Annotated in this window: 106 protein-coding genes, 1 tRNA gene, 1 pseudogene and 3 riboswitches (2 of these 111 cut by a window edge); of the genes and pseudogenes, 45 read left to right on the plus strand and 63 right to left on the minus strand. The window is 47.0% G+C overall.

Features of this window, described 5'->3' with window-relative positions:
• Both glpK and ACYCS5_RS05460 read right to left on the minus strand, forming a co-directional pair.
• Positions 1-715: the start of a glycerol kinase GlpK gene (gene glpK / locus ACYCS5_RS05455; protein WP_342425159.1), read on the minus strand. 779 nt of this gene lie to the left of the window's left edge; only the first 715 of its 1,494 coding nucleotides appear in the window; the start codon lies at positions 713-715; its stop codon lies off the left edge, out of view.
• A gap of 32 nt (positions 716-747) precedes the next feature.
• Entirely contained in the window at positions 748-1,572 is an 825-nt protein-coding gene (locus ACYCS5_RS05460; protein ID WP_069011256.1) for an MIP/aquaporin family protein, read from the minus strand.
• A gap of 318 nt (positions 1,573-1,890) precedes the next feature.
• Here ACYCS5_RS05460 and ACYCS5_RS05465 point away from each other — a divergent pair, with 318 nt between their 5' ends.
• The 5 genes from ACYCS5_RS05465 (at position 1,891) to ACYCS5_RS05485 (ending at position 7,933) form a co-directional block, all read left to right on the plus strand.
• Positions 1,891-3,372 carry a PTS transporter subunit EIIC gene (locus tag ACYCS5_RS05465; protein ID WP_029518394.1) on the plus strand — a complete coding sequence of 494 codons (1,482 nt, stop codon included), beginning with the start codon at positions 1,891-1,893 and terminating at the stop codon, positions 3,370-3,372.
• 197 nt (positions 3,373-3,569) lie between these two features.
• Entirely contained in the window at positions 3,570-4,853 is a 1,284-nt protein-coding gene (locus ACYCS5_RS05470; protein ID WP_459760924.1) for an ABC transporter substrate-binding protein, read from the plus strand.
• Positions 4,854-4,886: 33 nt separating this feature from the next.
• Positions 4,887-5,762 carry a carbohydrate ABC transporter permease gene (locus ACYCS5_RS05475; protein ID WP_029518392.1) on the plus strand — a complete coding sequence of 292 codons (876 nt, stop codon included), beginning with the start codon at positions 4,887-4,889 and terminating at the stop codon, positions 5,760-5,762.
• A 22-nt stretch (positions 5,763-5,784) separates the two neighbouring features.
• Positions 5,785-6,612: a carbohydrate ABC transporter permease gene (locus ACYCS5_RS05480; protein WP_029518391.1), complete on the plus strand. Its 828-nt coding sequence runs from the start codon at positions 5,785-5,787 to the stop codon at positions 6,610-6,612.
• A 148-nt stretch (positions 6,613-6,760) separates the two neighbouring features.
• Positions 6,761-7,933 (plus strand): iron-containing alcohol dehydrogenase, encoded by a 1,173-nt coding sequence (locus ACYCS5_RS05485; protein WP_459760925.1) that lies wholly within the window; start codon positions 6,761-6,763, stop codon positions 7,931-7,933.
• A gap of 58 nt (positions 7,934-7,991) precedes the next feature.
• On the opposite strand, the gene ACYCS5_RS05490 is transcribed toward ACYCS5_RS05485, so the two are convergent.
• Positions 7,992-9,410, minus strand: coding sequence for an alanine/glycine:cation symporter family protein (locus ACYCS5_RS05490; RefSeq protein ID WP_459760926.1), 1,419 nt, complete (start codon positions 9,408-9,410; stop codon positions 7,992-7,994).
• A 158-nt stretch (positions 9,411-9,568) separates the two neighbouring features.
• A riboswitch (glycine riboswitch) is annotated at positions 9,569-9,663 on the minus strand.
• Between the two features lie 18 nt (positions 9,664-9,681).
• Positions 9,682-9,758: riboswitch (glycine riboswitch) on the minus strand.
• A gap of 168 nt (positions 9,759-9,926) precedes the next feature.
• Entirely contained in the window at positions 9,927-11,384 is a 1,458-nt protein-coding gene (locus ACYCS5_RS05495; RefSeq protein ID WP_165148771.1) for a glycoside hydrolase family 1 protein, read from the minus strand.
• A 213-nt stretch (positions 11,385-11,597) separates the two neighbouring features.
• Between ACYCS5_RS05495 and ACYCS5_RS05500 the strand changes: the two genes are divergently transcribed.
• The 4 genes from ACYCS5_RS05500 to ACYCS5_RS05515 all read left to right on the plus strand — a co-directional run bounded on the left by ACYCS5_RS05500 (position 11,598) and on the right by ACYCS5_RS05515 (position 16,509).
• Positions 11,598-12,569, plus strand: a complete 972-nt coding sequence (locus ACYCS5_RS05500) for a LacI family DNA-binding transcriptional regulator (RefSeq protein ID WP_029518387.1) — start codon at positions 11,598-11,600, stop codon at positions 12,567-12,569.
• A 233-nt stretch (positions 12,570-12,802) separates the two neighbouring features.
• Entirely contained in the window at positions 12,803-13,645 is an 843-nt protein-coding gene (licT, locus tag ACYCS5_RS05505) for a BglG family transcription antiterminator LicT (protein ID WP_023990001.1), read from the plus strand.
• 232 nt (positions 13,646-13,877) lie between these two features.
• Entirely contained in the window at positions 13,878-15,734 is a 1,857-nt protein-coding gene (locus ACYCS5_RS05510) for a beta-glucoside-specific PTS transporter subunit IIABC (protein ID WP_165148765.1), read from the plus strand.
• A 256-nt stretch (positions 15,735-15,990) separates the two neighbouring features.
• The gene (locus ACYCS5_RS05515; RefSeq protein WP_029518385.1) at positions 15,991-16,509 is read left to right on the plus strand and encodes a thioredoxin family protein; all 519 of its coding nucleotides are present in this window, start codon (positions 15,991-15,993) and stop codon (positions 16,507-16,509) included.
• Positions 16,510-16,688: 179 nt separating this feature from the next.
• Here the strand turns inward: ACYCS5_RS05515 and ACYCS5_RS05520 are convergent, their stop codons facing one another.
• Positions 16,689-18,062: a sugar phosphate nucleotidyltransferase gene (locus ACYCS5_RS05520; RefSeq protein ID WP_165148878.1), complete on the minus strand. Its 1,374-nt coding sequence runs from the start codon at positions 18,060-18,062 to the stop codon at positions 16,689-16,691.
• A gap of 160 nt (positions 18,063-18,222) precedes the next feature.
• Between ACYCS5_RS05520 and ACYCS5_RS05525 the strand changes: the two genes are divergently transcribed.
• Positions 18,223-18,918, plus strand: a complete 696-nt coding sequence (locus ACYCS5_RS05525) for a response regulator transcription factor (RefSeq protein WP_459760927.1) — start codon at positions 18,223-18,225, stop codon at positions 18,916-18,918.
• Positions 18,919-18,960: 42 nt separating this feature from the next.
• On the opposite strand, the gene ACYCS5_RS05530 is transcribed toward ACYCS5_RS05525, so the two are convergent.
• The 3 genes from ACYCS5_RS05530 to ACYCS5_RS05540 are packed head-to-tail and all read right to left on the minus strand — an operon-like array spanning position 18,961 to position 25,621.
• Positions 18,961-23,388, minus strand: a complete 4,428-nt coding sequence (locus tag ACYCS5_RS05530; RefSeq protein WP_459760928.1) for a hypothetical protein — start codon at positions 23,386-23,388, stop codon at positions 18,961-18,963.
• A gap of 50 nt (positions 23,389-23,438) precedes the next feature.
• Positions 23,439-25,175 (minus strand): ATP-binding protein, encoded by a 1,737-nt coding sequence (locus tag ACYCS5_RS05535; protein WP_342434418.1) that lies wholly within the window; start codon positions 25,173-25,175, stop codon positions 23,439-23,441.
• Positions 25,172-25,621 (minus strand): hypothetical protein, encoded by a 450-nt coding sequence (locus ACYCS5_RS05540; RefSeq protein WP_029518378.1) that lies wholly within the window; start codon positions 25,619-25,621, stop codon positions 25,172-25,174. Before ACYCS5_RS05540 ends, ACYCS5_RS05535 begins: the two co-directional genes overlap by 4 nt.
• 45 nt (positions 25,622-25,666) lie before the next feature.
• Here ACYCS5_RS05540 and ACYCS5_RS05545 point away from each other — a divergent pair, with 45 nt between their 5' ends.
• On the plus strand, positions 25,667-26,374 hold the full coding sequence (locus tag ACYCS5_RS05545) for a response regulator (protein WP_069011050.1): 708 nt from the start codon (positions 25,667-25,669) through the stop codon (positions 26,372-26,374).
• On the opposite strand, the gene ACYCS5_RS05550 is transcribed toward ACYCS5_RS05545, so the two are convergent.
• Genes ACYCS5_RS05550 through ACYCS5_RS05565 form a run of 4 tightly spaced genes read right to left on the minus strand, consistent with a single transcriptional unit; the run spans position 26,342 to position 30,814 of the window.
• On the minus strand, positions 26,342-27,253 hold the full coding sequence (locus ACYCS5_RS05550; protein WP_459760929.1) for a glycosyltransferase family 2 protein: 912 nt from the start codon (positions 27,251-27,253) through the stop codon (positions 26,342-26,344). The two genes, ACYCS5_RS05545 and ACYCS5_RS05550, sit on opposite strands and share 33 nt — an antisense overlap.
• Complete coding sequence (locus tag ACYCS5_RS05555) at positions 27,213-28,439, minus strand: glycosyltransferase family 4 protein (RefSeq protein ID WP_029518375.1); 1,227 nt, start codon at positions 28,437-28,439, stop codon at positions 27,213-27,215. The genes ACYCS5_RS05550 and ACYCS5_RS05555 overlap by 41 nt, the downstream gene beginning before the upstream one ends.
• Positions 28,423-29,688, minus strand: coding sequence for a polysaccharide biosynthesis protein (locus ACYCS5_RS05560; RefSeq protein WP_459760930.1), 1,266 nt, complete (start codon positions 29,686-29,688; stop codon positions 28,423-28,425). Before ACYCS5_RS05560 ends, ACYCS5_RS05555 begins: the two co-directional genes overlap by 17 nt.
• A 4-nt stretch (positions 29,689-29,692) precedes the next feature.
• Positions 29,693-30,814: a glycosyltransferase gene (locus ACYCS5_RS05565; RefSeq protein ID WP_459760931.1), complete on the minus strand. Its 1,122-nt coding sequence runs from the start codon at positions 30,812-30,814 to the stop codon at positions 29,693-29,695.
• A gap of 398 nt (positions 30,815-31,212) precedes the next feature.
• On the opposite strand from ACYCS5_RS05565, the gene ACYCS5_RS05570 reads away from it, so the two are divergent.
• The 6 genes from ACYCS5_RS05570 to thiE all read left to right on the plus strand — a co-directional run bounded on the left by ACYCS5_RS05570 (position 31,213) and on the right by thiE (position 37,510).
• Positions 31,213-32,934, plus strand: a complete 1,722-nt coding sequence (locus tag ACYCS5_RS05570; protein WP_459761300.1) for an NAD-dependent malic enzyme — start codon at positions 31,213-31,215, stop codon at positions 32,932-32,934.
• 73 nt (positions 32,935-33,007) lie between these two features.
• Positions 33,008-33,961, plus strand: a complete 954-nt coding sequence (locus ACYCS5_RS05575) for an AEC family transporter (RefSeq protein WP_459760932.1) — start codon at positions 33,008-33,010, stop codon at positions 33,959-33,961.
• A 178-nt stretch (positions 33,962-34,139) separates the two neighbouring features.
• A riboswitch (TPP riboswitch) is annotated at positions 34,140-34,242 on the plus strand.
• 136 nt (positions 34,243-34,378) lie between these two features.
• The gene (tenA, locus tag ACYCS5_RS05580) at positions 34,379-35,068 is read left to right on the plus strand and encodes a thiaminase II (protein WP_459760933.1); all 690 of its coding nucleotides are present in this window, start codon (positions 34,379-34,381) and stop codon (positions 35,066-35,068) included.
• Positions 35,069-35,142: 74 nt separating this feature from the next.
• On the plus strand, positions 35,143-35,985 hold the full coding sequence (thiM, locus tag ACYCS5_RS05585) for a hydroxyethylthiazole kinase (RefSeq protein WP_459761301.1): 843 nt from the start codon (positions 35,143-35,145) through the stop codon (positions 35,983-35,985).
• The gene (gene thiD, locus ACYCS5_RS05590; protein ID WP_459760934.1) at positions 35,982-36,812 is read left to right on the plus strand and encodes a bifunctional hydroxymethylpyrimidine kinase/phosphomethylpyrimidine kinase; all 831 of its coding nucleotides are present in this window, start codon (positions 35,982-35,984) and stop codon (positions 36,810-36,812) included. Before thiM ends, thiD begins: the two co-directional genes overlap by 4 nt.
• Positions 36,809-37,510 (plus strand): thiamine phosphate synthase, encoded by a 702-nt coding sequence (gene thiE, locus ACYCS5_RS05595; protein WP_459760935.1) that lies wholly within the window; start codon positions 36,809-36,811, stop codon positions 37,508-37,510. The genes thiD and thiE overlap by 4 nt, the downstream gene beginning before the upstream one ends.
• Positions 37,511-37,784: 274 nt before the next feature.
• Here thiE and ACYCS5_RS05600 read toward each other — a convergent pair whose 3' ends face one another.
• The 4 genes from ACYCS5_RS05600 to ACYCS5_RS05615 all read right to left on the minus strand — a co-directional run bounded on the left by ACYCS5_RS05600 (position 37,785) and on the right by ACYCS5_RS05615 (position 41,046).
• Positions 37,785-37,979, minus strand: coding sequence for an XRE family transcriptional regulator (locus ACYCS5_RS05600; protein WP_459760936.1), 195 nt, complete (start codon positions 37,977-37,979; stop codon positions 37,785-37,787).
• Between the two features lie 64 nt (positions 37,980-38,043).
• Entirely contained in the window at positions 38,044-38,205 is a 162-nt protein-coding gene (locus ACYCS5_RS05605; protein WP_176715706.1) for an aspartyl-phosphate phosphatase Spo0E family protein, read from the minus strand.
• Positions 38,206-38,436: 231 nt separating this feature from the next.
• A complete protein-coding gene (locus tag ACYCS5_RS05610; RefSeq protein ID WP_165148732.1) occupies positions 38,437-39,831 on the minus strand; it encodes a helix-turn-helix domain-containing protein in 1,395 nt (464 codons plus the stop codon).
• Positions 39,832-40,071: 240 nt separating this feature from the next.
• Positions 40,072-41,046 carry a LacI family DNA-binding transcriptional regulator gene (locus ACYCS5_RS05615; RefSeq protein ID WP_165148729.1) on the minus strand — a complete coding sequence of 325 codons (975 nt, stop codon included), beginning with the start codon at positions 41,044-41,046 and terminating at the stop codon, positions 40,072-40,074.
• Positions 41,047-41,217: 171 nt separating this feature from the next.
• On the opposite strand from ACYCS5_RS05615, the gene ACYCS5_RS05620 reads away from it, so the two are divergent.
• Complete coding sequence (locus tag ACYCS5_RS05620; protein ID WP_165148727.1) at positions 41,218-42,561, plus strand: 6-phospho-beta-glucosidase; 1,344 nt, start codon at positions 41,218-41,220, stop codon at positions 42,559-42,561.
• 151 nt (positions 42,562-42,712) lie between these two features.
• On the opposite strand, the gene ACYCS5_RS05625 is transcribed toward ACYCS5_RS05620, so the two are convergent.
• Together ACYCS5_RS05625 and ACYCS5_RS05630 are read right to left on the minus strand one after the other, a co-directional pair.
• A complete protein-coding gene (locus ACYCS5_RS05625; protein ID WP_459760937.1) occupies positions 42,713-43,615 on the minus strand; it encodes a PhzF family isomerase in 903 nt (300 codons plus the stop codon).
• A gap of 467 nt (positions 43,616-44,082) precedes the next feature.
• A tRNA-Arg gene (locus ACYCS5_RS05630) sits at positions 44,083-44,156 on the minus strand.
• Between the two features lie 174 nt (positions 44,157-44,330).
• Here ACYCS5_RS05630 and ACYCS5_RS05635 point away from each other — a divergent pair.
• Complete coding sequence (locus ACYCS5_RS05635; RefSeq protein ID WP_134903061.1) at positions 44,331-44,624, plus strand: DUF4870 domain-containing protein; 294 nt, start codon at positions 44,331-44,333, stop codon at positions 44,622-44,624.
• 324 nt (positions 44,625-44,948) lie between these two features.
• On the opposite strand, the gene ACYCS5_RS05640 is transcribed toward ACYCS5_RS05635, so the two are convergent.
• Positions 44,949-45,308 (minus strand): hypothetical protein, encoded by a 360-nt coding sequence (locus ACYCS5_RS05640; protein ID WP_013311672.1) that lies wholly within the window; start codon positions 45,306-45,308, stop codon positions 44,949-44,951.
• 163 nt (positions 45,309-45,471) lie between these two features.
• On the opposite strand from ACYCS5_RS05640, the gene asnB reads away from it, so the two are divergent.
• Positions 45,472-47,316, plus strand: coding sequence for an asparagine synthase (glutamine-hydrolyzing) (asnB, locus tag ACYCS5_RS05645; protein ID WP_165148724.1), 1,845 nt, complete (start codon positions 45,472-45,474; stop codon positions 47,314-47,316).
• A 95-nt stretch (positions 47,317-47,411) separates the two neighbouring features.
• On the opposite strand, the gene ACYCS5_RS05650 is transcribed toward asnB, so the two are convergent.
• The 3 genes from ACYCS5_RS05650 to ACYCS5_RS05660 all read right to left on the minus strand — a co-directional run bounded on the left by ACYCS5_RS05650 (position 47,412) and on the right by ACYCS5_RS05660 (position 50,139).
• Positions 47,412-48,044, minus strand: a complete 633-nt coding sequence (locus ACYCS5_RS05650; protein ID WP_165148721.1) for an XTP/dITP diphosphatase — start codon at positions 48,042-48,044, stop codon at positions 47,412-47,414.
• Positions 48,044-48,805, minus strand: coding sequence for a ribonuclease PH (rph, locus tag ACYCS5_RS05655; RefSeq protein WP_013311675.1), 762 nt, complete (start codon positions 48,803-48,805; stop codon positions 48,044-48,046). Before rph ends, ACYCS5_RS05650 begins: the two co-directional genes overlap by 1 nt.
• A 275-nt stretch (positions 48,806-49,080) precedes the next feature.
• The gene (locus ACYCS5_RS05660; protein ID WP_069011038.1) at positions 49,081-50,139 is read right to left on the minus strand and encodes a GerMN domain-containing protein; all 1,059 of its coding nucleotides are present in this window, start codon (positions 50,137-50,139) and stop codon (positions 49,081-49,083) included.
• Between the two features lie 152 nt (positions 50,140-50,291).
• Here ACYCS5_RS05660 and ACYCS5_RS05665 point away from each other — a divergent pair, with 152 nt between their 5' ends.
• Entirely contained in the window at positions 50,292-50,849 is a 558-nt protein-coding gene (locus tag ACYCS5_RS05665; RefSeq protein ID WP_069011037.1) for a phosphatidylglycerophosphatase A family protein, read from the plus strand.
• Between the two features lie 69 nt (positions 50,850-50,918).
• The gene (locus ACYCS5_RS05670; RefSeq protein WP_069011036.1) at positions 50,919-51,356 is read left to right on the plus strand and encodes a GNAT family N-acetyltransferase; all 438 of its coding nucleotides are present in this window, start codon (positions 50,919-50,921) and stop codon (positions 51,354-51,356) included.
• Between the two features lie 142 nt (positions 51,357-51,498).
• Here the strand turns inward: ACYCS5_RS05670 and ACYCS5_RS05675 are convergent, their stop codons facing one another.
• The 5 genes from ACYCS5_RS05675 to ACYCS5_RS05695 all read right to left on the minus strand — a co-directional run bounded on the left by ACYCS5_RS05675 (position 51,499) and on the right by ACYCS5_RS05695 (position 55,809).
• On the minus strand, positions 51,499-52,290 hold the full coding sequence (locus ACYCS5_RS05675) for an SDR family NAD(P)-dependent oxidoreductase (protein WP_165148718.1): 792 nt from the start codon (positions 52,288-52,290) through the stop codon (positions 51,499-51,501).
• 105 nt (positions 52,291-52,395) lie between these two features.
• On the minus strand, positions 52,396-53,034 hold the full coding sequence (locus ACYCS5_RS05680; protein WP_029518356.1) for a TetR/AcrR family transcriptional regulator: 639 nt from the start codon (positions 53,032-53,034) through the stop codon (positions 52,396-52,398).
• A 245-nt stretch (positions 53,035-53,279) separates the two neighbouring features.
• Positions 53,280-53,915 carry an NAD(P)-dependent oxidoreductase gene (locus tag ACYCS5_RS05685; protein WP_029518355.1) on the minus strand — a complete coding sequence of 212 codons (636 nt, stop codon included), beginning with the start codon at positions 53,913-53,915 and terminating at the stop codon, positions 53,280-53,282.
• Between the two features lie 75 nt (positions 53,916-53,990).
• A complete protein-coding gene (locus ACYCS5_RS05690; RefSeq protein WP_029518354.1) occupies positions 53,991-55,001 on the minus strand; it encodes an MBL fold metallo-hydrolase in 1,011 nt (336 codons plus the stop codon).
• A 22-nt stretch (positions 55,002-55,023) separates the two neighbouring features.
• The gene (locus ACYCS5_RS05695; protein WP_165148715.1) at positions 55,024-55,809 is read right to left on the minus strand and encodes a class I SAM-dependent methyltransferase; all 786 of its coding nucleotides are present in this window, start codon (positions 55,807-55,809) and stop codon (positions 55,024-55,026) included.
• A gap of 254 nt (positions 55,810-56,063) precedes the next feature.
• Here ACYCS5_RS05695 and ACYCS5_RS05700 point away from each other — a divergent pair, with 254 nt between their 5' ends.
• Entirely contained in the window at positions 56,064-56,942 is an 879-nt protein-coding gene (locus ACYCS5_RS05700) for a DUF72 domain-containing protein (RefSeq protein ID WP_459760938.1), read from the plus strand.
• On the opposite strand, the gene ACYCS5_RS05705 is transcribed toward ACYCS5_RS05700, so the two are convergent.
• From ACYCS5_RS05705 to ACYCS5_RS05725, 5 genes are read right to left on the minus strand one after another with little or no spacing between them, the layout of a single operon-like run.
• On the minus strand, positions 56,934-58,049 hold the full coding sequence (locus tag ACYCS5_RS05705; RefSeq protein WP_459760939.1) for a tetratricopeptide repeat-containing glycosyltransferase family 2 protein: 1,116 nt from the start codon (positions 58,047-58,049) through the stop codon (positions 56,934-56,936). The genes ACYCS5_RS05700 and ACYCS5_RS05705 overlap by 9 nt on opposite strands.
• Entirely contained in the window at positions 58,046-58,921 is an 876-nt protein-coding gene (locus tag ACYCS5_RS05710) for a class I SAM-dependent methyltransferase (RefSeq protein WP_459760940.1), read from the minus strand. The genes ACYCS5_RS05705 and ACYCS5_RS05710 overlap by 4 nt, the downstream gene beginning before the upstream one ends.
• The gene (locus ACYCS5_RS05715) at positions 58,914-60,257 is read right to left on the minus strand and encodes a nucleotide sugar dehydrogenase (RefSeq protein ID WP_165148875.1); all 1,344 of its coding nucleotides are present in this window, start codon (positions 60,255-60,257) and stop codon (positions 58,914-58,916) included. Before ACYCS5_RS05715 ends, ACYCS5_RS05710 begins: the two co-directional genes overlap by 8 nt.
• Positions 60,258-60,259: 2 nt before the next feature.
• Positions 60,260-61,240, minus strand: a complete 981-nt coding sequence (locus tag ACYCS5_RS05720) for a polysaccharide biosynthesis protein (RefSeq protein WP_165148706.1) — start codon at positions 61,238-61,240, stop codon at positions 60,260-60,262.
• Positions 61,241-61,259: 19 nt separating this feature from the next.
• Positions 61,260-61,967, minus strand: a complete 708-nt coding sequence (locus ACYCS5_RS05725; RefSeq protein ID WP_029518347.1) for a glycosyltransferase family A protein — start codon at positions 61,965-61,967, stop codon at positions 61,260-61,262.
• 215 nt (positions 61,968-62,182) lie between these two features.
• Here ACYCS5_RS05725 and ACYCS5_RS05730 point away from each other — a divergent pair, with 215 nt between their 5' ends.
• Complete coding sequence (locus ACYCS5_RS05730; protein ID WP_165148703.1) at positions 62,183-62,896, plus strand: GT-D fold domain-containing glycosyltransferase; 714 nt, start codon at positions 62,183-62,185, stop codon at positions 62,894-62,896.
• Between the two features lie 257 nt (positions 62,897-63,153).
• Positions 63,154-64,281, plus strand: coding sequence for an SGNH/GDSL hydrolase family protein (locus ACYCS5_RS05735; protein WP_165148700.1), 1,128 nt, complete (start codon positions 63,154-63,156; stop codon positions 64,279-64,281).
• A gap of 219 nt (positions 64,282-64,500) precedes the next feature.
• Here the strand turns inward: ACYCS5_RS05735 and ACYCS5_RS05740 are convergent, their stop codons facing one another.
• The gene (locus tag ACYCS5_RS05740) at positions 64,501-64,917 is read right to left on the minus strand and encodes a hypothetical protein (RefSeq protein WP_069011025.1); all 417 of its coding nucleotides are present in this window, start codon (positions 64,915-64,917) and stop codon (positions 64,501-64,503) included.
• A gap of 164 nt (positions 64,918-65,081) precedes the next feature.
• Here ACYCS5_RS05740 and ACYCS5_RS05745 point away from each other — a divergent pair, with 164 nt between their 5' ends.
• The 3 genes from ACYCS5_RS05745 (at position 65,082) to ACYCS5_RS05755 (ending at position 68,831) form a co-directional block, all read left to right on the plus strand.
• Positions 65,082-67,052: a methyl-accepting chemotaxis protein gene (locus ACYCS5_RS05745; protein ID WP_069011024.1), complete on the plus strand. Its 1,971-nt coding sequence runs from the start codon at positions 65,082-65,084 to the stop codon at positions 67,050-67,052.
• A 56-nt stretch (positions 67,053-67,108) separates the two neighbouring features.
• On the plus strand, positions 67,109-67,285 hold the full coding sequence (locus ACYCS5_RS05750) for a YjfB family protein (protein WP_165148697.1): 177 nt from the start codon (positions 67,109-67,111) through the stop codon (positions 67,283-67,285).
• Positions 67,286-67,475: 190 nt separating this feature from the next.
• Positions 67,476-68,831 carry a dipeptidase gene (locus ACYCS5_RS05755; RefSeq protein WP_165148694.1) on the plus strand — a complete coding sequence of 452 codons (1,356 nt, stop codon included), beginning with the start codon at positions 67,476-67,478 and terminating at the stop codon, positions 68,829-68,831.
• 73 nt (positions 68,832-68,904) lie between these two features.
• Here ACYCS5_RS05755 and ACYCS5_RS05760 read toward each other — a convergent pair whose 3' ends face one another.
• The 5 genes from ACYCS5_RS05760 to ACYCS5_RS05780 all read right to left on the minus strand — a co-directional run bounded on the left by ACYCS5_RS05760 (position 68,905) and on the right by ACYCS5_RS05780 (position 71,479).
• Positions 68,905-69,291, minus strand: coding sequence for a hypothetical protein (locus ACYCS5_RS05760; RefSeq protein WP_176715708.1), 387 nt, complete (start codon positions 69,289-69,291; stop codon positions 68,905-68,907).
• Positions 69,292-69,355: 64 nt separating this feature from the next.
• Positions 69,356-69,619, minus strand: coding sequence for a hypothetical protein (locus ACYCS5_RS05765; RefSeq protein WP_029518340.1), 264 nt, complete (start codon positions 69,617-69,619; stop codon positions 69,356-69,358).
• A gap of 87 nt (positions 69,620-69,706) precedes the next feature.
• Positions 69,707-70,198, minus strand: a complete 492-nt coding sequence (locus ACYCS5_RS05770; RefSeq protein WP_013311697.1) for a hypothetical protein — start codon at positions 70,196-70,198, stop codon at positions 69,707-69,709.
• Positions 70,199-70,339: 141 nt separating this feature from the next.
• Entirely contained in the window at positions 70,340-70,822 is a 483-nt protein-coding gene (locus tag ACYCS5_RS05775) for a hypothetical protein (protein ID WP_069011022.1), read from the minus strand.
• Positions 70,823-71,251: 429 nt separating this feature from the next.
• On the minus strand, positions 71,252-71,479 hold the full coding sequence (locus ACYCS5_RS05780; protein ID WP_007431813.1) for a helix-turn-helix domain-containing protein: 228 nt from the start codon (positions 71,477-71,479) through the stop codon (positions 71,252-71,254).
• A gap of 304 nt (positions 71,480-71,783) precedes the next feature.
• Here ACYCS5_RS05780 and efeO point away from each other — a divergent pair, with 304 nt between their 5' ends.
• From efeO to ACYCS5_RS05795, 3 genes are read left to right on the plus strand one after another with little or no spacing between them, the layout of a single operon-like run.
• Positions 71,784-72,662 carry an iron uptake system protein EfeO gene (efeO, locus tag ACYCS5_RS05785; protein ID WP_459760941.1) on the plus strand — a complete coding sequence of 293 codons (879 nt, stop codon included), beginning with the start codon at positions 71,784-71,786 and terminating at the stop codon, positions 72,660-72,662.
• Positions 72,663-72,666: 4 nt separating this feature from the next.
• Positions 72,667-74,031, plus strand: coding sequence for an iron uptake transporter deferrochelatase/peroxidase subunit (efeB, locus tag ACYCS5_RS05790; RefSeq protein WP_209949748.1), 1,365 nt, complete (start codon positions 72,667-72,669; stop codon positions 74,029-74,031).
• Between the two features lie 24 nt (positions 74,032-74,055).
• Positions 74,056-75,885 (plus strand): FTR1 family iron permease, encoded by a 1,830-nt coding sequence (locus ACYCS5_RS05795; RefSeq protein ID WP_342425177.1) that lies wholly within the window; start codon positions 74,056-74,058, stop codon positions 75,883-75,885.
• 214 nt (positions 75,886-76,099) lie between these two features.
• On the opposite strand, the gene ACYCS5_RS05800 is transcribed toward ACYCS5_RS05795, so the two are convergent.
• The 12 genes from ACYCS5_RS05800 to ACYCS5_RS05855 all read right to left on the minus strand — a co-directional run bounded on the left by ACYCS5_RS05800 (position 76,100) and on the right by ACYCS5_RS05855 (position 88,452).
• The gene (locus ACYCS5_RS05800) at positions 76,100-77,512 is read right to left on the minus strand and encodes a type III PLP-dependent enzyme domain-containing protein (protein WP_459760942.1); all 1,413 of its coding nucleotides are present in this window, start codon (positions 77,510-77,512) and stop codon (positions 76,100-76,102) included.
• A gap of 83 nt (positions 77,513-77,595) precedes the next feature.
• A complete protein-coding gene (locus ACYCS5_RS05805) occupies positions 77,596-78,684 on the minus strand; it encodes a Gfo/Idh/MocA family protein (protein WP_029518335.1) in 1,089 nt (362 codons plus the stop codon).
• On the minus strand, positions 78,681-79,841 hold the full coding sequence (locus ACYCS5_RS05810) for a hypothetical protein (protein ID WP_029518334.1): 1,161 nt from the start codon (positions 79,839-79,841) through the stop codon (positions 78,681-78,683). Before ACYCS5_RS05810 ends, ACYCS5_RS05805 begins: the two co-directional genes overlap by 4 nt.
• A 17-nt stretch (positions 79,842-79,858) precedes the next feature.
• The gene (locus ACYCS5_RS05815) at positions 79,859-81,391 is read right to left on the minus strand and encodes a hypothetical protein (protein WP_029518333.1); all 1,533 of its coding nucleotides are present in this window, start codon (positions 81,389-81,391) and stop codon (positions 79,859-79,861) included.
• 49 nt (positions 81,392-81,440) lie between these two features.
• Positions 81,441-82,253 (minus strand): ABC transporter permease, encoded by an 813-nt coding sequence (locus ACYCS5_RS05820; protein ID WP_029518332.1) that lies wholly within the window; start codon positions 82,251-82,253, stop codon positions 81,441-81,443.
• A gap of 1 nt (position 82,254) precedes the next feature.
• Positions 82,255-83,061 (minus strand): ABC transporter permease, encoded by an 807-nt coding sequence (locus ACYCS5_RS05825; RefSeq protein ID WP_029518331.1) that lies wholly within the window; start codon positions 83,059-83,061, stop codon positions 82,255-82,257.
• Positions 83,051-84,043 (minus strand): ABC transporter ATP-binding protein, encoded by a 993-nt coding sequence (locus ACYCS5_RS05830; protein ID WP_029518330.1) that lies wholly within the window; start codon positions 84,041-84,043, stop codon positions 83,051-83,053. The genes ACYCS5_RS05825 and ACYCS5_RS05830 overlap by 11 nt, the downstream gene beginning before the upstream one ends.
• A 69-nt stretch (positions 84,044-84,112) precedes the next feature.
• Positions 84,113-85,198: a hypothetical protein gene (locus tag ACYCS5_RS05835; protein WP_459760943.1), complete on the minus strand. Its 1,086-nt coding sequence runs from the start codon at positions 85,196-85,198 to the stop codon at positions 84,113-84,115.
• A gap of 37 nt (positions 85,199-85,235) precedes the next feature.
• Complete coding sequence (locus ACYCS5_RS05840) at positions 85,236-85,481, minus strand: acyl carrier protein (protein ID WP_023990061.1); 246 nt, start codon at positions 85,479-85,481, stop codon at positions 85,236-85,238.
• 17 nt (positions 85,482-85,498) lie between these two features.
• Positions 85,499-86,875 (minus strand): peptide ligase PGM1-related protein, encoded by a 1,377-nt coding sequence (locus tag ACYCS5_RS05845; protein WP_069011017.1) that lies wholly within the window; start codon positions 86,873-86,875, stop codon positions 85,499-85,501.
• A 55-nt stretch (positions 86,876-86,930) separates the two neighbouring features.
• Entirely contained in the window at positions 86,931-88,124 is a 1,194-nt protein-coding gene (locus ACYCS5_RS05850) for a radical SAM/SPASM domain-containing protein (RefSeq protein WP_069011016.1), read from the minus strand.
• A 49-nt stretch (positions 88,125-88,173) separates the two neighbouring features.
• Positions 88,174-88,452, minus strand: a complete 279-nt coding sequence (locus tag ACYCS5_RS05855; RefSeq protein ID WP_013311713.1) for an acyl carrier protein — start codon at positions 88,450-88,452, stop codon at positions 88,174-88,176.
• Between the two features lie 357 nt (positions 88,453-88,809).
• Between ACYCS5_RS05855 and ACYCS5_RS05860 the strand changes: the two genes are divergently transcribed.
• From ACYCS5_RS05860 to nagA, 3 genes are read left to right on the plus strand one after another with little or no spacing between them, the layout of a single operon-like run.
• Positions 88,810-89,676, plus strand: a complete 867-nt coding sequence (locus ACYCS5_RS05860; RefSeq protein ID WP_069011015.1) for a MurR/RpiR family transcriptional regulator — start codon at positions 88,810-88,812, stop codon at positions 89,674-89,676.
• Position 89,677: 1 nt separating this feature from the next.
• Positions 89,678-90,406: a glucosamine-6-phosphate deaminase gene (gene nagB / locus ACYCS5_RS05865; RefSeq protein ID WP_340956678.1), complete on the plus strand. Its 729-nt coding sequence runs from the start codon at positions 89,678-89,680 to the stop codon at positions 90,404-90,406.
• Positions 90,403-91,623, plus strand: a complete 1,221-nt coding sequence (gene nagA, locus ACYCS5_RS05870) for an N-acetylglucosamine-6-phosphate deacetylase (protein ID WP_459761302.1) — start codon at positions 90,403-90,405, stop codon at positions 91,621-91,623. The genes nagB and nagA overlap by 4 nt, the downstream gene beginning before the upstream one ends.
• Positions 91,624-91,727: 104 nt before the next feature.
• Here nagA and ACYCS5_RS05875 read toward each other — a convergent pair whose 3' ends face one another.
• Entirely contained in the window at positions 91,728-92,717 is a 990-nt protein-coding gene (locus tag ACYCS5_RS05875; protein ID WP_459760944.1) for a YhcN/YlaJ family sporulation lipoprotein, read from the minus strand.
• Between the two features lie 194 nt (positions 92,718-92,911).
• Between ACYCS5_RS05875 and ACYCS5_RS05880 the strand changes: the two genes are divergently transcribed.
• A complete protein-coding gene (locus ACYCS5_RS05880) occupies positions 92,912-94,489 on the plus strand; it encodes an esterase/lipase family protein (RefSeq protein WP_459760945.1) in 1,578 nt (525 codons plus the stop codon).
• A gap of 73 nt (positions 94,490-94,562) precedes the next feature.
• Here the strand turns inward: ACYCS5_RS05880 and ACYCS5_RS05885 are convergent, their stop codons facing one another.
• From ACYCS5_RS05885 to ACYCS5_RS05895, 3 genes are read right to left on the minus strand one after another with little or no spacing between them, the layout of a single operon-like run.
• Positions 94,563-95,222, minus strand: a complete 660-nt coding sequence (locus tag ACYCS5_RS05885; RefSeq protein ID WP_459760946.1) for a hypothetical protein — start codon at positions 95,220-95,222, stop codon at positions 94,563-94,565.
• Positions 95,223-95,276: 54 nt separating this feature from the next.
• Positions 95,277-95,432, minus strand: coding sequence for a hypothetical protein (locus tag ACYCS5_RS05890; RefSeq protein WP_230585106.1), 156 nt, complete (start codon positions 95,430-95,432; stop codon positions 95,277-95,279).
• 29 nt (positions 95,433-95,461) lie between these two features.
• The gene (locus tag ACYCS5_RS05895; protein WP_322252298.1) at positions 95,462-95,818 is read right to left on the minus strand and encodes a sigma-70 family RNA polymerase sigma factor; all 357 of its coding nucleotides are present in this window, start codon (positions 95,816-95,818) and stop codon (positions 95,462-95,464) included.
• A 192-nt stretch (positions 95,819-96,010) separates the two neighbouring features.
• Here ACYCS5_RS05895 and ACYCS5_RS05900 point away from each other — a divergent pair, with 192 nt between their 5' ends.
• Positions 96,011-96,208, plus strand: coding sequence for a YvrJ family protein (locus tag ACYCS5_RS05900; RefSeq protein WP_230585117.1), 198 nt, complete (start codon positions 96,011-96,013; stop codon positions 96,206-96,208).
• Between the two features lie 75 nt (positions 96,209-96,283).
• On the opposite strand, the gene ACYCS5_RS05905 is transcribed toward ACYCS5_RS05900, so the two are convergent.
• The 4 genes from ACYCS5_RS05905 to ACYCS5_RS05920 are packed head-to-tail and all read right to left on the minus strand — an operon-like array spanning position 96,284 to position 100,450.
• Positions 96,284-97,222: a DUF4340 domain-containing protein gene (locus tag ACYCS5_RS05905; protein ID WP_459760947.1), complete on the minus strand. Its 939-nt coding sequence runs from the start codon at positions 97,220-97,222 to the stop codon at positions 96,284-96,286.
• Positions 97,219-98,610: a GldG family protein gene (locus tag ACYCS5_RS05910; protein WP_029518316.1), complete on the minus strand. Its 1,392-nt coding sequence runs from the start codon at positions 98,608-98,610 to the stop codon at positions 97,219-97,221. The genes ACYCS5_RS05905 and ACYCS5_RS05910 overlap by 4 nt, the downstream gene beginning before the upstream one ends.
• 5 nt (positions 98,611-98,615) lie before the next feature.
• Positions 98,616-99,338 (minus strand): ABC transporter permease, encoded by a 723-nt coding sequence (locus ACYCS5_RS05915; protein ID WP_029518315.1) that lies wholly within the window; start codon positions 99,336-99,338, stop codon positions 98,616-98,618.
• Entirely contained in the window at positions 99,335-100,450 is a 1,116-nt protein-coding gene (locus ACYCS5_RS05920) for an ABC transporter ATP-binding protein (protein WP_459761303.1), read from the minus strand. The genes ACYCS5_RS05915 and ACYCS5_RS05920 overlap by 4 nt, the downstream gene beginning before the upstream one ends.
• 678 nt (positions 100,451-101,128) lie before the next feature.
• Between ACYCS5_RS05920 and ACYCS5_RS05925 the strand changes: the two are divergent.
• The 4 genes and pseudogenes from ACYCS5_RS05925 to ACYCS5_RS05940 form a co-directional block, all read left to right on the plus strand.
• Positions 101,129-102,343, plus strand: a pseudogene (locus ACYCS5_RS05925) (NTTRR-F1 domain); the annotation flags it as partial.
• A gap of 198 nt (positions 102,344-102,541) precedes the next feature.
• A complete protein-coding gene (locus ACYCS5_RS05930; RefSeq protein WP_459760948.1) occupies positions 102,542-103,633 on the plus strand; it encodes a glycosyltransferase family 2 protein in 1,092 nt (363 codons plus the stop codon).
• Between the two features lie 58 nt (positions 103,634-103,691).
• A complete protein-coding gene (locus ACYCS5_RS05935; protein WP_069012658.1) occupies positions 103,692-104,786 on the plus strand; it encodes a tetratricopeptide repeat-containing glycosyltransferase in 1,095 nt (364 codons plus the stop codon).
• Between the two features lie 51 nt (positions 104,787-104,837).
• Positions 104,838-105,932 (plus strand): glycosyltransferase family 4 protein, encoded by a 1,095-nt coding sequence (locus tag ACYCS5_RS05940; protein WP_039272645.1) that lies wholly within the window; start codon positions 104,838-104,840, stop codon positions 105,930-105,932.
• A 123-nt stretch (positions 105,933-106,055) separates the two neighbouring features.
• Here the strand turns inward: ACYCS5_RS05940 and ACYCS5_RS05945 are convergent, their stop codons facing one another.
• Both ACYCS5_RS05945 and ACYCS5_RS05950 read right to left on the minus strand, forming a co-directional pair.
• Positions 106,056-106,961 (minus strand): NAD(P)/FAD-dependent oxidoreductase, encoded by a 906-nt coding sequence (locus ACYCS5_RS05945; RefSeq protein WP_459760949.1) that lies wholly within the window; start codon positions 106,959-106,961, stop codon positions 106,056-106,058.
• Between the two features lie 114 nt (positions 106,962-107,075).
• Positions 107,076-107,474 carry an Rrf2 family transcriptional regulator gene (locus ACYCS5_RS05950; RefSeq protein WP_029518303.1) on the minus strand — a complete coding sequence of 133 codons (399 nt, stop codon included), beginning with the start codon at positions 107,472-107,474 and terminating at the stop codon, positions 107,076-107,078.
• Positions 107,475-107,633: 159 nt separating this feature from the next.
• Between ACYCS5_RS05950 and ACYCS5_RS05955 the strand changes: the two genes are divergently transcribed.
• The 5 genes from ACYCS5_RS05955 to ACYCS5_RS05975 all read left to right on the plus strand — a co-directional run bounded on the left by ACYCS5_RS05955 (position 107,634) and on the right by ACYCS5_RS05975 (position 113,229).
• Positions 107,634-109,559: a BglG family transcription antiterminator gene (locus ACYCS5_RS05955; RefSeq protein WP_459760950.1), complete on the plus strand. Its 1,926-nt coding sequence runs from the start codon at positions 107,634-107,636 to the stop codon at positions 109,557-109,559.
• Positions 109,560-109,682: 123 nt separating this feature from the next.
• Positions 109,683-110,051 (plus strand): PTS lactose/cellobiose transporter subunit IIA, encoded by a 369-nt coding sequence (locus tag ACYCS5_RS05960; protein WP_029518301.1) that lies wholly within the window; start codon positions 109,683-109,685, stop codon positions 110,049-110,051.
• Between the two features lie 18 nt (positions 110,052-110,069).
• Positions 110,070-111,365 (plus strand): PTS sugar transporter subunit IIC, encoded by a 1,296-nt coding sequence (locus ACYCS5_RS05965; protein ID WP_029518300.1) that lies wholly within the window; start codon positions 110,070-110,072, stop codon positions 111,363-111,365.
• A gap of 70 nt (positions 111,366-111,435) precedes the next feature.
• Positions 111,436-112,872 carry a glycoside hydrolase family 1 protein gene (locus tag ACYCS5_RS05970; RefSeq protein ID WP_165148606.1) on the plus strand — a complete coding sequence of 479 codons (1,437 nt, stop codon included), beginning with the start codon at positions 111,436-111,438 and terminating at the stop codon, positions 112,870-112,872.
• A gap of 30 nt (positions 112,873-112,902) precedes the next feature.
• Positions 112,903-113,229 (plus strand): PTS sugar transporter subunit IIB, encoded by a 327-nt coding sequence (locus ACYCS5_RS05975; RefSeq protein WP_061830059.1) that lies wholly within the window; start codon positions 112,903-112,905, stop codon positions 113,227-113,229.
• Positions 113,230-113,295: 66 nt separating this feature from the next.
• Here the strand turns inward: ACYCS5_RS05975 and ACYCS5_RS05980 are convergent, their stop codons facing one another.
• The 3 genes from ACYCS5_RS05980 to ACYCS5_RS05990 form a co-directional block, all read right to left on the minus strand.
• Complete coding sequence (locus ACYCS5_RS05980; RefSeq protein ID WP_165148603.1) at positions 113,296-114,228, minus strand: NAD-dependent epimerase/dehydratase family protein; 933 nt, start codon at positions 114,226-114,228, stop codon at positions 113,296-113,298.
• 131 nt (positions 114,229-114,359) lie between these two features.
• Positions 114,360-114,986 (minus strand): DUF1796 family putative cysteine peptidase, encoded by a 627-nt coding sequence (locus ACYCS5_RS05985; RefSeq protein ID WP_165148600.1) that lies wholly within the window; start codon positions 114,984-114,986, stop codon positions 114,360-114,362.
• Positions 114,979-115,343, minus strand: the 3' portion of a protein-coding gene (locus ACYCS5_RS05990) for a DUF1796 family putative cysteine peptidase (protein WP_029518295.1). Its footprint extends 283 nt past the window's final position; 365 of the gene's 648 nt are visible here — the last part of the coding sequence; its start codon lies beyond the right edge, outside the window; it ends in the stop codon at positions 114,979-114,981. Before ACYCS5_RS05990 ends, ACYCS5_RS05985 begins: the two co-directional genes overlap by 8 nt.

Raw genomic sequence — 115,343 nt, forward strand, 5'->3', positions numbered from 1 at the left:
CGATCGGTACATTCTGACCGAAGAAATGATAATCCACGGTGTGCGCATATACCTCAGAAGAAGGTCTTACCTCAGGCAGCATGATTTTCGGAACACCCAGAATGTCCAGCAGCTCTTCGTCCCACTTTAGCTCATAAATGTTGTACATGAGCGTCCTGGCTGCATTCGAGTAGTCCGTCACATGTGCCTTTCCGCCGGATAGTTTCCAGATCAGCCACGAGTCAATCGTACCGAATAACAGGTCACCTCGTTCCGCCTTTTCCCGCGCGCCCTCTACATGGTCCAGTATCCACTTTACTTTAGTGCCTGAAAAATACGGGTCGATCAGCAGCCCTGTTTTGCTGTGAAACAGTTCCTCGTGCCCTTGTCGCTTCAATTCTTCACAGATGTCCGAGGTTTGGCGTGATTGCCATACGAGTACATTATATACGGGCACTCCTGTATTTTTGTCCCACACAGCCACCGATTCTCGCTGATTGGTAATGCCGATGGCAGCCACTTGATTTGCTTTTACACCGGATTCGGAAAGACAGGAGGCAATGACTCCGAGAATAGAGCTCCAGATTTCATTCGCATTCTGCTCTACCCAGCCGGGATGAGGAAAATATTGCGGAAATTCTCGCTGAGCCGAGTACACTACATCTCCCTCGCTATTGAACAAAATCGCTCTTGAGCTTGTCGTTCCCTGATCTAGTGACAAAATATATTTTCCCATTGTTCATCTCTCCCCGTGTAAATCCATCGTTTTTACGCTGTAAGTTTGTGATCCGTTTTATGATTTTTATAAGTACGACTCATACGGAAGGTAATCAAGAGTACAATCACGATGATCCCTAGTAAAATCCAGAAAGCCGGAGTCACACTCCCCTTAAAAACAGCCTGATAAAACAGCCCTGCGAAAGATCCACCCAACAGAGGCCCTACAATGGGCACCCAGGCATATTTCCAGTTGGATGCTCCCTTACCGGGAATCGGTAGTAAATAATGCATCAGACGCGGCCCAAAATCCCTCGCTGGATTGATGGCATAGCCCGTTGTGCCTCCAAGGGATAAACCGATACTGACAACTAAAAAACCAACAATCAGCGGTTTCAGGCCGTCTGTAAATGAATTGGCGCCAAACGACAGTAAAGCAAGAACAAAGATGAAAGTACCTATCATTTCACTAAGCACGTTGGCAAACGGATGATCAATAGCTGGTCCTGTCGCGAATACACTGAGTTTGGCTGCTGTGTCCTCCGTCTCTTTCCAGTGGGGCCAATAATGCAAAACGACGATGATCGCACCCGCCATGGCCCCAAGAAGCTGAGCCACAATATAGCCGGATACATCTTGCCATGGAAAACTACCCTGAAATGCCAACGCGAGTGTAACTGCCGGATTCAAATGCGCTCCGCTGATTTGACCCACTGCATACACCGCAATAGCTACCGCAAGCCCCCAACCCATTCCGACCACAATCCAGCCGGAAGCGTGGGCAAATGACTTTTTCAGGGACACCCCTGCGCACACTCCGCCACCTAGGGCAATAAGAATCATTGTCCCTATGAATTCGGCTGCGTATGGCGACATACAACCTACCTCCTCAATAGATCACCCGATTTTGATCGCTTTCATCGCACAAAAAAAAGAAAAGCCATCACAAATCAACCCTGTGCTGTACCATGGGATGTCTGCGTGGCTCTCTTGTCTCCGTCACGATTATTAACTTAAATTTGATACTATATAAGCATGTAAGCGATGTCAACTGCGGATTTACGTCATTTCATAGCTTAAAATAATCGTTGACCATGTTAGATCCCCCGATTTATGATGTAAAAAAATGGGCACAAGTAAGGATTTCAGGATGAATACGACACTCCCAAACTCGATGAAGAAGGGAAGAATGTTATGCTGAAATTTCTGCAAAAAATCGGCAAGTCGTTAATGCTTCCAGTAGCTACTCTACCCGCCGCAGGGATTTTGCAAGGATTAGCTCTGATTAATTATGAAACGGATATACCGTTTGGTCCCGTAGTTGGCGGATTTCTGAATCATTATGTCACTCCTTTTCTGAACGAGGGGGCGGGGGCTATCTTCGGTAACCTTGCGCTCATTTTCTCCATTGGTGTTGCCATTGGTCTGGCAGGCGACGCAGTAGCCGCATTATCGGCAGTCATTGCCTATATGGTGTTGACCCGTATTTTGGCGGCAGTGCCGGGTATATTTGCATATATTCCAGACGACGTCAAGCTGGACATGGGCGTATTGGGTGGTATTTTTATCGGTGGATGGTCTGCTTTTCTGTTTAAAAAATATCATAATATTCAGCTCCCGGATTGGCTTGGCTTCTTCTCAGGCAAACGTTTTGTCCCCATGATTACCGCCTTCACGACCATGATTCTGGCCATTCTGCTCGGAATGATCTGGAGTCCGGTACAAGATGGGATTGCAGCCTTCGGCAACTGGATTGTCGGGTTTGGCGGAATCGGATCAATGGTATTCATGATTGCCAATCGGCTGCTGATCCCGCTCGGTTTGCATCATGTACTAAACTCAATCGCGTGGTTTCAGATTGGTAACTATACGAATGCAGCTGGCGAAGTTGTTCATGGTGACCTGACCCGTTTCTTTGCAGGCGATAAATCAGCTGGTCTATTCATGTCCGGTTTCTTCCCTATTATGATGTTTGCTCTCCCGGCAGCCGCTCTCGCATTCATCCATACGGCTAAACCGGAAAAACGTAAAGCCGTCGCTTCCATTTTCATCGGTTCTGCGCTGGCATCGTTCCTGACCGGAATTACCGAGCCCCTCGAATTTTCGTTTATGTTCATTGCACCATTGCTTTACGGCGTTCATGCTCTGCTGACAGGCCTGAGCGGCCTGGTCGTATACCTATTGGATGTCAAACTGGGCTTTTCCTTTTCAGCAGGACTCATTGACTATTTGGTCAATATGAAACTCTCCACTCACCCATTGCGAATGATCCCGGTCGGGCTTGTCTTCGCCCTCATCTATTACTTTCTGTTCCGATTTATCATTCTCAAATTCAACCTAAAAACTCCTGGGCGTGAAGATGATGGAGAAGACAGTCTCCTGTCTGAGGCTAACGAATCTGTACCCAATAAAAAAGCAAACGCTACATCCGACACTCCGTCCAGTCAGGCAGGCAGGGTACTAACCTATCTCGGCGGTTCGGACAATATCCTAAGCATTGATGCCTGCATCACACGGCTGCGTCTTGTCGTCAAAGACGACAAAGCAGTTAACGATCAAGCTCTCAGGCAGCTCGGAGCGTCGGGAATCATCAGGCTTGGTAACGGTACCCTGCAGGTTATTTTCGGGACTCGGTCCGAAATTCTGAAAGATGAAATACTGCGGTTGATGTCATGAGCTGAATCCCTAACTTAAGTACGTGCGTTCTTCATATAACAGACGCACGTGCTTTTTTTTATGGATAAACGTTTCAAATTTTTTGTTTTTGGTTAAGGCAATGCACATAAATGGGTAACAGCTTCATATGATGGAGCTAAACCATTTACAACTTGTTTAGCAGGCAGATTATCTCAGACAGCAAGGAGGGAAATGATGTGAAGACAGTACAATGGTTGGTATTATGTCTTGCTTTTCTCACTATGTTCAGTGCTTGTAGTGGACCCTCGTTCTCTGAAAGTCAATCATCTGAAACTAATTTGTCAAATGGAAAAAAGATAACGCTTACATTATGGTATTGGAACCGTTCCATTGATGATGAACTACTCGCCCAAGCGGAAAAACACTTTCCCAACATTGAATTAAAAACTCAAAAAATAGGTGGTGACTTCAAAGCTAAACTGAAGACAACGCTCGCAGCTCGTTCTGGTGAACCAGACATCGTAGCTCTGAACGACTGGATGGTGGAGCTATTTCCAAGTGCGGATCGTTTTTATGATTTAAGGGAGCTCGGAGCAGACCGCCTAAAAGATCAATATTTGGAATGGAAATGGAATCAGGGGATCACTCCTGATGGTAAAATGATTGCATTTCCCATGGATACTGGGCCTACTGCCCTCTTCTATCGAAGCGATCTATTTAAGCAAGCAGGCTTGCCTAGTGATCCTGAAAAGGTTAGTGCCTCGATCCGCATATGGGATGATTACATGGCAGCCGGAGAACAACTTCAGCAGAAATTCGGAAGCCGTTCGTTTTTGGCTGATAATATTGTAAACGTTTACAATCAAGTGCTCGCTCAGCATACAAACCTCTACTTCAAGCCGGATGGCAGCTATATTGGCAATCAATCTCCTGACATCCGTCTGGGCTGGAAAACCGCTGTCGATTTCCACAAGAAGCATCTGCTCGCCAATGCGGATGGCTGGACTCCCGAATGGAACGCTTCGGTCAATAACGGCAAAATTGCCTCTTTTGTAGGGGCTGTTTGGATGAAGCAAGTTCTCACAGAGGCCGCGCCGGATACAGCTGGCAAATGGAGAGTCGCCCGTGCTCCTGGAGGAGACGGCAACCTGGGTGGTTCGTTCATTTCTATCCTCAAATCCAGCAAACATCCCAAAGAAGCCTTTGAAGTCCTGACCTGGCTGCAAAACCCGGAACACCAGTTGGAAGCCTACCACAAAATCGGTCTGTTCCCGTCCACTCCCGGCGTCTATAACGATCCTATCATGGGGACACCCGAGCCTTTCTTTGGGGGTCAGGCCACCGGACTCATCTTCGCCGCCTCCGCACGTCATGTGAAAAGCAGCTATTTCGGCGAGCGCTACCCTGTCATCCACGGCATTGTGACCCGTCGCCTTGCTAATGTTGCCAAGCAGGATGCTAATCCTGATGCATTATGGACGGAAACCATGGAACGAATCGAACGGGAATTACAGCGATAAAAAAACAAAATTCAAAAAAGGCGTGTGGACAATATGCTGAGAGAAATCTGGAAGCACCGTGCCGTTTATGCTGCGATCTCGCCGTTTTATCTGCTGTTTGGCATCTTTGGACTGTTTCCGATTGGTTTTTCATTATACCTGGCGTTTCACAAATGGGACGGAATCGGAGACATGACCTACAACGGCTGGGGCAACTTTCGCTACCTTGTAACAGATCATGAATTTTGGCAGGCTGTAGGCAACACCTTTGTGATCTGGGTGTATGCAACAATTCCAATGCTATTCTTCGCACTGATTATTGCCTTTCTGCTTTATGCCCCATTTGTGAAAATGCGCACCTTATGGCGAGTTGGATTCTTCCTGCCCAATGTGACGTCTATTGTGGCCGTCGCCATCATATTTGGTGCCTTATTTGCCAACAATTTCGGATTTCTCAACTACCTTCTGCAACTCTTGGGACTGCCCATGGTTCAATGGCTGAATGTGCCATGGGGTATCCAAATTGCCATTTCTTCTATGGTCGTATGGAGATGGATGGGCTATAACGCAATCATCTATCTGGCCGGACTTCAGAGTATTCCGCATGTGCTGTATGAGGCCGCCAAAATAGACGGAGCAACCGGAGCACAAGCTTTTTTCCGCATCACTATCCCCATGCTGCGCCCAGTCATTCTGTTTACGGTCATTACGTCCACCATCGGCGGTATGCAACTCTTCACCGAGCCACAGGTCCTGGTCGGTAATGACGGCGGTTCCGGGGCAAGTGGCATGACCATCGTTTTATACCTGTACCGCGAGTCGTTCATTAACAACTATTTTGGATATGGTGCAGCCGTCGGATGGGGAATGTTCCTCATCATTGCTCTATTCTCCATCATAAACTGGAAACTCGTTCAAGGTAAAAAATAACGATGGGAAGGAGCTTCACAACATGATGCAGACACGTGCAAAATCCTTTGTTTTATATGCCGGATTGTTGGTGGGAATCATCCTGTCGATGTTTCCATTTTACTGGCTGATCGTTATGGCAACCCGTACAACTTCAGACATCTATCGTTTTCCACCGCAATTGTGGTTTGGCGGCCACTTCTTGGATAACATAACGAGAGTATTGCAGCAGATTAATTTTGCCGGAGCCTTTTTTAATACCCTTTTTGTAGCTGGTTCTGTTACCTTATTGGTTCTGTTTTTCGATTCACTGGCAGGTTTTGCATTCGCCAAGTTTGATTTTCCGGGCAAAAAAGTGCTATTTATCGTTCTGCTAGCTACAATGATGGTCCCTTCACAACTTTCGCTTGTCCCCTCCTTTGTCATGATGGCCACCTTTGGATGGGTAGGTACGTTCAAAGCGCTTATTATCCCGGGGATGGTAAATGCCTTCGGCATTTTCTGGATTCGTCAATATGCGGAAGAATCCATTCCAAAGGAGCTGCTGGATGCGGGGCGGATGGACGGATGCAGCTTTTTTCGGCTGTACTTAAATGTAGCACTGCCTATTCTACGTCCTGCGTTCGCTTTTCTCGGCGCGTTTACCTTTATAGGAGCCTGGAATGATTATTTATGGCCGCTAATCGTCTTAACGGATGAGCGTAAATTCACGCTCCAGATTGCACTGTCACAATTAAACGGGATATACAATACGGATTATGCGATGGTCATTGCGGGCACCCTGCTTGCTGTACTGCCACTTATAATTTTATTTCTTTTCATTAGCCGCCAGTTTATTTCCGATCTTGCCGCCGGAGCGGTCAAAGATTAGATTTATTTGAATTCCCTTATTCATTTCATGTATAATAGTTAATCGTCATTTCAAATAGCTTACATGGTAAAGTTAGGTATTCAACAGGCAATCAGGTTAAGCGATTTACGATTTGAACATGAACTATGAACTGAGGGGAACTTTCCAGATGAACAAATTCACATATTATAACCCCACCAAATTAATTTTTGGAGACAATCAAATTGAAGAACTGCAGCAGGAGCTGCTGAATTACGGCAAAAATATTTTACTGATATACGGAGGCGGAAGTGTCAAGCGAAATGGTCTGTATGACCAGGTATTAAACGCGTTAGAGCCGCTACATCTTAACATTCATGAATTGTCCGGCGTAGAGCCGAATCCGCGCTTGTCTACCGTTAAGAAGGGCATCGACATTTGCCGAAATGGAAACATCGACTTCTTACTTGCAGTAGGCGGCGGAAGCGTTATTGATTGCACCAAAGCCATCGCAGCAGGGGCTAAATATGACGGCGATGTGTGGGATATTATCAACAAAAAGCACATGCCGACCGAGGCTCTACCATTCGGCACCATCCTCACACTCGCCGCCACCGGTTCAGAAATGAATCCGGATTCTGTCATCACCAACTGGGAAACGAACGAAAAATACGTATGGGGCAGCGCGGTGACGCATCCGAAGTTTTCGATTCTGGACCCAAAAAACACCTTCTCTGTGCCACGTGATCAGACGGTATATGGCATGGTGGATATGATGAGCCATGTGTTTGAACAGTATTTTCACAATGTTAAAAATACACCGTTGCAAGATCGTATGTGCTTTTCCGTGCTGCAAACCGTGATTGAAACTGCACCTAAACTGCTGGAGGATTTGCACAACTACAAGCATCGTGAAACGATTTTATATGCCGGAACGATTGCTCTTAACGGAACACTGCAAATGGGCTACTTCGGGGACTGGGCTTCGCATACGATTGAACATGCATTATCAGCTGTATATGACATTCCTCATGCTGGCGGTCTAGCGATCCTATTCCCCAACTGGATGAGACATACGGTGGATCAGGATGCTGCACGCATGAAACGGCTGATGCTCAGTATGTTTGACTTAGACACCGTAGGTAAAACAGATAGAGAAATCGCCTTGGAAGGTATTGACCGTCTTACTGCATTCTGGACAAGTCTCGGTGCCCCTTCCACCCTGGCCGATTACAATATTAATGATGAGCAATTGGAAAAAATCGCAAACATTGCAGCCCGTGAAATGGAATACGGAGGCTTCGGTAACTATAAAAAGCTTAATCAAGGAGATATTTTAGCTATTTTGCGCGCATCGTTATAACATTTAAAAAGGGAGTGTCCTCAAGCCTATGGTGGCTGAAGACACTCCCTTTTGGAATTTATGAATTAACCGTTTGTCCCTTTTCTTCTACTTGGATAGCAGCCCCTACATGGGTACCTGCAAGAATACCCTTTTTCTTATTAGGATACAAAGAATCCATATAGGTTCGGGTTTCTGCAACTACGATTCCCGATAAGCCAAGCAGTGCAATCAGGTTCGGGAAAGCCATCATTGCGTTAAAGATATCTGCCAGCAGCCAAATGGCTTCCAACTTGATGAACGCACCTCCTGCCACAAGTGCGATGAACAAATAACGGTATGGTTTAATCCATTTGACACCCAGTAAATATTCAACACAACGTTCCCCGTAGTAATTCCAGCCCAGTATCGTTGTAAATGCAAATAAAATAAGGCTAATCGTCACGAGTTCTGCACCAGCCGGAAAGGCACTGGAAAACGCATGCTGGGTCATCAGACCTCCATCGTCATTTCCACTCCATATTCCCGTAACCAGCAACGTAAATCCCGTCAGATTACAAATAATCATCGTATCGATAAATACGCCTGTCATGGATATCAACCCTTGTTCTGCAGGCCATTTCGTCTTAGCAGCAGCTGCTGCAATTGGCGCACTTCCCAAACCGGCTTCATTAGCAAAAATACCTCTGGCAACTCCACTTCGCATCGCCAACATAATCGTCGCTCCGGCAAATCCACCCGTTGCAGATGTGGTCGAGAAGGCCCCTTGTAATACTAAAGCAATCGCATGAGGAAGCTCTCCTGCAAACTTAATGAGTACAATTAAGCAAACTACGATATAGAGCCCCGACATGAATGGAACAATCTTTGTGGATACCTTGGCAATACTTTTGAGTCCTCCAATCGTAACAACAGCAGTTAACACGGAAATAATGATCGCTGTAACTACCGTTGGCACTCCAAAGCTACTTTCCGTCGAAGAAACGATAGCCTTTACTTGCGGAAAAGTACCGATTCCAAATAGGGCTACAAGAACACCAGAAAAGGCAAACAACATCGCCAGCGGCTTGAAACGGCGGCCAAGTCCGTTTTCAATATAATACATCGGACCACCCGAAAATTGTCCGTTCCGGTCTTTAACACGGTATTTAACGGATAATAATCCTTCCGCATATTTGGTTGCCATCCCGAAAAAAGCTGCAACCAGCATCCAGAATAATGAACCGGGCCCACCCAGCTTGATCGCTGTCGCCACGCCAACAATACTTCCTGTACCTACAGTAGCTGCCAGTGCCGTACTCAATGCACCGAAGCTGCTTACATCTCCGCTACCTTCGTCCGGCGCTTTACCAATTAGCTTGAGCGCCAAAGGCAATCGAATAACCTGAAGCAGCTTCAAGCGGATCGTTAGCCACAACCCCGTGCCCATCACGAGAATAAGAAGCGGCGCTCCCCATATCCAGCTGTCAATCGTTTCTAACACATGTACCAAATTCATTTCAACCCGCTCCTCCAGCATATTAGAAAACAAAAAAGAGTCAAATCCGCTGATTCGACTCCTGGAGAGGTTAAAGGCACGAAAAAATACAACCATCTTGTGCAGGTTTTGCCTCTAATAGCTCATAAAAAAGCCTAGGGCATTCCCTGTCACAGGTTATTCGCGTCTCTGTCCTTTTGCCTGAGAGTTTAAGCAGATGTTCTCTGCGGTGCACCTTCGGCGCCCAATTAAGGGTCTCTCCAGAGTTCTGTCCGTTTACGGTCCCCGCTTGTGGCTGTAAACAGCCTAAGCACCTGAGAGTTTTGCCCCTTCGGTCGGAACTTTCGTTCCATCTCCCGCAAACATCAACCAGACATATGAAATTTTTATTCATTATACAGAAAACTTTCAGCTTATTACAAGTGAAAAGTTTGTGAAGCCCTCTGAAATATTATTATTGAGTCTATCAAAAAAGCGGGTACAGCAGATCGCATCCTTAGGATGTCCTCTGCTATACCCGCCCGAGATGATATGGAATTACAATTCTTCACCGTTGGTTGCTATCACATTTTTATACCAATTAAAAGAGTCTTTTTTGGAGCGTTTGAGCGTTCCGTTACCGTCATCATCCAGATCAACGTAAATAAATCCGTAGCGCTTGGACATTTCGGAAGTAGACATGCTCACAAGGTCGATAGGGCCCCAGCTGGTGTAACCAATCAGATCAACACCGTCGGCAATCGCTTCCTTCATTTGGGCAATATGCTGACGCAAGTAATCAATGCGATATGTGTCATGCACAGAGCCATCTTCCTCCACCTTATCATATGCACCCAAGCCATTTTCCACGATGAACAGAGGCTTTTGATAGCGATCATAAAACGTATTCAGTGTAACACGCAGGCCGATCGGATCGATCTGCCATCCCCAGTCGGAGGACTGCAGATACGGATTTTTCACGCCGCCAATCAGGTTTCCTGCTGCTTTCTCGCCTTCTGGACCTGCCGATACGGTCAAGGTCATGTAGTAGCTAAATGAGATAAAATCAACCGTATTATTTTTCAAAATTTCGTCATCGCCGGGTTCTGTCTGGATCACAATATTATTTTCTTCAAAATAACGATTCATATAGTTGGAATATTCCCCACGGGCATGCACATCCGTAAAGAATAGGTTCATCTGATTTTCATGCTGGGCTTTCAGTATATCCGCTGGGTTACACGTATGTGGATAGCTTTCTATACGTGCCAACATACAGCCGATCTGAGCACCCGGGATGATCTCATGTCCCCGTTTGGTTGCCAGTGCACTAGCTACAAATTGATGATGCAATGCTTGATATATCGCTTGCTGTTTGTTTTCTACACGGTCAATAACCACACCGCCACCGGTGAACGGACTCATGGTCATTACATTGATTTCATTAAAGGTCAGCCAGTATTTTACTTTATCCTTATAGCGTGTAAACACCGTTTCGGCATAATTGACGTAATGCTGTATGACTTCACGACCCAGCCAGCCATTATACTTCTGAGTCAGACCTAGCGGTGTTTCATAATGTGACAATGTTACCAAGGGCTCAATATTATATTTGCGTAGCTCATCAAATACATTGTCGTAGAATTGCAATCCTGCTTCATTCGGCTCGTGATCATAGCCATTCGGGAAAATCCGCGACCAGTGGATGGACATACGAAATACTTTAAAGCCCATTTCAGCGAACAATGCAATATCTTCTTTGTAGTGGTGGTAAAAGTCCACACCTTCACGTTTTGGGAAACGGGCATTGACTTTGCCTGCCAAAATGTCTTCGAGTCGCTCGGACGAAATCTCTATAGCGTGATCGTTCTTACGTTCCGCTTTGGGTACATAAGCAATCATGTCTGCGCTGGACAAGCCTTTTCCATCTACGTCAAAAGCACCTTCCAATTGGTTGGCTGCAGTTGCCCCGCCCCACAAGAAGTTTTTCGGAAATCCTTTTAGCATCTTCGTCATGGTATAAAGACCTCTTTCCGTATATAAGATTTTCACTTTGGCCTAAGTAATCCCATCAAATGCTGCAAATGTGAATCCATACCTAACGGTAACCGTTCTCCTTTGAAATGCATTGACAGATGCTTTAAAATAGATGTAATGCCCTCATAAGCATCCTAATTGTTGTAACGCGTTTCATGTCAAGTATTTTTTTCTTATGTGAGGAGAAGCACCATGTCGAATCTTGATCAAATTGCAAAACTGGCGGGCTTTTCCAAGGCTACGGTATCCAGAGTATTAAATCAGTCCCCCCATGTCAGTCATGAAACAAGAGCTAAGATTTTGAAAATCATGCAGGAATTAGATTATGTTCCTAATCGGAATGCCATTTCCCTATCCAAGGGTCAGACGCTTCAGATTGGTATCATCACTTCAACGATTAATGAAATTGTTCTTGCTTTTCTGGACAGCTTTGTAGAAATCGCCGGACAATATGAATTCCAGACCATTATTTATACTTCGGGAGAAGACAAAAAGAAAGAGCTTCAAGCTTTTGAAGATTTAAAAAGAAAAAGAGTCGACGCGCTGGTCATCATTTCCTGCGTGAATGACACTGATTTTTTGAGTACCTATTGTAAATATGGCCCGATCGTGGCCTGGCAACGAATGGAGCATACCGATATTCGCTCCGTCGCAATGGATCAATATGAAGGTTACATGCTAGCATTAAAGCATTTGATACAAAAAGGCTATACCCGTATAGCCAATGCTTTTGGTCGTCCGAGCAGCATCAATACCCATAGCAGACAACGAGCCTATGAACAGATCATGAGTGAGCACAATCTGCCAGTGTTGCAACACTGGAATCACTCTTCAATTTATAATATCCGTGATGGCGAACAGGTCGTACGGGATTTGTTACAGCATCGGGGGGAATTCCCAGAGGCTATTTTATGTGCTAACGATTATGTAGCTGTGGGCATTCTCTGCGAAGCACGCAGACAACGGCTGAACGTACCGGGAGATCTGGCGATTGTTGGGTTTGATAACACGGAGCTGTCGCATACGTTGGGGATTACAACGATTCAAAATCCTATCATGGCTCAAGCACAAAATGCTTTTTTCATGCTTTCCCCCCAGCTGATTGGACGCCAAATGGAGCTTCATTCGCTAGAGTACAGCCTCATTGAACGTACGACCACATAAGGTAACGCTTTACTTGCAAATTAGGCAAAAGGGTCTTGATATAAAATGTTTTTTGTCGAAACAGAATAAAAAATGTTGAAATCGCTTTTTTTTGTGCTACAATAGCACTATATCGAAGGATTGTGACCGGTGATGCGGGCAATGCCTGAGTTCAATTGAGTACTATTGCTAACAATAGTATTGAATTGTGCTTAGGCATTTTTTATTGGTAAAGGATGGGAGGGGGAACTTCAATGATTATTGAGAAGGTGCTCAATAACAACGTCCTATTGACTAAAAACGATAAAGGCAAAGAGGTCATCGTGATGGGAAGAGGTATTTCCTTCAAAAAGGTGGCTGGCGATCAAGTCGATGATGATAAAATAGATAAGATTTTCATGTTAAATGAAAACGAGTTCACGGCCAAACTAACCGAGCTGCTGAACGATATTCCTGTATCTCATCTGGAGGTCGTGAATGAAATCGTAACCCATGCAACAGAAGTGTTGGATACGGAGTTAAGCGATAATATTTATTTAACGTTGACCGACCATATTCATTTTGCCATACAACGGCAAGAAAAAGGACTGGCACTCCAAAACGCGATGCTGTATGAAATTAAACGCTTTTACAAAAAAGAATTTGCAGTTGGACTGGATGCTCTCCAAAAAATTGAAAATACGCTCGGAGTAAAATTGGGCGAAGATGAAGCGGGATTTATTGCATTGCATATGGTGAATGCACGGATTGACGGTAACGAAATGAAATCTACACTGAAAATGACCGAGATTGTCCAACATATATTGAACATTATTACGTACCATTACGGGATTGTGCTGGATGAGTCTTCTTTTAGCTATTCGAGATTTTTGACACATTTGCAATATTTTGCGATGCGAGTGATTCGTAAAGAAGTCATTCACAGTGGTGAAGAATTCTTGTACAACCAGGTGAAGCAGACGTATACCGAAGCTTTTGCTTGCGCCCAAAAGATCAATGAGTATCTGGAAAAAACATACGATCAATATTTAAGCAAGGATGAATACGTATATCTAACTATCCATATTCATCGGGTAACTGAGCGTAATAACATATAAGACTAACAACTTCATACCCCTCATCGTTCATGGATTGTGACTGGTAAGGCAGGCAAAACCTAAACTGATGGTGAAATCGACGTTCCCTTATAGGAAGAGTGCGCAGTTTTCACCACGAGTTTAGGTTTTTCTTGTTTACAAGGTTAAAAAGATGCATGCCGGCGCATCTTAGCAACAAATGTAAACGGTAAACCCTATCAGTAGCAAGAATAACCCATAAGGAGTTCTAAATATGAGTGATAAAGAACTATCTAAAAAAATAGTGACTCTCGTTGGCGGCGAAGAGAATGTCAATTCCGTATTCCATTGCGCTACACGCTTGAGATTTAAATTAAAAGATCGCACAAAAGCAGACAAAGCTGCACTGGAAGCAACACCTGGTGTCATTACAGTGGTGGAAAGCAGCGGCCAGTTCCAAGTGGTCATCGGCAACAATGTAGGTCAAGTATTTGAGCATATGATGGCAGAAACGAATTTGCAGGATGCAGACAATCCTAATGCCAAAAAGGAAGAATCTTCCGAAAAAACAAATGTTCTCGGCAAAGCGGTCGATATCATTTCCAGCATTTTCTCACCTCTCTTGGGTGCTCTTGCCGGAGCAGGTTTGCTCAAAGGGATTATGGCCTTAATTGCGTCGCTTCATTGGATTGATACTACAAGCGGTACGTATCTCATTTTGAACGCCGCTTCGGACAGCGTATTTTATTTCTTGCCTATATTCCTGGCTATTACTTCGTCCCGTAAATTTAAGACAAATGCCTTTGTATCGGTCGCAGTTGCTGGAGCACTCGTGTACCCGGATGTTATTGCAGCGGTGGACCATCCGGCAAAACTGGCTTTTCTCGGGATTCCAATCATTCTGATAAAATACAGTTCCAGCGTAATCCCAATTATTCTCGCGGTATGGGTACAGTCCTATGTGGAACGTTGGTTTAATTCCTTTGTTCATCAATCGGTTAAAAACATTATCGTCCCTATGCTATCACTGCTAGTTGTTGTTCCGTTGACGTTTTTGGCCTTTGGTCCAGTCGGTAACCTGATCAGTCAAGGCTTGGCGAACGGTTTTACATGGGTATACAATTTAAGCCCATTGATCGCCGGAGCTGTGGCTGGTGCATTCTGGCAAGTGTTTGTTATTTTCGGTGTACATTGGGGCTTCGTTCCTATTATGCTGTCCAATATTGCTACATTGGGTTATGACACGATGCTTCCGATGCTTACAGCAGCCGTACTTTCTCAAGCCGGTGCAACACTGGGGGTATTCCTGAAATCTAGAAATACTCAAATGAAGGCTTTGGCGGGTTCCTCTACACTGGCGGCTGTATTCGGGATTACAGAACCAACGATTTATGGTGTAACTTTGAAATTGAAAAAGCCTTTTATTTATGCTTGCATATCCGGTGGTATTGGTGGCGCTATTATCGCTTCTGGCGGAGCGACTGCAAAATCCTTCTCCCTACCTAGTTTACTGGCGCTGCCAACTTATTTTGGAACTGGATTCTTGTGGGTAGTCATCGGTTTGCTCGTTGCCTTTGTACTCGCAGTTGTGTTGGTTATGATTTTGGGCTTTGATGATCCAAAAGAAGAAACTGCAAAAACAGAAGCTGCGCCTATAAAGAAAGAAGTGACAATCGAGAAAGAAATTCTCGTAAGCCCACTGCAAGGTAAAGTATTGCCTTTGGAACAATCTTCTGATGTTGCTTTTGCTTCAGGTGCTATGGGGAAAGGAATCCTTATTGATCCTACAGAGGGTGTGCTGACATCTCCTGTCAATGGAACGATTACGACCGTATTCCCAACCGGACATGCCATCGGTATTACTTCCAATGACGGAGCAGAAATTCTGATTCACGTTGGTGTGAATACAGTGAAGCTGAAAGGACAATTCCTTGACAAGCGCGTCAAAGAGGGTGATGTAGTGAAGCAAGGGCAATTGTTGCTCGAATTTGATATCGAACAAATTAAGGCGGCAGGCTATACAACGACTACGCCGATTATCGTAACAAATTCCGCTCAATACCTGGACGTATTGAACACAATGGAAACTGAAGTGAAGCGTGAGGATTACTTGTTGACTGTTGTGGTCTAACATTTAATTATCAGACTAGGGCATTTTGCATAAATCCCAGGAGCGTTTTCAAATCAGCAGTATATAGATCGAAATGCTTTAATTCGTCTATATACTGTACTTACAAGCGTTGGGAATCGAATTATGCAAAATGCTGACTAAAGAAGCTTTCCCTACGGGAAAGCTTCTTTTTTATACATAATGAGACAAGTGTTACAGTGAAAAACGAAAAAATCATTTATTGTAAGTTTGAGATTGTAAAAAAAGGAGGGTTTCTGTGAAAAAAGGATATATCGCCGGGTTAAGTGTCATTGTATTGCTTCTCATTGGTATCGCTATTTCAGCTGTAGTTAAATTTCAAGATCTGGAGCAGGTTGTTCAGCAGAAAGATAAAGAGATCCAAGCAAGCAAAAGCAATTATCCCGAAATATATGACCACTTGAATGCGGTTACACTAGATGGTTTTAAGCGTTTGATTCAGCAGGATCAAAGTGTGTTTGTCTATGTCGGCAGACCGAGTTGTGGCGATTGCAATCGGTTTGAGCCTAACTTTAACAAGATGATCGAACAGTATAATCTAGGCTCTAAAATTACTTTTTTGAACGTTCACAAAATCCATAAGGACAAGCCTCAATGGAATAAATTCAAAGAGGATTACAACGTTAAATACACCCCCACTATTGCAGAATTCAGAAACGGCAAGCTGGTTGATAAAATAGAATGGACGCCCAAAAGAGACCTCAGTACGGATGCTGTAAAAGAGTGGCTGACTTCCAAGAAAATTATTATTTTATAAGTCTCTTTTCTATTCAATTCATTACAAACACAGAGAACTGTTTATGCAAAAAAAAGGTATTCATTCGTATAACGCATGAATACCTTTTTAGGAATGAACAGGCATCTAAGCTCTAATAAAAAATAGTTCCTACTACTCTTCACTGCCTTCTGATAAACCTCGTTCGTATCTATCAGTCCCTATATTGTAGACACTTCATGAGTATGGTCGTCAATCGAATCAGGAAATTCATAACGGATAATATCCGTTTCGGATACGATATGTCCGATTTGTGACTCAATGAATTCTAAATCTCCTTCTACTGCCCCTATAAAATGCTTTGTACCGGGTTCAATGACGATGACCTCACCGGGGCTGACTGTCTGTATCACGCCATTGATAGAGACACTCCCGGTTCCAGAAACTATAGTCCAAACTTCTTTACGAAACTGATGCTCATGATAGCTGATAAATCTCCCGTTTGAAATGACCACGCGTTTGGTCACTGTCTGCAATCCACTTGCTGCCGCTTGATGGGATAACACCGTTTGCTTTCCCCAGAAGCGCTCCTCAAAACGTGGTCCGATTTCAATTTCCGCCACCATATCCTTAATTCCTGTGGATGACTGCCGATCCGTAACCAGCACGCCATCCGGCCCGGCAACGACGATAATGTCCGGGACATTCCAGATACTGACCGGAATCTCCAGTTCATTGATGATATGCGAGTCATGTGAAGCTTCTGAAATATATCCTGGACCACTCAGCTTCGAACTTACTTCTCTCACCAACGAATCCCATGTGCCCAAGTCTCTCCACTCTCCATGATATGGAAGCACAGAGAGCTTATGAGTATGCTCTACTACCGCAATATCGAAGCTAGTTTTAGGCAAGTCTGCATAATTTGTCGAAAGAGATTCATAGTCGGATGGTATACCCATTTGCTTCAGAATATCCAATAAAAAGCCCAGTCTAAAAGCAAACACCCCGCAATTCCATAAGGCCCCTTCACGGATCAACGCTTCTGAACGAATCAGATCCGGCTTTTCTACAAATGAACTAACCCTATAATATGGCTGGTCAAGTGAAGGAGAGGCTGAAGGCACAATATATCCGTATTTATCAGAGGGTTCCGTCGGAGCAGCCCCCATTAATGCGATATGGCTTCCTGATTGCTCTAATATGGAAGGAAGCCTGCGCAGATGCTCAAAAAATTCATCCCCCGCATACCCGTCCACAGGCATGACCCCTACGATCTCGTCGCGTGATGCGCCTGCAACGTCATGCAAGTAGGCCGTAGCCAGGGAAATGGCCGGGAAGGTATCCCGCTGAGTCGGCTCCTCAATGACTACAGCATCTCCGCCAATTTGTCCTCGAATCAGCTCGGCCTGAGTTCCACTCGTTGAAAAATAGGCCTCATCTGCCAAATTCGCCTCATCTAATTGCCTCCATATTCGTTGCAGCATACTTTCGGGCCGTTCGTCGTGACGTAGTATGGAAAGAAACTGCTTGGGACGGTTCACATTGGATAAGGGCCACAGACGTTTACCCGAACCTCCAGATAATAAAATCATTCGCAAAGATGCAACCTTCTTCCTGTAAATTAATATTTTTCTTACATTATAAGACTGTTCATTTTTCGCATTTCTGCCGAATACATAAGTATGTATTATCGTGGCAAATACATGATTATGCAATGCTATTGTATCTTTGTCTGTACAGGAGATGTCAGTCATGCCCATAAAAATACTCATCATTGAAAATCAAAAAGGTTTGGCAGATATGATTGCTCTTCACCTTCAGGAGGAAGGCTATCATACCGAGCTTATTTATGACTCTAAACTTGCAATTCCTACACTCATGCGTTTTAAGCCGGATATTATTGTGACCGCTCTAATGTTTTCCGGTAAAGTCGAATGTGCGCTGATCAGCCAAATCCGTCAATTTACCACAGTCCCTATGCTGGTCATCTCTAATAACACCGTGCTGAATATAAGAATAAAAGCTCTGGATGACGGAGCAGATGACTTCTTATGCAAGCCGTTCAGTCTGATAGAGTTAAATGCCCGCATCAAAGCCCTGCTGCGCCGCTGCGGCCGCAACATGCCTGTTGAATCGCCAACCGTTACGCAAAGGCTTAAAAAGGTAAGAGTGTGGGTAAATGATTATCGTCACAGCCTGCTAGTCGATGACCAAGAAATAGAAGTCACTCAAATCGAATTTTCTATTATAAAAGAAATGTCCTGCAATCCAGGTAAAGTCTTTACCCGCAGTGAGCTGATGGATCGGATCAAAGGCGGAGATGGCGCTTATCTGGATCGCACTATCGACGTACATATTTCCAGCCTCCGCAAAAAAATAGAACGTGACCCTAAAAATCCTCAGCACATCCGTACCGTCTGGGGCAGAGGCTACAAATATGAGATGTAGCCGTATCATGGCTACCCATTTCCCCACTGAGCAGCTTGCTTTTTATGGAAGGTTTCGCTTCTTCCATCGCCGATAAGGAAGAAAACAAGCTGCTCCACCCAGTATCCCTATGAGGAACAGTCCCCATCCGAAACGGTAGGCGGAAGCCAGAATAACGACGACTTTCCCGTTCCCGTTACCATTGGTAATAAATCCGGTAGTTACTCCATTCACAGACAGACGGGCTCGCTGATTTTCGCCACCCAGCCTGAACTCCCATAGTGGATTGGGTGATTCGGTCTCCCGGATCAGCACCTGCTGATGTGTCGGATTATATAGCGTAAAACTACGTTCCATGGAATTCTCACGAGTAGCCTGAATGCTTTCCGAAGCATGTGGAGCCATAAAAAAGGTATCCATATCCGTTCCCTCAAACAACGTAAATTGATCCACTGTAATCATGGCTTGATAAGGGATAATGGAATATTCCTTCATTTGAAATAAGCCTGACTGCTTCTTGTGCGCATGCGCTAAAATTTGAAACTGCATCATGGCGGTTCCTGCCGGTGCCTTCACAATTTGATCATAATGATTCCATTGTTCCTTATCTCTCTCCTCCACCTCATCAATATAGGAGGTTTGAAGAACCTGGGACGCTTTATTCAAAAATATGACCTTCATGTGCCGACTTCCAACTTGTGCTGATCGCGCATCCAACTGCACGGCATACTCTTGCAGCGGCTCGGCCTTCATTTTCTTGGACGCATATATATTCCAGTCACAGGAATAGCTAGGTGTGTAACGGATAGAGAGTCCTTCGTCCATAAATGACAGGTTCGTCTGGCCAGGTCGTATATCCGCTACACATCCGACATCCGTGTCTAATGACTCCTTCGTGTTCTCCCCAGGCATTACCGTCACTTCCTGCCCGCCCATTCGATGAATATCTCCAAAACGGCTCAATGACGGTACTTGGCTGTCCAGCACAAGGGTTAAGTGATACTTTCCCTTGGTTAGGAACAGATTTTTGAATTCTATTCGGCCATAGTCGTTCAGCAGACCGGGAATTTGTATGATTTTCTTGGCAAAACCATCCTGATCGGGCACCGTTTCAATAACCTGCTTTTCAGATAAAGAGGTAGCGGGTAACCGCTTATACGACTCTTCCGTACGAATCGTTCTGGTCAGCACCTCTCCCGTCTCTTCATTCACCCACTTCATCGTTAATGACCCATGGTATCCTGCAGGTAGATTAGCCAAAATAGCTGTGGCATAGGTTCCCGTTTTGGCGACTTCCACATCCCTGCTTAACGTCCCCTTCTGATAGCTGATCCCTCGCCCCATACTAAGTCTTGGCAAAGCACGCTCCGTCTGCACATTCCCTTGGGCGTTAAAATCGTTCTCTGCCTCCAAGGTGAAAAAGAGCTTGCCCCGCTTCAATGCCTGCTCCACTGGAAAAGATAACCGATCTAGCTGATCCACAGGCACAATCGCAAATTGATTGACCGCATTAAAACCTTGCAGGTTATTAACCGTGACTGGAGTATCTCCTTTTGGAAAAACATGTTCTCCCAGATCGACCCATTGAAATTGGTTTAAACCATCATCCTGGGTCTTGATACTAACCACTTTGTCCGGTAACGTGACTTGTAATTTCCCGCCTGCCTTATTCATAAACACTCTGGCATATACATGCGAGGTTTGAGGTTGATCCAGTTTTTTGTGCATCGTAAACGTGTTAGGCTTACTGTATTGCCCCAAATCACGTAGCTGGATATCATGAATCCACCAGTAATTTTTTTGCTGTGGACGCTGCAGGGTTAACAAATCCATTCGCATCCAATAGCTGCCGGGCGGCGACACGTATTCCCCGTAAAATTTCACACTGTCAAAATTATATCCCTCCGAAGGCGCCACGACATAGCTAACCCCCAGTTCACGCATTTGCTTATCGTAAAATCTCATTTTCACATGCATTTTGTTCGTTCCGCGACCGGAAACAGTAATTTGGAACTGATACGGATTATTTTCCTTGGCTTCCAGCAAACCCGATCGAGCGACCTGCCATATATTACTCGGGTCACCCTTCATAATTTCGCCATGCAGAGTTGGCACATCATTCAATTCCTCACGGGGATTAGCCTGCACACTGAACAACTGCGGGTTATCCGGCTTGAAGAAGGTTTCGGTCCGCAACATGGAATCAAAGTCCACAACCGTCTTCCCTTCGATGCTGCTCATCTGATACGGGGCCACATCCAGCTTCTTACTGGCAAAGGTGACCGCAATCCCTGCATCCATTTCCATATCGAACGGAAAGTTCCGTATATTTTGGGAGGATAAATACCACAACCAATCGTTGGTCGAGGCAAAGGTTTTGGACCATTTTAAAAAGGCATTACCATCCTCAATGGCATCAAAAGGCCGTAAGTAATCCTCTGCTGGAAGCTGTGACAATAGCAAGTCATTAAAGGACACCGCTTCCACATAATCCCCTTTGTTAATCGTCTGGACGGTTTTTAGCTCAGGCTTTAACGCACTGAACAGCACTCCAAAGCGGCTAAAATCAAAACCGGGCAGATGGCTGTAGCTCTCCAGCCGGCTAAAACCGTAAGGTGTTACAATTTTACTCGCAAGGATGTTCATATAGGGTGGTGTCTGGTCGAGATTGAATATGGAAAATAGCCCGTTCTGGTACGTACGTTTCAGCCCGGTCTGACCTTCCAGCTGAGAGAGGTGGAAATCCTGACGCTTCTCCTGTCCCACATATTCATCATGGTAGACCAACTGGTTAACACCAAAGGTAGAGAACAGCCAACCTAATCGGGAGCTTAATCCGTTGTCCATGACATACTGTAGAAAATTCATATAGTATGTAATACCGGGATCATTGCCCTCATGATGAAAGATCGTATTTTTAGGAGAAGAGTATACCTGAAAATCTCCCGTTGCCTTTTCGTTTGCGGTCTTCCCTTTATTCCATTTGGGCGTGGCTACTCCGTTATAGCTCTGAATCATATTGTCAGCAATCGGAAAGTATAATGCCTTGCTATCGAAACGATCCGGATCAGTCAGCTTTTCAGCCATTTGAGCATAAGCCTCTGGCACTTGTACTGGCTTGTAGTACCCCTCAATGAACTGAGTGCGCAAGGGAGCAAAATATACCCCCAGGCACAAGACAACGATAACGACCGCCAGCTTTTTATATACACGCTGTAGCGGCGAGGATCCGAACCATTCCATAAATTGAATGACACCAAAGGTCAGCAACACCCCGAAGTTAAGGGCAATCAGTCCAATAAATTTGTTAGGATCACGGAAAACCGAACCAATCACAGGGGTTTTCGTAACCAGAATGACAAACCACTTGGCAATCGATGGGAACGTCGTCCCGGTAGCTGCAACCAGAAACAGCAGCGTAAGTAGCGAGAAGATCAGAATGATCGGATTTTTATGTGAACGTGTCACCATCGCATACCCGATCAATAGCAACAAAAATCCCCCTCCTACATAAAACATGACAGGCAGTGAGGACAAGGAAAACATGGGCCACCAATAGCTCAGTAAATAACCCACATTATTTAAACTGCTGTTGCGGCTGAACAGAGACAACGTATCCACGACATTGATATTATGCTGAGACGCTTGAGCGTCCATCAACATGCTACCGACATATAGAGACAACCAATAAAAACTGAGCAGACCGAAAAACATGCCAAAAATGATCCCTTTACGCAAAAAATTGCCGTATAACGGCTGCAAATAGGTGCGACCAGCCTTACGGTGGGTCCAGGTCAGCTTGATCAATAGCAACATGGTGAACAAGCCCAAATAAATCATGCCGAAGAAAAAATAGTGAATTGCCGCAGCACTAACGGTGAATACCGCAGCCAACAGAAACAGGTCGATCCAGTTCCGCTGATACAGCTTGTGGGAATGATAGTTTTTAATTTGTTGAATTTGAAACTTGGGGTCCACCGCACTGAAAAAGAACCGCAGCATTAACGGAAATAAACTATATCCACAGAGCAAATAAATATGCTGAATGCGGAAAATAACCCACGGATTCAACGCATAAAACAACGAGCCGACCATGATGGCAAAAATACGGGTCTTCGTAAAGCTTGGTGAATAATACACGCTAACCAATCGTTTGGCAAAGGCATACATCGAAAATGCCGAAACAAATAACAAGCCTGTAATAAACGACTTGAGCAAGACCGGTCCGCTTTCGTCAAATAAGAGTGACAGTCCATAGAAGGGCAAGATGTACAGGATACGTGGAGCATTGAACAAGGTCGAGGTAGACCATCGCTCGTTCCATACCCCGGTTATTTCCTCCAGATACCGATGAGAGGTGGCTCCAAAAGCAATGTCGCTAAACACAATTTGCCCTGGTCCATAGATGGGTGCAAGATATGCAACAATCGCAATCAGCATCAACATCATTGCCGCCATATCGTAACGATAGTGAAATACCCATTTTTTCATGCTTGTCCCCCTCTCTTGAACTTCTCGTATATCTGTCGGTTATCTTGGACCTATCTTCTCAAACGAACGATTGCCTGCAAGCCCTGATCGGTATTACGCAGCTTTAAACGGCCGCCTATGGTCTTCAGGTATGCATCCATATGGTACAAGCTGAATGCATGCTCCTGCGAGTTTTGGGAATAGTCTGGCTGGAAATAGCTCCAACGCATTTTATCATCAATCCCGCCGCCTGTGTCCTCAATGATAATAACAATTTCTCCTTCTTCCAGCCGTGAACTAACCTTAAGCACTTGAGATTGTCGCTTGGACCGCAGACCTGTTTGGCCCTGTTCTTGATCCTCAGGCTGTTCTCCGCCTTGGCGTCCCATGGCCTGCACTGCATTTTCCAGCAGTCCCTGAATCGTTTTGTACAGCATGGGTGCTTGTGCTGCAATCGATGGAACAGGCTCTTGCCGCAAGATCACTTGAATGTTCTTCATGTTCAATGAACGGTTCGCCCATTTCAGCGACTCAGACAATATTTCATTCATATCTGTAAAGCTAATTCCACTATTATCATGCATCTTCTCTTCCAGCTCATCGCGCAAGCTACGAACTCCCGTCAGTAACTCTCCCAGTGAGGATTCCTGTCTGAGGCGACCCTGGATAAAATTTTCATTCAACTCGCGAAAATACTCCAGTTCCTCATGAGAGGCTCCTTTTCCCTGACTGGAAGCCGCTTCAAAGCGGTTTGCTAGATCATGATAGAATCCCAGCAACTTCAAATCATCACCACCTGTGAGACGGCTAGTCTGCTCTTGCAGCTCTTGTAGCTGCTGCTCAATCGTCTGCATTAACGGCAAATAATACATGTCCTGCTGCTGTCGCATATCTTCATCTCGCCGTTGATCACGCACCTGGTTGTTCACGATGGCATCCTTCACAATCCTTTTGCGGAACTGTACGAGCATGGCCCACAGAATGAACAATATTAGAACCATGACCATCCACAACTGTTTGCCGAAGGAGCTGATTCGCTGTGCTGTATCCTCGCTGACATCCTTAACCGATATGTAAAGGGCTTCTTCCCCAATGCGGCTAAATCCTATCCCGTATTTTTCACCGTCATCTTCAATGACACCTGTATTGCCCTCCAGCAGCCTACGGGTGACGCCCGTGATGTCCGTTCGGTTAATATCCGGATTACTTCGGGAAGCTACAACTTTAAATTGACCGTTATAAAATAAAGTCTCATACTGGTTAACCGGTTTACTTTTAATAATTCCGCTGAGCATATCAGCGTCAACCTTGCGCACCATAAAACCGCCCATCTGCGCTCCTTGAATCCTGCATGCGATATACTGGGCAGGCTGATGATCCTCTGTCACAAAAGAGCTTACTGCACAACCATTTTGCAGCCACTTAATCTGCTGGACCGCACTTTTCATCTCACGATTATCTCGTCCGACCATCACATGATACTGTTCATCCAGCACATAAAAGGCCCCGCTTTCACGCTTAAACCCCTCAGGATACTGGCGTGTTCCCTGATTCAGCATATCTCTGCCCAGACTGGACGACAGCTCCTTCAATTCAGCCTGCCATGCGGCATAACGCTCGGTTATGCTGCTAGAAAGTTCCTGTACCTCATACTGGAGCTGTTCATTCTGAATCTCCGCCAAGTGAACACTGAATTGTCGCACGACAAACCATTGAAGCACAGCGGCCAAAAACACGGTCACACCCAGTACGATCAGGTACAGGATCAGCTTTTGCCAACCTGGTTTCAACAAAGCCCATTGTTTCATGCTTCCCTGTCCCCTCCATTTTGTTCACGACGGCTCAAAATAGCCTGCATCAGGCATTCCAGCTCGTAGCTGACCAGCGGTAGCCGTGCGCACAGCAAACGGGGAGTGCGGCGCTGGAGGGCAGCAAACCTCGCAGCGGTTTCCGTTGCCCCGTCCGTCAGTAGGATCAACTCGCATGTTTTTGCGATATATAAGCGATCCAACTCTTCCTCGCCGTATTCCCGCAGATCAACAACGTAAATATCATGACGATCGTCCATATGCTGAAGTGCGCTGGAGACAACCAGGGTCACCCCTGTATGCCGTGCAGCATGATACTGATGAAGGAGACGCATACCTTTTTCCCAGAGGGCATGCTCAGCCGAATCAAATCGTTCACAAAAAAGACGCAACGCCCGTTCTGTATTGACATCTTTCAAAAATGCCAAAACGCTGATATTATACATGTAGTTCCTCATTTCTTACTTCCTGATTGGAGTTGCGCAGTTCTTATGACACCCCAAAACATTCTATTTGTTGACGACAGCCCTATGGTTCTGTCCCTGCTTGAACGGACCTTGACGCAAGAAGCATTCACCTTACATACCGCTCACACGCCCAAAGAAGCCCTACAAGTGCTGGAACAGCACCCGATTGATGTGGTCGTTTCCGATCTGCTCATGCCTGGTCTGGATGGGATTACCTTCCTTCGCATGATTAAGAAAGATTATCCACATATCGTACGAATCATTTTGTCTGGTCACCTGCATACGCAGTCCATTTTATCGGCGATTAATCAAGTCGGTGTGTTCCGTTTTTTGACGAAACCGCTGGAGCTGGATGATGATACGCTAAAAAAAATACTGTATGAGGCGCTTGATCAAGCCAAACTCAATCGAAACAGCCTGCATGCAGCAGACCAGAACGTAGCTTCCGACCTGTCAGTATTTATAGACAGCATTTTGAATGCTCCGTACCGACCCTATGTGCTGCTGAATGAACAAGATATCGTAACCGCTGTACACATTGCACTTGCTGAGCTGTATCCTGTTGGGCGCTCACTACGTCATCCTGACGGGGAAGGTATTCAGTTAACCACGCATTCATTATACATACCGTATGAGGAGTCGGAATCTTCCGATCCCGACCTGTACACGCTGGATACGCTGACCCTCGGACATTCATCGTTACGCCTTATCCGCCTTAGCGAGATCGCCTGAGTGACGGGTGCCGCCCTTTAACACGGCGGCTACCCCAATCACAGTTAGGCATACATACATCCACAACATCCCCATCGTCAGCAACGGGTGACGGATATAGTTTTTCAAATTCCCCCACGTATACAGCACCGGACGGAAGAAATACCAACGTTCCAGTGCCTTTCGTAATCCGCCCTCTTCAGATGACATCGTACGATCCATCACTGAAAAGTAGTAGGCTTTTTTACGTAATACATCGTGCAGATACACCTGTTTTTCATCATGATATACCCGTGTAAATACCGCCCGGCGAATGACTCCACCAGACTCTATATAACGTAAGGTCGGCTGTATTTCTTCAAAAGCAATCTGCTCCGCATTAAACCCACCCGTCGATTCGTAAGCGCTCATTCGCCAGAAGCGTGCCGCTTCAATGGAGCGTTTTCCCAAGGTCTCACCCGCATTGTTAATTACATTTCGCTCAAAAACTTTCACTTTTGAAAAAAAATTATTCGCTTCCGAATACGCCTCCTCCGGAACGACCAAAGCGCCAATATCCTGATGATCATCAAAAAAGTCGATGCTCTGCTGAATCAGATGTTCGGCTAAAATCATATCGGAATCCAATACAAATATGTATTCGGCACCCAAGCGTTTCGCTTCCTCAACCGCTCTAACCCTAGCGACTCCCCGCTCCCCATGGGGAAGCTCCAATACCGTTACGGGTACTGCGCTCCCTGTCGACAGCATACGAATCGTCTCGACGGTCCGGTCATTGGAGCCATCATCAGCAATTACAATATGCAGATCCTTGTAATTTTGCCCCATACAGCTTCGCAAACAAGGCTCTATCGTCCGTTCATTGTTGTACGTGGAGAAGAGAATGACCACTTTGTCCACTCTGTTCCGCCTCCTCTATCCAATCTTCCATCAACTGCTCAAACGCAGCAGCCGTATGATCAAAATGGAATCTTAACGCATATTGATACGCCCGCTCACGGATGGCCATGTAATCTTCGCCGCCCTTCGCTGCTCTTTCCATTTGTTCAGATAATCCCCGGATGTCGCCGTGAAAGCATAGATATCCGCTCTTCCCAAAATCCGTTGCATCCACCAGACCCGGTGAATTGCTGACAATGCTGGGCGTTCCAACCGCTGCCGCTTCGGTAATTGTCAACCCCCAACCTTCACGCAAGGAAGGAAACACCAGCGCGTGGGCACGACTCATCAGCTCCAGCTTATGCTCTGCTGAAACAAATCCGTAAAAGGTAATATCAGCTTGCGATTGCCCCTGTTCATCCGGTTCTCCGTATGTTAATCCATACCGTTTCATAATCGGCAACAATTGTTCTGCCACATAGGTTTTATCGGTTTTTCCGGCAATCCATAACATAGCCTGAGGGAACTTTTCCTTGAGCTGCCCAAAGGCCTCAACGACCAGATCAATGCCTTTATATTTGACGAAGCGCCCAGCGTACATGAAGGTCGGATTAGGTTCCTTCGTTAAAAATTGTTCGCGCGGCCAATGATCAAACTCAATGCCTTCCGGTAAAAGATGAACACGATCCGGGTGAAAGCCCAGCTTAAGTAGATCATACCGAGTAGACGGAGATACCGTAAGCGTTCGATCCTTACGAGCCAGCTTAAGCATCAAGGGTTCCATATGAAACCCAATAACATTTAGCGGGAATTTGGCGTTCTCAAACCATATTTCCCTTGTTAGCTGATGTATGAAAAAAATCCGCTTGGATGCCTCCACCCAAAATCGGGTAAAGAATTGATGCGTATTCGCCTGGTTAATCACATAGTCGATCTTCCTTCGATGACGACGGTAATAGCGCATCGCATAATAAATAACACTGTATATGTTTCCTTTTCGAATATACGTAATACCGTCGATAATTTCATGCTCAGGCATCCCCTCAAATTGGGGTGAAAAATGAATGAACTGGAAGCGGCCTTGTTGTGAGCGTTTAAGCATTTCGTGGGTGAAAATTTCTGCTCCTCCGCTTTTAGGTGAACGTATGTCACGCCAGGACAGCAATAGAACTACGGTTTTACCGTCCTGTTCATGTATGGTATTCATGGGGTACATCCCCCTTTATCTTTATTTTGAACAAATGCACATAGGCGTCTATCACAAAGTAGAGAGCCATAGCTCCGTAAACCATGAACTCAGATAGCAAGAAATCTACCGGCTCTGTGTGGGCAATATGAAAGGCTACTAATAAAGCCGCGGCTCCTGCCATCAGACTGAACATAAATTTGCGTCTGCCCACCAATACGTGCACATGCACAAAAAACAGCACGATGGAAAATAACCAGTACACCCATCCCCCCCATGGAATATAGGCCTCGGCCGATTGGTAAGAGGCTCCGAATAATATGGGTATAGAGGATGGGAACACAAAGGTCGTGCCCACATATACACAGATCGCAGCTACAGCCATTAATCCGGCATAGACGGCAATCAACTTGCCCAAAGCTTGGCGGTCATGCCCCTGCGCACCGAGCTTTGGAATAAAGGCAGCAATCAGGCTATACGAAACGTAATAGACCAACTGGCTGTACTTCAGCGCAATGGCATAGCTGCTGGCCTGCTCGGGAAAGTAATGCTGTACATACAACATGTCGATAGAGATACAAAACAAAATGAATAAATTCGTCATAAGGCTATCGGTGAAATCCTGACCCAATGACTTCCATAGCCCAGAAGGGATATGTTCTCCACTGGTTGTGAATAAGGACAAGCCACGAGCCGAAACGATCCAGCCGTGGAGTAGCGACAGCAACATTCCCCCACAGCTCGCCAATAGTAGGGCTTCCAGCTTTAACCCCAGTGCAGCCAGAACAAAAAACAAGCTCAGCTTCCCTATTACTTCAATGTAATAGTTCACATTGAGCGCCAACATGCGTTCCCTACCCTGTAAATCTCCACGGCACGAACTCACCAAAATATGTAGGCCGATCAAGCCATACAGCATGAATAGCGGGGCGGAATCGACGCCTAAAAGCGAGCGCAATAACGGATGAAACATGAGTAAAATGATCATGGCAAGCACAGTTAGCACCAAAGGTGCTTTTAGTAATAGAGAACCGAGCGGTAAGCTACGTAGCGCAAGCATCTTGTCACCCTTGGATACCAGCTTGGCGGTCAATAGCTGGATGGATAAGCCCAAAACGGACAACAGTGCAAAGAGGGCCAGCAGCGCATTCGCTTGACCATAGGCTTGTCCGGTAAGATACCAGCTCGCTGCAATGTGGAAGAAAAAATTAAATCCGTTAAGCAGCACATTAAAGAGAGGAAACATCAACGATCGCAATCGGTTGTTCACGTTGTTATCTCACCCTCCGATCCAGTCGCCAAATATCAATGATAGAGCGTAAAAAACGAATGGAATCTTTCCAGACATGGATGTGCGAGCCATCCCGGTCAATACATTTGACGGGTAATTGCAGCACACGAAGCTGGAGTCGCTTGGCAATAAACATCATTTCTAGATCCAGCGCCAGTCCGAGCTGTTCCTTTAAATGCGGAAACATCCGCTTCACTGCAACCGAACTCATCACTTTAAGCCCAGTCTGGGAATCCACCACACCTGTGGGTAAAAAAGGACGGGAAATAACCCGCTTACCAAAGCTGACAACGGATCGCAATAAAGATCGATTCTCGGCGGTCATATCCTTGGTTCCGATCACGACATCATAATAGCCCTGCTGAACAACATTAATCATTCTGGCAATATCCTCAATAAAAAAGGAGTCGTCCGCGTCCACAAATACGTAGTAATCCGCACCAATGGTCCGCATCCCTTCCAGATACGTCCCTGCCTTACGTGTATTGCGTCCCAATTCCCTTGTTTGAAGCAGCGGACTAAGATTCTGATTAATCCGGTTTACGGATAAGTCCGTTGCTGCCTCCAGCGCTTTAATCAAGGCATGGGTGCCATCGTGGCTGCCATCATCAATGAGATAAATCGAACCTTCAATAATATGGCTACGGATAAAGGCTTGCAGTCGTTCAGCAAAGGTTTTGACATGAACAAAACGTTGCTCTTCGTTATATACAGACAAGATAAATGCAATATGTTGGCTTTTGGTCGAATACTCGGGATAGAGCAAGCTTTGAATTTCCGAAAGTATTTCTTCGGTGTCATTGGCTTGCCAAAATAGCAGCCGCAAACGGCCTACTCCGGTGATTTGCACCATATGCTGATCACTGAACGGAAATGTTACATCCGTCACCAGTAACAATGGCATTTGCGGAAATTGGCTACGGATCTGATTGGCTTTCCGCACCGCTTGCCCCGGCTCCCTATAATCAATCAGGCAGCAACATGCGTTCTCGTAGACTGAAGCTGTCTCCGTGTCCTCGCACTGTATATACTGGTAAAAACAAATCACCTTGGGATAATCAATAGCCCTGTCGTTATCGCTAAAAATGGCTATAGGTCCCTGCACACAAACCTCTCCTTTTCCTCCGAATAGTTCTATTTTGTTGAAAAAGAATTAAAAATGTTTGTTTATAGGGATTAAATTAATGTCCAAATACTTCATATTTTCTTAACAAAATAGCTGACACTCCATGATATATAAGGGAATAAGAGAAGAAAAACTGATTTTTATATTTGATAAAAACAGAGTATTTAGACCTGGTTCACTAGAACCAAAATCCTTAGTATTAGTTTAGCGAATCCATATCGAAGGTTAGTCCTATTAGATCAACAGAAAGAAATGAATATGGTTATTTTGTCATAGAAAGATAGATGAATAAACCAGATTCGCATGTCTATACTATGGACAACATGTCATCTTTCGTCATGAATAATCATGAAAATGAAAAGAAAGAAGGTCTTTCTATGGAAGCTTTTTATGTCAATCGCGATGGGTCATTATCTACTCCATTGCGGGGAAAGGATGTGTTAGCAAATCCCCTTTTGAACAAAGGTGTCGCTTTTACAGAAGAAGAACGCAAAGAACTGGGTTTGGAAGGAATCCTTCCTCCCACCGTCCTTTCATTAGAGAAACAGAGCATACGAGCATATCAGCAATTTCTCGCACAACCTACCATGCTACGTAAAAATGCTTCTCTCAACGACCTCCACAACCGAAATGTCGTCCTCTACTATCGGCTACTAACCGATCATTTGAGTGAAATGCTGCCCGTAGTCTACACGCCGACCGTAGGAACTGCGATTCAAGAATACAGTCACGAGTACAACCGTCCTGGGGGCGTATATTTGTCGATAGATAATCCGAACGGTATTGGACAAGCATTCTATAATTCCGGTTTGAGCGGCGAGGATGTGGACCTGATCGTCGTAACGGATTCCGAAAGTATTTTGGGGATTGGGGACTGGGGTGTCGGGGGGATTAACATTGCTATTGGCAAACTTGCAGTGTATACGGCTGCGGCAGGCATTCATCCCGGGCGGGTGCTGCCCATTGTACTGGATGTAGGTACGAATAATGAAAAGTTGCTGAATGATCCACTGTACATCGGAAACCGCCATAAACGGGTTCGCGGAGAAGCCTATAACCAGTTTATTGATACTTTTATCAGCAAAACGTTAGCGCAATTCCCGAAGGCGCTTTTACATTGGGAAGATGTGGGTAGCGTAAATGCACGCCATATTATAGGAAAATACGGTCAAAGTATACTCACCTTCAACGATGATATACAAGGTACAGGAGCGGTGACCTTGGCTGCAATTCTTTCGGCGGTGGGTGTCACCAAGACTCCGCTGCGTGAGCAAAAGGTACTTGTCTTCGGCCCAGGAGCAGCAGGGGTCGGTAACGCTGACCAAATTCGGGGCGCTATGATCGAGGACGGCCTTTCCGCGGAAGATTCATTCCAGTCCTTTTGGGCCTTTGATTACCGTGGGCTGTTAACGGACGATATGGAAGATGTACTGGAATATCAGAAACCGTATGTACGTAAAAAAGAGGAAGTCAGCTCATGGACGCGGTCGGATGACGGCAAAATACCGCTGCTGGAGGTCATCCGTCAGGTGAAGCCTACCCTATTAATCGGAACTTCTGGAGTAGCAGGTGCCTTTTCTGAAGAGATCATCAAAGAGATGGCGAAGCATGTAGAACGCCCGATCATTATGCCCATGTCCAATCCTACAAATCTTGCAGAAGCTATACCTGAGGATCTAATACGGTGGACCGATGGCAAGGCATTAATTGCTACCGGAAGCCCTTTTGACCCCGTCACTTATAACGGTACGAAATTTGAAATTGGACAGGCGAACAATGCCTTTGTGTTCCCGGGACTGGGTCTGGGTGCGATTGTGGTTAAAGCCAAAAGGATTACCCCTGCGATGTTTACAGCCGCAGCAGATGCCGTTGCCAATGGCGTAGATTCGAATAAGCCTGGCGGTGCGTTGCTCCCTCATATCCAAAAATTACGTGATGTTTCGTACGTTGTTGCGGTTGCGGTAGCGAAAGCAGCGATTCAGGATCAGGTAGCTCAGGCACACATTTCAGATGTTGAACAAGCTATACGGGATGCAATGTGGAAACCGGAATATGTCAAGGTCAAAGCAGTGGAAAGCGTAATACATCACCCTCACTAATGCTCCATTTAGGAAAGGGATTGCCTTGTTCAGACAGGCAGAATACGTCAGTTCAAGCAAGGAGAATCAATCTATGAGTGTCGGACATATCTTGTACATTTTGGTGCCGATTTTTTTCGTTATTATTTTAGGGTGGTTAGCGGGGCATTACAAAAGCTTTGATGCCTCTTCCTCCAAGGCCTTAAATGCGCTCGTTACCAAATTTGCACTGCCTGCGCATCTATTCATCGGTATCACGACAACGGACAGGAAAGCACTCATCGAGCAATGGCCATTCCTGCTGGCACTGTTCATTGGCATTGTCGGCTTTTTTGCCGTTCTCCTTCTACTGTCCCGCTTTGCGGGGAAGCAGTCAGTGAAGGATGCCGCCATGTTTGCTTTGAACTCGGCACAGCCTACCTTTGCTTTTATGGGTATTCCTGTGCTTGGAGCCATCTACGGTTCCGCTGCTGTCGCCATTCCGATTGCGCTTACCGGGATCGTAGTCAATGCCGTCCTTGACCCGGCGGCTACCATTATAGCTACCGTAGCCAGCAGGAATTCAGGCAAAGAACGGAACGGTCACCTCGGAAGGTTAATCTGGGACTCCATTCTTCATGGATTAAAAGAACCGCTGGCGCTGGTTCCACTGATTGGTGTAATTTTGACCTTGTTCGGCTTCCATTCACCGGATTTGTTGAACAAATCGTTGAATCAAATCGGAGACATTACGTCCGGGGCCGCTTTATTCGCTGTCGGAGTGACCATTGGCGTACGCAACATTAGTTTTAGTGTAAGTGCCTTTGCCATCGCACTGTTAAAAACAATTGTACAGCCTTTATTAATGCTGCTGATCGCCTACCTATGCGGTCTGTCGTCTGCAGATACTGTGAAGGCAGTTCTGCTCGTTTCCTTCCCGGGTTCAGCAGTCGCTGCTATGATCGCCACCCGTTTTGAAAGCCTGGAATCAGAAACAGCCTCCTCCTTTGTCATCAGTGCTGTCATATCGCTCGTTACACTCCCAGTACTGATTTCTCTATTGGTATAAATGCTGATTATTTAGACATTGGAGCCTGCCGCGAATTCCTTCGTGTAGACGGAACTGATCTTCTCCAGCGCCTTTTTCCCTCTCGGAAGCGAACTTCAGCTCTGTCGTTTGGCCCTTGACCAGATAGACATGTTTGACATAGCGTATGAACGTATGTACAGTAATAGTCAAAAGAATAGAAGTCCACTAGGGGAGCCGCTATGGCTGAGACAAGAACGTATCTTGGACCCTTTGAACCTGATCTAGTTCGTACTAGCGTAGGAAAGTGGAGCCTTCGTATATAAGGTTTCAAGCGTTTTTTGCGTATTGGGCCTATTGTTGAAGCCGCTCCATTTTTCTGGGGCGGCTTTTTAGCGTTGTTCCGGAATTATATTCTTACAGGACTTCTTGCTCTTCAATTTTATGGAGGTGGCGAAATTGAGTTTTACACAAGAACTCCGTCGGCAGGCGGACGGCATTTTTCAAGCGATTTTTGAGCATCCCTTTGTGAGAGGTATTGCTGAAGGAAGTTTGACAAGGGGACAGCTGATTCACTATGTAAAACAGGACTTTGAATATTTGAACGCCTACATGCGGATATACGGCATCGCAATCTCCAAATGCACGAATCGGGAGGACATGGCTGTATTTAATGAACAAATCTCTTTTATTCTCCACAGCGAGGTTCACCCGCATCAAAATTTCTGTGCTGTCGCAGGGGTGACCTATGAAGAATTGCAGGGATATTCGCTCGCTCCGTCGGCTCATCACTATATCCGGCACATGCTGACGGTTGCGCATGAGGGCAACCTGGGCGAGATCTTGGCTGTGCTGCTGCCATGTATGTGGACGTATGCCGAGATTGGCCGCAGGCTGCTAGATGAAGTAAAGCCGGATAAGTCCCATCCGTTCTATGAATGGATGGGCTTCTATGGAGACCAGCTTGATGATACAACACTCAAGTTCCGAGAACGTGTAGATGCTTGGGCGGAAGGGGCAACGGCTGCTGAGCGGGAGCGGATGATTGAGCATTTTATACTGAGCTGCCAGCTGGAATATAAGTTCTGGGACATGGCTTATAAGCAGGAAGAATGGCCGGTCCAGATGCAGGCAGCGGTCTTGGAATAGTCAGCCTGTCAATTCGATGCGTGAAGTACGGTTAATGTCCTGTTGAACCACCAACTATAGAGAGGATAATCATGATGAGTACATGGGAAAAAAGTTATTCGGATCTCCTAACGAAGGTACAAAATAGCAAACCCCTCGTTCACAATATCACCAATGTGGTAGTCACCAACTTTACCGCCAACGGCCTGTATGCATTGGGAGCCTCCCCAGTGATGGCCTATGCACCCGAGGAAGTAGCAGATATGGCCAAAATAGCAGGCGCCGTCGTGTTAAACATCGGTACGCTGAACCGCGAACTGGTGGATGCCATGATCATTGCTGGACAATCGGCGAATGCACACGGTGTTCCGGTCCTGCTAGACCCGGTCGGTGCGGGAGCAACGAGCTTTAGAACTGAATCGGCACTGCGAATCCTGAGTAAAGTCAAAATCTCATTGGTACGGGGCAACGCAGCCGAAGTTGCCCATCTTGTCGGAGAAGCGCGTGAGATTAAAGGCGTAGATGCTGGTGACAGTGCTGACAGCGGCCATGTCGATCTGGCAATTCGGGCTGCTCGAGCGCTCAATACAATGGTTGTCATCACTGGAAAAGAAGACGTCATCACCGATGGGGCCGAAGCACGAATGATAAGCGGCGGAGACGCGCTGCTCACGAAGGTAACCGGAGCAGGCTGCCTGCTGACCTCTGTGTTAGGTGCCTTTGCAGCTGTTGAACCCAACCTGCTGCTCGCAGGTACAGCAGGCTTGGCATTTTACAGTGCAGCAGCTTCCCGAGCCGCAGCACGTACCGCAGAGCTAGGGCCAGGCAGCTTCCAGATTGCCTTTCTCGACGAGCTCGCCAAACTACATACTGGTTCGCTGGAGGGGCATGTCACTGTCCGTGAAGCCGGAACAACTACAGCAGGTGGTGCGCGATGACAGACACTCGTGTACCCAGAGCACTGACGATTGCCGGCTCGGACAGTGGCGGCGGGGCCGGAATTCAAGCCGATCTCAAAACCTTTCAAGAGCTTGGCGTATACGGCATGTCAGCTATTACGGCCATTACTGTACAGAACACCTTGGGGGTTCACGGCGTATATCCACTGCCACAGGAAGCAACAGCGGAACAGATCGAAGCTGTAGGATCAGATCTTGGAGTGGATGCCCTGAAGACTGGCATGCTGTTTAATGCGGGTATCATCCGTCTTGTGAGCGAGCAGATCCGAAAGTTCGGCTGGAAAAAAGTCGTCGTCGATCCCGTGATGATTGCCAAGGGAGGCGCTGAACTGCTGCAACTGGAGGCGGTGCAGGCTTTGAAGGACGAACTGCTCCCCTTGGCCCTGGTCGTTACACCAAATATTCCGGAGGCGGAAGCCCTGACAGGGATCAGCATCCGTACGATGGAGGATCGCCGCGAGGCTGCAAGACATATTAGCAGTATGGGATCAGAATTCGTTGTGATCAAGGGTGGCCACGCTGACGAGAGCGAGAGCAGCGGACAGATTGTTGACCTGCTCTTTGACGGAACCGCCTTTACAGAGCTGAGCGGCAAGCGAGTACGGACTGTCCATACACACGGAACTGGGTGCACCTTCTCGGCAGCGATTACCGCAGAATTAGGGAAAGGGATGTCTGTACCGGAGGCTATCTCGAATGGCAAAGCCTTCATCCAGGCGGCGATTGAGGAATCTTTGCAGCTTGGACAGGGACATGGGCCCACCAATCATTGGGCCTTCCGTCGTCGTCAGGAGATGCTTCTATGAGCGGCAGAATGTTGCCCGAGGTGATGCGCCGCCAGCTACAGATGTACCTGGTGCTTGGAAGCGTGAATTGCCTCGCGGAACCAGGCTGGGTCGTGCAGGAGGCTCTGGCTGGCGGTGCAACTATGGTCCAGTTCCGGGAAAAGGGCTATGGCGCGTTAACGGGCGTCCCTATGTTCGAACTTGCGCGCCAGCTACAGAACCTGTGCTGCGATGCTGGTGTCCCCTTCATCATCAATGACGATGTGGAGCTGGCTCTTGAACTCGACGCCGACGGTGTTCACATCGGTCAGGATGATGAATCCGCCGAAACCGTCCGCGAGCGAATCGGAAATCGAATTCTAGGCGTCTCTGCCCATACCATTGAGGAAGCACGTCGAGCCATTCTGCAAGGTGCTGATTATCTCGGCGTCGGGCCAATCTATCCTACCCTCTCGAAGGATGATGCCCATGCTGTACATGGGCCAGCAATTTTATATGAGATGCGTAAAGCGGGAATTGATGTGCCGATTGTTGGAATCGGAGGTATTACAGTCGACCGTGTTGAGGAAGTCGCACGTGCAGGTGCAGATGGTGTGGCGGTGATTTCAGCCGTGACACAGACAGAGCAGGTTAGAGGCGCGGTCAAGGAATTAAAGAAAAAGGTAGTGCTAGGCATCAAAAATCGAGAGATGTCCCAAAAATCATTTAATAAAAGATAAAGATGGATCATAGCAAATTGTTTCGATTGACTAAATAATTTCTCGTTTCATACCCAGCAGAAGACGATCTGATTAATCAGATCGTCTTCTTAGGTTGTCGAGACTTTATATAAGACCAGTATTATAACCGATACGATCGTAGAACTGATTATGTTTATGATCTTATTCGGAATTATCCTATTTTTATTTATCTCAAAAGAAACACGATGGCATAAGTCGCTTTTAATTAATACTTATGTTCAGACAGAGTCGTTTCAAAAATAGAAATAATACATTATTCTTCAATTCCGAGCAATTCGGATACTTTTTTTCTGTATCTTGTAGCCTTGCGTGTCCCATGAATGAGATTTGACAATCTGGAAGCTGGAATATGATATGTACTACAAAAAGTTTTCTGATCCATTCTTTTCTCGAGCAGTTTTTGCTTGATCTCCCATCCAAAAGGGGTTACAGAATTTCGATGATTCAACATCACTACCTCCAAGTTTTAGTTTTTGGAATCATGTATTACGCAACATGTAATACACCAGAGCTTAATGATTCGATCTGCATGTTTGGTAATGATTCAACAGGTAATCCAACCTTTTAGATTGCTCAATTACTTTGGGGTGTGTTAAAAATCCATACTTTTTCTGGACTTGGTACAGTTTCCTCCTAGCTCTCTCGACACGAAGTAAAGTCACACCTTGGTTCATCAGTATGATCCCCTCCTCTATGTCACATTTTAGAATAAAAAGACGTTTTTTGGTTTTTCGGATGATGCGCCTAACAAAAAGAGAATATCACAAAAGTTTTCATAAATAAGGGCGTCCCTAAATCTATGCAAAAAACCTCCGTTTCCACTAATAAAGTGGAGCAGAGGCTCTAGTTTCTATTAATAATATTTACATACAGGATCTTAATCCTACATGAATAAAAGGATACTACTACCAATAATAAAACGTTCTTTCTCTTTGCCCTTCGCTCACTAAACTTTCGTACCTCATATGGGCCTTAACATCTGCAAACGCTTTAAACTTCTCAAATAGTCTTATGCACCTAATAAAAAAAGCTTCTTTATTAATGGTTAATGATTTAGATAAAACGTCTAGCAAGTATTTAAAGCCATGCGTGTAGCTACCTCTATTCAAGTAATACTTAGCAAGTTCATATTTAAAAAGCGTTATGTGTTCTGGTACAACTTGATGTGTGTACATATCAGTAGATGCTGGATCAAAAGAATTAAACTCCACTTCAAAACGTGAGAGTACATCATCAACATCTATTGCATATCGGTTAGCCGCTATTATAATGTTCAACAGCATTGAGAGCTTTTCATCTTCGTTAGTAATTAATGTAGCTACAATATATTCAACATAATCTGGAAGCACACTGGTATCCCCAGACAGAAGTTTATTTACAAAGATATTACCTACTGCCCAATGCTCGTACAAGTTGATCCAGTGTCGAGTTTCCTCGTCTGTCTCAATCACCCAATCTAAATTTGCGTAGGCATATGTAAACTGTAAAGCTTGCTGATAATTGCCTTGGGCTTCACATACACTAGCACACAGTAAATCAGCATAGGTAATGTAAACAAATATGGGACGACTTAACCTCATATAAGACTCCTCACTCTTTTGCTTCTTCTGCCGTTGTTTCATAGAATAATAAATTTCCGCTTTATGTCTCATTTTTTGAGCTGTTTCATAAAGCATATCCCACTCGTGTAATGAACGATACACATTCGCTAGATCCTTCAACGCATCAAGTTGATCTATTTCATCCAGACGTTCGACAAAGGGTTCAAATCGAGTAGCCGCCTTGAGATTTCGGATCTGATCGTTCCCCACCTGAATCGTAAACAGACGATACTGACAGATAGCCAAGCGTTCAGAGTGCTGGTACTTCTCGCCTTCCGCAATCCCCTCATAGAGTAACAAAGCAGCATTACGCTGACCTTGTGCGAATAACATTTCTGCCGCATCGAATAGCTTCGGGGAATAAAGGAGGTTGTCCATGATATGGGCCACTACAAGCTGGATCGCATGTAACTTGTCCAGTTCCGCACAGCGAAATAACAACGGCTCAATTCGCCGCCAATCTGGGGAACGCTCAATGATGTAGTTATCTATGTATAGTTCGTAAAAAAAACCTTCTGGTAGTCCCATAGCCCAAGTGATTCGATCTAGCTGATGTATAGCAACAGGACGATGCTTGGCAATCCAATTATTAAGTGTTCTTTGATGAACACCTGAATGTTCGGAAAATTGCGCCAAAGTCAAATTGTTTTGTTTTAAAAAATTCTCAAACTTATCTAAGATCGTAGGTGTATGTCCCAAGTCATAACCACCCTTCACATAAAAACACCAAATTTTTATAATCTCATCTCAAATTATTGTCCAAATTTTAACATACGTCAATGAGCTTTAGTTAATATCCACATTATTAGTACCCCTTAAAAAGGTGAAAATACCACATTAATTCATATATTCATTAGCATTTAAATATTTGTAACAATGGATGGGTGAACACCTCCATCATTTTCATTGAGAAGCTTTGAAACACAACCCTTTCAGAATTCAGGTGGTCGCTCGCTCTACTAATTTGAATTCCAGATGATGTATCGTTTCATCCAGCCCTTCGAGGGCATTTCGAATCATAATGAACGCATTCTCAGCTTGCTTGTCTATCGGGTAATGAATCGTAGTTAAATCAAGCAAATGCGAGATTTCGGTGTTATCAAAGCCTACTACTGCAAAATCACTCGGTACAGAAACACCTAGCCTACGCGCTTCAGTCAAAAGACCTGCTGCCAAATAATCGGTAGAACAGGCGAAGGCGTCCGGCCTGTCTGTTGGTGCTCGTTCTGCCCACCAATGAGCTATTTGTTCACCAGCTTCTATTGAATTTAAATCATAAAAATGCGGGAAGGCCTCAGCGTCCAAATCATATTTTTCGCAAAAGTCATGATAAGCTCGAATGCGTTCTTTTGTATTCAACCCACGCATGCTGCCGTACACATTCACAATTTTCCGATATCCTCGGGTGTACAAATGTTCCAATGCCAGCGTATAGCCCTGATACTGATCCATAAATACAGACGGGATTGCCTCAATGTTTACACGCTGCCAGGTCACAATCGGGCCATATTTTGTATAATGCTCAATCACACTCCACTCATTAACGCGAATCATACAGACCAAGGCGTCCAGTTGCTTTCTCCGCAACATTTCCAGCGCTTCAAGCTCCTGTTCCTTCTCCCCATTGGTAATAAACAGCGCTATATTAAAGCCATGCTCCTGGGCATACATTGTAAATCCGCGCACAAATAAACCCAATGAATCATTAAAAGAAAGTGAAATAATCCCTATGAGCTTGGTCATGCCTTTTTTTAAAGATACCGCATTAAGATTAGGAACATAATCCAGTCGATCTATGACCTCCTGCACACGCTGTCTTGTCGGTTCACTTACGTACGGATGGTTGTTAATGACACGGGACACCGTAGCCGAGGATACCCCCGCCAGCTTTGCAATTTCATGAATATTCGCCATTTTTCTCACCTCGTTCTTTCTATTTTAGCATGTTCGTGGTGTCCGCCCTATAATTGTCACCTTCCCAAAATAAGTTTTTCAAAAGCGCTTGACCTGTAATGCATTACAGGGATTACAGTGAATTTGTGCTTAAGAAAGCGGTTTACAAAACATACTTAGGAGGCACTAACTATGAAAAAAGGCATAAAGATTGCAACCATTGGCGGAGGCTCCAGCTATACACCGGAATTAGTAGAAGGCTTCATCAAACGTTATGCAGAGCTTCCCATTCGGGAATTGTGGCTGGTAGATATTGAGGCAGGTCGTGAAAAACTGGAGATCGTAGGCGCCATGGCCAAACGGATGGTAAAAGCCGCAGGCATTGATTGTGAGATACATTTGACCCTGGATCGCCGGGAAGCGTTGAAGGACGCTGATTTTGTAACGACCCAATTTCGGGTAGGCTTGCTGGAAGCCCGGATTAAGGATGAAAGTATTCCGTTAAAACATGGCATGATCGGTCAGGAAACTAATGGGGCCGGTGGGATGTTCAAAGCTTTTCGTACCATCCCTGTTATCCTCAGTATCGTCGAAGATATGAAAGAACTGTGTCCGAATGCATGGTTAATTAATTTTACCAACCCTGCGGGTATGGTCACCGAAGCCGTGCTTCGTTATGGTCAGTGGGATAAAGTCATCGGATTATGTAATGTTCCAATCGGCGCGATCAAGAGTGCATCGGCTGTGCTGGACAAACCGGAAGAAGAGCTATTCTTTAAATTTGCAGGCATTAACCACCTTCATTGGCACAAAGTTTATGACAAAACAGGGGTCGAATTAACAGAGCAAGTTATTGAAGGACTGTACGCTCCGGGCGCAAAGCCAGAGAAAGTCGTAGAAAATATTAAGAACATGCGCTTTCTGTATGATCAAGTTCGTCAATTGAAAATGCTGCCTTGTCCTTACCATCGGTATTACTATATGACGGATAACATGCTCAAGGAAGAATTAGAGGAAGCCAAAAACGAAGGAACTCGGGGCCAAGTGGTCAAACGTCTGGAAGAAAGTCTGTTTGAATTGTATAAAGATCCGAATCTGGATTACAAACCAGAGGAACTATCCAAACGCGGCGGTGCGCATTACAGCGATGCAGCCTGTGAGATCATTAATTCCATTTATAACAACAAAGGCACATTGATGGTAGTTAGTACACGTAACAATGGGGCGATTGATGATGTTCCTTATGATAGCGCCATCGAAGTGACCAGTGTCATTCGCGCTCATGGTGCCGAACCTGTCAACTTTGGCAAATTCCCACCTGCCCAGCGGGGCTTGCTGCAAGTGATGAAGGCAATGGAAGAGCTGACGATTGAAGCGGCGGTCACCGGTGACTATGCAACAGCACTGCAAGCCTTCACCCTGAATCCGCTCGTACCAAGTGGTGACATTGCTCAAACCGTACTGGATGAATTACTAGAAGCACACAAAGAGCATCTACCTCAATTCTTTGCTCATAAGGAGAAGGCGACGGTATAAAGCTAGCAGCAATCATCCTGCTGGAACACAAAAAAGCTTCCTACATGTAGGAAGCTTTTTGCTATACGTCCCAGGAGTACTTGCTGGGACATTGGTGTTATTGGTTTGTACTTGGCTTGACAATCCGTCATTAAGATTATTGATAACTTTTTTAAAGTATGATCTCCGTTGAAAAAGCAATAACCGCTTTCCCCGTAATTTGAACTAATACGGGTTTTCCCTGTTCCTTTTTCACATGAACATGCATTGTTCCCTCTCTTTTGATTGCCTCACCTTGTAAAATATCAAAATCAAAAGACTGCTCATTCTCATTTTGCAAAATGTTATAGTGTACCAAATAGGCTCCAAGCGGTCCGTTTGCATTTCCTGTCACCGGGTCTTCAGCTATTCCAATTGCAGGAGCAAACATTCTTCCGTGAACCAATATATCCTCTTGTGGATTTAATGTAAAAACATAATATCCATTACATCCAATATGCTTGCTGATTTCTGTAAGCTTCTGCAAATCAGGTTTTAAACTATGTAGTATTTCATTGGAGTAAATCGGAACCATTACCTTAGAATGACCTGTTGAAGATATTGCAACTGGATATTCCATGCAAATATCTTTACAAGAAATACCTAACGCATTTGCAATCTGACTTCTTATTTCATCATTTAAAGGCTCTGATACAGAAGGTTCTCCCTGTGTCATTACAATAGAATAGTCATCTTCATACTTTATAACATCAACAGGCAATATACCTGCTTTTGTTTTTTGAATAATTCTTCCAGTTTCAGCTTTTCTCTCAATTGCATAAATATAATGCGCTGCTACTGTTGCATGACCACAAATTGGAACCTCTGTTGTTGGAGTAAAAAATCTTACTTCAACATCATAATTTGAAGAATCTGTTTCAAAAATAAATGCAGTTTCCGAATTATTTAATTCTCTTGCAATTCTCTGCATCTGCTCATCTGTAAGTCCATTTGCGTTTGGAACAACCCCAGCAGGGTTACCATGAAATCTATTTTTTGTAAATGAGTCTACTTGATATATTCTATATTTTTCCATAATTTCGCCTCTATAAATACTAGTTTGTCTGTCTGTTAAAACTGATATTAACATACTTTTTAGGCAGTTTCACTTAAATTAAAAGATATAATATGGCCCTTTAATGAAAACGAACTGATCCTTATTATAGAATCGCGCTCTTTTATGGACGATTGTTATTAAACTAAAGCCGCAGTTAGCTGAAATGGTCTTCTCAATCCTTATCTAAAAATGGAATAAATCTTTTATGATTATAGATACTTTTAGATTCTGCCACGCCTGTTGAGTAACTCAATTCATAAAACAAGAGGTGCACAGCGTGTAAAAATCGTGTGTATAATTTGTGTAAACAGGTGTATTAATCACACCTTTTTTCTAACGTTTTCTATCGTAACCCCAATAAAAGAAAAAACGCCTCAAACCCTTATATATCAAGGATTTGAAGCATTTTCAATTTCGTTCAAACTTTACATATCTGAACTCTTCGACGTCCCAGGAGGGATTCGAACCCCCGACCGACGGCTTAGAAGGCCGTTGCTCTATCCAGCTGAGCTACTGGGACAAGATGGTGATCAATAAAACCTTATGTATTCAGCGCATTGATTATTATATCACATTTCGGGCAACTGTCAAAATCATTTTTTTATGATATTGGGAAGCTGGCTGCAAAAGGAATCATTTGGACGCTAACGGGGTATTATGTACAAAGAACCATGCATAAAGGAGGGGTTAATCCGTGAGAGGTCTTTTGTCGTCACTTTGTTATTTCAGCATTTTCTTCGCACCTTTTCTAGTGCCTGTCATTGTGTGGATTGCAGTACGGGACGAATATGTTCAGGAACATGCAAAAAAAGCTATTTTATCGCATATTTTCCCCATTATTGCGGCGATTCCGCTAGTGTATTTTATTATAACGGCGAATCATGCAGGTTCAGTGATCGGGTTTGTACTGCTATTCGTAGTGGTCTATCTCGGGGTTTTTGTGTATAACATCTACAAAGGAATTATGACGCTGCGTGAAGCGGCTTAGTTCAAAAGAAGCCTCCTATATTCCGCAAACTTGGCGGGATACAGAGGCTTCTTTAGGGTTATTTTTGATGAGTTGCTGTTCCTATTTAGTTCAATGGCTATGGCTGCTTATTTATTCCCAAAGCGTTTAGGGCTTCTACGTACCTCATGTCTTACGTTTTTCTCCAGCACTTCTTCTGCAAACTCATTGTTATGAATATAACTGCTGCCTTTATTTTTCTTATAATTCGCTTTGCCGTCTATGATTTCCCCCTCCTTTCACGCTGATCCGGCGATGGCGCCGGGGCCCAAATCAACAAAAGCCGAGGCATAGCACACCATATCCTCATGCCCCGAACTCCTTGGCGAACTCTGTACTGAGTTGCCCATAGGAGAGCAATTCTTTTTTGAACTTCTCTCGCTCCTCACCAGCAGTAATGTGTGTAGAATCGGTAAAAGCCTTGTCTGTCACTTCCTCAAATGCCGAATGCAGGTTATTGTCGTACCAATCCAGCTCCAGATCGGCGTCATTGCGGATGATCCGTACCATGTCATAGTCATGCTGACCATCCGTCTGATCCTTGGCCGTGATATAGACCAGCAGTTCCGGGTCATCCGCGGCACCAGGCCGCACCTCTACCTCAGCGCAACGCACTCCGTCAAGTTCAGTGAAGCGGCGGATTTTGGCATCCTTGATGTAGTACATGGTCTTCCTCCTTCCTTGCGAGTAGACGGGTTGCCCCATCAGTAGTTTTCGGAACGGACAGACATTTTATGCTTCTTTTCGGCATATATACTGTTGAACTGGGGATTTAGTTTTTGATTCATTCCAACACTGGATGAACACGATAAAGAGAGGATGAACAGACATGTGCGGAATTACAGGTTTCATACAGTGGAACGGAGACTTAATGCATCAATCTGAGCTGCTGCTGAATATGACACAAACGCTCTCCGATCGCGGACCAGATGCTGCGGGTACCTGGATATCCAATCCGTGTGCCTTCGGACACCGAAGACTGAGCGTTATGGACCCGGAAAATGGCGCTCAACCCATGATCCGGCAGCTGGAGGATATCACTTATACGATTGTATATAACGGGGAAATATATAACGCGCCTGAGTTGAAAAAAGAGCTGCAACAGCGCGGGCATTTTTTCCGTACACAATGCGACACGGAGGTGCTGCTCGAATCCTATATCGAATGGGGCCCCGAATGTGTGAATCGGTTAAACGGCATTTTTGCGTTTGCGGTCTGGGATAGTGAGCGGGAGCAGGTGTTTCTGGCACGGGATCGGCTGGGAGTGAAGCCGCTATTTTATAGCCAGACCGAAGAAGTATTCGTATTTGGCTCAGAACCCAAAGCACTGCTTCAGCATCCAGCGGTAGAAGCAGCAGTGGACGCTGAGGGATTGGCCGAAATCTTTATCATCGGTCCTGCACGTACCCCCGGACACGGCGTCTATTCGTCTATGAAGGAGCTACGCCCCGGGCATACGCTGACTTACAGCCGCGACGGCGTGCGCATTCAAGCCTACTGGACACTGGAAAGCATTGCGCATGAGGATAACACCGAAGAAACGGCGCTTAAGGTACGAGAACTGTTGCTGGATACGGTGGAGCGGCAGCTCATTTCGGATGTTCCGGTGTGCACCTTATTGTCTGGCGGGCTGGATTCAAGCGCTCTATCCGCATTAGCTGTCGATTATTACAAACGTACCAGGCAGGGACAAGTTCATACGTATTCGGTCGATTATGTGGATAACGACAAGCATTTTAAAGCCCATGCGTTTCAACCCGGAGCCGATGCCCCCTGGATTCAGCGGATGGTGGATGAATTAGGGACAAATCATCACTGGATTGAATTCGATACGCCAGAAGTCGTAGCAGCTCTGAACAACTCCACGCTAACGCGGGATTTACCCGGAATGGCGGACGTGGATTCGTCGCTGTATCTCTTTTGCCGGGAGATTAAAAAAGGGGCTACGGTCGCTATTTCCGGCGAGGCTGCGGATGAAGTTTTTGGCGGATATCCATGGTTCCACCGGGAGGATATGCTGAATTCGGGTACATTCCCGTGGGCAGTTGCTCCTGACATGAGAGCCAGTCTGTTGTCTCCCGAAGTGCGGGACTGGATCAAGCCGCTGGAGTATTTGAACGACCGCTACTCCGAAGCGGTAGGAGAAGTGCCGAAGCTACCAGGAGAAACAGGAAAAGCTGCGCAAATGCGCGTTATGTCCTATTTGAACATCACCCGCTTTATGCCTACTCTACTGGACCGCAAGGATCGGATGAGTATGGGAGCCGGACTCGAAGTGCGGGTACCGTATTGCGATCATCGATTGGTGCAATATGTATGGAACATTCCGTGGAGCATTAAGATGACAGGCGGACGTGAAAAAGGTATTTTGCGCAAGGCGCTTGAGGGTGTACTGCCGGATGATGTGCTGTATCGCAAAAAAAGCCCATATCCAAAAACGCATAACCCTTCCTACCTTGAGGCTGTGAAAAAGCAGGCGCTGCAGCTGCTGGATGACTCCTCTTCCCCACTGCTCAAGCTGATTGATGCGCAAAAGGTACGCGATATTGCCGCCTCACCGGAGGCATCCACCAATCTGCCTTGGTTTGGTCAACTGATGTCGGGTCCGCAGTTGTTTGCCTATTTGGCCCAAGTGGATAACTGGTTGCGCACTTACAAGGTAGCTATTCGATAAGCTAAAAATACCAAAAAGGCTATCCGCAGCTCATGACTGACGGATAGCCTTTTTTCGTTATGTGAATGGGGGATGATTTCGCCCCTGCTACCAAGCTATGCCTGTGGATTACCCAGCTTTGTTGCCAAATTACGCAGAGCTATCCCTCGGTGACTGATAGCCTGCTTTTGTTCCAACGTCAGCTCGGCCATTGTCTTCTCAAACTCTGGCAAATAAAACAGCGGATCATACCCAAACCCACCGCTGCCGGCGGTTTCAGTAGTAATCCAGCCTTCCACGGAACCTGTCGATTCCAGCGTCTCGCCAGTCTGCGGATTATACAGAATCAAGGTACAGACGAATTGAGCCGGGCTTAGCAAAGGCTGTCCCGTATCATCACCCAGCTGCTTCGATTCCAGAACGTCGAGCAGCTTGATATTGTTTTCGTGATCGCTGGCACCTTCTCCAGCATAACGGGCAGAGTATACCCCCGGTGCACCGTCCAGCAAGTCCACGCAGAGGCCTGAATCATCGGCCAGCACGGGCAATCCGAGCACATCTCCAACCGCTTTTGCTTTTTTCAGTGCATTTTCGGCAAAGGTTTTGCCATCTTCAACGACATCAGGAATGTCGGGATAATCGTACATGCTTCTGACTTCCTTGCCAAACGGCGCAAAAGCATGCGCAAATTCCCGCACTTTTCCTTTATTTTTCGTAGCGACAATGACGACCGGGCCATCCAGCTGCATTAGGCGCCAGCTCCTGTACGTCCAGCACCGATCTTATCAGCAATCGGTCCAAGTACTTCTTTTTGGCGCTCAATCATTTGCAGAATCCCTTGTTCGCCCAAGCTAAGCAGTTGATCCAACTCGTTACGGTCAAATGGGCTTTCTTCACCTGTACCTTGCAGCTCGACATATTTTCCACTGCCAGTCATGACAAGATTCATGTCCACTTTGGCCTTGGAATCCTCTTCATAGTTCAGATCCAGCAACGCTTTTTCACCTACAACCCCTACGCTGACGGAAGCCAGAAAATCGGTAATCGGAAAAACAGGCAGCTTGTGCTGGGTAGCAATTTTATTGACCGCAATCGCCAACGCTACGAAAGAACCGGTAATTGAGGTTGTACGTGTTCCGCCGTCCGCCTGAATGACATCACAATCCAACGTAATCGTCCGTTCACCAAGCGCCTGCAAATTGACCACCGAACGCAATGCTCTTCCAATCAGACGCTGAATTTCCATGGTACGGCCTGTCAGCTTGCCACGCGCAGCTTCACGCTGATTACGGCTATGAGTCGCACGCGGAAGCATGGAATACTCTGCGGTTACCCAGCCTTTTCCTTGTCCCTTCATAAAGGGGGGGACGCGTTCTTCTACAGTAGCCGTGCAAATGACTTTCGTCTCGCCAACCTCTATAAAAACAGAGCCCTCCGCGTATTTATTTACTCCTGCTGTCAATTTCATCGGGCGCAGCTCATCACCGTTTCGTCCGTTAGATCTACTCATGCTTTTTCCTCCTACGTCGTATGCAACCTGTTCTTATATGTTTATTTTACCAAAGTGTGCAGGCAAAAGCACCCCAAGGACGATTCCCGCCCTTAAAGAGGTTGTTCAAAAAGTCGTCTTTCCATGACGAAGCTAATCAAGAAGCGGATTCAACGTCGAATCTTGAATTCAGCCGGGCCTTCCGTTGCTCACGTAGATCTGTCTACGCTCCGCTACTCAGTCCCTAGCTTCATCCAATCTTCTCGGTCCTGAAAAGCCGACTTTTGAACACGCCCTTAAAGAGGGATTTCGTTAATATGCTGCGGCTTGGCTACAGGCTCTCCATAATTTTGATTATTTTGTCCAATCACGCTTTTTTCACCATTCAGTTCAATCCGAATTTTTGTTTTGACTGCATCATCTGAATTGTCTGCCGCTGTCAGCACAACCGATTCCAAAAATTCAGCAGGCACTGCTTCTCCCTTAGCGAACATATCATCCGAGAGCGATACCGTAATGACGTTGTCTTTGGAGCGTTCTACCGATTTCAGTGCCGTCTCTCCTGTCATCACTTCTTGTAACCCATCTTTGGTCTGCGGCCCTTGAATCAATTGATGCAGTGCTGACTGGACACGATCTTTTTCAGGGCTGACCAACCGTGTTACAGGTACATAGTATTGAACTCCAGCAGGAGAAGATGAAGAGAAATACACAGTGACTGGACTAGAATCCAGTGGTGTTACGCCATGACCAATCTCCAAGTTAATACCTACTGCACGTGTCAACGGATGATCCAGCGGTGTGCCGCCAACAGGCATTTCGTTCAGCTTTTTGCCCTCCACCCAGATCTGTACGCTCTCAATATCAGGACGGTCGGTCAGGGTCCAGGTCAAGCTCTCCATTAATTTTCGTTCATCCTGTGGCTTATAGTTGGCGAAAGATTTGTTGAATTCGACAACAGCCAGCTTGTTGTTCTTGTCCACTGTCACACTTTTCACTTCCGTGCCTTGGGGAATTACACCTTTAAATCCCTCTGGCAATAATCCGGCATACGGCCCCCCCTCAACCAGGGCTTCCAGCGCCGACTTGGCATCTGCCTGTACATCCCCTGTAGCCATCGGTAAAGATACCGGGGCCAGCAAACCGTTATGATCTTGCAAAAAAACAGCCCTCAGTTGCCCTGTACTGGCAGGTGCTTTTCCGGTTACAGCCTTAATCATGGACTGCTCTGTCGTGGACGGCGGGGGGTCAATGGATGCCGATTCGTTGCCGAAAAGGCTGCAGCCTGACAACAACAGGGGTAGGGATAGCAGTCCAGCTACAGAGGTCATACGCCATGGGTGTTTTATATTCATAAGTGAAGTTCCTCCCTAACAATTTTGTACAGATTGTACTAATATGTATACAAGCCTCGCGTAAAAAATAACTACTTTTTCAGCAGACTGGACACACTGGTCATAATTGCAGTAGAAATCAGGATCTATACGAGGAGGGTAACTTCAATTTTATGGACAAGAAAAAAGTACCTTACAGCCTGAACAGTAAAAAGGTAGCTGATGCCACCCGCGAGTGGCTGCACAAGCGTGGCGTTAACATGACTGAAATCGCAGAACTGGTCATGCTTTTACAGAAAAAATATTACCCAACCCTAACGATGGAAGAATGTATGGAGAATGTGGACAAGGTACTGATGAAGCGCGAGGTTCAAAATGCCGTGCTCACGGGCATCCAACTGGATATCCTTGCAGAACAGGGCGCTCTTCTTCCCCCATTGCAGGATATGATTGAAAATGATGAGGGATTATACGGGGTGGATGAAATTCTGGCCTTTTCCATTGTAAATGTGTACGGCAGCATTGGATTCACCAATTACGGTTATGTCGATAAACTCAAACCAGGTGTGCTGGAACGCCTGAATGATAAAAGCCTCGGGCCGATCCATACGTTCCTGGACGACATTGTGGGCGCTATCGCAGCTTCGGCCAGCAGCCGTATCGCCCATCGCAAACAGGCAGAGCGTGAGCAGGAGCTTGGGGAAGAAAGCGCACCGAATACAACACGTTAAACAACATGCTAAATAACAAACAACGCGTGGGAATATAACAGATATATAAGGGTTAGAGGAGAACTAGACATGGCAAACATTACTGAAGGGTATGCATTCCGTACGATGCAGGCTAATGATTATGATCAAGCCATTGAGCTGTGGAATGGCTTAGACGGATTGGGATTAAGCGAGGCCGACTCACCGGAGCGAATTGCACGCTTTTTACAACGGAACGAAGGACTTAGCTTTGTCTGTGAGTACAACGGAAACATCATAGGCACGATTTTAGCGGGCCACGATAGTCGCAGGGGGTTTCTGTATCATCTGGGTGTAGCTGCAGCACATCGTGGTCAAGGGATCGCGCCCAGATTGGTGGATAAAGCGTTATCTGCTTTGCTGAGAGAAGGCATTGATAAATGTCATCTGTTTGTGATGGAGCATAACGCAGGGGGTCAACGCTTCTGGTCAGCTAATGGCTGGGAGAAACGGGATGGAATTTTACTATATTCCCGAGGACTAGAATAGGATCTAAGCGCTTGATCTATACAAATAGGAACACCGGGTCTGATTCAAGTCGAGCTATAAACGATCAGACCCGGTGCATAATACTCACAGCTTATTCATTGCCATTCTAACATTTCAAGCTCAGATTACCTTCATTCATAAATTACAATCCATTTTGTGGACGCAGTGCACGTTCTACAATTCCCAGCGTGGATTGACGAGAGAAGAACCGGGACACCTGAGCTACCCAATAGTTTTGGCGACCGGAAATGATGTGACTACGTCCCTTTTCAAATGCTCTCAACGCGTTCTTCACAACGGTTTGGGGAGTTTCCCTAATTCCAATTGACGCTTCACTTGCGCCAACAATATCAAAAAACGGCGTTTCTGTTGAGCCTGGACAAAGGGCCAAAACTTTAAGCCCCCGTTTCCGATTTTCGGCCCATAGCGCTTCAGTAAAAGAAAGCACAAATGCTTTGGTTGCTCCATATACGGCCATATAAGGATCGGGCTGAAATGCGGCTGTGGAAGAAACATTGATGAGCCCCCCATCCCGCTTACGCAATAAATCAGGCATAAATGCATGTGTGATGTCGACTAAAGCAGCCACATTGAGCATCACTTCCTCATGCTGTCGTTCTCCTGAAACCTGCTCAAAGTATCCATAGGTGGCAAAACCCGCGTTGTTAATCAGGAGATCTACCTTTAGCTGTTGTTTTTGAACCTCCTGATGCAATGTCTGGGATGCTCCGGGTGTGGAAAGATCCAGCGCAATCACTGTTGCTTTTACGTTATATTTAGCTATGAGCTCCTTGGCCAGCGCTTCTAATTTGGTTTCATTCCGAGCTACCAAAATGAGGTCACATTTCTTAGCTGCGAGCGAATAGGCAAATGCCTCGCCAATACCGGATGATGCCCCTGTGATCAGAGCTGTTTTGTTTGCGTACATAAACATGATGATAACCTCCACAGTATCGTTGTTTTATTCTAGAAACATTGTTACCACTACTCTATAATGAACTGAAGTCATCTACTATGACGACCTCAGTACACTTCATTTTTACGATGGGGATGAGGATGTTTTAAATGCTACGAGCGTATTCTTCAGTGTAAATGCATACACCCCTTGAGCCATATCTACATCTGAAAAATGACCTGCAAACTGAAGATGTATGACCCCATGTAAAGCAGACCAAAACATCCGGACAACCAGCAACGGATCATGCTCTTTCAATGCTCCCTGCTCCATAGCGTGTATGACGGTTTGCAGAATTCGTGACAGTGCCGTTGTGGTCCCCTCCAAGCTCTGTTCATCCGGCTTGAAATCAGACAATGCCCCGCCAAACATCATTTTATAATAGGCTGAATGGAGCTGTGCAAATTCCCAGTACGCCCAGCATAGAGCTTCCAGATCAGCGAGTACGCTTTCGGTAACAGGTACTTGCTGGAAGGTTTCAGCCAATAGCCGACATCCATCCAGGTACATCTCATTGGCAAGACCATCCTTACTGCCAAAAATATTGTAAATGATCTTGGTGGAACAGCTTAATTTCTGCGCAACTCGCCGTACGGTCACAGCCTCAGGCCCTTCTTCCACAAGAAGGATGCATGCGGCATCGATGACATTTTTACGTAGCAATTGCTGCTGCTGTTGCTTCACTTCCGAATAGGTTTTATAGGGAGGCGATGGCTCGGACATGATTGAATGCACTTCCTTTTGCTTGAGGATTTTGCAAAATCCTGGCTTATTAAAAACTGTTGCTTGTTGCTACTATAATAAATTAAAGAACTACACAAGACTTTCGGGAAACGGTGTTTCCGTTAAGAATCATAGTATTCTAAGCCTGAGTATTTGTCAAATAAAAAAAGAAACACAATAAGTAGATACACTTACCGTGCTCTGGTTGATTGCTTAAAAATGAAGCTATGTTGGGTGTTTCACGATCAGTAGGCAATACCTACCCGTGTACGGATAAATTCGTAACTCTTGCATTGCCAATAAGTAAAATCAGCCGTATCCGCGGTGGTAATTTGTGAGCCACCTTCAGGCAAAAAATCTTTTTCCACGCGATAAATACCTGTCCGCGCTCCGTCCGGTAGATAGGTTGGACATACGATTGTCCAGTCTAGTGCCGATTCACGCAGCAATTCGTACACTCGCCGATGTTCCTGGGCCGCACGAGTGCTGCGTCGTCGGGTATCGTAGGACTCGTAACGATACAGGTCCGGTTCGGTCCGGCTTTGCAAAATTCCTGCCGTTCCTACCGTAATGAGCCGAGAAATGGACTGTTCCTGCATGAGCCGGATCAGCAGGGCTATATTAACGGATAAGGTAGTCGTTCCATCCGTATTCAGCGCACTGATCACAGTCGTCGCCCCACCCTTCAGCGCCTGTGCTACGTCCTCTCCATTAGTGGCATCGCCTTGTACGATTTGCAGCTGATTCCCATATCCAGGTATGTAATCCTCCAACTTGTCCGGTGAACGAACAAGGACCGTAACGGTATGACCGTCCGCTAACGCATAATCTAATATATACCGTCCTACGCGTCCGGTAGCTCCCAGCAGCAGCAAATTCATAAAGTCCTCTTTTCCGGCATGCATGCCGCTTGTCATGTTGTTTCGTTATGTCACTTGTTGGTCAACTTTCCGTGACTATTGACGGCAAAAGGGATAGAAGCGCGTGATTGGGTTCGTCTCGCTCATAGAGGCCCGTTCACGGCGCACCAGCTCCACCAGATGAGCCAGCGTCTCGGACATGGCAAACCTTAGCTGGTGAATACCCAGCTTGCCACCGAACATGGCAATGCACAGCTCATAGGCTGTGCTTCCCTCCGGTTGGATCAGCTGCTGAAATTTCTCCAGTCGTTCTTCATGATGTGCCAGCAACGCTTGCGTCCGCTCCCGAAAATAACCAAACGGATTGCGGTGCCCCGGATATGCCCACGCTACCTCCAGCTTACCTAGACGCTGCAAGCCGTCTACATAAGACTTCAACGGCTGGGCATCACTGCCCGGCAGCAGACTGATATTAGGAGAAATCTGCGGCAAAACTGCGTCACCGCAGAGGATAACACCGCTATTCGGGTCATATAAGGACATATGTCCGGGCGCATGCCCTCCCGTCTCGACGGGCAGCCAACTGCGTCCACCCCATTCCAGACGAGCGTCTATGCCGGTAGGAATAACGGTAATCTCAGGCTGTGGATTCACTTGCAAATAAGCCTGCCGCATATGTAATTCCAAGGCCGGCACTTGCTCCAAAGGAAAACCATGCTGGACAAAAAAGCTGGGAAGCCTGTTCTCCATAGCGACCGTCGATTCTGGAGCGTCCCACATCATCATCGCTTCCTTATGGCTTCGGGCTGACATATGTACACGAGCCTGACTTTGCTGCTGCATCCAGCCCGCCAATCCGTAATGATCGGGGTGATGATGAGTGACCACAATGTCCGAAATATCCCCAAAGGACATTCCCAGCTGGTGGAAGACATGCGCCCATTCTGCCTCGGTGTCCATATTGCGCGGCCCCGGGTCTACAATTGTAAAACCGTGCTCTCCCTTGAGCACATAGCTATTCACCCAGCGCAGCGGAAAGGACATGGATATTTTGACCTGAAAGCCTCCGTCTATTCGCTCACACGGTGTAAGCTCTGGCATTTTCATGGCTTCCACCCGCCTTTCTGTTTCAAGCCCGCACGCCGACAAAAATCATTCGAGGCGAAGCATCTTCAATATATTGATCTTCATTATAGCTTCCGTGTACCTGCTCTACAGATAGTCCGGCTTGCTCTAGCAATCCACGAAACTTCTCATATGGATATAGCTTCACTCGTTCATGATACACGCGCGCAGGTTCTCCCTCAGTAGGAGTCGTGCCCAGAGCAGAGGCTGCCTCAGTGCCCGTAACGGATGCAGCTGACCGAATCGCAATTTTCTTTTTCACAAATCCATCTTCAATGACCCGATGCTCCTCAATCCAATTCCCTTCATCCTCCCGCGACGAATGCGGTACCAAATGAGCGGCTACGTAAGCAGGGTTCAAATAATCTATGATAAAGCGTCCTCCCGGCTTCAACAGCCGATATATTTCCTTTAGCACTTTAAGCTGCTCCTCATCCTGTTCAAAATAACCAAAGGAGGTGAACAAATTCATCACCGCGTCATAGCTTTCATCCAGCGGCACCTCTCTCATATCCCCTTGATGCCAACTTACCCGTCCTTCGGAATCAGCTGCACGAGCTTCTCTCAGCAGCACATTGGAAAGGTCCACACCTGTCACCTGATAACCTGCATCTGCGAGCGCAAGCGAATGACGTCCCATCCCACAACATAAATCCAATACGCTGGAGCCTTGCGGTAATTTAAGCCAGGAGATCATTTTTTGCACTTCCTGATAGGCTCCCTGAAAGTCGCGATGCTTGTATACCAATAAATAATCTTCCCCAAAGCTTTGCTCGTACCATTCTGCCATATCGTTTCTCCTCCATGAACTCATTTCGCTCTATTACATACTATATTAGCTTTTTCAAACTGGAAACTCAAAAGCATTACGAATAAGGGTTTTGCAAAATCCTGAATAAGGAAACATGTTACAATAACCGTATTTGAGCTTAAATATTCATAGGAACTTCATACCAACTTCATGTGATTCACCCCATTTTATCATTAAAATGATTCATGGGAACGCCTTTAGAAGTTTTCATGAAGGAAAGGAGCGGGGAAATTATGATTCAAATTGGACTTACGGGTTGGGGCGATCACGATGACTTGTATCCAACGGGTACCAAAGCTAACCAAAAACTAAGTATCTATGGAAGCCATTTTCCGGTAGTAGAAATGGATAGCTCTTTCTATGCGGTGCAGCCCACAGATCGTATGGCACGCTGGGCGGCGGAAACCCCTGACTCTTTTTCATTTCTCGTCAAAGCCTACCAAGGCATGACTGGACATACCCGCGGCAAGCAACCTTACTTCAAAACAATAGATGCCATGTACGAAGCACTGCATGCATCGATAAAGCCTCTTCACGAAGCGGGCAAGCTCAAAGCCGTGCTGTTTCAGTACCCACCCTGGTTCGACTGTACACGTGAGAATGTCGCTGTACTGCGAGACACAAAAAATAGGATGGGAGAGGTCCCATCCGTACTTGAATTCAGACATCAAAGCTGGTTCACACCCGATTTTCGGAAACAAACGCTGGCATTCATGCGTGAAGAAGGCTGGATACACAGCGTATGCGACGAGCCGCAGGCAGGACCAGGGTCGGTTCCCATTGTGCCGTTGGCTACAGACGGTAATCTGACAATCGTACGTCTCCACGGGCGGAACATATCGGGCTGGAATCAAAGCTCTGCACCGAATTGGCGGGAGGTTCGTTATCTGTATCGGTACAATGAACAAGAGTTGACCGAATGGAGAGACAGGTTGCTGGAGCTGGAGCAGCAAAGCCGCGAGGTGTGTGTTATTTTCAACAACAACTCAGGTGGAGACGCCGCTGCTAATGCCAAGCAACTCATGACCATGCTTGGCATGGACCCTAAACCTTTTCCCCCTCGCAAGCCACACGAAGAGGATAACGGGCCGGAACAGCTTGAACTATTTTGAGGAACGGGCTGAGGGTGAGGAGTTGGAGATAGCCTCCTTGAGCTTGCGTGCATTATCCAGTAAATGCGGGTCGTCAGGTAAATAGCGTAAAGCGGTCTGGTTATGCTCATACGAAGCGTCCAGCTGACCTACATGGGCATAGCAATGGCTGAGCCGCACATGAGGTAACCAGGAGTAGCATGGTAGTGGAACAGGTCGCATACCCGGAAGGTGATGCTGTTGCTCCAATGCCTTTTCGTACCAGTACGCGGCAGTGCTCCATTCGTTTCTTGTGAAAAACCAGTCACCGATCATGCAGCACAAGTCTGATTGCGGCACACCGTATCGAAAGGAACGTAACAGACGATCCAGCTGTTGCTCCGGCTTCCCAAGGTGAAGATAGCATTCCGCCGACCGCGCACAAGCGGTAATCCGATCCTCACGGTAGCCGCTTGGCTCCTCCAACAGATGGTTGAACGCCTCTACCGCCTCGGCATATTCTTTACGGTCAAAACATTCATTGGCGTGCAAATACAGCAGACGCCCCTCCAGCTTGCCGCTTTCGCTGATCCACCGGGCGAGAATACGTTGGTTACGGAGCGTGTGGTCTTGCATTCGGCGGTGAGTTATTGCCACATCTGAATGAACGATTTGCCCCTGAGGTATCACCAGATCCTCATGCAGACGCCCTTCCCAGCGGTATTGTCGCTCACGCTTCACGAGACGGATACGGCGTGAGGTGAACAACAGTTCACCCTGCTCCCCCTCTGCCAAATGAAGTGGCATCACCACTGCGTCGATATCCTTAGACAAACGCTGCTTCAAGGCACGCAGGCGCTCACGATCCGGCTCCAGCAGCACATCGTCCGCATCCAGCCACATGACGTAGGAACACGTCGCCTTGTCAAATGATTCATTACGGGCGGCTGCAAAATCATCCTTCCATTCAAATGTATATAGCCGATCCGTATAGCGGGCCGCTATCGTCTTCGTCTGATCCGTCGACCCTGTGTCCACAATAATGATTTCATCCATCAGGTCTGCGACCGAATCCAGACAGCGGGTAAGTGTGTGCTCCTCGTTCTTTACGATCATGCACAAGCTGATGGTCAGTGGATGCTCAGTCATGACTTCACGTCATCCCCTTTACCTTTGGCTGATTCTCCCCTCGTTTTTCCGGTAGACTCGCCAGCAGTATATGCACCTCTCCTTTCAGCCTGCGTCTTGTCTAGCTGTTCGACACGTGCATACCTTTCCATCGGCAAAAGTTGTTCCTCCATATACCGGATTCGCTGTACCGCCTTGTCGAGTGCGGCCTTTCGCTGATTCATTTTGCGAACATGCTGCTGCTCCACCAGTCGAAATTGCTCCTCGTCCAGTTTCATCCACTCATTCAGATGCGCTGCCTCTGGTTTGACCTCACGCAGTTCTTTCGACTTCTTGCGGCCTGCAAAGCACAAATATTTGTGATGCACCTCCAACGCTTGTTCATCAAAATAAGGATACAACACACGGGAGAGGCTCCCGGCATAGTAAGTCCGCTTGTGATCATGAAACGGATGGTAACCATAAGGTACAGACAGGACGAGCGTACCCTTTTTATTCAACAAGCGGTAAGCATGAGCCAGCAGGTTGTCGGGATGCGCAAAATGTTCCAAAATCTCCCCTAAAATAATGGTGTCAAAGCCACCGGGAGGACGCTCAAATTGTGAAATGTCCTTTAACTGAAAGTGGACTCGTCCCCGTATGGGTGCGGATTCCTGACGAAGTTCTTTTTTTGCATAAGAAATGCTGCCCTCTTCCAAATCAATAGCCGTTACCTCAAAGCCTTCCCGCCCGAGCAAAATAGCCGTTATGCCCTGACTGCACCCAACATCCAACACCGTATGACCCTGTACATGGCGACAAATCCAGTGAATTCTATTGCGGGTGGCTTCATGAGATTCCTCCGAATTAATCTGCCCGTAATAACGTTCGTTTACCTGATCACGGTTAGCCAACAGCGGCGCCCCCTCCGGGATGCCCCAAGATCACGACATGTCCACCTGTGCAATGTGCAGTCGCATTACGTGTATCGAAGACCAGCGGGGCATGGTCGACCAACTGTTGGTAGTTCACCACAGAATGGTCTGTCGTAATGACTACGATATCTGCACTTTCCCATAGCTGGGCATTTGCCGTCCGAGATGGGATTTCTTCACCGTTCAGCTTAAAACTCGATACATACGGGTCGGTGAAGCTAACCGAAGCACCCATTTTAGTTAAATGCTCGAACAGGACAAGAGCCGGGGATTCGCGAACATCATCAATATCCTTTTTGTAGGCCACACCTGCCAGAATGATGTTGGCCTTGTTTATGGCTTTATCTTTCTGAGCAAGCATAGCTTCAATTCGCTCCGCAATATACAGCGGCATACGCCGATTCATGCGATCTGCCAAGTCCACGAATTCCAATGGAAAACCATGCTGCTCGGATTTCCATGACAAGTATAGCGGATCAACCGGGATACAGTGCCCCCCGATGCCAGGTCCCGGATAAAAAGGCATATAGCCGAATGGCTTGGTGGCCGCTGCATCCAGTACCTCCCATATATTGATGCCAATTTTCTCACAGGCGGCTGTCAACTCATTGACCATTCCAATGTTGACGCTGCGGAACGTATTCTCGAATAGCTTGGCGGCTTCCGCCACGGTCGTCGAGCTTACCGGAACAATCTGGTCCAAAAAGGACCCATAAAACCCTGCTCCCACTGCCAGACAATCCGGCGTGCAACCGCCGATCACCTTGGGTGTGTTGCGAATGTTAAAATGAACGCTACCCGGATCCACACGTTCCGGCGAGAAGCACACATAGAAATCCTTACCTACCGTCCAGCCCCTGCGCTGCTCTATCACCGGTCGAATCAGTTCCTCGGTCGTTCCCGGATAGGTGGTGCTTTCCAGAATCAACAGTGTTTGTCTACGCAAATGAGGTATAGCCTGATCAATAGCCGTTTCAATATAGGACGTATCCGGTTGGTGTCCGTCCGTCAGTGGCGTAGGCACGCAGATCACGACGATATCCGCATGCTCCAGTACCTTGATATCCGTAACCGGATGCAATTGCTGCCCGATCAGACCTTCCAATGCATCATCACCAATGTCTATGATGTACGACTTTCCTTGAAGCAGCTTGGCTACTTTGACGGGATCGGAATCCACACCATATACATTATAACCAGCCTTTGCCATTTCCACTGCCATGGGCAGCCCTACATAACCGAGGCCGATTACCGCAACCTTTACAGTTCCTTTAGTTATTTTTTCCATAAGCTGCAAAATACCCACCTCTTTCATCGTTACTCCATGCCTCGCAGTAGCTCAGCAATTCCAGCGCGATCCATTAACTCATCGTCCGAGCGATATTGATTGAAGCTCACTCGTTCCAATCCACCGTATTGGCTCAGTAAGCGCTTGTCTGCTTGCTGGGGAAGAATAACAAAATAGCGATCTTCATAGCGATACGTATGCGGCACCTCATAGGGCGAAATCAGCACCTCATGCAGCTTTTCCCCACCACGTATACCAATCTCCTTTACTTTCAACGCAGGCTGCCCCGCCTGTTCTTTCATCACTTCTGCTAGATCTGCAATATTGCAGCCCTTCATTTTCATCACTAGCGTCTCTCCCCCAACCGCCGTGACAGAAGCCTTCAGCAGCAAGCCAATCGCCTCTCCGAGCGTGAGGAAAAAGCGTGTCATATCTGGGCTCGTCAGCGTTAAATCCTGCCCATCCGCGATCTGGCGCTTGAACAGGGGCACGACACTTCCACTCGTCCCCAACACGTTGCCGCCGCGTATACACACAAAGCGAGTACGCTCACTTAAAGTGTTGGCGCGGATCATCAGTCTTTCACCTATCGCCTTCGTCATGCCATATACATTCACCGGATCTACCGCCTTGTCTGTAGAGACATCAATTACCTTGGCGACTCCCTGCTCAATGCTGGCCCGGATCACGTTTTCCGTACCGTGTACGTTCGTCTTGAAAGCCTCTTCCGGCTGTCTCTCACACACAGGGACATGCTTTAATGCCGCCAAATGGAATACATAGTCCACTCCGCGACATGCCTCCTGCAATGCCTGAAGATCTCGAATATCTCCAATCATGAAATTCAGGCGAGGATCCGATAGAAATTGCCGCTGCATGGCAATCTGTGCAAATTCACCGCGTGAGAAAATACGAATCTCCGCCGGGTCCTCCTTCAGCAATTCAGCGGTTAGGCGTTGCCCCCAAGATCCCGTTCCTCCGGTCACCAGCAGTTTTTTTCCTTTGAACAATATAATCTCCTCCTGACCGTTACGAATTGGCAATGCCTGTTCCCAGAAATTCTGCCAGCACAGCATTCATTTCATTCTCTGACAGCCGATCCTTCGCCGGCACTTTTTTCACCGAAGTATTGGCAGCATGAATGACGTTCACATAGTTGCGAAGTGGAATGATCTCATGCGGCAGCTCCGTTACATATCCGTGCGTACCCTTTCCAGGAATGACCACACGGTAATCATTCAGAAAATCTTCCACTTGATAGCGAAACACATAAAAAGAAGGCGAACGGTGAAACACCGGTGCCATCTGCCCCTCAACCGCATCCCACAGGTAACCCATCTGGTTCACCAGCGCAACCGTCTCCGATTGAAACTTGTAATCATGCAACTGTTGTACAAAGGACTGGTGATACAAATCGTCGGAATCTATTCGAGCAATGAGCAGTTCGTCCGCACCTTCGATGTACGCATGGATACGACGTTTACTTTCGATGCTCGTACCAAAACGGATGTGGTCGGGAATGGGCTCATGTCGGGCCAGCTCCTCTTCCACGATGTCACTGCATCCGCCCGCCAGCTTGACGACAGATAGGAAATCCGCATTTGTCTGACTGAGTAAACTACGCAGCGTAAAGGTTCTGAATATATCCAGTCGCTCGCTGATCCACTCACGTGTCAGGCGGTTGGGATTCATCCCATAGTTATTAAAATTAATTTCAATTACAACCTTGCGATTCATTGATCTTCCTCCCTTTCAACCGTCTTCTCTCAAGTTATGAAGACGCTCCTGAAACGGCACGTACAGATACAACGAATCTTGTAAAAATAGGTAGAATCCAAAAAGAATAGCCGTTCATACAAAAACCTTTTCGCTTTCGACATATGATAGAATACAAAGTTTTTTACTCCATCTGAAAAGTTGAACAAGCAGGAACGACAGGGAGGAAACATGATATGACGAATCCAAAGTATCTGGAGATGGACGAGGTACTGAAGCGTTTGAAGCTAGCACTCGATCAGCACCAGTCCTTTTCGCTCATTCGTATTGGAGATGGTGAAAATTTGGTGTTGGCGCAGGATACCGTCTGGCCGATGGAAAAGGTGTTACAGGAACGTTGGGCGGTCAAAGCTAATCTCGGTCAAAAGGGACTGTTTCTACCAAATACGGAGCTACGGGACGCGGTGGCTGAGGCAGTGAGCAAAGCCAGCATTACTGGCATTTTGCCATATGATGACGAATCTATTAAAGCACCATCCTATATGAAGCGGGAGCTGACCGATCAGGTCTTTGCTCACTATGCTCTTTCCCCCCCGCTGACCTGCCACGCCTGCCTGAATCGGTATTTGGCTGGGACACCCGCTTTCTGGGACATGCTGAAAAATCGACGCATTCTGCTGGTCACCCGGACGGCCGCTGAAGTAAAGCCTGTTCTTGAGGCTGATCCGTACAAGCTGCATATCGCGCACACGCTGGCATTTCATCAATATGAACAAATGCCTGAAACACTCCAATGGATCGCAGCACACAAAGATGACTTTGACATTGCCCTGTTCTCTTGTGGTGTCAATGCAGTCGTGTTAGCACAAAAAACAGCAGAAATCACTGGCAAAGTAGGTATAGACTTCGGCAAGGCGACTAATATCGTCATGTTCGGCAAAGCTAATTAATAGATAAAATAATATTTGTGAAAAAATCCACTTAGCAAGTAATCTTTGCTCCGTATATCGAAAAGGCACTAGCAAATTTCAATTTTGCTGGTGCCTTTTTGATATCATATGTGGTTCTAAAGCGTGATCAAAAAGGATAATCCATATAAAGCTTTGAGCCCTTGCTTGTTTAGAAATAGAATTTGAGATTTCCTGTCACTTCTTTTACAATATTACAGAAACTAGCATTCATTAAAAACCATGAGGAGGGTGTTAAAATGTCACATAACAAGAGATTGAAGACATACACACTTACAAAAGCAAAGCATATAAAGGTTCATGGTCGAACTACGCAAACACGTACACCGCTTACTCTATTTTGGACAGGCAGTGGCATTGAATTGAATATCAAAGGCTCAGAGCTGTGGATTGAAATTGAGGCCGATTACCAGGTGTATGAGCCCTGGATCAGTATTGTCATCAATGGTGTCCCGATGAGTCGCCTGATGGTGACTGCAGGACGGCATTGGATCTGTCTTTTGAGAGGGTTAAACCCTGATACAGTCAAAAATGTCCGTGTGGTCAAGGATGTCCAGCCTATGAGTTCGGACCCGCACTGCTTGTTGCAAATTCATGCCCTGAAGGTTGACGGAGAATTGCTACCGGTCACTGATAAGCCCCTCAAGGTGGAATTTATCGGTGACAGCATTACCTCGGGAGAAGGAACGATTGGAGCGAAGGACGAGACAGACTGGGTTCCCATGCTGTTCACAGCACTACGCAATTATACAGCCATAACAGCCGAAGCACTAAATGCGGACTACCGAGTGTTTTCACAAAGCGGCTGGGGTGTCCTAACGGGCTGGGATAATAATCCCGATACGAACATACCGGCATATTATGAACAGATATGTGGTGTGCTGACCGGTGAGAGAAATGAAGCATTAGGGGCATTTTCAGATCATGATTTTACCTCATGGCAGCCGGACGTGGTCGTAGTGAATTTGGGGACTAATGACGGGGGAGCCTTTTATTCTCCTGCATGGACGGACCCAGCAAGCGGTAAAGTGTACAAGCAACGCTTGAACGAGGACGGCACATTCAATGAAGAAGATTTACAAGCTTTTGAAAGCGCTATCGAATGTTTTCTTGTCAAGCTTCGGAATTGCAATCCTGCGGCTCATATTGTATGGGCCTATGGGATGCTGGATACTCCTATGATGCCCTCAATCTACCGATCAGTAGATGCATACAAGAAAAGAACGAGGGATGGGAATGTGTCTGTATTCCAACTGCCTAACACGACGGAAGAAACGATAGGGTCTCGCAGCCATCCCGGGCTCCCCGCCCATACCAAAGCGGCAGATGAGTTGACAGTGTATTTGCGAGAGATTCTTAAGAAATAGAATCCGAGAAGCACGATCAACTTTGTAGAACACGCTCATAAAGGAAATTACAACAACTAGGTCATTTGTGCTCTCAGTGTTGTTGAGAATTATAGCCACGAGTCTGTAGCAGCTGTCTGTCTATGCTCGTGGCTAGTTGAGCTTCTGCGCAGCGGCCTATCCTAGGAGAACCACGAACAGGCAGCGAGTATTTACTAAAGAAATATTCACCTGATATATTTACAGAAACGGAGTCGAAGCGATGCCCGTGAATACCTCTGGACCATTACGAACAGTGGTCGAAACACCAGAAATATAAGAAGAATATACTGTTTGTATTGCCAATGGAGCGGATAGATCCTGTGCATTAAAAGCTTGCGTTTCATTAGATCCGGTCACGCCCAGTACCCCCTCGGCGCGGTAGACTACCTCGCTCGGATCATAGTCGGCTCCACGCACGATTTCAACTGCATACGTATCGCCAAGCTCACCGATTAGACCAATGGAACCACTAAAAGTCACAATCGGACCTGGCACAAGAAAGGTTCGCAGAGTAATCAAACCGAATCGCTCCGGTATAGGACCCAGTTGAATATCGGGACCTTCACCTGTCTTTGATGAATTGGTGGAGCTTCTCATATCCAGAAAAAAACCCATACCTTATCCCTCCAAATTGCAAGATACTCCATGTTATGCAAGAAATTCTTTGGCGTATTGGACAAATTAGTAATAAATCTATCAATTCAGCTCAAAATAACCGATAGTAAATACATATGATATAAGCTTTAGAAATGAATATATAGATAGAAAGCAGGGGTTAGATGAAACGACTGAAAACATTAACACTACGCAAGAAATTGACCGCAGCATTCCTTCTGGTCATGCTTGTTCCTAGTATTATTGTAAGTTCTTTTTCTTATCAAGCAGCATATAACCAGACGGACCGCCAATTACTTGATAGTGCGACAACTAGCGTTACTGCATCCGATCGTGCAGTTACTCAAACGATTCAAGCCAAAATCGCGGATCTCGAATATTACTCTACAACGATGACGGCTAGTGATAACAGTGCTGAAGCAGATGATGCCATTCTAAAAAGATTACAAGTTTATTTGAAAATGCACGCGGAAGCTGTTGATATGTTTGTAGGAACCCCCGAAGGTAAGCTCATTATTGGCAAAGCCGTAGGCTCCACAAACGATCCTCGTGAGCGCCCGTGGTACAAACAGGCCCTGGAGAAACCCGGTCAAACCGTAATCAGCCCTGTTGGACTCAATACGGCTAAGATCCCCGTTGTGTATATTTCACGTACACTTCCCGACAACAGCGGTGTTCTCGGCCTTTCCCTGAACCTGAAAAATTTGAAAGAAATCACAAATTTAAAAATCGGACAAAATGGCTATATTATGATATTAGATGGTACCAAACGTATCGTTACCCACCCGACAGAAGTCAGCGGAAGTACCAAAATGGGAGAAACAATACCCAAACTGTTTGACTCTAAGGAAGGCAGCTTTAACTACGATCTTAATGGCGTAGATAAACACCTGATTTTCAAAACCAATGCGCTGACAGGCTGGAAAATTGCCGGCACAATGGACAAAGCAGAAACCAGTGCCTCCGCCCAACCGATTCTTATCACGACGATCGTAGTGTTGGTGATTGCAGCCATCATCATTGGCGTGCTCGCAATGTGGCTAATCAGCAGTATACTTAAGCCTATCCAAAGATTGCGTAATTCTATGGATGCCATCAGCCAAGGTAATCTTTCGATTAACGTGGCTACGACCAGTACAGATGAAATTGGTGAATTATCAAGATATTTTCAACAAATGGTAGATAACCTGCGTAACATGATTAGAGAAATTCAAGCGATGACTGGCAATTTGTCGGCATCCTCGCAAGAGCTTGCAGCAGGTGCAGAACAAACGACCCGGGCTATCGAGCATGTGACCATAGCCATTCAAGATGTGGCTGCTGGCAGCGAACGCCAAGTGGGCAGTGCTAAAGCTAATCAGACACGGGTTAGCGGCATGGCAACAGACATCACCGCTATGACCGAAACTATGGCTGAAATGACTACTTACTCCGCACAGGCCATTCAGGCGTCGGATGCAGGCAGTGAGCATATCGGCAACAGCGTCGTTTCCATTGATGGCATTCGCACTACCGTGGAAGAACTGGACACCATTATCGGTGCTTTGAATGATCGATCTGGACGAATTGGAACGATTGTTACTGTCATTACGGAAATCGCCAGCCAGACTAATCTGCTCGCATTGAACGCTTCTATTGAAGCGGCACGCGCAGGGGAGCATGGTAAAGGTTTTGCTGTCGTGGCCACAGAGGTCCGCAAGCTGGCTGAAAACTCAGCTCATTCCGCACAACAAATTCGTGAACAGATTCAAGGGATACAGAGCGGTGTATCTGAAGCCCTGACCGCTATGGAATCCGCCAAGGAACGCGTAAGCGAAGGTATCAATTCCATTGACCTATCCGGTCGCTCCTTCTCACGCATCCGTAGAGCGGTAGCCAAATCAGCGAAGCAGCTGGATAACGTCGCAGCTTCTACCGCTGGAGTCGCAGATGGAACAAGTACAGTCGTCAGCAGCATGGAGGAAATTACACGCATCGCTGAAGAAGCGGCATCCCATACGGAGACCGTGTCCGCAGCCGCTGAGGAGCAGCTCGCCTCCATGGAAGAGATCGGTTCGTCTGCCGCAGATTTGACCCGTCTGGCAGAACAGCTTCAAGATTTACTGACACAATTCCAATTGGATGAAACAAAATAACCGTTCCAACCGATAAATATAGAGAAAGAGTCTTCACAATGAAGGAGGGTTGGAACATGGATATCGCAGCATTATCAACAGGTATGAGTCAGGCCAGCTTGGCTCAAGCCGCAAGTGTGAAGGTATTAAGTATGGCTACGGATCAGGCCAGTGAACAAGGACAGGCTTTAGTGCAGATGATGGAAAAAAGCGTACAGCCTCATCTCGGGGGTCAACTGGACATTCGCGCATAAGTACATCCATATGCTTGGTTAGGGGCGATTCTGCTCAGGTCTGGACAGACCCGGGTAGAATCGTTTTTTTATCTCCCTATTTTTCGTTCAGCACAAAACGTAGTAAACTAGACATATCGTCCACAACCTCGGTTCGGAGGATAGCGCAACATTCACACGATTTACATTGAAAAAGGAGGATACATAGTTTATGAGTTATTCTGAATATTTTGAAAAAGCCAGAGAGCAACAACTAGGCGAGTTACAGGAGTGGTTGTCCATTCCGAGTATCTCAGCATTATCGGAGCACAAAAAGGACATTAACCAAGCAGCTGATTGGCTGGCTGCCAAACTGACTGCTGCCGGTCTGGAAAACGTGGAAATCATTCCAACCAAAGGGCACCCGCTGGTATATGCGGATCATTTGCACGCACCTGGTAAACCAACGATTCTCGTGTATGGACACTACGATGTACAACCCGTAGACCCGCTTCATCTGTGGGAAACGCCACCGTTTGAGCCATCCATCCGTGATGGAAAATTGTATGCACGCGGAGCGACAGATGATAAAGGACAGGTTTTCCTGCACATTAAAGCAGTTGAGGCCATTTTGAAGCAGGAAGGCAAATTGCCGCTGAACATTAAATTCTGCATTGAAGGCGAGGAAGAAGTGTCCAGTCCGAACTTGCTTGAGTTTTTGCAAACTGGAGCTGAACGCCTGGCTGCCGATGCTGTACTGGTGTCCGACACTTCCTTGATCGAAAAAGGGAAGCCTGCCATTTGCACAGGTTTGCGTGGACTATGTTCACTGGAAGTCGCCATTCACACGGCGAACACAGATCTACATTCCGGTTCTTTCGGTGGCGGCGTGCCGAATGCCCTGCATGCTCTGGTGTCCTTGCTGGCAACCCTGCATAATGACAAAGGCAGTGTAAGCGTCGAAGGATTCTACGACGATGTTACTCCATTATCGGCAGAGATGAGAGAAGAATTCATGAAGCAAGGCTTCAATGAGAGCAAGCTGCAACAAGATCTTGCACTTGATTCCCTCTTTGGTGAAGAAGGATTCAGCTTCGTTGAGCGTGTGGGGGCTCGTCCGACACTGGAACTGAACGGCGTATACGGCGGCTTCCAAGGGGAAGGTACGAAAACGGTCATTCCGAAAGAAGCTCACGCTAAAATCACATGCCGCTTGGTGGCTAACCAGAATCCGCAAGATATTCTGGACAAAATCGAGCGCCATTTGCGCGCCCATGTTCAGGCAGGAGCTACCCTGGATATTCAACAGGGCGAAAAAGCGAACGCCTTTAACATCGACCCGTCACACGCGTTTCTGCAAGCGGCGGCCGATGCTTTTGAGAAGGTATACGGTGTGCGTGCCCTCTTTACCAAGGATGGAGGCTCCATCCCAATCGTGGAGACTTTCTCCCGTGTGCTGACTGCCCCAGTCGTGCTGATGGGTTTCGGCTTGCCAGATGAGAACCTGCACGCGCCCAACGAGCATTTCAACTTGGACAATTTTGACAAGGGTCTGCTGACGATTGTGGAGTTTTTGAAATCGGTGTAAGTAAACTAAAAAGCATTCACAGCATGGCACCATCCTTGCTTCGTGAATGCTTTTTTTTCGTTAGTTCTGTCGCTTAAGAAAAACGGGTATAGCGCAACAGATGAGCCAGCCGATTGAGCCGTTCTATCTCCCGATCGAACTCATGCAGCGGCTGTCCAGCCAAAGCAGCGTTTGCTCTCAGATCCCGTAGCGGGTTCATTTTCCGACCCATGAGTTTCAGCACCGTGGCCTTCCCCATGTTATTCACCACCACATATTGTGTTAGCGGGTCAAGCTCAATCCACAATACATGATGCTGTTGGAAAAACGACAATAGTTGCTTTTTTAACGCCTCCAGCTCTTCAAGGTCACCTGTGATTTGCGGATGATGATGAAAAGCCACATAGCCCATCACCCGCAGGTCACTTATGATTTGTTCCAAATGAAGCGTTTCGTGTATGTACACATTGTTCGTGCTCATGCGGTTTCTTGCACCATTCGTATGATCTTCCCGGATGACGTTCACCACCTGACTATCATTTATATCAAGCTTTATCTTTCCCCTTTTCCAATAGCTGCACAAGCCAGCAACCTCCAAACCACAATGCACCTACAGCAAAAAAAACGGTATACACCGTATATAACGTGGTCAGTTCAAACAAGCTATTGTACCGATTAAGCAAGATCCCCCACAAGCATAGCAGAAAATTGCTACCATTTTGCTGATGAAAGCGATGCTTATAGATCCGTTGAATCAAAACAGCCAGGAATCCTATCAACAAAACGTGATTCAGCAAAATACTCCACATTTCCATAAGCCCCCTTTTTCACTATAGCGCAATGGCTTTGAAAAGTCAGGACGTACACAAACCTTGCGAACAAAAAAAACAACCGGCTTATACGCCAGTTGTTTCCCGTTCCACAAAATACTTATTGGTCATATAATGGGCCTTACCTCTGGAAGTATCCACCATTCCCTTTTTGTTGTCGAGAAAAACAATCTCCCGGCATTTGGTGCAGTACCACTTGGTCCGCTTAAAGGGAGATTCTGTAACATACGATGTACCACATTTGCAATCTACTTTAATTAAAGTTTCTGTTGATTTGTAAGCCTGGGACAACTCTTTTAGGCCAGTATCCGGTTGTTGAATGGGGATAATAACCTCCTGATAGCTTGAATACTGATTATGCACTTTAAAATCAGCCACCAGTTCCGCATGCAGTCCAAAGTACTCTTTGCCAATCTCGGTTACAAATTTCTTACCGATTCTGTAACACTCAAGCCATTCCTGTATCTGTTGATTAGACAAAGGCACTGTGCCCTTGATACCACTATTTAATGTGTAAGTCATGATGTATAAAGTATCATCTTGTCTATGTCCGTACATGAGAAGCCTCCTTATAATACACTTGATAATGTACTACAAAGCGCAAAAAACATCAATTTTATTATTTGCCAAAAGACTTATATCATTTGGGTAGGCACACAACAATTGTGAGTATATGGTTAGAAAGCAACTGACAATCTGTCAGTTGCTTTGTCTTTCCACATAGTATTTGTTGGTCATGTACCACGCCTTGCCTTTATCCGTATCCACCATGCCCTTTTTACGATCCAGGAACACAATGTTATTACACTCCTTGCATGACCACTTGGTTCTTTTATGCGGTGACTCTTCTATATAGGAAGCACCACATTTACATTCTACCTGAATTAATGTTTTATACTGGCTGTACGCCTCTACCAGTGGGTCCAGCTCTACAGCTTTGTGTTCCATTACAGGCTGTATTATGAATATGTGTTCTCTCTGCTCCGAGTATTCATTATGTACCTTGAAATCTGCTACCAACTCAGGGTTTAAACCAAAATACTGTTTTCCCACAACCGTTACAAACTTGCTGCCAATTCGATATGCTTTGATCCATTCCTGCACCTGCTTACTGGTTAGGTCGACAGTTCCCTTTATACCGCTGTTCAGCGTATAAGTCATCAAGTGTTGGTTGGGTGTCATATGTCTTAACATTCACCTCCGATCAAGAATATACCACAGGTAGCTCTAGGCAAAAGCTACTTCCTGCTACCTGAAGCAACGAGCTTTTTCTGCCTTGTGATTCTTCTTCAATCCATCTTCCATCCTGTCGTCATGCTGAATACTGTTTTTGTAGGGATTTATATTCTTAGACTATCACCGAATGCATTTCTAGCCTTGTATAACTTTGTGGTAATTCTTCTGATTTGATCACTTCTGCTAGTTTACCACGATCTCCAATGGTAGTTTCTTCCTTCTATATATAGTACATCATTTACACGCAATTTCCCACCTATTTCAGCGGTTTAATCGTTTTACTTTTTTATATACCACAAAACAAAAGCCTTCCCGACCACCCTTCATTGTCGAAGGATCATCGAGAAGACTTTGTACCCCGCAAGGAACGAGAGGTCAGATTTTTAATTCGCCAAGCCTGATTAATTCCACGACCGCCTGTGAACGACCTTTTACGTTCAGTTTCTGCATTACATTGGAAATATGGTTTCGGACCGTTTTTTCGCTAATAAATAGCTGTCCGGCGATGTCACGTGTTGTTTTGTCCTGCACGAGCAGTTCAAATACTTCACGTTCACGGTGAGTTAACAAAAACTTGTTTTTATGGTCGTTACCCTTCGTCAATTTCACCCCTCCTTGCTCGGGTTTTGTGTGGTGTAACAAGGTTAAGGGATACAGTCAACACATTTTATGTCATGCGCTTAGGTATGGTTCAATATGCGGATAAAAATGGGCATAGGCACCCTACTAACTCCCTTCGATGGAGGGTTGGACTCTGCGTCTAATTTATGTATTGACAGGCATATGGGCCAGCCTTATGATAAGAAAAACCGCGACTGATAATCATTATCAAAATGATAATTTGATATAGATATCGCAACAGACTATGGTTCAAGGCCAGTTTGGCCAGAAAGGGTGTTCATTGATTATGAAACTACGTTATGCCGTACCGGCCGGAGTGCTGGTCTCTTCTATTCTGTTCGCAGGTTGCGGACAAACCGGAACTGCTACTCAGCAGCCTGCTGCAACGACCAAAGATGCAGGAGCCACAACACAGACAACGACTCCTGCCGCTTCTGCTCCCAATTTTGATCAAGCGGTAGCAGCTTACCGCACCTATGCCATCGAGCAATGCGATACGTTTGTGAAGAAGACAGAAGAATTCACGAACGCGGTCAAAGCTGGCGAGCTGGATAAAGCCAAGGCGCTGTATGCTCCTGCACGCATGTACTATGAACGGATTGAACCAATTGCAGAAGCGCTGGGTGATCTTGACCCAAATATTGATGCACGTGACGGTGATGTGGATGCAGCGGATTGGCGCGGCTTTCACCGGATTGAAAAAACATTATGGGAAGAAAACACAACCAAAGGAATGGACGAGTTCTCCGACCAACTACTGAGTGATGCCAAGCTGCTGCGCGCCAAAGTAGAAACAGTTAATATTGACGCCAGCCTGATGGTAACGGGTGCAGTCGAGTTGTTGAATGAAGTTTCTACCTCGAAGGTGACGGGTGAAGAGGAACGATACTCCCATACGGATTTGTACGACTTTGCAGCCAATGTAGAGGGCGCGCAAAAGATATATGACATTTTGAAAACAGATCTGAACCAAAAAGATGCCGCGTTGGAAAAACAAATCGGTGAGCGCTTTACGGCCTTACAGCAGGAGTTGGCTCCTTTCAAGGACGGAGAAGGCTATGTATCGTATACAAAACTGAAACCGGAAGAAGTTAAAAAGCTGAGCCAAAACCTCGATGCCTTGGCAGAACCGTTGTCCCAAATGGGGAAATTGTTAGGAGTGTAATGATATGAAAGGCTTTAAGCGGCAAAAAGGGCAAGAAAAGCCGCAGTATGCGGAATCCCATAATGAACAGGGCGATCTGGTAAAAAAGGATGCGAAGCTAGTGAAAGATGATCCGTCAGGAAAAAGCAAATCCGTATCACGCCGAGACCTATTGAAGCTGGCCGGGGTAGGTGGACTAGGTCTCCTGCTTGGCGGCGGGGGCGTGGGAGCCGTGCTGTCAGCCGGTCAACGTCTCGAAAGCATGATGACGGATGCGGATACCAAAGATGTAATCCCTTTTTACGGGAAGCATCAGGCAGGTATTGTGACTCCGGCACAGGATTTCATCTGCTTCGCCGCTTTCGATCTAACAACCAGCGACAAGGAACAGGTGCGTAGCCTCTTCAAAGCCTGGACGGAAGCAAGCGCTACAATGACTTCTGGCGTGCTCCTTGGCAACGATAATGAAAACCTCAACCTCCCTCCGTCCGATACGGGCGAGGCGGCAGGATTGTCGCCATCCCGCACGACGATCACCTTTGGTGTGGGCCCATCCTTTTTTGATGGACGATATGGCCTGGCAGGGCTTAAACCTGCCGGGTTCCGTGAGCTGCCCCGTTTTCAAGGGGATGCCCTGGAGGAGCAATGGTGCGGTGGCGATATCGGAGTGCAGGTATGTGCCAATGACTTGCAGGTCGCTTTCCATGCCCTGCGTAATTTGGCGCGTATCGCCAGAGGAACGGCGGTGCTTCGCTGGACGCAGGAAGGCTTTCAGCGGACTGCACAAGCTGATCCTGCGGGAAGCACACCACGCAATTTGCTGGGCTTCAAGGACGGTACGGGGAACCCGGACACCTCCAAGGCAGACGAGATGAATCGGCTGGTGTGGACACAGACCAGTGACGGACCAGCATGGATGGGCGACGGCAGCTATATGGCTGTACGCCGCGTACGCATGCGGGTAGAGGTGTGGGATCGCTCAACATTGGGCGACCAGGAGGATACTTTTGGACGTCATCGCAGCAGCGGGGCCCCACTCGGTAAGGTCAAGGAGTTCGACAAGCTTGATCTGGCGGCCAAAAATCCGGAAGGCAAGCCAGTTACGCCTCCTACCTCTCATGTGGCTTTGGCTCATGGGGACGGGAGCATTAACATTTTGCGGAGGTCTTATTCGTATTCAAGCGGATTGGACAAGCAAACTGGACAGCTGGATGCCGGGCTGCTGTTCATCAGCTATCAGCGTGATCTATTCAAGCAGTTCGTTCATATTCAGGAGAAGCTTGCACGCAATGACAAGCTGAACGAATACATTGTACACAAAGGCAGTGCGGTGTTCGCCTGCTTCCCAGGTGTATCGCAAGGCGGCTACATCGGGGATACGTTATTTTAGCAGCAGGCAAGGAAGGGGATTTATATGAATCGGCGTAATAAAAGCTTGGGATGGGTGTTGGGGTTGGTGGCTGCTCTGCTGCTGACCGTAGCTCCGTTCCTATCCAGCTTCGGGTCGGTCGCTTTTGCACAAACAGATGCCAAAGCTGTCACCAATGATCAGCTGATGCCTGTAGTGGGCGGAGCGCTGGTGGAAGCGGGACAAGCCCAATGGACGGAAGCCTCCAAGGATCTGAAAGAATTCCGCACGCTGTGGGAGGCCGCCAAGACAAATGGTGGAGATTCAGCTCACATCGCGACTGTAGATCAAGCACTCACCGATGCGGAGCAGACACTCGCCAGTGGCGGCGGGGAATCAGCGAAAGCTGCCTTATCCGTGCTAGCGCGCTCGGTCAATGAGTACGTCACTGCTGCCGAAGGGGACAAACCAGCCCCGGCTGGAGCCAAAGCAGCGGAAAAACTGCTTCCCATGGCGAAGGGCAGTCTGGCCGCCATGCAAAAAGGCGATTGGGCTGCCGCCCGGGTGGATTACGACCGAATCGTCAAAGCCTGGTATCAGGTAGAAACACCGATTCGTTTGGACAATTTTCCGGTATACAGTTCGCTCGAAACTAAAATCAGTCTCATTCGCATCTCCATGCAAGCTGAGCCCATTCGCCAAGAACAGGCTCTCAGGGAAATGCAGGAATTAACGACTCTGTTGTCTGATTATAGTCAGGGCAAATCTGTGAACACAGGGCAAGGAACGAATACAGGCAATACGGCTACCGGAACGACGAATGGTTCGACAGCTTCCTTGGGCGATGCAGTCACCTTGCTCAAATCCGCACGCCAAGATGCTGTAGCTAATCAATCAGAGCAAGCGGCTGACAAGGTAGTGCAGTTTATCGCTCTGTGGCCTTCTGTCGAAGGACATGTACAAATTGCCGATCCGACGTCTTACACTGCGATTGAAAATGAAATGACCGAGGCTTCCGGATATCTGCTGTCTTCTCCACCGAATAGAGACAAAGCCATACAGACTCTTGATCAGATGCTGGACAGGCTCCGTCCGTTGACGGAAGAACGTTCTTACACTGCGTGGGATGCCGCACTGATTTTGCTGCGTGAGGGTCTGGAGGCCATCCTCGTGCTCGCAGCTCTGCTGGCGTATGCCAAAAAAAGTGGCGAAGCCGTGGCTGGACGGTGGATATGGGCAGGAGCTGGAACGGGGCTGGTGCTGAGCGGAATTCTGGCAGTGCTGTTCACCACACTGGTGGCAGCAGCCGCATCGGGCAGCATGCGTGAGCTGCTGGAAGGTGTCACCGGACTGGTAGCAGTCGTGCTGATGCTGACCGTTGGTAGCTGGCTACATAGCAAATCCAATGCTGCCGCATGGAACCGCTTTGTGGAAAACAGCGTGGGCAACGCATTGGCACGGGGAAGCCTGTGGTCGCTATTTGCGGTTTCTGCGCTCGCAATTCTGCGTGAAGGAGCCGAGACAGCTATCTTTTATGTCGGTATGGCTCCAGCCATCGAAACCTCGCAATTGCTGATCGGCATTAGCTCGGCGATGTTTATTCTGGTCATTCTGGCGTTTGCGATCATTAAATTTAGTGTACGGTTGCCGATTCGCGCCTTTTTCCTGACTGCCACTGCACTGATTTACTATCTCGTATTCCGATTTCTGGGCGAAAGTATTCATTCGCTTCAGGTGGCTGGCAAGCTTTCGGGGCACACTGCCTCCTCGCTTCCGTCCATTAGCTGGCTGGGAATGTATCCAACTTGGGAAACATTTGTCCCACAAATCGCTGTACTGATCTTTATGGTATGGCAGCTTGTGCGTCAGGAAATGCGCAGCTCCAAGCAACATTAAGTCGATACTACCCTACTCATCATGTAAAAAAACGCCAAATCACAGGTCCGATTTGTATCGGTTCCCATGAGTTTGGCGTTTTTTTTATATACTTCAGCATTTTGCATCATTCGATTCCCAACGCTCGTAAGTACAATATATAGACGAACTAAAGCGTTTCGATCTATATATTGCTGATTTAAAAACGCTCTTGGGATTTATGCAAAATGCTCACTTATACCACATCCTCAGGCAACGGAATCATGCGCTGATGACGCAGCAGGTCCGTGCGGTCACCGTGTTCACGAATGACATGTACCTCCCCACGAAAATCGAGCAGCTCCGCCGGGGTAGCATGTCCCAGAAATTGTAGTGGACTATAGCTTAATCCATAGGCTCCTGCATTCGGAAAAGCAATATAATCGCCCTCGTAAATCGGAGGAAGCTGCGCTTTTTTCACAATACAATCCTCGGGCGTACAAAGTGGACCGACAATGCTTACCGTCTCCAGCTCCATGGATGCTTCTTCCAAAGGCCCTCCTGTTCGGTTTGCAACCTCTTCTAATGATTGTTCGACAGCAACAGCCGTTTGAGCAGAAACGTCTCTCTGCCCCATCCGTAGGGTTGCTTCCAACTCTCGTTCTTTGGGTTCTTTCGATTCTCCCACTTGCCTGCGCATAATTCGTACCGGGTAGTTGTCCCTAATGCGGCGTCCTCGAAAAGTAGCTGCGGCGTAGTGATTCATGCCACCATCAGCCACGACAAACTTCTCTCCCTTGGATTCCTTTGTATACAATGCTCGGCAGACATACATGCCCGATTGAGCAACCAGATACCTGCCGCTTTCGATGATTAGCTTAACCCCGGGCATGCGGATTCGGGTCTGTTCCGCGAGTGCGTTCAGTCCGTCAATGACGTGATCCATATCGAGAGGTTGCTCATGAGCAAAGTAAGGTACACCAAACCCGCCGCCCAAATTGACCGTATGCATTGCCACACCATACTGAGCCTGTACCCGTTCTGCCAACTGCAGCGTATTCGCAAATGAAGCTAAAATCTGATCCGATTTCAGCATTTGCGTACCTGTATATACTTGAATACCTTGAAAATGGACGTGTGGGCAATCTTCCAGCACCTTAAAAAAGTGATCCAGCTGTCCTTCATCTACTCCAAAGGGGCGCGGAACGCCGCCCATCTTAATCGTTGCTCCAGATAGATCGTTATCAGGATTGATGCGAACCGCTGCCCTGACAAGCTGGCCCGCTTGGGCCGCAATGTCCTCCAGCAGACGCAGCTCCCTCACCGATTCGACATGAATACAGCCGATTCCATAGGCTATCGCCTCGTTCAGCTCGGCTACTGTTTTTCCCGGTCCGGCGTACAGCACGTCTTCCGCAGCATACCCGGCCTCCATAGCGACGAACATTTCTCCGGCCGAAGCAATCTCAACACCACAACCTAACGAGCGCAGCAACCCAGCCAAGGCTACGTTACCATTAGCCTTGAGCGCGTAATGTACACGCACAGCCGGGTGCAATCGGGACAGCAACGAGCTGACATGAGCATGCAGCGCGTCCCCGTCATAATAGTAAAATGGCGTCGGATGCTCGCCGAATCGTTCCAGTAAGGCTTCGTCCTTTTTATCCATCTACTGAATTCCCCTCCTCTCTTTGCCTTGATACTCCGTATTTTGCATCATTCGCTTCCCACCGCTCGAAAACACAATCATGCTCATACTGCATAGATCGTCTCGCCCGAGCGTGCTGCTTCATGAATGGCTGCCAGCAGTCTGACGCGTTCCGCAGCCTCGCGAAATGGTATGGGCTCCGCTTCTCCCCGGATGATACCGCAAAAGGTATTCAACTGATTGACATAATAGTTCATAGGCTCGAAAACCGTTTTGGTATACGAAGATGTCTGTGATAACACAGGCAGTGCGTCCGCATCCGCTATATTTGACGCGATATTCTTTTTGATCTCCGTCTTGAGTGTCATTTTATAAAAGCCTAAATTTGCTCGAAAGCAGTCCTTTAAAGTGACTACTGCCGAATCAAAGGTCAGTACATGAGCACAGCGATAAGGGCGCTCGAATGAAAAGAGGGCAGATGCCTCCAATCCACTCGGATAACGGGCTTGCGCACGAAATGTCCAGTCACAGCCATGAGGACCATTGAAATCCGATTGACTGTGGAATTCCGCCTGATCTAATCCAACGACGGCCTGGAGCAATTGGAGCCAGTACACGCCTAAATCCCAAAAACATCCCCCACCCTGCTCCGGACGGGATCTGTAATTGTCCGCATGCCCTTCTTTTGCCGGAATACATAAACTCGTCTCTATGGAGCATAAACGACCATAACGCCCCGATTCTACGATCCTCCGCAGCTCACGCTGCCACGGATGGTGCTGCACCATGACACCCTCCAGCAGGTGAACGTTACTCTGCTCGACTATAGCTGCCAAGGGTGCCAGATCAGCCGTATTCAGGCATAACGGCTTTTCCACCAGCACATGCTTATGGGCCCGTAGTGCTTTGCCAATCCACTCGGCATGCAAGTCGTTGCTGAGTGCAATATATACAGCGTCGATCTCCGGGTCCTTTAGCATATCCTCAGCATGCCGATAAACGACACTGACGCCAAAACGATCTGCCATTTCTCCTGCCTTGGCAACCGTGCGGTTCGCAAGCGCGGTCACGCGTGCCCCTGCAACATGTCGGATCGGTTCCAGCAACGCACGGGGAGCAATGGCAGAACAGCCAATGATCCCAAAGCGAATATCTCGCATCGCAGGCTCTTGCGCAGCCGCCGCAGCGTTCATGACCCCTGCTCCATTCCCGGTGAGCCTGCTAACATTTGGATGCTATTCACATAGGACTCTATATAACGCGGCGTTCGACTGCGCAGCTCTACGATCCTGCGATGCATATCCTCCAGTATCTGAGCACTGCCGTCATAGGTTTGTATCCACGTATCGTACCGCATACCAAGTCCCAGCCGTTCCCATAGATCTGCATTATGCTTTTCATGCACACCAAATGGCTCCAGCATGATGAGTGGAGTGGCTGTAGCGAACGAATCGGTTAGGCTGCCACCTCCTGGCTTGCTGACAATGGCCTGGACATGACAGGCTTGGTCCAGCATGCTATGGTAATCCGGTCCGACCTGATACACGGTCTTCTCGCCCTTTTTCACCTCTCCGAAAGGTGGAAATGTATGCTCCCCGGCTTCATTTCGCTGCCATGTCCTCCACTGCGGATCCATCTGAAAATAGCGTATACTGTCCCGCTGTTCATCCGGTTGATCCTGATCATACAACAGCAGATCCAGCTCCCAGCCCGCTTCTTCTAACCGTCCAACCTTGTCACGGTAGGTGCCCATCCCCCAACCGCCGCCATGTACGAATAAGCGGGATTGCCGTTCTTCAAACGGAACATACTCCACAGCCGGAATATCAATATAGTAGCTGACTCTATTGTTATCATTTTCAAAAAAGGTCGTTTCTCCACAGCCATCTGCAAAATGCGGATTATGCTTGGCTAGATTCTTCCAAGATGGGGAAGGCGTCGAATCCATGTACACGATGTCCACATGCACCGATTCAGGTTCTCTGCGCTTGCGATACTCTTCCAACACATACATCCAATGACCGGATAAGCATATAAAATACCGCCGATCCTCCTCCATCCATTGGTTCAACAGCACTTCCATCGCAGCGAGATCCAGTGAATTACGCATATCCTGCGGAACCTTCTGCGACATTAAGGCCACCGCAAAATTGTCATGGTAAGCTTTGCGGCTTTTGTCGACCTTAAGACGAGCCGATTCCGGCAGTACATTTTCAAATACATGAATCGCCGTATCCATGCCCAGCCTGCGAAGACCCGCTTGCAACAACAAGCCAGGGGTATAAAAGCCCAATCCGAAACCGGAACATAAAATCGTTACCTTCATAAGCTTATCGGTACTCCTACGCATGCTCATACGCCTCCCGTTTAATTCAGCACTGTAAAATGATGCTCTGCCAAAAAACGCTCCAGCTTTGTAGTCAATCGCATTTTTTCCTCATCGCTCGCGGCAACCAGTTCCAAATAAAGGCGCCCCTTGCCTCGTGCCCGTTCGCTTCCAGCGGTTTCTTTTTCACCATTCAAGTCCGGCTTAGCCGTGCCATTCCCTTCTGATCCGCCACCGCTGGCCCCAATTCCGCTCACACGAACCTGCTTGGCAGGCGATCTGCCTCCGCGCCCGGTTGCATTTCTGCTTGGCGTGCTTGTATGGCCCACAATCTTGTTCTCGCCATCTCGTCCACCTGTGTTCACATATAACGTATTGGCACCCAGAGGCATGACACCTTCTTCACGTTCACCTGTGAACAGCAATCCTTCACCTTTCAGCCCCTCCAGCAGTTCTTCATAGGATAGACTGCCATCATGGGACAGTGAATAATTCGTCAGCGTGCCACGCATATTTTTTCCGGCCAGAAAAGTATCAAGCTGATGCTTGATTAAGCTCATCGACTTTCTGGCATTAATTTCGATAATAGGCTCCAGCTTCCCACCACGAAGTGTCATGGAATCAATGCAAACATCGCCGTAATAACCATCCTGATACAATTGCCGCCCCACGTCCTGCATTAAGCTAAAATAACCCTCGCGCTCCAGCCGCTCCAAAAAAGCCCCGTCCGGCGACAAGGATTCCCGATAGGAGAATTGTGTGTTAGCCAGCCATTGTACAGATATGATATCGACACTTCCATTATCACCAATCGTAAATTGGCATGAAAAATCCTGCTCTTTCTCCTGGAAAGGCTCCAAAAGGAAAAGCACCTGTTTGCCTTTGCGCTCCTGTCCACGTAAATACGACACGATCCGGTCCAGCATTTGTGTCGAGGTAATGTGCAGGTTTCCTTTGCCCGATACGCCAAAATCATCCTTGATTAAAAAGCTTCCATCCCGCAGCAGCTTACGCCCCGCCTCAGCGACATCTGCAAACGAAGTCACAATATAACCCGGGTTGCGCAGACCAAGGCTGCGTTTCAGATCAGAGGAATACGTTTTGGCATTTACCTTGCGAATCGTTTCCAGCGGTGGCTGATGTAGTGTTATTCCCCAAGCACGTGCAGCCTCCTCCACATGCGGTAAACCCGCAAACGGGCTAAGCACACAGCCTTCCAGTTGAGGAAATCCCTCTCCGGCATCGGCCTTGCGACTACCCAGCAGTTCAAATACGGAAGCGGTCGATACATTGCCTGCACGCTCCATGCCATCGGTCAAATCCCGTTCGTTGACAGCCGGATGAAAGCCCAACTGCGCGATATACTGACGATGTACGGGCGAAATGGCATAACGGGTCAATAACGCATCTCCCGGCTGGCAAAAGCTGAACAGCAGTTCATCCATGGCTGCTACAATCGCTGAAGAAGCCCGGTCAGGCAGGGCTGGCAGGGAAGCTAACTGGGCATCCCGCCAGTAAGCCTCCGCTTCGAATGTTCCCATATACAAATGACGCTGATTCGGTATCGCATTCATATGATTCGCTTCCTTTCCTGCTTCATTATTGGCCCACTACACGGTAGCGCTACTGACTCGCGCTCGTATAATCACGTAGAGCAAACTGCCATATCAGGCGGATGATCGCCAGCAGCCAGAGAGGTGCGAGAAATGCCCATACCACCAACCCGGGTTCCATTTTGCCGAGAATGAACATGGGCGGAAAATTACAAATGACAAACACCGGAAGCACGAACAAACCGATACGCTGAATCAGATTACTGTACACGGCCATCGGCACATAGTTTGTCTCGAAAATGCTGTTGGACAGCTCCGTAACGCCGTTCGTGCGGATAATCCAGAAGGCCAGCAGTTGGGGGAGCAAAAATACGGAGTATGCCGTAAGCACTCCGCATCCGAGCAGCACAGAGAACCCTCCTGCGGTTTCAAAATTAAACGGCAATCCGAGTCGATACCAGCCGATCCCCGTCATAATTCCGCCGCCAATTACATTTGGCACGGTATAGCCCAGTTCAAATTGACGCAGTGTCACCATAAATTGCAGCGATACGGGTTTGGTCATGAGCACATCCAGTGAGCCGGTACGAATTTTGTCAGGCAGGCTTGTAAAATTACTGTAGAACAATCCACTATAAAATCCGCTCATCATCGTAAACACGCCGATATATAACAATATGGCGTCAGGAGACCAGCCGTTAATGTCCGTCCCGGCGCGGTATGGTACCGATGCGTACAGCAGCTTGATGAGTAAATAAGCCGTTTCAACCAGAAATGCAGTTATAAAATTAATGCGGTATTCCATCTGCGACATGACGGAAAACTGGACAAACTTCCAGTACAGTCTGATGTAGCGCCTAACGTTTCGGAAAACATTTTTCATGTTACCCCCCCACCGAGACAAAGCGTTTGACCCCGGCTTGCCACACCCAGCGTGATAGGGCCGCCAGCGCTACAATCCAGAGCCATTGTACGCCAATGCCTTTAGCGGCTTCCAGTACAGTCAGCTTGCCCGTCAACGCATTCACCGGAAAAAATACGGTGTAGCTGAACGGTAGCAGACTGAACAGACGGGCCAAAACATCTCCAAAAATCGTCAGCGGAAACACGGTACCGCTAGCTACGTAAATGACAAGCGACAGCGTATAAAATAGTCCCGCCGATTCCGTCACCCAAAAGGCTATGCCGCTCAACGCATAATAGACCACAAAATTAAGCACAAGCGCTCCCGGCAACGCCAATATGTAAAGCAAGATGTACGATAGCCCGAAGCTGATTTGTCCTTCCAGGCTAAGACATAACAGCAAAATAGCAGCCGCCAGCAGCACGACCGCGGACTGTATGACTTTGCCTCCGATAAACCGGCAAAAACGGTAAGCGAAATAATGCACAGGCTGTACCATGAATTTTGCCAGTCCACCTTCCTTGATATCTGTAGCAATTTCGTATTCAAAGCCCGTAGCAATCAGTTTTCCAGTGACTCCCGCCATGACCACATACACTAGCATTTCTGGCAGAGAATAACCCAGCACTCTTGCTTGTCCCGAAGAACCAAATACAGCTAGCCAGAGAAAAATTTGCGTCATGATGGGCAGCATAAATCCCGCCATTTGGAGCCAATAATTAGCCCGATACTCCATTTCGTTTTGCATGCCGAGCTGGAGTACCTTCACATATTTGTTATTTCGCATCGGCCAGCCTGCCCCCATCGTACAAATTGGCTATCCCCTCTTCCAGCGGGACGTCCTCAATCGTAAAATCAACGACAGGCAGTGCGTCCAAAATCTTTTTGGACCAAGCCAAGGTATCTTCTGCATCCAGCTCGAATACCGCCTCCAGCTCCGAGTTGGAGCGAAGTTTGCCGAGGCTCGCCAACGTTAGGTTGGATACAGGGGTCTCCAGTCGAACCTTGAGCAATTTACGGGCACCGATGACCTCGTTCACCTTGTGTAAGTCTCCGTCATAGACCAATCTGCCCCCGCTGATAATGATGGATCTACTGCACAAATCCTCAATATCCTTCATATAGTGGCTTGTCAGCAGGATGGTCGTCCGGTGCGTGCGGTTATAGGCTTTGAAAAACTCTCGAATTCGCCGCTGAGAAACAAGGTCCAGTCCGATGGTCGGCTCATCCAGCAAAATGACCCGTGGACGATGCAGCAGCGCGGCGATCAGTTCCATTTTCATACGCTCGCCGAGAGACAGCCGCCGAACCTGCACATGAAGCTGCTCCTCCACCCCAAGCAGAGTGACCAGTTCATCCAGTGCCTCTTTATAACGGTTTTCATCGATTTCATAGATAAGCTTGTTCAGCTCGAATGACTCGCTTGCAGGCAAATCCCACCAGAGCTGGTTTTTCTGTCCCATTACAATGGAAAATTGACGTTTAAACTCTTTTTGTCGTTTCCACGGGGTAAAGCCGAGTACCGATGCCTCCCCGTCCGTGGGATGGAGAATGCCAGACAGCATTTTGAGCGTCGTTGTTTTGCCTGCCCCGTTTGGACCGAGAAATCCGACAATTTCCCCCTCCTCAATGCTAAAGCTGACATTTTGCACAGCCTCTTTGGTCAGCTGCTCACGCCTGAACAAGTTTTGCAACGATTTGCGCACGCCCGGCTCCTTTTTGTAGTACGTAAATGTTTTCGACAATTGGTTTAATGTAATGGACGGCAATTAATCCCCCTCCTCTTTCCTCTGTGCAGGACACCTGGATGAACGGTCTGATACGACCGAATGCTTGGACTACTCGGCTGCTTGCTCTGCTAAAATCATCAGTTCCTCCAGCATATGCCGCTGTCTTTCAATTAAATGCAAAGCTCGTTCCGTAATCTCAGGCATCCGATGCTTGCGCAGTTGAAGCCCTGTTTTGTAAATATGCAGATTAAGCTTGTGCCAATCCGCGTACAGCCCCTGTGCCAATTCAATTACATGCTGTGTTTGTGGCCCCAGCGTGGCTTGGTGCAGCAGGCAATAATCAGCTGTATAATCCGTCAAATGAAGAGCACTGCCCAATCGCAGATTGTAATAGATTTCATGACAGTACGTCCGAAAATCCTGATCCTCCATGTCTGCCAACAGACGGAAGTCATCAACAAATGCCCGGTACCCCTCATCTCCCCGCTTGACCTGCTTGCCTGTTACAGCTTTCCCCGTTTGACTGACCGACTTATTAGACGTAGGTACACCTCTCCAGATGGCTTCGTGTCCAGTCAAATACTGTCGAATATGATGAGCACACGCAGCATGCATCTCACTTGGCGAAAGCGGGGCAGGCTGCTCCACCAGCCATGCATACTCAATAATGCCCTGCATCAGATCGTCGAGCCGGGCTGAGCCCACATAAGTCATGGCATGTCCCGAGGAATCGAGCAGGAAGCTATCATTCACCTGTGCTGTCCGTTCTTGCAAGTCCAATCCGCACAACTCTATCACGTGGCCCCTTGGGTAATTTTTCACATATACATCGTGATAGGTTAAAGCGGTGCTTGACGTATGCAGCATGGTACCGTAGCCCGATGTAAGTACCCGCAACAAGTCGGTTTCATCACTGACACCAGCGACCCACGGTTCCACCCGAATAACAGGTCCACCACTGGCTGCCATTTCTTGAAGCTGCTCCGGATATTTCTCAGGCCCGAAGCGCTTCAAATCTCCACCATACTCTGCGCACATACTCCCACACAGCATGAATAGCTCGGATTCGGCCATGGTCACCCCGTACCTCCGCAATGAGGTACGCAGGGAAGAATATACACAATGTTTCCCTGGAAGAGCGTTTGCGACTTCTTCTGCACCATAGTCCACAACGGAATCATGACGAGTCTCCATATCGGATTCCTGCATCAACCTTGTCTTTTCAGCGCCCTTATGCATATTTGCCCAGCAGACGCTCGATGCCTTGCAGTGTAGATAGATGCTCCAGCACTAGATCGTCGTCCTCCATCGTAATATCAAGCTCATTTTCCAACTCTACAATTAATTCCACAGCGGATAAGGAATTCAGCCCCAAGGTTCGCAAATCTTGATCCGGAGTCAACTGTTCCAGCTCGCCCGGAGCCAGCTTCAAAATCTTTTCCAGCAAGGGTACTACATGGTATACATCTGTTTTCATTCTTGATTCCCTCCCATTTATGAGCATCCTAATCCAGCAATGATACCTTCCAATTTGTGCGCATACGCATCAGCTTCCTGCCAGCTGTCTGCCAAAATAAGTGTGAAAATCCGGTTCACATAGCCCCGCTTCACAGGGATACCAGACAATGTACCCGCTGTATACACAAACACCCCTTCTGGACGTTCGGGCGTATAGAGCAAGCCTTCCTCCGCGAGCAGCCCGCACAAGCGGCTGTAGGTGAGAGGTGTGGCGGTAACGTTGCGATAATAACGGGATAATGTTTTGTGCTGCTCTCCCAGGACGGATGACAAAAACGAAATATAGGTAGACAACGTAAACCTACCGTTAATCTCAATGACTGGAACCAGCAAACCTTCTTCGTCAACAAAACCGTCAATAGAGGCCATTCCTGTGTATCCAATGGAATAGAGATACGTACCCAGCTGATAGGCGCAGCGTCTCACTTCTTCCTCCAGCGCATCGCCAATCTCAGCCGGCACTTGAGATCCGATATACACGGTGCCATCCACGTTTTGCCTTTTTAGCGAAAACATCGTCACACCACCGCCCTCGTCAATACAGAGCTGGTAGTTCAGATCCATCTGCTTATTGTGCCAGCGCTCCACCAGCCAGCCGCCGGATGATGGCGACGAGCCGCCAAAACGCCTCATCACACTCAGCAGCGTGTCCAGCTTGGACAGCTCGTCCAGCATATACATGCCTTGTCCCGAGGCACCGTGCGGCTGCTTGATAATCAGCTTCACAGGTCCATCCGATAAGTCAGCCAGTCTGGCACACTCCCTGCGGATCGCCGATTCGTCTGTACATACAGCGCCTTCGCTGACAGCAAAACCAAGCTTTTGCGCGGTCAGGCGGCTGAATATTTTATCATTCACCTGAGCACTGACCGCGGATGGAGCGCCGATCAACTCCAGCCCGCAAAGCTCCGCAATCGCTTCCTCCTGCGGTGTGACCGCATAGGGGACGAGCCACGCTTTGGCTCCACTGCTGCTGTGGCCTGCATCTGCAACCGTACGCAGTCGTGCCAAAAGCGCCTCATCCGCCAGCACCAGCTCTGAAATCGGCGTTAGCGGATCAGAAGGCTCTGGCACCTCAATACGCGGCAGGCTAAAGCCCAACCGTTGAAGCATGTCCAGAAACGCCTCATCCGGATATTCCCGAAGTACAATGACATCCTGACTTCGACATAGCAGAAGGTTCATTTCCTCCATCCGGTTTACGACCTGCTGTTCATCCCGGTCTACCATGCCCCCCTTGCGGGGGGATGGATGCCATACTTGCTCTGCACCGATATTAAACAGCCAAATCAGGACTCCATGGTCCCGTTCATCCGCAAGCGCTTCCACAAGGTTAATTGTTTTAGTCGTCACGACTTATCATCATCCCTCTCTCTTCCATCCAGTAACAAACAACATTCATAGAAAGCTAAATGTATTTCAGAGAGCCTGCCCCGTGCAGATACAATACGCTGCATTTGGAGCACACCGGAGTCAATCCTTCATGATTAATCTTTTGACGGGTTTTCTCATACGCTTCCGAGTTCCATATCTCCTTCAGACTGTGCTCACGCATGCTTCCAATCGTGAACTCACTGAAAAATTTGCAAGGCATGACCTTCCCGTCTGGTAAAATATCTGTTCTGGAGGTGAGCGCCAAACAATGATTGGAACAACGGCTGACCATTTCCTCACCATGTATAAATTTATCAATTTCCTCATAATCCAAACCGGGCTGATAGCGCACGCGAATGTTCCATACTCGCTCATTGATCCGCTGTAGTTCCTGCATCAGAGGATCGATGTTATCCGGGTTGATTTTATATTTGAAAGCATGCCAGCTACTAATATTTTTTTCTTCGAGTTGTCGGAGCCAAGAAAAATTACGTGTAAAATATTCATCCATTTTGAGGGAGGTCTCTTTGGAAATGTACCAGGGGAACGTCAGCAGCACCAGATCCAGCCTTTTGTCCTCCAGCATTTGCAGAAATTCGTACATCCGTCCGATCATGTTATCGTTAATGACCGCATGGACAGTTACCCGTCCCTTGTACAATCCCTGGTCGCGCAGTTCAATCAGCTTATCCATCTGCCGCATTGTTTTTTGAAAGGTGCCTTTACCGCGAATTAGGTCGTGTTCTCTTTCAAAACCTTCAATCGCTATTAATAACTCCAGATTTTCGGACAAATCCAAAATCCGGTCCAAATATTTATCAATAAGTAATCCATTTGTACAAAAGGTCATTTCGCGCCGATCTTCCGCCAGCACGTCCAAAATTTCATCAAAACGCCGATGAAACATTGGTTCGCCGCCCCACATGTACAGTCTGGACTTGGCTTCCTTGGTTTCGCTCAAAATTTGCCGGAGCATGTCTGGAGCAAGATCCATGTTTTGTTCTTCTTTATCCATTTGGTGATGGTAGCCTTCCTCGTTCCATTCAAAGCAGTGCGTACATCTCAGGTTGCAGCGGTTAGTCAGCTTAATGCCGATCGTCTGGGGCATGTCCGTTTTGAAAGCAGGGTCCTGTGTGGCGTTACGGTAAGATACAGAAGCGTTTTTCAGGTTACGCTTGATGAGCTTGAACGCTTTCTCATCAATCAGCACATTGCTTTTGGGCTGCATGCTAACACCTCGTTTAATGGATTTTCAGGCACATGTACCTAGCTGTACGTCAGACCGTCTCCATTCCCTCCAGATGCGGCGCTTGTTCCGCATCGCTGATCCCCTGAATGTAGCTGCAAAACGCATCTACCGAGCTCAAATGCTCCAGTTCAAAGGAATCAAAATCAATCTCCACATCAAATGCATCCTCCACTTGCAGCATGAAATGAACCAACTGCAACGAATCCAGTCCCGCATCATGAATAATGTCCGAATGTCCATCCAGCTTTGCGACCAGTTCAGGATCTTCCTTGACTGCGCTGATCATTTCAATCACTTGGCTTTGCATAGCAAACTCCTCCTTGTGAATGAGATTCTGTTCGTTCCACCCAACGATGCCCTCTGCAAAGAAAGCTCCTAGAAAAATTCCTTCACTGGAACTTTATTCAATTATACTCCTCCAATGAAGAGACAAGTCAATAGGTTGTTTTGTAAGTAAAACTCGCAATATGTAAATTAATGTATGATAACTTCTACAATTTTCGCTGGCTATTTTTTCGCAAAATTTAATAAAAATTCTTCTCACATCTCTTGCATGAGCGACAGAATTATTTTACAATACACGTGAAAATGTTTTTCTTAATATCATTCTTATAAACGATATTTATTTTCACGCAAATACTCTACAGCCAAAGGAGCACAGCTCATGTCCCCCATTCTTCATACATTAGCCCAAAGACTGGAGCTGCTTCCCGTACAGGAGCGCAAGCTGACGGAATCCATCCTGCAATCCCCGGAAGATGTGTTACATCTGGGTATTCGGGAGCTGTCAGAGCGTTGTGGTGTGAGTGCAGCGACCGTTACGCGGTTTTGCAAATCACTACATTTTAAAGGCTATCCCGATTTCAAAATGAAGCTGGCCGCCGAGTTGTCCCATTCCAACCGTAATGGTGAAGAATCCTATCAGGATATTGTCGCCGGAAATTCACTTCCCCGAATCGTGCAAGCTATTCAGGCGAACCACACCGCATCCATTGCAGACACGACCCGACTGCTGGATTACGACAAGCTGGAGCAGGCTATTGCATGGCTGTCAGCCACGAGCCGCATTGATCTCTATGGGATGGCGACATCGTCGATTGTGGCGCAGGATTTTTACCAGAAGCTCATCCGTATTGGCAAGAACAGCACTGCCTTTGCAGATTCACATATGCAGATTACCTCTGCCTCCTCGCTCGGAGTGGGAGATGTCGCCTTTGCCGTCTCTTATTCAGGAGAAACCCAGGAGACCATTGCGGCTCTACGCTGCGCCAAGGAACAAGGGGCCAAGACACTATCCCTGACCTCCTTCGGAAACAACACGCTGGCAGGCCTTGCGGATATTGCGCTATTTTCCTCCTCATTGGAGGAAGGAATGCGACGTGGTGATATGGCCTCCCGCATCGCCCAGCTTCATATCATAGATATTCTGTTTACAGGTATGGTGAGCGCGGATTTTGACAAATATATTCCGAGATTGGAAGGTTCATATCAACAAGTGAGCAAGCTCAAAAAACAACCGGGAGGTCACTAAGATGAACATACGCATTTTGAACAGCCGTGAAGACCTGAACGCTACTGCCGCCGCTGTGATCGCTAGCTTGCTGCAATCCAAACCACAGGCCATGCTTGGCCTGGCCACCGGTAGTACGCCGATTGGCATTTACCGACATCTTGCAGATATGTACCGCAAGGGACAGGTCAGTTTTGCACGCGCCTATTCCGTGAATCTTGATGAGTATGTTGGTCTTCCCCCAGAACATCCGCAGAGCTATCGAAGCTTTATGAATGAGCACTTGTTCCAACATATCGATATTCCGATATCCCACACACGTGTCCCTGACGGGAATGCACTGGATCTGGCAGCAGAATGTGCAGCGCACGAGCAGGCTATTCTGGATCATGGCCCCGTGGATCTGCAATTGCTTGGCATTGGTCATAATGGACATATCGGCTTTAACGAACCTGGTCACAGCTTGGCTGGAGCTACACATGTTGTAGATTTAAAAGAAAGCACGCGCTCGGCGAATGCTCGATTTTTTGGCGAAATAGATGCTGTACCCAGGCAAGCAGTTACGATGGGAGTAGGCACGATTCTTAAGGCGAAGCAAATTATACTGGTGGCTTTTGGTGCGGATAAGGCTGACATTATAAAGCAGGCTTTAACTGGACCCGTCACGACAGCGTGTCCGGCTTCCCTGCTGCAATGCCATCCCAACGTACTTATTTTATTAGATCAGGAGGCAGGAGAATGGTTCAATTGAAGTCAGATGAAATGAGTGGTACCGTACCCCAGCTACTGTATGGGCAAGTTGTCGTTGGGAATGACATCATTGAAAAAGGGGTTGTCGTCATTGAGGGGCAATCCATTGTATACGCTGGTTCAGAAGCGAATTTGCCCGCCGATTGGACAGCGTTAGTCTTCGCAGATCAGGAAGAAAGCGCAGCGAAAACCGCCAAAATTGTGCGTTTGGAAGGAGGCTATCTGCTGCCAGGCTTTATTGATATTCATGTTCACGGCGGGAACGGTGAGGACTTTATGGACTCCGATCCGAGGGTGCTGGATACGATCACCTCCTTTCACGGTTCACAAGGTACGACAGCTATGCTGGCTACCACGATGACCGCGCCCAAGGAACAGATTGACCGGGTATTGAGTGAAGTTCACGCATACATGGCACTACCTATGCCCTATGCGCAACTGGAGGGCGTACATTTGGAAGGACCGTTCATCAGTCCGAAGTGGCCGGGAGCGCAAAACCCGGAACATATCGTGCCACCGAATCTCTCATGGGTAGCAGAATGGGAGCAGCGCTACCCGGGCCTTGTTCGCCAGCTCACGCTTGCGCCCGAACGGGAAGGAGCGCTGGAACTGATTGCATGGCTGCGCAGCCATGGCATTACCGCAGCTCTCGGTCATACGGATGCTACGTATGAAGAGGTTGAACAGGCAGCGACGGCAGGGCTGAACCATGCGGTGCATGCGTTTAATGCGATGACTCCGTTGCATCATCGCAAGCCGGGAGCCGCCGGAGCCGTACTTGCTGATCCGCGCATTGAAGCAGAAATCATCGCGGACGGCATTCATGTGCATCCCGCCGCCATTTCCCTGCTCGCTAGGTTAAAACAGGATCATAATCTCATTCTCATCACCGATGCCATGTCTGCTACTGGTCTCGAAGACGGGAAATATACACTCGGCGATTTGCCAGTGATTGTGCAGGGCGATGTAGCACGACTGGAGGATGGCGTCACATTGGCCGGAAGCACACTAACGATGATTGAAGGCTTCCGGTATTTGGTTCAACACGTGGGTATGAGTATTCCTGCGGCATCACAAATGGCCAGCCTGAATCCGGCTCGATCCTTGCACATTGCTGATCGTACAGGTTCGCTTGAAGCAGGTAAACAAGCAGATATCCTGTTACTGGATGGAGACTTAAAGCTGCAAGGCGTATGGATTAAAGGATTGCGCAAATAATTCAGTTATAGTTATCATTCCCCCAAAACTAAAGAGCTATCCACCAGCGTATTCGCTGAGATGGATAGCTCTTTCTTTGGCATTGCACAATTATAGGGTTTGAATTAGCGATGATTCATCGGGGCAGGGGTATGATTTTGTGGACGTGTGGGTGCTGTATTATTCATTGGACGGTTTGTATCAGCCGCCGAGGTCGGGAATACACGTTCAATTACATCCATCATACCATTGCTCAAGCCTCTAATCGGATGACCATTTTGCACACTGTGTGTAAAGTCAGTGGCTTGTTTGACAAAGTCCGGGTTAGCGGATACATGTACCTGTTCAATCGAAGGTGCAAATTGCTTCACTTTATTCGCGATACGGCTCTTGACTGCATCACTTGGTTCATATGCAGTTCTTGCTCCCTCGATTGTGGTGTTTCCGTTATCTGTGCGATTGTTGTTGTCCGTTAAGCCACGCAACATACCGTACGATCCTGTACCCATCGTACCAAATAAACCGTCATCACGACGCGCAGGTGTTCCATTCCCGGTAACTCCATTGTCTGTCATTCCAGGCGTTGTAGTATCCGTAGTACGGTTTCCTCTAGTGCCATTAACGCCATTCACACTCGGTACATTCCCGTTACGTCCAGTACTGTTTGCACTTGGAGTACCGTCAATACTTGGAGCACCGACACCTGTTCCGTTGGCTTGGTCTTTCAAGGAAACGGCTACATAGGCATGTCGTTCACCGACCAGCACTGTCGCAGACTTTACATCCGGCATCTCGGATATACGTTTGGACAAATTGCGATCGACTTGCAGATTACGGACTGGATGTCCGGTTCGGTTGCCATTTTCATTCAATGACATCCCGTCCATACCATTCGACTTAACCCCATAACGATTCACACCATCCATACCATTACGGTTCACACCATCCATACCATAACGGTTCACACCATCCATTCGATGTGTGCTTTGCGCGTTATAGCGTGTACTGTTCGTACGAACGTTATGATCGGCATTTCCGCACCCGGTCAAAGCAGCCATACTGGCGAGTAAAGCAGCAGAAATCGTCAAACTAATGACCTTCTTAGTTCCTGGCATGAACTCATCCTCCATACATATAAAATGTGTGACGAGATTATCATGCGCCATGGATCATGGGGATATCCTGACTAAAAAATGACTAAAAAAATAAAATTTTAATGTAAATATGAAATACAATTGATGATTTACCACAAGATGGCATGTATAATAAGCTTGAAAAATACTTTATTTTACAAAGGAGGATTTTCAGTTTGAAAAAGATCACTGTTTTAATGCTCATTTTTTTCTTATCAATAACTCTTGTCCCCGTCGGCGCTTTTGCAGGTTCCACTACCCCCCAACCCCCGAAAGATCCCGCTGGAAGCTGGGTAGAAGGCCCATCACCTAATCGCGTTGATCCTACCAAGCCAGCACTTTTGTTCGTACATGGTTTGAACAGTAGTGCTGAAGTCTGGACCAAGAATAATAACGATATGCTTCAGCGTGCACGTGACGCCGGATACCAGACAGCCACCATTAATCTGTACGATACAAATGGCACCTCCCAAGATATGTGGGACAATGGTAAGCTTCTGGCCGACAAAATTAAGGTCATCAGTAATCACTTTGGAAAAAAACTTATCGTTATCGCCCACAGCAAAGGTGGAGTGGATACTCAAACCGCTCTCGTATATAACGGAGCCGCTCCCTATGTACAACGTGTCATCACCCTCAGCAGTCCTCATCATGGCTCACAACTTGCAGATCTCGCCTACAGTAGCTGGGCCGGATGGCTGGCAGATATCGTCGGCTCACAAAATCCTGGTACCTCCACTTTACAAACATCTTATATGAAGTATTTCCGATCCAAGACCGATGCACTCAGTAATGCGACTACAATTCCATTCTTCACGTTTGCTGGTGATAACTGGTCTGGCGGCACTGCTTCCTACATAATGGGCGGACTTTACCTCTCATCCTTTGGTAAGAATGATGGAGTGGTCACAGTCGACAACGCTAAGCTTCCCGGCGGACGTGTAGTTAAAGTCGGATCTTGGGATCATGCCAAGGTTCGTACCGGCTCCTACGTTTTCTCCCTGATCCAACCCTACCTCCAAGCAAACACTCCAGCATTGAATCAGGAAACTGAAGCACTTTCAGCATCTTCCCTGACTGCTTCTGCTGTACAAGCCACCTATAGCGAGATCGACAATTCATACTTTATTCGAGGCGGCGATTATAATGGACAAGCCTCAGAAACCCTCACTGTTGAAAATGGTGTCAAATCCATTGATCTGGACTGGATCAGCGATAAACGTGTGAGTCAGCTGGAACTAACCAAGCCTGACGGTACTAGTGAAATTATTAATCTGAAAGCAGGCTATGATGACGATATTTTTGCTGGTGCCTGGCATCATAACGCCGTCATTCAAAATCCAAAACCGGGCACCTATAAACTGAACGTCACAGTTCCTGATCAAGGAGCGTATCTCCTGATTGCACGTTACCAGGCTGTTCAAGTTCCTGAACTGAAATACAATCTGAATGCAGTGGGTCCGAAGCTAAACCTGAAAACACAGGATTCCCCCGACAGCGTGACACAAGTCACCTACCAAGTTCAATATTATGGTGATCCGCAGCAAGGAGTCACTTCTGCACCTAAAGGTTTGACGGCACAGCAAAAAACGGTTAAACCTAATGGGCAAATTGAGCTATCCAAAGCGGACAAGCCCGGCATCTATTCTGTAACCTATGAAATTAGCGGCACCACAGAGGCAGGTTATCCGTACCGCCGTACAGCTGTTCAATCCATTTATATTGATGCAGACGGCAACAAGTATGTCGACTAAATAAATCTACAGCCTAAAAAGCCTGCGAATCCCTATTAAGTTGGGGCATTTGCAGGCTTTTTTTTCATTGTGTTCAATCTGTTGTCTGATTCCTCAGCTTATGAAGCCAATAGTAGCGGTGTAAATCCATAATAAAATGAAAAAGAACAAATGCCAGCATGGAGTATACACTGATCAATACTGTGGCAACTAATTGTTGTGTAGCAAATCCGAGGGAAACCTTCGCTATCAGATAACCAGCCCCAGTAAATGTGGTGATCGTCACTACAGGCGCTCTCTTGTTTTTTTTCTTAACTTTTGGTTTCTTCTTATGTTTTGAAGGATCTTTGAATTTCGCCAAATTATATTTTATAAAGTAATACAAAGCGACTCCATAAAGGGCAAAAGAACCTATAAAATACCATGAAGTATCCAGACCCAACATGCCATAAGCAAACTTTTGTGTCATGATCATGAAGCCCATAGAACAAATCAAACCAAATACACCACGGAATAAAATGTAATTCAATTGCAATTTGCGTGGCATGATGACCAGTACTAGAGCCCAAATGTTTATCAAAACAATCGGTGGCAACAGTACATACACGTAAACTGCAATGTATGGATTTCCCACTAAGGGGATAACCAGAAACAGATCTAACAGTAATAAAACAAGAATGATGACATTGGAACGAATACTGTTGACTGGGTACATCTTCGCACTTTTCTCAAAAGAAGCCCTGTTATCAATCATAAACTTATAAGCCCTCCGTTAAATAAGTAAACCTACGGATAAGGATAGCCAAGGCTATATCCATTGTCCACTTTTCACTGTCTTTAACTCTTGTCGCAGTTCTTCTATAAAATCAGTCACAATGCTTTGGACAGCATCTTCACGGGACATACGAATATATCGACTGGTCTTTTGAATGTCTTCCTCGAACAATTGAAGTATCCTATACATGGCCTCCTGATCTCCACTTTGTACTAATTTTAGCAATTGGACGAACTCAGCATCCGAAATAACTCTTTCAGCATTTTCTTTTTCCATTTATTCACCGCCTGTTGGGATAGCTTTAACTCTTTTGCAATCTGTGCTTCGGTTTTATCTAGTATGTAAAGGTCAAAGATGATCATTTTTCCGATCTCAGAAGATAGAGAGTTGATAAGCTGTAATGTGTACATATGAGAGTTTGAAGATTCTGTAAAAGATGGGGCGCTGACGGCTTCGTTCTTTTCCATTACAAATTCATGATTGGTTTGTACCCGAGCACGATACTGGATTCTCCAGGCAATGCGGTACAGCTTCTTTCGATATTGTTCTACCAATGTTAGCTGAGACTGATCCATTGTAAATCACCCTTTCTCTTTGGATTTGACTTTTTCTAATCCTCATACTATAGGGTAATTTCCAAACCTATTTTACAACCACAATCAGAACACTTGTTCTTATTTATTATACTATTTTTACAATCGGTTGTATATGGTTCGTTTAATTTACCTTCCTTTATATATGGCTAAAAAGGAGGGAATACATTGCAAATGGATGATGCTCTTTCTCTGGTTACCAACGTAGGCTTTCCGGCTGGACTTTGTTTTATTTTGTTGCGGCACATCCTGCACACGATGGAGGAAAAGCTGGATAAGCTGGATGTCTCACTTCATGAGCTGATTCAAGTAATCCAAGATTTAAACGACACTAACAACTCTTCTTCCAAAAGCAGCAAACCTGACGAATAACAAACACAAAGAAGCTCCAGACGACGATCATCCGCCGTTGGAGCCTCTTTGTGCAGCTAATTTAATTACTAATGGTTATTTTCCAGCCTGAGCTTGGTCGTGGTCATTCTGTTCAGTACGGTTTACGTCAGATACTGACAGACCATAAGCCCAGTTACTTTGTGGCGGTACAACCCATACGGTATCTGGATCATCTTTAAGCGTCCAGCCCTGATAGACCAGCTGGGAATCATCCTTACCCAGCGATACACTTAGCGTAAAGCGGTGGACAGGCTTGCTCAGCTCAGAGGCTTTGCGCAAGGCCTGACTGCTGGCCAGGTTTTTGATCTGCTGCGAGAGGGAAATCGCCGTGTCGCTGGCTACTGACTTTCCGTTCAGCGTCCAAGATGTGGAGGCACTGTCTCCGGTCCCGCTGTTACCGGAGGATTTGAGCATCCATGAAGCATTTTGGCCTTCCCACTCTATTCCGCTCAGCTTGGTATCGTCCCAATCGAACGGCGTTGTATCTATAAAATCTTCAGCACCCAGCAATAACCCTGAAAGAGTATCTATAGGTACAGGAGCTATCTCTTTTTTGTCTGATAATACATAAACAGCATCTCCGGAAGGCAACGTTTCACCGAAAGCAAAGGTACGAACGTCACCCTGCTTGGTCTTAATCTCAATCTGATCATGGGTAGCGGAGATCCCATATTTGGCTACGTCTGTAGGGGAAGATTCCACCACTTCACCCAACTTTACATTTTGAATCGCCGCTAGCCAATTGTCTATTGTATATTGGTTTAGCGGGTAAGTCCGTGGCTTGCTCATACTCCATTGGCCATCATGTTGTTCAAGTTCCACCGACTTGCCGTCCTTTCCAGTGATTGCGAAAGACGTAATATTCTCTTGCGTAAGCTGAATCAGCTGACGAGCAGCCGGCGCTTGTTCATGAAAAAAGTTTTGGCTCTTTGCATAGATTATACCCGCTCCCAATACAACTAACAGCAGCACTGTGGGTATCCATTTTCTCATGCTCTTCTTCGCCTCCACCATAATAAGATTCCGATGACCGCGAACAGCAACGGCAATCCGATGACAGATATGGTCAATATCGTTTTCGCTTGTGCAGGAGTCAAGTAAGCTACCTTATAATCCTGCTCCTGACGAGGACGAATAGTGAGCCCATCAGAATGCTCCTGCACATAATTCAGACTGTTCAGCACAAAGTCTCGATTGCCTCCTGTGCCGATCTCAGTGTCGCTTAAGAGGGCAGACGTTCCGAGAATAACGGCTTTGGGCTTGCCGTCTTTCCCTTCTACCGCATAACCGAGATCCAGCGGCCCCTGCGGGTCCTTGTCATCCTTCTGTGTTTCGTTGTTCAGCAGACCTTGGATATTCGTTTCACCATAGCTAGCTCCAGAAGATTTCATCAAAAGCGTCGTCTTCCAATCCTTCTGCTCTCCTGCCTGCAAAGCAATAGACAATGAAAGAACAGGGTACAGATTGGAAGCCGCCAACTTATCGGTGATCGCATGACTGCCGAAGGTAGGAACCGTCCATAGCGGTCCAAGTGTATTCGTCTGTTCTTGATCCACCACGATGGCATGAGTGTCCTTCACTCCATAATCAGCCGCTAATGCATCAAGGTTTTTCCAATCGGACCCCATGTTCGGGTGAAAGCCTAGTGCCATAAAAAGCTTTCCGCCACCATTCAGATACGTACGAATACTCTTCAGTTCTGTTGCACTGATATCACGTTCTGGTCCAACAATAGCCAATACAGACGCATCTTTGGGTACACTACCCGCCTGATTGAGCTGAACTTCCTCTGTTTTCACATTATCTTGTGACAGTGAGCTACTTAATTCAGTCATTTGGGACAATGGGATTTCCTCATGTCCAGTTAGAAAGGCCACTTTTCCTTGACGGGTAGATGATAATCCCAACAATCCACTCGTCAGCTTTTCTTCCCCCGTAAATTGGTATGCCCCTTCACCACTCCCCTGAGCTTGCGTAAATAGACTCCCAATATCTATAACCCGTTTCTTCTCCCCCTGCACCAACACAATAGACGCTGCAGTAACACCATATTGCTTGGCCAGTATCGGTTCCTGATTCAGATCGTATTGCTCGACCTTGAGCTTGCTGTTACGCTTGGCGTATTCATTCAGCATATCCGTAACATCCCGGTTCAGCTTCTGATTTTGCGAGGTGGATACGGTAAAGGCAATCAATCGTACGTCTTCCTTTACATCCTGGATGGTCGTCAACGTTTGGTCAGACAGCGTATACTGCTTCCCTGCCGTCAGATCCAGTTGAAAGCCACCCAGCGAACGCAGAAATAACGTCAATAAAATAAAAATCCCTACAGCAGCAATCGATAGTACCACACTATTGGTATGACCCAGCCATTTTTTCATATTCATTACCTCCACCGTTTCCGTTCAACCACTTGGATGCTGAATAACAAAAAGAGTACCGCCACCGTCACGTAGTACATCACATCGGCTCCATTCAGCAATCCTTTGGTGAAACTGTCAAACCGTGCGGTTAGTGAAAAAGGTTCCAGCCATTGCTGTACCGCCGCAGATGCACCCGTCTGTCCACCAAACGAATCCAGCATCCAGAACACAAGTAAAATAATAAAACTGACGACCGCCGACATCATCTGATGCTGTGAAAGCGTCGAAGCGAATAAGCCGATCGCCATCATGGCTGCGCCAAGCATAAACAGACCAATCACAGATGTTAATACCAGCGTCCAATCCAGCGACCCATAAAAGGACATCACGACCGGATACGCTAGACTACACAGCACTAATATGAGCAACATGCCCAACGACGCCAAAAATTTACCCACGATCATTTCCGTCACACTCACAGGTGAGGTAAGCAGCAGTTCATCCGTACCTTGCCTGAATTCCTCCGCAACCAGCCTCATCGTGAGTAATGGGACGACGAACACCAGCATGGACAAGGTGTCGCCGAGTACCAGCCGATAGTCCAGAATGCTAGGCTGATACATCACAAAATTGGTATAAAAAAGTAACCCCGTCAGCAGCATGTACACTGCAAGCGCAAAATACGTTGTTGGTGTCCACAGATAGGCTTGCAGCTCTTTTTGACAGACCGCGAACAAACGCCTCATGACCGATTACCTCCTGTATGCTTATCTTCTTCAGTCTTATCGTTGCTGGACGCAGCTTCTCCATGCTCCACCGTGATGGCCGTAGGTGCTGCATCCTCCGAGGAATGTAGGTCTTGTACTGCTGGATCGCCGACCTGACCTTCTTCCGTCTCGCGGGTCGTTAACTGCTGGAAGATATTTTCCAAGCTAAGGCTTTCTTTTTTCATCTCTAAAATCGGAAGCTTCGCATCAGACAGCACATAAAATAGTTCTTCGCGAAAATCCTCACCGGAGGCTCCTGTGAGTAGCAATCCGGTCAGTTCTGGCTCTGCGGCAGTCAGCTTCGTGTTCGCTGGAGGCTGCGTGGTCGCCATAGATTCAACCTCTACTTTTCCCCAAGTACGCAGGACATCCAGCACCTGCTCACGCTTGCCTTTAACCTCCACCTTCACCTTAAATCCATCTTCCATCGAACCGCCGAGCGCGTCAGGGCGCCCATCCATGACCAGTTTCCCTTCATGGATGATGAGAACACGATTGCACAAAGCATCTACCTCAGGCAATATATGCGTGCTGAGCAATACCGTATGATTTTCGCCAATCTCCTGAATGAGCTGACGAATCTCCAAAATTTGATTGGGGTCCAACCCCGAGGTCGGTTCATCTAGCACCAGTAAATCCGGGTTATGAATAATCGCACCTGCCAGTCCCAAGCGCTGTTTATACCCTTTTGACAAACTGCGGACTAATTGTTTTTCCCGCCCATTCAGTCCCAGCCTGGACATCATCTCTGAAATACGCAGCTTCTGCTCTCTCGCAGGCACATCCCGAATACTAGCTACAAACTTTAAATAGGATCTTACGGACATATCCTCATATAAAGGGGGCGTCTCCGGCAAATAACCGATTTTGGAACGAGCTTGTCTGCCCTTATCCTGAATCGGGATACCATCAATCGTAATCACTCCCTCGTTGGGTTGAAGATACCCTGTAATCATGCGCATCGTTGTCGTTTTACCCGCGCCATTCGGCCCCAGGAAACCAACAATTTCACCGCGCTGCATTTCAAAATCCAGCTTATGTACACCCCGGTTGCCCTCATACCACTTGCTTACCTGCTGCACTTTGAGCACATGTTCCACCCTTTCCTTTATCGTAATCTTCTCCCTGCTGCTCCCCTACTTCCCTCCCACCTAAAATGTTGCATGAGTAGCGGAGCGGTCTCCTCCCTGCTGTTCCCCCCCAAAAATGTTGCATGGGAAGCAGGTAGCAGCGAAGCGGAGGATTTGGAGCTGGAGAAGCGCCAGCGTTCGCCTTTGCCTTGGGATTTTCACCTTTATATGTCTTATTTGATCATAGAAAAATCCCACGGCAACAGCGATCGGAAGCCCAAAGCCTTCGCGAAGCGGTCTCCTCCCTGCTGTTACCCTCCCCCAAAATGTTGCATGGGAAGCAGGTAGCAGCGAAGCGAAGGATTTGAAGCTGGAGAAGCGCTAGCGTTCGCCTTTGCTGTAGGATTCTTACCTTTATATGTCTTATCTAATCAAAGAAGAATCCTACTGCAACAGCGATCGGAAGCTCAAAGCCTTCACGGAGCGGTCTCCTCGCACTTCATGCTACACTTTTAAATTCTAATGATACCCCCCCACATATAACTCCAGCTTAACGTCACTTAAATAGAAGCTTAAAATAATGTGTCTAAAATGTGAACATGGAAATGCGCATCTGCCCTCGTAAACTTGTACGGTTCGCCACGGCGTGGATTCGCATCTACTATCATTACAACGTGTGAAGGGAGTGTATAAAAAACGATGACCGTACTATTTACCAATCTAGTTAATAACGGCGACTTCGAGACTGGATCTACCCTTTTTTGGAACGCTGCAAATGTGACCGTCACTAACTTATCCGTAAAAAAGACAAACTTTTATAGTGCGATCCTGACAGGAGGCGCAGTAGATGCATCTCTTTCCCAGGTCGTTTTTGCTGCACCAGGCGAAAGCTATACATTAAGCCTCTCAGCTGCAAAAATAGGAAGCCTGTCCAGTCCTCAAGTTAACATTTTTCTGTATTACTATGACGCAACCTTTAGCTTCCTTAGCACGGGGCTGACTACCTATTTGAGCGCAGGCACATTGCCAGACGCTGTGAACGGAACATGGCAAAGCCTGTATGAAGTAACAGCTCCTGTTCCAGCCAACGCAGCCTTTGCCTTTTTGGTTATTAGTAAAAATGCCTTGGCTAACACTGCTGATGTAGCCATTGATTCTATTGCTCTTGTTAAAGCAAGTGCAGCTGGAGCTGTGGGCCCAGCCGGACCTGCCGGGCCTACGGGTGCTACAGGGCCTGCGGGTGCCACAGGCGCTACAGGCGTTAGCGGACCTGTCGGACCTACGGGTGCCACGGGTGACACTGGTGTTACCGGACCTGTTGGGCCTACGGGTGCCACGGGCGACACCGGTGTTACCGGACCTGTTGGGCCTACGGGTGCCACGGGCGATACAGGTGCTACTGGACCTGTCGGACCTACAGGCGCCACGGGTGATACAGGTGCTACTGGACCTGTCGGACCTACAGGCGCCACGGGTGACACTGGTGTTACCGGACCTGTCGGGCCTACGGGTGCCACGGGCGACACCGGTGTTACCGGACCTGTTGGGCCTACGGGTGCCACGGGCGATACAGGTGCTACTGGACCTGTCGGACCTACAGGCGCCACGGGTGATACAGGTGCTACTGGACCTGTCGGACCTACAGGCGCCACGGGTGACACAGGTGTTACCGGACCTGTCGGGTCTACGGGTGCCACCGGCTTTACCGGACCTGCTGGACCTATCGGGCCTGTCGGACCTATTGGCGACACAGGCGCTACGGGACCCGCTGGACCAACAGGGCCGACTGGACCTACCGGACCGTTTGGCCTTGGATTTACTGGCCCGATTGGACCAACAGGAGACACTGGTCCACAAGGACCGATTGGACCTACCGGACCTACGGGGCCGACTGGACCTACAGGGCCTACCGGACTCTAACGTTCTTTTTTCTACCACATTATATTTAAGCGACGTACCATACCTTATCGACAAAGCCGCACAGCCCGTTTAGGCTTTGTCATCCTTGCCCTGCCGCGATTGCGGCAGGGCTTCTATAATCAGACCTCTTGATAAATAAAGCTTTATGTTCGACCTGAATCCTTAGAAGGTTCCCAAAGGAGTGGTACTCAATTGATCAGTATCAGCCTGTGCATGATCGTCAAAAATGATCAAAATACTATTGGCCGTTGCCTGGAATCGATCCATCCTATTATGGATGAAATCAACATCGTGGACACGGGTTCACAGGATCAGACCATTGACATATGTCGCAACTTTACAGATCGAATTTTTCCATTTGAATGGGTAGATCATTTTGCCCTTGCACGTAACTATTCGTTTGAACAAGCTACGCAGGAATACATTCTCTGGCTGGATGCCGATGATATTTTGAAGGAACAGGACGCCGTCAAGCTGCTTGAGCTGAAGCAAACCCTTGATTCCTCAGCCACACCAATCGTGGATTCCGTGTCTATGAATTATCATTATGCCTTTGATGATCACGGCAATGTCACCCTACATTTTCGTCGAAACCGCTTAGTTAGAAGGTCAGCCGGGTTCCGTTGGCACGGAGCCGTGCATGAGTACCTCGCCGTAAACGGGAATATTCAACATGCCGATATCGCCATAACTCACACTAGAACACACACGGTCTCTCCAGGACGAAACCTGCGAATCTATGAGAAATTGCTCGCCCAAGGTCATGCCTTCTCTCCTCGTGACCTCTACTATTACGCTAACGAGTTAAGAGACAATAAAAGATATGAGCAGGCTGTGCAGGGTTACCAGGATTTTCTGGATACTGGACAATGCTGGGCAGAGGACGCGATTAGTGCATGTAGCAAAATGGCTGATTGTCTACAACAGCTTGGCAAGCTGGAGCAAAGCATTACGGCGGCTCTCCATAGTTTGACCTTCGATACGCCCAGGGCTGATCTGTGCTGTCGGATGGGTCATTATTTTTTGCATAAAAATGAGATCTCCAAAGCTATTTACTGGTACGACATGGCTACCACTCTGAATCCTCCCGACACGATGGGCCCGGTACAAGACGCGTACCAAACGTGGTTTCCTCATATCCAGCTATGCATTTGCCATTTTCGGATGAAGGATTACACACGTGCGAATTGGCACAACGAGCAAGCTGCCATTTACATTCCCAACGACCCGTACGTCCTGCATAATCGACAGTTCTTCAGCTCAATCCTGAATCCTCCCCAATAAAAATGTCCCCCACACTCACCCCTTAATCTTTAAGTAAGTCAAAGGAGGAGCAAGCGGAATGCAACAATCGAATCGGTACAAAATAGCTGTCTATGCCATTAGCAAAAATGAAGCCCGATTCGCCAAACGCTGGATGCACACCATGCGTGAAGCCGATGTTGTCATTGTAGCGGACACCGGCTCTACAGACGATACTGTTTCCCTGCTACACGAAGCGGGTGCAGAGGTGCATCGTATAGAGGTAACTCCTTGGCGTTTTGACAAAGCTCGCAATGAGTCCCTACGGCTGGTCCCTGATGATATAGATATTTGTGTCTGTACGGATCTGGACGAAGTCTGGGAGGAGGGTTGGCGGTCGCGGCTGGAACGCAACTGGAAGGAAGGAACTACCCGGATGCTATATGCCTTTACACATGGACAGCCTGGGCAAGATACCGTTTATACATGGTTCTGGAAAGAAAAAATACACACTCGTCACGGGTACCGCTGGGTACGCCCAGTTCACGAGGTGCTTGAATATATCGGAGAGGGTAAAGAACGCAACATCCGATCAGACCAGCTCCGCTTGTATCATGATCCCGATCCGCACAAGTCCCGCAGCCAATACCTTCCACTGCTGGAGCAGTCTGTGCGCGAGTTTCCCGAGGATGACCGCAACATGCATTACTTGGGGCGGGAATATATGTATCATGGCCGTTGGGACGAGTGCATTGCTACGCTGCAACAACATCTTGCCATGCCGCAGGCACGCTGGGCAGATGAACGCAGTGCTTCGATGCGCTTTATTTCTAGAGCCTATAAAGCAAGTGAACAATGGCAAGAGGCAACACGTTGGTTATACCGGGCTATTGCGGAAGCACCGTATTTACGTGAACCTTACACGGAAATGGCTCAGCTGGCCTATCATACGCGGAACTGGCCCGCCGTCTATCATATGGTTGAAGAAGCGCTGCAAATTTCTACACGACCGGATACGTACATGCAAGAGGATTTTTGCTGGGACGCCACGCTGTATGATCTTGGTGCCCTCGCTTGCTACGAGTTAGGCCTTTTACACAAAGCATGTGAATTTGCGAAAGAAGCAACAGAACGCTCCCCGGAAGATTCTCGCCTCAGTCATAATTATGCGCTAATTCAATCCAGGCTTCCATAGAAACCCACACCCCGTCCTGTTGGTTGAATAACTTGGTATTAGAGCTTGTGGTTGGCAAAGGAGGTTATTGAGATCAAAGTTCTATTTACTTTTTATATACCCAGCGGCGGCGTAGAAACCTTGAATCGCCAGCGTTGTAAAGCGCTCATTCAGGACGGGATCGAATGTCATCTTCTCTATTATCAGCAGGGTACAGGGATGCAGAACCTGCACGGCGATATTCCAGTGTTCACGACTTCCTCTGAAGAAGAAATTCGAAAGCTGGTGGAGACTCATCGCTACGATGCAATTATCGTCTCTTCGGACTACCCTATGCTCCCCAGATTGCGAATGTTGGGCTATCAGGGGATATTGATCTATGAATCGCAGGGCTTTGGCCCTCACGAAGAAGCGGCTTGGGTTGTTGCAGATGCAGTTCCGTATCTTCAAAATTACGCCGATGCAGTGCTCCTACCAGATACGACTCATTTAGTGAATCTTTTCTCCACCATGTGTCCATGGCTTAATCGCTATGTGTTTCCAAACGTGCTGGATACCAGCGTATTTAATTATGTACCTAACACTCCTCCAGCTAATCCGGTTATTGCCTGGGTTGGACGGCTAGAGCCCAACAAGAACTGGAGGCATTTTGTCGATATTTCTTACTGGATGCTGCAAAACCGTGCGGATCTTCGAATCTGGATGTTTTATGATGAAACATTGTCACAGCCGGAGGATAAAATACAATTCGAAAAAATGCTTACTCAGCTTGGCATGTCCTCCATTATCGAACGTTTTAAAAGCGTACCTCATGCCAATATGCCCCTGTATTACTCCATGATTGGCGACTCAGGCGGCTACTTGCTATCGACCTCATTGGTGGAGGGATTCGGCTATGCAGTTGCTGAGGCGATGGCCTGTCGTTGCCCGGTATTAAGCTCTGATTCAGACGGAGTACGAGCATTCATTGACCACAACGAAACCGGTAAATTTTATCAGCAGGGAGACATCTTGCAGGCGATACTGCAAGGACTAGACCTGATGAACAACGTACCTCAACGCGAATCTATTCGCAAGAAAGGACTGGCGCGAATCGTTAACCTGTTGGCACCGGATAAATATGTGCGTTCCTTCAGACAGATGATGAACACGCTAGGTGTGAGGTAATTAAAAAAATAGCTGACGACAACCCTTTTTATATACGGGGCATCGTCAGCTTTATCTTGCCTTTTTTATTATTGAATATTGGAATCTACCTGATCTTCCATATTGGACATTTCCAATTTCTCGTCATTCGTTGAAATCTTCCTCTGTTAAATCCATATTTACGCTCGCAGCGGTTCGACTGCCGTCGGCCGCAGCAAAAATCAACTGAGAAGGCATGAAGTACGATGAATCCCCGGCAGCATATACACCAGGTATGGAGGTTCTCCCCGCTTCATCCGTCTTGACCCCGCCCGACTCCGTTCTTTCACAGCCCAAATGTTCTCCAAACGGTGCACTTTGTACAAACTGGGGAGTCACGAAGCCGCCGATCCTCGGGACTTGAGTGCCATCCGTAAAGCGCACGTGCTCAAGCTTTCCATTGTGACCGATGAACGCCGCAACAGGTTGCTCTATTACTACTATCCCCTTGGATTGAAGCCGTTCTTTTTGCTCGTCCGACAGGGATGCATGACCGTTCGTACAGACGATCAAATCCTTGCTCCAATTAAGGAGTAGTTTGGCTGTATGAAATATAGCCGCCGATTCAGAGACGAGGACCAGCGGTTGATCCCGCAGCTCCCAGCCGTCGCAATAAGGGCAATTAAACAAACTTTTCCCGTATAACGGATAAAAACCTTCGATCTCAGGGAATATCTCCTTTACGCCCGTCGCTAATATCAATTTTCGCGCTTGAACGCGGAGGCCTGACGAATCAAGCACCTCAAATCCGGATACGTTTTTCATAATCGAAACAACCTCGGTTTGCAGATGATGGACAGACGGATAACGCAGCACTTCCTCATAAGCTACACGGCGGAACTCGGCTGGCGTTACGCCGTCTCTTGTAATAAAACCATGCGACGCATGCGTAACCGCATTTCTGGGCCGATTATTATCAATCAAGGCCACACTTCTCCTTGCCCTGCCCAGCACGAGGGCTGCATTCAACCCAGCAGGCCCTCCGCCAATAATAGCGCAATCGTATAGCATAACACCCAACTCCTTTTAAAAGATATTAAAGACTCTTTATGTCTTCGATATAACCAAAAAAACACCGTTTTACATAACTGGCAACCACCCTCTTTCTATATAAAATCGCTCACTTTACACTTGTGCTTGCTTTTGCGCCAAATCGACCAATTTCGTATTTTTTAGATGTCGTTCCATTTTCTCCTCTGCTTCCCTCATTACAGCTTGAATCAGGCACTCAGAACCGTGGACGAAATCACATTCAAACAAAGAATTCGTACCTTCAATGGCATGGATAATATCCAAAAAGGTAATGTCATCTTTATGACGGGATAGGCGATAGCCTCCATTGGCTCCAGAAACGGATTCGATCATTCCAGCCTTCACAAGCCTCGTCAAAATTTTTGAAAGATAAGTTGGTGAAACATTTTGGGATTCAGCCAGTTGCTGAACACCTACCGGCTTAACCGACGAATCAGTAACGAGCATGAGCATAGTGTGCAGAGCATAATTCGTTGCTTTTGTAAATTTCATAACTACACCTCAATCAAAGACTTATTGTATCTACTATATCGCCGAATCTGCGAGTGTGTCAAGATCATCTAGGATTCACGCTGTTGTCAACCCTTCTTTTGGTTACGCTCTAACCGTTGTATACTGTTCATCAGAAACAGCTAAGAAAGGGGGCTCGTTGTGCGTATTTTTGATATTCTTCGTATATTGGTTGCTGAACAGATGGTCAAAGGAGAACACTTGGCAAATGCATTGAAGGTATCTTCTCGAACGATACGAACGGATTTAAAGGAATTGGGTGCGCTGTTGTCAAAGCATGGAGCAGCAGTTAAACCCCTTAAAGGAACAGGCTACAAGTTAGAGATTCGGGACGAACAAGCATTTCATCATCTGCTGAAGCAATTAAAGGATGATGAAAATAATGGGCCCTATCCATTAGCGAGTTCTTCTGAAGCTAGAAATCGTTTTTTAATGAAAAAGCTATTGCTTACCAATGCATATGTCAAACTTGATGATTTAGCCGAGATCCTGTATGTTAGTCGATCCACTTTACAGAATGACCTCAAAGAACTGCGCAAGCTGCTGGCAACTTACGGACTATCTCTGGAGAATAAACCCTATCATGGTATTCGAGTCAAAGGGAATGAGGCCAAGCTGCGTTATTGCATTTCCGACTATATATTCAGTAGGACAGATGAAATAGGCGAGCAGCAGATGTCCCACCCTCCTCTGATCTCTAACGAAGAGATGGAATTCATAAGAGAAGTGATTCTGGATCGTATTGAGATCCATGATATTCAGTTATCGGACATTGCCCTGAACAATCTGGTCATTCATATTGCTATAGCATGTAAGCGAATTCGTGAAGAAAGGTATGTGTCGTATTATCCGCAAGAGATGAAAAAAATCGAAGCGCAAAAAGAGTTTAGGGTGGCGACTGAGATCGTATCCGCCTTGGAACAAAACATGAAGCCCTCCTTTCCACTTGTTGAAGTTGCGTACATTGCTGTTCACCTGTTGGGTGTAAGGACCGTCGTTAGTGTCCGTATGGATGAGATGGAGATTAAAAAGATCATTGATAAAGATATCTACGAACTGACTATCGAAATACTAGACCAAATTGATCAGCAGTTGAAGATGAACATTCATAACGATCAAGAATTGCTGATTGCATTTTGCCTTCACCTCAAACCAGTGATCAACCGTTATCAATACGGAATGAATTTGCGTAATCCTATGCTGGATGAAATCAAAGCCAATTACCCGCTTGCCTTTGAAGCAGGTATCATTGCTGCGGAGGTCATCAAGCAGCGGCTTCATATACACATCGAGGAAAATGAAATTGGATATTTAGCCATTCATATCGGAGTCGCGATGGAAAGAAAGAAAATGGAGGGCGCACCCAAAAGATGTATGATCGTATGTGCTTCTGGACTCGGCAGTGCTAAGCTGCTGTATTACAAGCTTCAATCGGTCTTCGGTTCCAGGTTGGATATCGTGGGAACCACTGAACTTTATAAGCTGAAACAAATGCCGTTGGATACACTGGACTTTGTCATTAGCACGATCCCCATTTCAGAACCGCTTTCTATCCCCATGATCCATGTGAATACATTTTTGGGCAGTTCCGATATTACGAAAATTGAGCAAGCCATTTCTGAAGCCAGACTTCCTGCTGTGCAGTATGTACGAAAAAAATTGGTCTTCCTTCAGCAGAAGTTTGAGAACAAACTCCAAGTGCTTAAATTTATAGCCGGAAAAATACACGAAGCAGATCTTATAAAAGGCCCCCTGCTGCAATCGGTGATAGAGCGTGAAGCCGTTTCCCCCACTTCATTTGGCAACTTGGTCGCGATCCCGCATCCGATGGAACCTTTCGCAGATTCTACGTTCTGGGCCATCTGTACATTACAAAAAGCAATCGATTGGGATGGTAAGCCGGTACAGTTTATTTGTATGCTCTGTGTACAGCGCACCAAATCAGAAGATTTACAGACTATGTATCATATTTTGCTTGAAATTTTAAATAATGAACAGCTCGTCCAGCAGCTTATTCGCTGCAAAACGTATACAGAATTCATAGAAGTGTTGCATAAAAATAGTTGAACATAAGGAGTATGAAGAACGATTGATTTCCGTTAAGAAGAGGAAATAATGTGTGTTATGTTGAAAGCGATTCCAAATTATAATAGCCATACGAACGAGATGATTGAAAGGAGAGAGGATCACGTGAATCATGATGAATCTACAGAACACGACGTGAACATGGAGGACATGGATGATACAGAGATTGTATTCCAAATTATATTATACGCAGGGAATGCACGCAGCTCCGCCATGGAGGCGATTGAGCTTGCAAAGGCGGGGAAATTTCGTGAAGCCAAAGAAGAATTAGCCTCAGCAAAAAAAGAACTGGTGTCCTCCCACAAGATTCAAACCAGAATCATCCGTAAGGAAGCAGCGGGTGAAAAAACAGAGATGTCTGTCATGATGGTACATGCTCAAGATCATTTGATGAATGCACTCACCATTCGCGATATGGCCTCAGAGTTTGTAGACCTGTATGAACGCATGGATCAATTCGTACCGAAATCGTAGAGGGAGGGACGCTATCCCATGGCATTCAAAGACAAACTGGTTGACGGCCTCACATCGGTAGCAAATGCAATCAACAATTTTAAATATATTATAGCGATCAAATCAGCTTTTATCACATTGATGCCCGTTATTATTGTCGGTGCCTTTGCTGTACTGATTTCCAATATGGTCATGGACCCAGTCAATGGTTTGGCCCATTTTAGGCCATTCTCATTCCTGGCTGAGTACAAACCGATTTTCTCAGGCATTAACTATGCCAGCTTGAATATCCTTACCATTCTGGCTGTTTTCATGATTGGTCTGGAGCTAGGAAAAATTAATGGTGAGAAAAATCTTTTCCCCGGTTTGCTTGCTTTAATCTGTTTTATCTCTGTGACACCAACCACGATAGAGTTGATGGTTAACGGTGACATGCAAAAAGTAACAGACGTCATAGCCCGTCAATTTACGGATACCAAGAGCTTGTTTTTAGGGATTTTCATAAGCATCCTGTCCGTCGAGCTATACAGCAAACTGGGTAAGTCCGACAAGCTAAAAATCAAAATGCCTGAAAGTGTTCCCAGCAATGTGGCCGTTTCATTCTCCGCACTCATTCCTACCATTATTACGGTGACTGTCTTCTCCATGTTTGGATTCTTTTTTCATAAGTTTACGGGACTCTATCTGTACGATGCTGTCTATAATGTGGTGCAAAAACCTCTGGAGGCCGTAGTACAGGGACTGCCAGGTATACTGGTGCTGATGCTGGTTGCGCAAATCTTCTGGGTGATCGGTATTCACGGAAACCAAATGGTAAAGCCCATTCGTGAACCCCTGCTGCTTGGCGCGATTACTGTCAACATGACTGCTTATGAGCAAGGACTGCCCATTCCGAACATTATTACGATGCCTTTCTGGGACGTATACATGAGTATTGGTGGTTCAGGGATTACGCTGGCCCTCTTGATTTGTATTATGATCGCTTCCAAGCGTGAAGATATGAAGGAAATAACAAAGCTTTCGCTCGGCCCAGGTCTGTTTAATATTAATGAGCCTGTCATTTTCGGACTTCCGATTATGTTGAATCCATTGATGGCTATCCCTTTCATTATTACTCCGCTCATCACAGGAACGATTGGTTACTTCTCGACATTACTTGGATTTGCAGGTAAAGCCGTCGTCATGGTTCCATGGACTACTCCGCCTATTATTAATGCCTACCTGTCTACAGGTGGAAGCATTGGAGCCGTCGTCACTCAGATCGTTTGCATTGTGGTAGCGATTATCATTTATTTCCCGTTCGTCAAAATTGCCAACAAGCGAACGACTGAATAATGCGCTACTATAGAAATACACTAATTAATTGAAAACGCATTCTTTATACAATGAAAAGGAGAAACATGTCATGGCTAAACATACGATACAAATTCCATCGAATTTCATCATGGGTGCAGCGGCTTCCGCCTGGCAGACAGAGGGATGGAGCGGTAAAAAAGAAGGTCAGGACTCATTCCTGGACCAATGGTACAAAAATGACCGCTATGTCTGGCACAATGGATATGGACCCGCGGTTGCAACCGACTTTTATAATCGCTATACCGAAGATATTGCGCTGATGAAGCAGATTGGCTTAACCCATTATCGTACTTCTATTAATTGGTCCCGCTTCTTAACGGATTATGAGAATGTAGTGGTGGATGAAACGTATGCGGATTATATGGACCGGGTCATTGATGAGCTGATTGCGAGTGGAGTCGAGCCGATGATTTGTCTGGAACACTATGAGGTCCCTGCCTATCTGCTGGATAAATATGAGGGCTGGTCTTCCAAGCATGTAGTGGAGTTATTTGTAAAATATGCGGAAAAAGTGTTTGAACGGTACGGCGATCGGGTCAAGCACTGGTTTACGTTTAATGAGCCCATTGTTGTACAGACTCGCGTCTATCTGGATGCCCTTCGCTATCCCTATGAACAAAATACGCGGAAGTGGATGCAATGGAACTATAACAAAACGCTGGCTACCGCAAAGTGCGTACAGCTTTTCAAAGCAAAAAACTATAGTCAGCACGGGGCTAAAATAGGCGTTATTCTGAATCCTGAAGTCACTTATGCCCGATCAAGCGCCCCTCATGACCAGTATGCGGCACATGTGTATGATTTATTTTACAATCGAGTATTTCTGGACCCGCTTATTAAAGGCGAATACCCGCAAGAATTGTTCGATCTCATGGGCAAGCATGATATTGCATTTGAAGCTACAACGGAAGAACTGACCGTAATTAAGGAAAATACCGTTGACTACGTCGGAATCAATCTCTATTATCCCCATCGGGTCAAAGCGCAGAGTAAAGCGTGGAACGAAAACACCCCCTTCCACCCCTCTTACTACTATGAGCATTTTGATCTTCCGGGTAAAAGAATGAACAAGTCACGGGGCTGGGAAATTTATCCTAAAATCATTTACGATATGGGAATGCGCATTAAGAACGAATATCACAATATCGAGTGGTTTGTCGCAGAAAATGGTATGGGCATTGAGAATGAAGTTGCTTTCAAAAATGAGGAACACATTATTCAGGACGACTATCGTATTGACTTTATAACTGAGCATTTATACTACACATTACAAGCTGTAGAAGCAGGCTCCAACTGTACAGGTTATATGCTGTGGGCCTTTACAGACAACGTTTCTCCCATGAATGCTTTTAAAAATCGCTACGGACTGGTGGAAATTAACCTAGACAATGATCGAAGTCGGCATTTGAAGAAATCCGGCTACTGGTATCAAGCCGCTATCAAGGAACGCTCGTTTGTTGCTGATCTGGATGAAGAGTATAAGTAGTTAAAAATGAATTTCTGGAGGCGCTCAACGATGAAAAAAATTATTCTGGCATGTGCTGCAGGTATGTCCACATCTATTTTGGTTTCTAAAATGAAAAAAGAAGCAGCAGCAAGATCCATAGAGCTGAACATCGAAGCCATCCCCGAAAGCACCATTAAGGAAGAACTGGAAGGTATTACAGATTCTGTGATTGCTATTTTGCTCGGACCTCAAGTACGGATGCGTAAAAAGGCAGTCACCGAAATTGCTGCTCCCTATAGCATTCCTGTAGATGTCATTGACACGTTGGCTTATGGTAGAGGAAACGGTGCAGCTGTCCTAGATCAAGCCTTGAAGCTGGCTGGCGAGAACATCTAATTGCTATTCAAATGAAAAAGAGGCTGAGAATTCCCTCAGTCTCTTTCTTGAGTTGCGCGCTCTTTATCACGACATATCTTCTTTGCCTGAGCCCATACTACTCACATACGTTTCCTGTAAACCGGCAGAAATGCCATATAGCGGTTCCCAACGAAGCCAATGTCTGGCGACTGCGTTACTAAGACAGCTATGGTGAATGTCTCCAGCTCGCGCTGGTGAATACACAGGGCGGACAGACGAACCATGCAGCTTCAGTAAATCGTAGGCCAGTCGATTGATGGACGTCGTTCGTCCCGTACTTACATGTACTGTGCGTTGGTCCGCTGCATGGATAGCCGCCATATTCGCTCGGACTACATCCTTGACGTACACAAAGTCACGAGTTTGTGTCCCATCACCGTGAATGAGCAAGGGGCTTCCTTTTTTCAGCCGCTCCATAAAAAGAGCGACAACACCACCCTCTCCCTTCGCGGCCTGACCGGGACCGTACACATTTCCATAACGCAAAATCGTGTAGTTCAACCCGTACAGCCGATAAAAAAGTCGAATATACGATTCTGCGGTCAGCTTGGACAGTCCGTAGCCTGAAATGGGCTCCACGGGATCGTCTTCCTGTATACATTGCTTTTGCAGCTCTCCGTATACGCCAGATGTGGAAGCAAATATGAATTTTGACACACCGGCTTCATGACAAGCCTGCAACAAATGAATCGTCCCCAGCACGTTCACATCCGCGTCCTCATCGGGTTGATGGATGGATTGCTGCACATCAGCCTGTGCGGCCAAGTGAAACACAATATCCGGGCTTTCCCGAATCAGCAACGTCCTAGCTTCAGAGCTGCGAATATCCGCAATATGCATGACCGCGCGCGGGTCCACATTTGCCATATTTCCGGTCGTCAGATTATCCAGCACATGTACTCTGATGTCCGAATCAGCAAGCGCACGTACCAGCTGAGAACCAATAAATCCAGCTCCCCCGGTGACCAAAGCCTTCACTAGCTCACCCTCCTTTTGAACCGAAGCATATGACTTCCCTTCGCATCATGTTATGCGACTCCCTATAGCTTGGCGCAGGCACACGCACAGTCCGAAGACAATCTATAATGTGTCTCTAGAATCTCAGCACCTCAGACATACAGTCTCACATTTTCCAGCATATAACGCCACATCCCATCCTGACCGTTCCATATATCCTCAGGCGGCAGCTCCACTGAAACCAGCCGCTCCAATCCCCAATCCAGCTCCGTCACACCATCAGTCCCTGTATAATCCACGTATAACAAGCGAAAATCATGTGTAATCCTCTGCAATAACACATCATGTAGTTCCACCGCTTGCTCCCGACTGCCCCCGAGACGAATCAGTAGCAGACGGGACGCAAGCGTGAATTGATCCAGTAGACGTGCGATGCGGCGATCAAGCGTCGTTTTGAATGCAGGATAGGAAGTCAGCTGCTCCGATGTATTCTCGCTAACCGGAAAATGGTGTGCCGCCGTAATCTCATAGTTTGCATCCTCGACCATGAAGTTATGCTCGCCGTAATCGTGCCCCGTGACACGCAGACTATCAACATCCATAAAACCGGCAAAACGGGCGTCCAGCAAGCGACTGATCTGTGACAAGTTACCGGAAATCATCCAGTCCAGCGGACCCGCATAGGGACGCAGTCCGTTTTTATCCAGCTGAATGGAAGGCAAGCAATGTCCACCCAGACTGAATACAGCATCATAATCCCCCTGCAACCGTTCAAGCACGACGCCCTCCCCTTTCCGAAGACAAGGTCATCCCTTTAAAAAGAGTACGCCAATGCGGATCACTCTTGTAATTCCATACATCGGCAAAAGGCATTTCCACCGCGCATACATGCGGAAGCTGCCAATCCACCTCCGTCAACTCCGTTACGCCGGAACAATTCACTACCAACAAACAAAATTCATTCGCTACCATGCCTGACAAAATACGTTCCAGTTCCTCTACTTCTTCATAGGTTCCCAGCATACGGACGAACAAGCTGCGCTTCGCCATCTGTGTTTTTGCAAAAAAACGTTCAATACGACGGTCTATCTTTTCCTTGAACTCGGGATAGGTCACCAGATCTGAGGACGTATTGC

The sequence above is a fragment of the Paenibacillus sp. SEL3 genome (assembly GCF_054602585.1).

Coding starts and splice junctions, on each gene's coding strand:
- ACYCS5_RS05730 (WP_165148703.1), top strand. CDS start 62,183: ATGACGAATCCAAAGTATCTGGAGATGGACGAGGTACTGAAGCGTTTG.
- ACYCS5_RS05795 (WP_342425177.1), top strand. CDS start 74,056: ATGAATCGGCGTAATAAAAGCTTGGGATGGGTGTTGGGGTTGGTGGCT.
- licT (WP_023990001.1), top strand. CDS start 12,803: ATGATTATTGAGAAGGTGCTCAATAACAACGTCCTATTGACTAAAAAC.
- ACYCS5_RS05525 (WP_459760927.1), top strand. CDS start 18,223: ATGCCCATAAAAATACTCATCATTGAAAATCAAAAAGGTTTGGCAGAT.
- ACYCS5_RS05680 (WP_029518356.1), bottom strand. CDS start 53,034: ATGTCCGAGCCATCGCCTCCCTATAAAACCTATTCGGAAGTGAAGCAA.
- ACYCS5_RS05625 (WP_459760937.1), bottom strand. CDS start 43,615: ATGGAAAAATATAGAATATATCAAGTAGACTCATTTACAAAAAATAGA.
- ACYCS5_RS05810 (WP_029518334.1), bottom strand. CDS start 79,841: ATGCGTAGGAGTACCGATAAGCTTATGAAGGTAACGATTTTATGTTCC.
- ACYCS5_RS05900 (WP_230585117.1), top strand. CDS start 96,011: ATGGATGATGCTCTTTCTCTGGTTACCAACGTAGGCTTTCCGGCTGGA.
- asnB (WP_165148724.1), top strand. CDS start 45,472: ATGTGCGGAATTACAGGTTTCATACAGTGGAACGGAGACTTAATGCAT.
- ACYCS5_RS05485 (WP_459760925.1), top strand. CDS start 6,761: ATGAACAAATTCACATATTATAACCCCACCAAATTAATTTTTGGAGAC.
- thiE (WP_459760935.1), top strand. CDS start 36,809: ATGAGCGGCAGAATGTTGCCCGAGGTGATGCGCCGCCAGCTACAGATG.
- efeB (WP_209949748.1), top strand. CDS start 72,667: ATGAAAGGCTTTAAGCGGCAAAAAGGGCAAGAAAAGCCGCAGTATGCG.
- ACYCS5_RS05530 (WP_459760928.1), bottom strand. CDS start 23,388: ATGAAAAAATGGGTATTTCACTATCGTTACGATATGGCGGCAATGATG.
- ACYCS5_RS05510 (WP_165148765.1), top strand. CDS start 13,878: ATGAGTGATAAAGAACTATCTAAAAAAATAGTGACTCTCGTTGGCGGC.
- ACYCS5_RS05675 (WP_165148718.1), bottom strand. CDS start 52,290: ATGTTTATGTACGCAAACAAAACAGCTCTGATCACAGGGGCATCATCC.
- ACYCS5_RS05650 (WP_165148721.1), bottom strand. CDS start 48,044: ATGCAGCTGGATGGCCCGGTCGTCATTGTCGCTACGAAAAATAAAGGA.
- ACYCS5_RS05540 (WP_029518378.1), bottom strand. CDS start 25,621: ATGTATAATATCAGCGTTTTGGCATTTTTGAAAGATGTCAATACAGAA.
- ACYCS5_RS05490 (WP_459760926.1), bottom strand. CDS start 9,410: ATGAATTTGGTACATGTGTTAGAAACGATTGACAGCTGGATATGGGGA.
- ACYCS5_RS05715 (WP_165148875.1), bottom strand. CDS start 60,257: ATGAAAGAGGTGGGTATTTTGCAGCTTATGGAAAAAATAACTAAAGGA.
- ACYCS5_RS05840 (WP_023990061.1), bottom strand. CDS start 85,481: ATGAAAACAGATGTATACCATGTAGTACCCTTGCTGGAAAAGATTTTG.
- ACYCS5_RS05805 (WP_029518335.1), bottom strand. CDS start 78,684: ATGAACGCTGCGGCGGCTGCGCAAGAGCCTGCGATGCGAGATATTCGC.
- ACYCS5_RS05850 (WP_069011016.1), bottom strand. CDS start 88,124: ATGCAGCCCAAAAGCAATGTGCTGATTGATGAGAAAGCGTTCAAGCTC.
- ACYCS5_RS05620 (WP_165148727.1), top strand. CDS start 41,218: ATGAAAAAAGGCATAAAGATTGCAACCATTGGCGGAGGCTCCAGCTAT.
- ACYCS5_RS05905 (WP_459760947.1), bottom strand. CDS start 97,222: ATGAGAAAATGGATACCCACAGTGCTGCTGTTAGTTGTATTGGGAGCG.
- ACYCS5_RS05755 (WP_165148694.1), top strand. CDS start 67,476: ATGAGTTATTCTGAATATTTTGAAAAAGCCAGAGAGCAACAACTAGGC.
- ACYCS5_RS05460 (WP_069011256.1), bottom strand. CDS start 1,572: ATGTCGCCATACGCAGCCGAATTCATAGGGACAATGATTCTTATTGCC.
- ACYCS5_RS05670 (WP_069011036.1), top strand. CDS start 50,919: ATGGCAAACATTACTGAAGGGTATGCATTCCGTACGATGCAGGCTAAT.
- rph (WP_013311675.1), bottom strand. CDS start 48,805: ATGAGTAGATCTAACGGACGAAACGGTGATGAGCTGCGCCCGATGAAA.
- ACYCS5_RS05480 (WP_029518391.1), top strand. CDS start 5,785: ATGATGCAGACACGTGCAAAATCCTTTGTTTTATATGCCGGATTGTTG.
- ACYCS5_RS05605 (WP_176715706.1), bottom strand. CDS start 38,205: ATGAACCAAGGTGTGACTTTACTTCGTGTCGAGAGAGCTAGGAGGAAA.
- ACYCS5_RS05885 (WP_459760946.1), bottom strand. CDS start 95,222: ATGATTGATAACAGGGCTTCTTTTGAGAAAAGTGCGAAGATGTACCCA.
- ACYCS5_RS05575 (WP_459760932.1), top strand. CDS start 33,008: ATGAGTGTCGGACATATCTTGTACATTTTGGTGCCGATTTTTTTCGTT.
- ACYCS5_RS05970 (WP_165148606.1), top strand. CDS start 111,436: ATGGCTAAACATACGATACAAATTCCATCGAATTTCATCATGGGTGCA.
- ACYCS5_RS05690 (WP_029518354.1), bottom strand. CDS start 55,001: ATGAAAATGCCAGAGCTTACACCGTGTGAGCGAATAGACGGAGGCTTT.
- ACYCS5_RS05820 (WP_029518332.1), bottom strand. CDS start 82,253: ATGAAAAATGTTTTCCGAAACGTTAGGCGCTACATCAGACTGTACTGG.
- ACYCS5_RS05760 (WP_176715708.1), bottom strand. CDS start 69,291: ATGAGCACGAACAATGTGTACATACACGAAACGCTTCATTTGGAACAA.
- ACYCS5_RS05750 (WP_165148697.1), top strand. CDS start 67,109: ATGGATATCGCAGCATTATCAACAGGTATGAGTCAGGCCAGCTTGGCT.
- ACYCS5_RS05535 (WP_342434418.1), bottom strand. CDS start 25,175: ATGAAACAATGGGCTTTGTTGAAACCAGGTTGGCAAAAGCTGATCCTG.
- ACYCS5_RS05570 (WP_459761300.1), top strand. CDS start 31,213: ATGGAAGCTTTTTATGTCAATCGCGATGGGTCATTATCTACTCCATTG.
- ACYCS5_RS05975 (WP_061830059.1), top strand. CDS start 112,903: ATGAAAAAAATTATTCTGGCATGTGCTGCAGGTATGTCCACATCTATT.
- ACYCS5_RS05705 (WP_459760939.1), bottom strand. CDS start 58,049: ATGACTGAGCATCCACTGACCATCAGCTTGTGCATGATCGTAAAGAAC.
- ACYCS5_RS05800 (WP_459760942.1), bottom strand. CDS start 77,512: ATGGATAAAAAGGACGAAGCCTTACTGGAACGATTCGGCGAGCATCCG.
- ACYCS5_RS05855 (WP_013311713.1), bottom strand. CDS start 88,452: ATGCAAAGCCAAGTGATTGAAATGATCAGCGCAGTCAAGGAAGATCCT.
- ACYCS5_RS05860 (WP_069011015.1), top strand. CDS start 88,810: ATGTCCCCCATTCTTCATACATTAGCCCAAAGACTGGAGCTGCTTCCC.
- ACYCS5_RS05520 (WP_165148878.1), bottom strand. CDS start 18,062: ATGATTTTATTATCTGGAGGTTCGGGTAAACGTCTGTGGCCCTTATCC.
- ACYCS5_RS05950 (WP_029518303.1), bottom strand. CDS start 107,474: ATGAAATTTACAAAAGCAACGAATTATGCTCTGCACACTATGCTCATG.
- ACYCS5_RS05475 (WP_029518392.1), top strand. CDS start 4,887: ATGCTGAGAGAAATCTGGAAGCACCGTGCCGTTTATGCTGCGATCTCG.
- efeO (WP_459760941.1), top strand. CDS start 71,784: ATGAAACTACGTTATGCCGTACCGGCCGGAGTGCTGGTCTCTTCTATT.
- ACYCS5_RS05465 (WP_029518394.1), top strand. CDS start 1,891: ATGCTGAAATTTCTGCAAAAAATCGGCAAGTCGTTAATGCTTCCAGTA.
- ACYCS5_RS05615 (WP_165148729.1), bottom strand. CDS start 41,046: ATGGCGAATATTCATGAAATTGCAAAGCTGGCGGGGGTATCCTCGGCT.
- ACYCS5_RS05640 (WP_013311672.1), bottom strand. CDS start 45,308: ATGTACTACATCAAGGATGCCAAAATCCGCCGCTTCACTGAACTTGAC.
- ACYCS5_RS05660 (WP_069011038.1), bottom strand. CDS start 50,139: ATGAATATAAAACACCCATGGCGTATGACCTCTGTAGCTGGACTGCTA.
- ACYCS5_RS05500 (WP_029518387.1), top strand. CDS start 11,598: ATGTCGAATCTTGATCAAATTGCAAAACTGGCGGGCTTTTCCAAGGCT.
- ACYCS5_RS05815 (WP_029518333.1), bottom strand. CDS start 81,391: ATGAATGCGATACCGAATCAGCGTCATTTGTATATGGGAACATTCGAA.
- thiD (WP_459760934.1), top strand. CDS start 35,982: ATGACAGACACTCGTGTACCCAGAGCACTGACGATTGCCGGCTCGGAC.
- ACYCS5_RS05895 (WP_322252298.1), bottom strand. CDS start 95,818: ATGGATCAGTCTCAGCTAACATTGGTAGAACAATATCGAAAGAAGCTG.
- ACYCS5_RS05740 (WP_069011025.1), bottom strand. CDS start 64,917: ATGGGTTTTTTTCTGGATATGAGAAGCTCCACCAATTCATCAAAGACA.
- ACYCS5_RS05770 (WP_013311697.1), bottom strand. CDS start 70,198: ATGTACGGACATAGACAAGATGATACTTTATACATCATGACTTACACA.
- ACYCS5_RS05825 (WP_029518331.1), bottom strand. CDS start 83,061: ATGCGAAATAACAAATATGTGAAGGTACTCCAGCTCGGCATGCAAAAC.
- ACYCS5_RS05935 (WP_069012658.1), top strand. CDS start 103,692: ATGCAACAATCGAATCGGTACAAAATAGCTGTCTATGCCATTAGCAAA.
- ACYCS5_RS05945 (WP_459760949.1), bottom strand. CDS start 106,961: ATGCTATACGATTGCGCTATTATTGGCGGAGGGCCTGCTGGGTTGAAT.
- ACYCS5_RS05695 (WP_165148715.1), bottom strand. CDS start 55,809: ATGGCAGAATGGTACGAGCAAAGCTTTGGGGAAGATTATTTATTGGTA.
- ACYCS5_RS05555 (WP_029518375.1), bottom strand. CDS start 28,439: ATGAATACCATACATGAACAGGACGGTAAAACCGTAGTTCTATTGCTG.
- nagB (WP_340956678.1), top strand. CDS start 89,678: ATGAACATACGCATTTTGAACAGCCGTGAAGACCTGAACGCTACTGCC.
- ACYCS5_RS05965 (WP_029518300.1), top strand. CDS start 110,070: ATGGCATTCAAAGACAAACTGGTTGACGGCCTCACATCGGTAGCAAAT.
- ACYCS5_RS05735 (WP_165148700.1), top strand. CDS start 63,154: ATGTCACATAACAAGAGATTGAAGACATACACACTTACAAAAGCAAAG.
- ACYCS5_RS05835 (WP_459760943.1), bottom strand. CDS start 85,198: ATGGAGACTCGTCATGATTCCGTTGTGGACTATGGTGCAGAAGAAGTC.
- ACYCS5_RS05725 (WP_029518347.1), bottom strand. CDS start 61,967: ATGAATCGCAAGGTTGTAATTGAAATTAATTTTAATAACTATGGGATG.
- ACYCS5_RS05700 (WP_459760938.1), top strand. CDS start 56,064: ATGATTCAAATTGGACTTACGGGTTGGGGCGATCACGATGACTTGTAT.
- ACYCS5_RS05875 (WP_459760944.1), bottom strand. CDS start 92,717: ATGCCAGGAACTAAGAAGGTCATTAGTTTGACGATTTCTGCTGCTTTA.
- ACYCS5_RS05665 (WP_069011037.1), top strand. CDS start 50,292: ATGGACAAGAAAAAAGTACCTTACAGCCTGAACAGTAAAAAGGTAGCT.
- ACYCS5_RS05765 (WP_029518340.1), bottom strand. CDS start 69,619: ATGTGGAGTATTTTGCTGAATCACGTTTTGTTGATAGGATTCCTGGCT.
- ACYCS5_RS05775 (WP_069011022.1), bottom strand. CDS start 70,822: ATGACACCCAACCAACACTTGATGACTTATACGCTGAACAGCGGTATA.
- ACYCS5_RS05495 (WP_165148771.1), bottom strand. CDS start 11,384: ATGACGAAGATGCTAAAAGGATTTCCGAAAAACTTCTTGTGGGGCGGG.
- ACYCS5_RS05910 (WP_029518316.1), bottom strand. CDS start 98,610: ATGAAAAAATGGCTGGGTCATACCAATAGTGTGGTACTATCGATTGCT.
- ACYCS5_RS05915 (WP_029518315.1), bottom strand. CDS start 99,338: ATGAGGCGTTTGTTCGCGGTCTGTCAAAAAGAGCTGCAAGCCTATCTG.
- ACYCS5_RS05890 (WP_230585106.1), bottom strand. CDS start 95,432: ATGTATAGGATACTTCAATTGTTCGAGGAAGACATTCAAAAGACCAGT.
- ACYCS5_RS05745 (WP_069011024.1), top strand. CDS start 65,082: ATGAAACGACTGAAAACATTAACACTACGCAAGAAATTGACCGCAGCA.
- thiM (WP_459761301.1), top strand. CDS start 35,143: ATGAGTACATGGGAAAAAAGTTATTCGGATCTCCTAACGAAGGTACAA.
- ACYCS5_RS05685 (WP_029518355.1), bottom strand. CDS start 53,915: ATGAATTTGCTGCTGCTGGGAGCTACCGGACGCGTAGGACGGTATATA.
- ACYCS5_RS05545 (WP_069011050.1), top strand. CDS start 25,667: ATGACACCCCAAAACATTCTATTTGTTGACGACAGCCCTATGGTTCTG.